The organism is Bacillus sp. FSL K6-1005 (assembly GCF_038000225.1).
GTDB lineage: Bacteria > Bacillota > Bacilli > Bacillales > Bacillaceae > Bacillus > Bacillus mojavensis.
In genome coordinates, this window is sequence record NZ_JBBOBP010000001.1 from 1,496,837 (window position 1) to 1,612,179 (window position 115,343).

Annotated in this window: 85 protein-coding genes, 1 tRNA gene and 5 pseudogenes (2 of these 91 running past the window's edge); 49 read left to right on the plus strand and 42 right to left on the minus strand. The window is 43.8% G+C overall.

Translation table 11 applies throughout. The features are described 5' to 3' along the window. Positions 1-102, plus strand: the 3' portion of a protein-coding gene (locus NST16_RS07970) for an ABC transporter permease (RefSeq protein ID WP_340885485.1). Its footprint begins 888 nt before the window's first position; only the last 102 of its 990 coding nucleotides appear in the window; the start codon falls outside the window, past its left edge; the stop codon is at positions 100-102. 209 nt (positions 103-311) lie between these two features. On the opposite strand, the gene NST16_RS07975 is transcribed toward NST16_RS07970, so the two are convergent. From NST16_RS07975 to NST16_RS07985, 3 genes and pseudogenes are all read right to left on the minus strand, one after another. Further along, a complete protein-coding gene (locus NST16_RS07975) occupies positions 312-839 on the minus strand; it encodes a GNAT family N-acetyltransferase (RefSeq protein ID WP_340885488.1) in 528 nt (175 codons plus the stop codon). 43 nt (positions 840-882) lie between these two features. Next, a pseudogene (locus NST16_RS07980) lies at positions 883-1,661 on the minus strand (hypothetical protein). A 69-nt stretch (positions 1,662-1,730) separates the two neighbouring features. Further along, entirely contained in the window at positions 1,731-2,027 is a 297-nt protein-coding gene (locus NST16_RS07985) for a DUF948 domain-containing protein (RefSeq protein ID WP_340885494.1), read from the minus strand. Positions 2,028-2,180: 153 nt separating this feature from the next. Here NST16_RS07985 and NST16_RS07990 point away from each other — a divergent pair, with 153 nt between their 5' ends. After that, complete coding sequence (locus NST16_RS07990; RefSeq protein ID WP_340885497.1) at positions 2,181-2,897, plus strand: 3-ketoacyl-ACP reductase; 717 nt, start codon at positions 2,181-2,183, stop codon at positions 2,895-2,897. 30 nt (positions 2,898-2,927) lie between these two features. Here NST16_RS07990 and NST16_RS07995 read toward each other — a convergent pair whose 3' ends face one another. Continuing rightward, complete coding sequence (locus NST16_RS07995; protein ID WP_340885498.1) at positions 2,928-4,145, minus strand: cytochrome P450; 1,218 nt, start codon at positions 4,143-4,145, stop codon at positions 2,928-2,930. Between the two features lie 301 nt (positions 4,146-4,446). Between NST16_RS07995 and rtp the strand changes: the two genes are divergently transcribed. The 3 genes from rtp to proB all read left to right on the plus strand — a co-directional run bounded on the left by rtp (position 4,447) and on the right by proB (position 6,971). Then, a complete protein-coding gene (rtp, locus tag NST16_RS08000; protein WP_010334473.1) occupies positions 4,447-4,815 on the plus strand; it encodes a replication termination protein in 369 nt (122 codons plus the stop codon). Between the two features lie 146 nt (positions 4,816-4,961). Next, positions 4,962-5,840, plus strand: coding sequence for a pyrroline-5-carboxylate reductase (gene proC, locus NST16_RS08005; protein ID WP_268447441.1), 879 nt, complete (start codon positions 4,962-4,964; stop codon positions 5,838-5,840). A gap of 15 nt (positions 5,841-5,855) precedes the next feature. Further along, positions 5,856-6,971, plus strand: a complete 1,116-nt coding sequence (proB, locus tag NST16_RS08010; RefSeq protein ID WP_340885503.1) for a glutamate 5-kinase — start codon at positions 5,856-5,858, stop codon at positions 6,969-6,971. A 54-nt stretch (positions 6,972-7,025) separates the two neighbouring features. On the opposite strand, the gene gltC is transcribed toward proB, so the two are convergent. Then, entirely contained in the window at positions 7,026-7,928 is a 903-nt protein-coding gene (gltC, locus tag NST16_RS08015) for a glutamate biosynthesis transcriptional regulator GltC (protein WP_024121635.1), read from the minus strand. A 146-nt stretch (positions 7,929-8,074) separates the two neighbouring features. Here gltC and gltB point away from each other — a divergent pair, with 146 nt between their 5' ends. Both gltB and gltD read left to right on the plus strand, forming a co-directional pair. Further along, the gene (gene gltB, locus NST16_RS08020) at positions 8,075-12,637 is read left to right on the plus strand and encodes a glutamate synthase large subunit (protein WP_340885508.1); all 4,563 of its coding nucleotides are present in this window, start codon (positions 8,075-8,077) and stop codon (positions 12,635-12,637) included. A 16-nt stretch (positions 12,638-12,653) separates the two neighbouring features. Next, a complete protein-coding gene (gltD, locus tag NST16_RS08025; protein WP_268449356.1) occupies positions 12,654-14,135 on the plus strand; it encodes a glutamate synthase small subunit in 1,482 nt (493 codons plus the stop codon). A 55-nt stretch (positions 14,136-14,190) separates the two neighbouring features. Here the strand turns inward: gltD and NST16_RS08030 are convergent, their stop codons facing one another. Next, the gene (locus tag NST16_RS08030) at positions 14,191-15,180 is read right to left on the minus strand and encodes a zinc-binding dehydrogenase (RefSeq protein ID WP_340885514.1); all 990 of its coding nucleotides are present in this window, start codon (positions 15,178-15,180) and stop codon (positions 14,191-14,193) included. A 128-nt stretch (positions 15,181-15,308) separates the two neighbouring features. On the opposite strand from NST16_RS08030, the gene NST16_RS08035 reads away from it, so the two are divergent. Then, entirely contained in the window at positions 15,309-16,178 is an 870-nt protein-coding gene (locus NST16_RS08035) for a LysR family transcriptional regulator (protein ID WP_326217516.1), read from the plus strand. A 257-nt stretch (positions 16,179-16,435) separates the two neighbouring features. On the opposite strand, the gene ggt is transcribed toward NST16_RS08035, so the two are convergent. Then, positions 16,436-18,199, minus strand: a complete 1,764-nt coding sequence (ggt, locus tag NST16_RS08040; protein WP_340885518.1) for a gamma-glutamyltransferase — start codon at positions 18,197-18,199, stop codon at positions 16,436-16,438. A 190-nt stretch (positions 18,200-18,389) separates the two neighbouring features. Between ggt and NST16_RS08045 the strand changes: the two genes are divergently transcribed. The 3 genes from NST16_RS08045 to NST16_RS08055 all read left to right on the plus strand — a co-directional run bounded on the left by NST16_RS08045 (position 18,390) and on the right by NST16_RS08055 (position 19,609). Continuing rightward, positions 18,390-18,620, plus strand: coding sequence for an excisionase family DNA-binding protein (locus NST16_RS08045; protein WP_168747982.1), 231 nt, complete (start codon positions 18,390-18,392; stop codon positions 18,618-18,620). Positions 18,621-18,936: 316 nt separating this feature from the next. Continuing rightward, positions 18,937-19,482: a site-specific integrase gene (locus tag NST16_RS08050; protein WP_095713036.1), complete on the plus strand. Its 546-nt coding sequence runs from the start codon at positions 18,937-18,939 to the stop codon at positions 19,480-19,482. A 54-nt stretch (positions 19,483-19,536) separates the two neighbouring features. Beyond that, a tRNA-Arg gene (locus NST16_RS08055) sits at positions 19,537-19,609 on the plus strand. Between the two features lie 91 nt (positions 19,610-19,700). On the opposite strand, the gene NST16_RS08060 is transcribed toward NST16_RS08055, so the two are convergent. After that, a complete protein-coding gene (locus NST16_RS08060) occupies positions 19,701-20,246 on the minus strand; it encodes an IseA DL-endopeptidase inhibitor family protein (protein ID WP_029441305.1) in 546 nt (181 codons plus the stop codon). Between the two features lie 288 nt (positions 20,247-20,534). On the opposite strand from NST16_RS08060, the gene NST16_RS08065 reads away from it, so the two are divergent. The 19 genes and pseudogenes from NST16_RS08065 (at position 20,535) to NST16_RS08160 (ending at position 74,924) form a co-directional block, all read left to right on the plus strand. Beyond that, positions 20,535-21,926 (plus strand): MATE family efflux transporter, encoded by a 1,392-nt coding sequence (locus tag NST16_RS08065; protein ID WP_010334460.1) that lies wholly within the window; start codon positions 20,535-20,537, stop codon positions 21,924-21,926. Positions 21,927-22,067: 141 nt separating this feature from the next. Continuing rightward, on the plus strand, positions 22,068-23,042 hold the full coding sequence (gene galM, locus NST16_RS08070) for an aldose 1-epimerase (RefSeq protein ID WP_268472525.1): 975 nt from the start codon (positions 22,068-22,070) through the stop codon (positions 23,040-23,042). A 26-nt stretch (positions 23,043-23,068) separates the two neighbouring features. Beyond that, positions 23,069-24,544 (plus strand): D-alanyl-D-alanine carboxypeptidase/D-alanyl-D-alanine endopeptidase, encoded by a 1,476-nt coding sequence (dacB, locus tag NST16_RS08075; RefSeq protein WP_340885533.1) that lies wholly within the window; start codon positions 23,069-23,071, stop codon positions 24,542-24,544. Between the two features lie 378 nt (positions 24,545-24,922). Next, complete coding sequence (fenC, locus tag NST16_RS08080; protein ID WP_340885535.1) at positions 24,923-32,605, plus strand: fengycin non-ribosomal peptide synthetase FenC; 7,683 nt, start codon at positions 24,923-24,925, stop codon at positions 32,603-32,605. Between the two features lie 25 nt (positions 32,606-32,630). Beyond that, a complete protein-coding gene (fenD, locus tag NST16_RS08085) occupies positions 32,631-40,346 on the plus strand; it encodes a fengycin non-ribosomal peptide synthetase FenD (RefSeq protein ID WP_340885538.1) in 7,716 nt (2,571 codons plus the stop codon). Between the two features lie 16 nt (positions 40,347-40,362). Next, a complete protein-coding gene (gene fenE, locus NST16_RS08090) occupies positions 40,363-48,027 on the plus strand; it encodes a fengycin non-ribosomal peptide synthetase FenE (RefSeq protein ID WP_340885541.1) in 7,665 nt (2,554 codons plus the stop codon). A gap of 25 nt (positions 48,028-48,052) precedes the next feature. Next, the gene (gene fenA, locus NST16_RS08095) at positions 48,053-58,849 is read left to right on the plus strand and encodes a fengycin non-ribosomal peptide synthetase FenA (RefSeq protein ID WP_340885545.1); all 10,797 of its coding nucleotides are present in this window, start codon (positions 48,053-48,055) and stop codon (positions 58,847-58,849) included. A 28-nt stretch (positions 58,850-58,877) separates the two neighbouring features. Next, positions 58,878-62,702, plus strand: coding sequence for a fengycin non-ribosomal peptide synthetase FenB (fenB, locus tag NST16_RS08100; protein ID WP_340885549.1), 3,825 nt, complete (start codon positions 58,878-58,880; stop codon positions 62,700-62,702). 123 nt (positions 62,703-62,825) lie between these two features. Continuing rightward, positions 62,826-63,218: a DUF1360 domain-containing protein gene (locus NST16_RS08105; protein WP_010334451.1), complete on the plus strand. Its 393-nt coding sequence runs from the start codon at positions 62,826-62,828 to the stop codon at positions 63,216-63,218. Between the two features lie 143 nt (positions 63,219-63,361). Further along, positions 63,362-64,897 carry a glycoside hydrolase family 10 protein gene (locus NST16_RS08110; RefSeq protein ID WP_326333465.1) on the plus strand — a complete coding sequence of 512 codons (1,536 nt, stop codon included), beginning with the start codon at positions 63,362-63,364 and terminating at the stop codon, positions 64,895-64,897. A gap of 162 nt (positions 64,898-65,059) precedes the next feature. Then, a pseudogene (locus NST16_RS08115) lies at positions 65,060-65,590 on the plus strand (GNAT family N-acetyltransferase). A 282-nt stretch (positions 65,591-65,872) separates the two neighbouring features. Then, on the plus strand, positions 65,873-67,015 hold the full coding sequence (locus tag NST16_RS08125) for an acyl-CoA dehydrogenase family protein (RefSeq protein WP_268450435.1): 1,143 nt from the start codon (positions 65,873-65,875) through the stop codon (positions 67,013-67,015). A gap of 41 nt (positions 67,016-67,056) precedes the next feature. Beyond that, complete coding sequence (locus tag NST16_RS08130; RefSeq protein ID WP_340885558.1) at positions 67,057-68,703, plus strand: AMP-binding protein; 1,647 nt, start codon at positions 67,057-67,059, stop codon at positions 68,701-68,703. 16 nt (positions 68,704-68,719) lie between these two features. After that, a complete protein-coding gene (locus tag NST16_RS08135) occupies positions 68,720-70,054 on the plus strand; it encodes an acetyl-CoA carboxylase biotin carboxylase subunit (RefSeq protein WP_340885561.1) in 1,335 nt (444 codons plus the stop codon). Positions 70,055-70,068: 14 nt separating this feature from the next. Next, a complete protein-coding gene (locus tag NST16_RS08140; protein WP_010334445.1) occupies positions 70,069-70,290 on the plus strand; it encodes an acetyl-CoA carboxylase biotin carboxyl carrier protein subunit in 222 nt (73 codons plus the stop codon). A gap of 15 nt (positions 70,291-70,305) precedes the next feature. Next, on the plus strand, positions 70,306-71,208 hold the full coding sequence (gene ldeG / locus NST16_RS08145; RefSeq protein WP_268450445.1) for a hydroxymethylglutaryl-CoA lyase: 903 nt from the start codon (positions 70,306-70,308) through the stop codon (positions 71,206-71,208). Between the two features lie 16 nt (positions 71,209-71,224). Continuing rightward, positions 71,225-72,007, plus strand: coding sequence for an enoyl-CoA hydratase (locus NST16_RS08150; RefSeq protein WP_340885566.1), 783 nt, complete (start codon positions 71,225-71,227; stop codon positions 72,005-72,007). A gap of 19 nt (positions 72,008-72,026) precedes the next feature. Further along, entirely contained in the window at positions 72,027-73,556 is a 1,530-nt protein-coding gene (locus NST16_RS08155; RefSeq protein WP_268506107.1) for an acyl-CoA carboxylase subunit beta, read from the plus strand. A 168-nt stretch (positions 73,557-73,724) separates the two neighbouring features. Continuing rightward, positions 73,725-74,924, plus strand: coding sequence for a DHH family phosphoesterase (locus NST16_RS08160; protein ID WP_340885573.1), 1,200 nt, complete (start codon positions 73,725-73,727; stop codon positions 74,922-74,924). Between the two features lie 46 nt (positions 74,925-74,970). Here the strand turns inward: NST16_RS08160 and NST16_RS08165 are convergent, their stop codons facing one another. From NST16_RS08165 to NST16_RS08175, 3 genes are all read right to left on the minus strand, one after another. Beyond that, entirely contained in the window at positions 74,971-75,567 is a 597-nt protein-coding gene (locus NST16_RS08165) for a DedA family protein (protein WP_168747963.1), read from the minus strand. Between the two features lie 61 nt (positions 75,568-75,628). Next, positions 75,629-76,549, minus strand: a complete 921-nt coding sequence (gene galU, locus NST16_RS08170) for a UTP--glucose-1-phosphate uridylyltransferase GalU (protein WP_340885576.1) — start codon at positions 76,547-76,549, stop codon at positions 75,629-75,631. A gap of 6 nt (positions 76,550-76,555) precedes the next feature. Then, positions 76,556-77,014 (minus strand): GtrA family protein, encoded by a 459-nt coding sequence (locus tag NST16_RS08175; protein ID WP_340885579.1) that lies wholly within the window; start codon positions 77,012-77,014, stop codon positions 76,556-76,558. 223 nt (positions 77,015-77,237) lie between these two features. Between NST16_RS08175 and NST16_RS08180 the strand changes: the two are divergent. The 6 genes and pseudogenes from NST16_RS08180 to NST16_RS08205 all read left to right on the plus strand — a co-directional run. Continuing rightward, positions 77,238-77,382 (plus strand): annotated as a pseudogene (locus NST16_RS08180) (6-carboxyhexanoate--CoA ligase); the annotation flags it as partial. A gap of 379 nt (positions 77,383-77,761) precedes the next feature. Beyond that, a pseudogene (locus NST16_RS08185) lies at positions 77,762-77,982 on the plus strand (malonyl CoA-acyl carrier protein transacylase); the annotation flags it as partial. 149 nt (positions 77,983-78,131) lie between these two features. Beyond that, positions 78,132-79,670, plus strand: a complete 1,539-nt coding sequence (gene xynD, locus NST16_RS08190; protein ID WP_286058483.1) for an alpha-L-arabinofuranosidase — start codon at positions 78,132-78,134, stop codon at positions 79,668-79,670. A 244-nt stretch (positions 79,671-79,914) separates the two neighbouring features. Next, positions 79,915-81,186 (plus strand): glucuronoxylanase, encoded by a 1,272-nt coding sequence (locus tag NST16_RS08195; RefSeq protein WP_326330733.1) that lies wholly within the window; start codon positions 79,915-79,917, stop codon positions 81,184-81,186. Positions 81,187-81,335: 149 nt separating this feature from the next. Then, a pseudogene (locus tag NST16_RS08200) lies at positions 81,336-81,526 on the plus strand (response regulator); the annotation flags it as partial. A gap of 38 nt (positions 81,527-81,564) precedes the next feature. Further along, positions 81,565-82,710, plus strand: coding sequence for an alpha/beta hydrolase (locus tag NST16_RS08205; protein ID WP_340885585.1), 1,146 nt, complete (start codon positions 81,565-81,567; stop codon positions 82,708-82,710). 229 nt (positions 82,711-82,939) lie between these two features. Here NST16_RS08205 and NST16_RS08210 read toward each other — a convergent pair whose 3' ends face one another. From NST16_RS08210 to NST16_RS08220, 3 genes are all read right to left on the minus strand, one after another. Continuing rightward, entirely contained in the window at positions 82,940-83,200 is a 261-nt protein-coding gene (locus NST16_RS08210) for a YnfE family protein (RefSeq protein WP_168747957.1), read from the minus strand. 76 nt (positions 83,201-83,276) lie between these two features. After that, positions 83,277-84,776 carry a cellulase family glycosylhydrolase gene (locus NST16_RS08215; protein WP_340885590.1) on the minus strand — a complete coding sequence of 500 codons (1,500 nt, stop codon included), beginning with the start codon at positions 84,774-84,776 and terminating at the stop codon, positions 83,277-83,279. A gap of 330 nt (positions 84,777-85,106) precedes the next feature. Further along, positions 85,107-86,504, minus strand: coding sequence for an alanine/glycine:cation symporter family protein (locus NST16_RS08220; protein ID WP_010334429.1), 1,398 nt, complete (start codon positions 86,502-86,504; stop codon positions 85,107-85,109). A gap of 477 nt (positions 86,505-86,981) precedes the next feature. Between NST16_RS08220 and NST16_RS08225 the strand changes: the two genes are divergently transcribed. Together NST16_RS08225 and NST16_RS08230 are read left to right on the plus strand one after the other, a co-directional pair. Continuing rightward, positions 86,982-87,335 (plus strand): hypothetical protein, encoded by a 354-nt coding sequence (locus NST16_RS08225; protein WP_229147432.1) that lies wholly within the window; start codon positions 86,982-86,984, stop codon positions 87,333-87,335. A gap of 24 nt (positions 87,336-87,359) precedes the next feature. After that, positions 87,360-87,485: a hypothetical protein gene (locus NST16_RS08230; RefSeq protein ID WP_010334426.1), complete on the plus strand. Its 126-nt coding sequence runs from the start codon at positions 87,360-87,362 to the stop codon at positions 87,483-87,485. A 52-nt stretch (positions 87,486-87,537) separates the two neighbouring features. On the opposite strand, the gene parC is transcribed toward NST16_RS08230, so the two are convergent. From parC to NST16_RS08245, 3 genes are all read right to left on the minus strand, one after another. After that, positions 87,538-89,955 carry a DNA topoisomerase IV subunit A gene (parC, locus tag NST16_RS08235; protein WP_168747953.1) on the minus strand — a complete coding sequence of 806 codons (2,418 nt, stop codon included), beginning with the start codon at positions 89,953-89,955 and terminating at the stop codon, positions 87,538-87,540. 3 nt (positions 89,956-89,958) lie between these two features. Next, positions 89,959-91,926, minus strand: coding sequence for a DNA topoisomerase IV subunit B (gene parE / locus NST16_RS08240; protein WP_268450471.1), 1,968 nt, complete (start codon positions 91,924-91,926; stop codon positions 89,959-89,961). A gap of 390 nt (positions 91,927-92,316) precedes the next feature. Next, entirely contained in the window at positions 92,317-92,724 is a 408-nt protein-coding gene (locus NST16_RS08245; protein WP_268447457.1) for a CoA-binding protein, read from the minus strand. Positions 92,725-92,892: 168 nt separating this feature from the next. On the opposite strand from NST16_RS08245, the gene plsY reads away from it, so the two are divergent. Continuing rightward, positions 92,893-93,474 carry a glycerol-3-phosphate 1-O-acyltransferase PlsY gene (gene plsY, locus NST16_RS08250; protein ID WP_010334422.1) on the plus strand — a complete coding sequence of 194 codons (582 nt, stop codon included), beginning with the start codon at positions 92,893-92,895 and terminating at the stop codon, positions 93,472-93,474. Positions 93,475-93,567: 93 nt separating this feature from the next. Beyond that, positions 93,568-93,855 (plus strand): HesB/YadR/YfhF family protein, encoded by a 288-nt coding sequence (locus NST16_RS08255; RefSeq protein ID WP_029441412.1) that lies wholly within the window; start codon positions 93,568-93,570, stop codon positions 93,853-93,855. A 32-nt stretch (positions 93,856-93,887) separates the two neighbouring features. Here the strand turns inward: NST16_RS08255 and NST16_RS08260 are convergent, their stop codons facing one another. From NST16_RS08260 to acnA, 7 genes are all read right to left on the minus strand, one after another. Next, positions 93,888-94,187, minus strand: coding sequence for a hypothetical protein (locus NST16_RS08260; protein WP_010334420.1), 300 nt, complete (start codon positions 94,185-94,187; stop codon positions 93,888-93,890). A 15-nt stretch (positions 94,188-94,202) separates the two neighbouring features. Further along, entirely contained in the window at positions 94,203-94,619 is a 417-nt protein-coding gene (locus tag NST16_RS08265) for a YbgC/FadM family acyl-CoA thioesterase (RefSeq protein WP_340885606.1), read from the minus strand. Positions 94,620-94,699: 80 nt separating this feature from the next. After that, positions 94,700-94,963, minus strand: coding sequence for a small acid-soluble spore protein Tlp (gene tlp / locus NST16_RS08270; protein WP_326331706.1), 264 nt, complete (start codon positions 94,961-94,963; stop codon positions 94,700-94,702). A 33-nt stretch (positions 94,964-94,996) separates the two neighbouring features. Further along, on the minus strand, positions 94,997-95,143 hold the full coding sequence (locus tag NST16_RS08275) for an acid-soluble spore protein N (RefSeq protein ID WP_010334417.1): 147 nt from the start codon (positions 95,141-95,143) through the stop codon (positions 94,997-94,999). Between the two features lie 64 nt (positions 95,144-95,207). Then, entirely contained in the window at positions 95,208-95,333 is a 126-nt protein-coding gene (locus NST16_RS08280; RefSeq protein WP_003244964.1) for an FbpB family small basic protein, read from the minus strand. A gap of 79 nt (positions 95,334-95,412) precedes the next feature. Next, positions 95,413-95,922, minus strand: coding sequence for a redoxin domain-containing protein (locus NST16_RS08285; RefSeq protein WP_340885611.1), 510 nt, complete (start codon positions 95,920-95,922; stop codon positions 95,413-95,415). Positions 95,923-95,995: 73 nt separating this feature from the next. After that, entirely contained in the window at positions 95,996-98,725 is a 2,730-nt protein-coding gene (acnA, locus tag NST16_RS08290; RefSeq protein WP_268506093.1) for an aconitate hydratase AcnA, read from the minus strand. Between the two features lie 226 nt (positions 98,726-98,951). Between acnA and sspO the strand changes: the two genes are divergently transcribed. From sspO to NST16_RS08310, 4 genes are all read left to right on the plus strand, one after another. Beyond that, entirely contained in the window at positions 98,952-99,098 is a 147-nt protein-coding gene (gene sspO / locus NST16_RS08295; protein WP_003244839.1) for an acid-soluble spore protein SspO, read from the plus strand. 31 nt (positions 99,099-99,129) lie between these two features. Beyond that, positions 99,130-99,276, plus strand: coding sequence for a small acid-soluble spore protein P (locus NST16_RS08300; RefSeq protein WP_003221237.1), 147 nt, complete (start codon positions 99,130-99,132; stop codon positions 99,274-99,276). Between the two features lie 78 nt (positions 99,277-99,354). Further along, positions 99,355-99,747 (plus strand): outer spore coat protein CotM, encoded by a 393-nt coding sequence (gene cotM, locus NST16_RS08305; RefSeq protein WP_168749439.1) that lies wholly within the window; start codon positions 99,355-99,357, stop codon positions 99,745-99,747. Between the two features lie 230 nt (positions 99,748-99,977). After that, the gene (locus NST16_RS08310) at positions 99,978-100,406 is read left to right on the plus strand and encodes a DUF2621 domain-containing protein (protein WP_168747946.1); all 429 of its coding nucleotides are present in this window, start codon (positions 99,978-99,980) and stop codon (positions 100,404-100,406) included. A 29-nt stretch (positions 100,407-100,435) separates the two neighbouring features. Here NST16_RS08310 and NST16_RS08315 read toward each other — a convergent pair whose 3' ends face one another. The 3 genes from NST16_RS08315 to NST16_RS08325 form a co-directional block, all read right to left on the minus strand. Next, on the minus strand, positions 100,436-100,927 hold the full coding sequence (locus tag NST16_RS08315) for a CcdC family protein (protein WP_268451164.1): 492 nt from the start codon (positions 100,925-100,927) through the stop codon (positions 100,436-100,438). A gap of 79 nt (positions 100,928-101,006) precedes the next feature. Then, positions 101,007-101,369 (minus strand): response regulator, encoded by a 363-nt coding sequence (locus NST16_RS08320; protein WP_010334411.1) that lies wholly within the window; start codon positions 101,367-101,369, stop codon positions 101,007-101,009. Positions 101,370-101,458: 89 nt separating this feature from the next. After that, a complete protein-coding gene (locus NST16_RS08325; protein ID WP_010334410.1) occupies positions 101,459-102,166 on the minus strand; it encodes a cytochrome c biogenesis protein CcdA in 708 nt (235 codons plus the stop codon). 220 nt (positions 102,167-102,386) lie between these two features. Between NST16_RS08325 and ynzD the strand changes: the two genes are divergently transcribed. Continuing rightward, positions 102,387-102,560 (plus strand): aspartyl-phosphate phosphatase YnzD, encoded by a 174-nt coding sequence (gene ynzD / locus NST16_RS08330; protein WP_024121579.1) that lies wholly within the window; start codon positions 102,387-102,389, stop codon positions 102,558-102,560. Between the two features lie 73 nt (positions 102,561-102,633). Here ynzD and NST16_RS08335 read toward each other — a convergent pair whose 3' ends face one another. The 6 genes from NST16_RS08335 to yneA all read right to left on the minus strand — a co-directional run bounded on the left by NST16_RS08335 (position 102,634) and on the right by yneA (position 106,994). Next, positions 102,634-102,852, minus strand: a complete 219-nt coding sequence (locus NST16_RS08335; protein ID WP_003221221.1) for a YneF family protein — start codon at positions 102,850-102,852, stop codon at positions 102,634-102,636. An 85-nt stretch (positions 102,853-102,937) separates the two neighbouring features. Continuing rightward, positions 102,938-103,384: a sporulation inhibitor of replication protein SirA gene (sirA, locus tag NST16_RS08340; protein ID WP_029441408.1), complete on the minus strand. Its 447-nt coding sequence runs from the start codon at positions 103,382-103,384 to the stop codon at positions 102,938-102,940. A 152-nt stretch (positions 103,385-103,536) separates the two neighbouring features. Next, complete coding sequence (tkt, locus tag NST16_RS08345) at positions 103,537-105,540, minus strand: transketolase (RefSeq protein ID WP_268451162.1); 2,004 nt, start codon at positions 105,538-105,540, stop codon at positions 103,537-103,539. A gap of 174 nt (positions 105,541-105,714) precedes the next feature. After that, a complete protein-coding gene (locus tag NST16_RS08350) occupies positions 105,715-105,948 on the minus strand; it encodes a DUF896 domain-containing protein (RefSeq protein ID WP_029441406.1) in 234 nt (77 codons plus the stop codon). Positions 105,949-106,011: 63 nt separating this feature from the next. Beyond that, positions 106,012-106,665 carry a YneB family resolvase-like protein gene (locus tag NST16_RS08355; RefSeq protein WP_010334407.1) on the minus strand — a complete coding sequence of 218 codons (654 nt, stop codon included), beginning with the start codon at positions 106,663-106,665 and terminating at the stop codon, positions 106,012-106,014. Between the two features lie 17 nt (positions 106,666-106,682). Next, positions 106,683-106,994 carry a cell division suppressor protein YneA gene (gene yneA / locus NST16_RS08360; RefSeq protein ID WP_168747943.1) on the minus strand — a complete coding sequence of 104 codons (312 nt, stop codon included), beginning with the start codon at positions 106,992-106,994 and terminating at the stop codon, positions 106,683-106,685. A gap of 155 nt (positions 106,995-107,149) precedes the next feature. Between yneA and lexA the strand changes: the two genes are divergently transcribed. Further along, positions 107,150-107,767: a transcriptional repressor LexA gene (gene lexA / locus NST16_RS08365; RefSeq protein WP_010334405.1), complete on the plus strand. Its 618-nt coding sequence runs from the start codon at positions 107,150-107,152 to the stop codon at positions 107,765-107,767. 393 nt (positions 107,768-108,160) lie between these two features. On the opposite strand, the gene NST16_RS08370 is transcribed toward lexA, so the two are convergent. Beyond that, positions 108,161-108,589, minus strand: a complete 429-nt coding sequence (locus NST16_RS08370; RefSeq protein ID WP_340885627.1) for a hypothetical protein — start codon at positions 108,587-108,589, stop codon at positions 108,161-108,163. An 81-nt stretch (positions 108,590-108,670) separates the two neighbouring features. Next, positions 108,671-109,093, minus strand: coding sequence for a metallothiol transferase FosB (gene fosB, locus NST16_RS08375; protein ID WP_340885630.1), 423 nt, complete (start codon positions 109,091-109,093; stop codon positions 108,671-108,673). 300 nt (positions 109,094-109,393) lie between these two features. Between fosB and NST16_RS08380 the strand changes: the two genes are divergently transcribed. From NST16_RS08380 to NST16_RS08390, 3 genes are read left to right on the plus strand one after another with little or no spacing between them, the layout of a single operon-like run. Beyond that, positions 109,394-109,597: a DUF892 family protein gene (locus NST16_RS08380; protein ID WP_340888323.1), complete on the plus strand. Its 204-nt coding sequence runs from the start codon at positions 109,394-109,396 to the stop codon at positions 109,595-109,597. Continuing rightward, the gene (locus tag NST16_RS08385; protein ID WP_340885632.1) at positions 109,594-109,893 is read left to right on the plus strand and encodes a spore coat protein; all 300 of its coding nucleotides are present in this window, start codon (positions 109,594-109,596) and stop codon (positions 109,891-109,893) included. The genes NST16_RS08380 and NST16_RS08385 overlap by 4 nt, the downstream gene beginning before the upstream one ends. 8 nt (positions 109,894-109,901) lie before the next feature. Beyond that, positions 109,902-110,354, plus strand: coding sequence for a YndM family protein (locus NST16_RS08390; protein WP_268451161.1), 453 nt, complete (start codon positions 109,902-109,904; stop codon positions 110,352-110,354). 22 nt (positions 110,355-110,376) lie between these two features. Here the strand turns inward: NST16_RS08390 and NST16_RS08395 are convergent, their stop codons facing one another. From NST16_RS08395 to NST16_RS08425, 7 genes are all read right to left on the minus strand, one after another. Beyond that, entirely contained in the window at positions 110,377-111,135 is a 759-nt protein-coding gene (locus tag NST16_RS08395; protein WP_340885636.1) for a poly-gamma-glutamate hydrolase family protein, read from the minus strand. Positions 111,136-111,362: 227 nt separating this feature from the next. After that, positions 111,363-111,674 (minus strand): hypothetical protein, encoded by a 312-nt coding sequence (locus NST16_RS08400; RefSeq protein WP_026014714.1) that lies wholly within the window; start codon positions 111,672-111,674, stop codon positions 111,363-111,365. Between the two features lie 109 nt (positions 111,675-111,783). Beyond that, positions 111,784-113,412 carry a YndJ family protein gene (locus NST16_RS08405; RefSeq protein WP_340885641.1) on the minus strand — a complete coding sequence of 543 codons (1,629 nt, stop codon included), beginning with the start codon at positions 113,410-113,412 and terminating at the stop codon, positions 111,784-111,786. Then, positions 113,406-114,026 (minus strand): DUF4166 domain-containing protein, encoded by a 621-nt coding sequence (locus tag NST16_RS08410; RefSeq protein WP_340888325.1) that lies wholly within the window; start codon positions 114,024-114,026, stop codon positions 113,406-113,408. The genes NST16_RS08405 and NST16_RS08410 overlap by 7 nt, the downstream gene beginning before the upstream one ends. Next, positions 114,023-114,832, minus strand: coding sequence for a hypothetical protein (locus NST16_RS08415; protein ID WP_340885644.1), 810 nt, complete (start codon positions 114,830-114,832; stop codon positions 114,023-114,025). The genes NST16_RS08410 and NST16_RS08415 overlap by 4 nt, the downstream gene beginning before the upstream one ends. Before the next feature lie 65 nt (positions 114,833-114,897). Continuing rightward, a complete protein-coding gene (locus tag NST16_RS08420; RefSeq protein WP_010334394.1) occupies positions 114,898-115,086 on the minus strand; it encodes a hypothetical protein in 189 nt (62 codons plus the stop codon). A 26-nt stretch (positions 115,087-115,112) separates the two neighbouring features. Beyond that, positions 115,113-115,343 carry the 3' portion of a hypothetical protein gene (locus NST16_RS08425; protein ID WP_010334393.1) on the minus strand. 39 nt of this gene lie beyond the right edge of the window, so the window shows 231 of its 270 coding nt (coding positions 40-270); the start codon falls outside the window, past its right edge — the gene reads right to left on this strand; its stop codon occupies positions 115,113-115,115.

A 115,343-nucleotide genomic window follows, 5' to 3' on the forward strand; every position in this document is an offset into this window, starting at 1 on the left:
GAATTCAAATTTCAGCTTTTTTATATCTTTCTTTGGTCGGCATTATTTTATATCTTTGGAGGCTTTATTTCAAGAAGCAGGACAAAAAAAGGGATTTATTAATGGATGTCCCTAGATGTATAGAGCGCTATGAATCTTTTTTATATGACAAGGCTTCGTCTTCGTCAATGCCGTGATGATATGTAGTCTTTTTGATTGCCTCTGCTGTAAGTATTTTCAGCTATCATATTTTGGGAGGCAACCTTGAAGAGGGAAAGGCAGACGAGAGATAGGAAGAGCAGCAAGAGAATGTCTTATCATTCTCTTGCTTTTCATGATTTTATAATAGAATAAACATTTGTATCATAAGGCACACCGCTCTGGTACATATAGTGTCTTAATACGCCTGCTTTTTCAAATCCCATTTTTAGCAGCAAACGATTTGACGCTTTATTTTCCCTAAAAACAACTGCACCGATTCGCGTTAGTCCAAGGATGCCAAAGCCGTAAGACACAATTTCTAAAATGGCTTCTGACGCATAGCCGTTTCGCCAATTCGCCGGGCTGATTTCATAACCGATTTCTGCACGTTTATGCTTGGGAGCCAAAGCATGAAATCCAATCGTACCGATGAGTTCTTTGGTGTCTTTTCTTTCAATTCCCCACCGTATTCCTCGTTTTTCTTGATAATTGTCGGCAAACTGGTGAATCATTGTATTTGCCTGATCTATACTTTCAAAGGGATCAAGTCCGTAGTAGCGAGTGACGTCATGGTTTGAAAAACAAGAAAAAATGGCTTCCGCATCTTTCTCTGTCATCTCTCTTAGAATAAGCCTGTCGGTTTCTAATACAGGAAACACCAAATCCCTCCCTAATGATGTATGTAGGTTTATCATATCCCTTTTATTTCCTCTTTTCTATATGGAAAGCGAATTTGATGAAACAAAGGATCGAATTTGTTTTTCTAAATCCTCTTTGTTTTTCTTAAATTGTTTCATTCGATGACCGTTCGCGCCCGATGGGTGAGGGAAGCCATGAAGGCAGGTCAGCTGCCAGTTGCTGTTTTGCCTGATCAGTGTTTCACAGACTGTTTCGGCTGCTTTGCCTAGCGGGATAAGAAGAGCAGGGCCCGATAGCTTTTCAAGTTCAGCGGGGAAATACTTATATGCATAAGTGCTTAGCATAGATGAGCGGGGGATAACAGGACTATGTCCTGTATAGTTTTTCTGCTGAATGAAAACAGGGTATTTGATAACAGAAGTGGTGTGAAGCATATGGCGCAAGTCGCCGAAAAGCTGTGCGGCGCTTTGAATGCCTAAAACCTGCGGCAGTCCGCATTGATCCAGCATCGTTATCAGGTTATGTCTCATAGTTCCAGAAAGTCCTGCCGCTTTTTTGGTGTCTAAAGCCATCTGTTCTAGAGAACGGCCTTTGTGCAAGCTTTCGATGGCTGTTTCATAAGCTGTTTTCATTTGTGAAAAACCCGGCGTTATGCCTGAAATCACAATCGAAGCAGCTTGATTGATATATTCATTATGAGGTGAATAGTACATTTCAAGCGCGTTTTCTTGGTGTATGCGAAATGGGGAAGTGAGCAAATCCGTTTTCGAAAGCGGTCTTGATACCGGAAGAGTATGTAGTTTCTCTGCAAATGCTGCTAAACCGCTGCGGTTTTCAATCATGGGCTTAACCTCCCTAAAAATGATATCCCATTGTCCATTTTAAACGTAACAACGGGATATCATTCATATTTAACCTCTATTAGCATGCCACACCTCTTTAACTGCTTGAGGCGCTTCTTTCACTTCAGCAACAGTCTGCTGCAACGCGGTTTTTTTCATTTCAACATCGTATTGAATCATTTTTTGCTTTTGAGACAGCTGCTGTGCTTCCGTTTTTACCACTTCAACTTGTTTTTGCATCGATTGCGTAACTGCAGTGAGTTCCTTCATGGCGGGATCTATTTTTTTCTTGTTTTGAATCACATTTATCCCTAAGTAAATGATTGAAATGGCTATTACTGCAATACTGATATAAACGATAACCATATATATGTTCACCCCTTTTCTAATGTCATACCCTATTCCGCCTATTATAATCAGGTGAAATGTTATCTGCGCAGTTCATATGATTTGCGTATTGGTTTTCATGTGCTTATAATGTGTTATCGTACATATGTAAACAAAGAAAGGGTGCTTCAATTGCAAAGTTTACAAAATAAAACTGCTCTTATCACAGGCGGAGGCAGAGGAATTGGACGCGCTACAGCTCTTGCGCTTGCGAAAGAAGGCGCAAATATCGGTTTAATCGGACGCACTGCCGCTAATGTTGAGAAAGTCGCAGAAGAAGTAAAAGCACTTGGTGTGAAAGCTGCGTTTGCTGCTGCGGATGTAAAGGATGCAGCACAGGTTGATCAAGCTGTGGCTTCTATTAAAGAGGAGCTTGGCGAGATTGATATTCTTATTAACAATGCCGGAATCAGCAAATTTGGCGGATTCTTAGATCTATCGGCTGATGAGTGGGAAAATATTATTCAAGTGAACCTAATGGGTGTATACCATGTTACTCGTGCGGTGCTTCCTGAAATGATTGAACGCAAAGCTGGTGACATTATTAATATTTCTTCTACAGCCGGCCAAAGAGGAGCAGCTGTCACAAGCGCTTACAGCGCATCTAAATTTGCCGTTCTTGGGTTAACGGAATCTCTCATGCAAGAAGTGAGAAAGCATAATATCAGAGTCAGCGCGTTAACGCCGAGCACTGTCGCAAGTGATATGTCGATTGAACTGAACCTGACAGACGGTAATCCTGAAAAGGTTATGCAGCCTGAGGATCTTGCTGAATATATGGTGGCTCAATTGAAATTAGATCCGCGTATTTTCATTAAATCTGCAGGATTGTGGTCTACAAATCCGTAAAACGAAAGCCTGTCTAGTGACAGGCTTTTTTTATTTGAATTCAATCCGCACAGGTAAATGTTTAACGCCAAACACGAATGGACTTGGTATCGCTTCAAGTCTCTGTTCATCATCAGCTTTTTCAATATAAGCTGACATAGACAAGAGGGAGGAAAGAGCGATGTTTGCTTCGAGTCTGGCCAACGGTGCCCCGAGGCAAAAGTGAATTCCGAACCCAAAGCTGAGATGGGGATAGGAGGGGCGGTTAATGATAAAACGATCAGGTTCAGAAAATTTAGCTTCATCCCGATTGGCTGACGCGACCCAGCTGATAACGGAAGATCCTTTCTTTATCAATGCTCCGCCAAGCGCTATATCTTCTGCTGCAACTCGTCCGATGGCTTGAACAGGCGGATAATAGCGGAGCGTTTCTTCTATTACATTGGGGACATAGTCTGTATTTTGTCTTATCTGTTGTTGCATGGCTGTGTCTTCCGTGATATAGCGAACAGCATTCGCGATTAAGTTAGTAGTCGTTTCGTTTCCCGCGACAAGAAGAAGAATGCAAAAACCGAGCAGCTGCTCTTCTGTTAGATATTCTCCATCCACCTCTGACTGCAAAAGCATTGTAATCAAATCTTCTTTTGGCTGAGCTCGTCGTTTTAATAGAATGTCTCTAAAATAGTTGCTTAAGAATGCGTGGCCGTCCCGGCGTTTTTGAACCATGTCATCAACAGATTTGTCTGAACTGTCCTTCGCTCCGGACACGAGTACGTCGGAGTATGTTTTGATGATGTGCCGGTCTTCAATCGGTGCTCCAAGCATTTCAGCAATGATAATAACAGGAAGGGGGCCTGCTATATCATCTATCATATCGATTGTGTCTTTTTGCCGCACCTCCTGTAAGAGGAATGCTGTAACGTCTTTTATGCGGGTTTCGATTTGTTTCACTGCCTTTGGAGTAAACGATTTGTTGACGAGTGCGCGTAATTTGGTATGTTTCGGAGGGTCCATTGTTAAAATGCTTTCTGCCTGTATGCCGCGTTTAGATGAAAAAAGTTTGGGATTTTTCAGGATGAATTGAACGTCATCATATTTAAAAACATCCCAGCAATCACGCTGTTTGTCATAGCGGACAGGAGACAATTTCCGAAGCTTCTCATAAATCGGGAAGGGGAAAAGACGGTCTTTTTCGAATTGTAATTCTTTCATGGGGATTAAGTTGGCGTAACGTTCATCTTTGGCAGGACGAGCTGCTTGCTTTGTCATTTTATCATCTCCTTTATCCATACGTTATCAAAGGCTGTTTTTCAATTCAACGGACATATATTGAAGAAAATGTGAATCGAACAATAGTTTTAAATTGAAGATAATAGTGAAAACAAGTTATAATGAACAAAACAAACTGTGTACCAAATGTTCACTTTATCTTTTATTCTCTCTAGCCATATAAACATCAATCACAAAATAACTTGATTAACCAGATCATTAATAGAAAGCAGGAGAACAATAGGAAAAATTGAATATTTAGTACATAGTATTCTCAGTTTACAGAGAAGGGGTGCAGACGATGAAAGAAGAAAAAAGAAGTTCCACTGGATTTTTGGTCAAACAGCGTGCGTTTTTGAAACTTTATATGATTACCATGACTGAGCAGAAAAGACTCTACGGATTAAAGCTTCTGGAAGTGCTTCGATCAGAATTTAAAGAGATTGGTTTTAAACCAAACCATACAGAGGTTTACCGGTCTTTGCATGAGCTCCTTGATGATGGGATATTAAAACAAATCAAAGTAAAAAAAGAAGGGGCTAAACTTCAAGAAGTTGTCCTCTATCAATTTAAAGATTACGAGGCAGCCAAGCTGTATAAAAAACAGCTGAAAGTGGAGCTGGATCGCTGTAAAAAACTGATTGAAAAAGCACTGTCAGATAATTTTTAACATAGAAAAAACCCGGTATAGCCACGAGTATCGGGTGTTTTCTGTTTTTCATTATACATATTTGTCGAAATGAAACAATACAAATCAATAGTGACCTTCAAACTTGACATCATTTCCTCACGTGGTAACATTTTAAACGTGTGAAAATACGAACAAAAAAGCGAACAAAGGAGATGTTACCGATCTTTGATCAAAAAAAGGTAGCTTTTATTGGAGCCGGATCTATGGCGGAAGGAATGATATCAGGTATCGTTCGTGCCAAAAAAATCCCAAAACAAAACATCTGCGTTACAAACCGCAGCAATACGGAGCGATTAGCTGAGCTTGAACTTCAATATGGAATCAAAGGCGTGGCGCCGGATCACTTATGTATTGAAGACATGGATGTGCTCATTTTGGCGATGAAGCCAAAAGATGCTGAAAACGCTCTGTCATCATTAAAAACACGTATCCAACCCCATCAATTAATTTTGTCGGTGCTAGCCGGCATAACCACCTCTTATATTGAACAATCATTGCATAATCAACAGCCGGTTGTCAGAGTAATGCCTAACACATCAAGTATGATCGGCGCTTCTGCAACTGCCATCGCGCTTGGCAGGCATGTGACAGATGATTTAGAAAAACTGACGGCGGCTTTGCTCGGCTGTATGGGTGAAGTGTATACCATCCAGGAAAATCAAATGGACATTTTCACGGGAATTGCCGGCAGCGGCCCTGCTTATTTTTATTATTTAATGGAATTCATTGAAAAGACGGGCGAAGAAGCGGGACTCGATAAACAATTATCACGAAGCATCGGTGCACAGACACTCTTAGGTGCTGCAAAAATGCTGATGGAAACAGGAGAACAGCCTGAGGTGCTGAGAGACAATATCACCTCGCCAAATGGAACGACTGCTGCCGGATTGCAGGCTTTGAAGAAGAGCGGCGGCGGAGAAGCGATTTCTCAAGCCATTAAACATGCAGCTAAGCGTTCAAAGGAAATTAGCGATGATCTTGAAAAAACAGCGGCACCGCTATAAAACAGGAGTGATAAAGTGACGTCTGAAACAGAAATGAAAAGAGTTGTCGTGAAGATCGGCAGCAGTTCATTAACAAGTCTTCATGGGGAAATCAGCATTCGGAAACTGGAAGCTTTAGTAGACCAGGTTGCCAAACTAAAAGACGCCGGATATGAAGTAATCCTGGTTTCTTCCGGCGCAGTAGCTGCAGGATATCGCAAGCTCGGATTTCTTCAACGACCAGAAAATCTGCCTGAAAAACAAGCGTCTGCTTCAATCGGTCAGGGATTGCTGATGGAGGCTTATTCAAAGCTGTTTTTGGCGCACGGTTACGTGGCTTCCCAGATTTTAATTACGAGAAGTGACTTTTCTGATGAATACCGATATCACAATGTTCGGAACACAATGAATGTACTGCTTGAACGCGGTATTATCCCGATAATTAACGAAAATGACACAGTGACCGTCAATCGGCTTAAGTTTGGCGATAATGATACACTCGCGGCGAAAGTCGCCGGATTAATCGATGCAGACCTGCTTGTGATTTTATCGGATATCGACGGTTTATATGACGGCAATCCGCGAAATAATCCAAAAGCGAAAAGGGTGCAGTGGGTCAGTGAGATTACACCGGAAATTGAAGCGTGCGCAGGCGATACAGACAGCGAAGTCGGCACCGGGGGCATGAGATCCAAATTGGATGCGTTTAAAATTGTGATGGCATCTGGCATTAAAGGATTTCTTGGCCAGGCAGACGCCGCCGATATATTATATCAAGCTGTTCATGGAGAGGCGGAAGGCACCTATTTTGAAGCTGAGGGAACGCTTCCGTTGAATCAAAAAGAGCAGTGGATCGCTTTTAATTCCGGACCAGAAGGTGAAATTGTGTTATCAGATGACTGTTCCGGCCAAATAGCTGACGGTCAATCGAGTATATACCCAGATGGTGTAAGGGAGATTAAAGGAAAATTTAAAAGCGGCGCTGTTGTCCGCCTGACTGATTCTCATGGTGAAGACATCGGCCTCGGGATCGTCAATTATTCTTCCACGCAGCTTGAGACACCCGAAAAAAATAAAGGTATGAAAAACAAAGCTGTGATCGATCCGGAAGCGTTTGTATGCCATTTGGATTTATCTTTACCTGTATATTAAATAGGAGACATACACGAAAAAAACCCGAACTTCCGCACAGAAGCTCGGGTTTTTTTATTGATACTGTTCCAATTTCGAGAAAAACTGTATGACAAACTCATAAAAATCCTGCGCTGACGGTGCAAGCTCTCTGTTTTTCGGCTTAATTATTCCGACAGTCCGTTTAACTTGAGGAAACTCAATTGGAATTTTCACTGTAAATCGGGGTGTCGTTTCAGCAAAAGTGCTCTCCGGCAGGAGGGTGACACCCATACCTGCGGACACCAATCCTTTGATAGCGTCCAAATCCTCACCCTCCGTAGAGACAAGAGGGGCAAACCCGGCCTGTTTGCAAGAGTCAATCGCCATTTTTCTGAGCACAAACCCTTCCGGAAACAACACAAATTGATCGTTGCGCAAATCGATTAAATGCACCGTTTTTTGTTTGGCAAGCGGATGATTTAATGGTACAAGCGCGTAAATTTTTTCTGTGAATAGGATATTTCCTGCTATATCTGGAAAATTCGTCGGCACAGGGCCTAATAACGCTAAATCGATATCGCGGTTTCTGACAGCTTCAATCAGAAACTTATAAGAGCCTTGGCGCAGCAAAAACTCGACGTGCGGATATTCTTCTTTAAATGCCGAAACGACAGTCGGCAGAAGCTGACTGGCGAGGCTTGTAGGAAAACCAATTTTTACTGTTCCGCGATGCGGGTCAAGGTACTCATCAATTTGTTCTTTTGCATAATCGATGGCTTTCATCGCTGTTTTGACATGAATTAAAAATTCTTTTCCAATCGGAGTGAGTTTGATATTTCTCCCTTCACGCTCAAATAAAGTGACATTTAATTCTTCTTCAAGGTTTGCAATTTGTCTGCTGATGGCTGATTGGGCCACATGCAGATAATCAGCGGCTTCTGAAACGTGTTCTCGCTCAGCAACCTCCATAAAATAGCGCAGTTGGCGCAGCTCCATGTATGTTTCACATCCATCTATCTCATTTTGAGATTCTTTTGATCTAAATTATATATTGTTTATATCGTTTTGAAAACCTACAATAATATTAGAGTTGTTAGATTTTATGACCGGTATTATCGGAAACTGATCGGGGGAGAGGAATTATGACTTACAATCAAATGCCAAAAGCTCAAGGTCTCTACCGTCCTGAATTTGAACATGATGCGTGCGGAATCGGCCTATATGCGCACTTAAAAGGCAAGGCGACACATGACATCGTCAAACAGGGACTGCAGATGCTTTGCCAGCTCGACCACAGAGGAGGCCAAGGCAGTGATCCGGATACGGGAGACGGCGCCGGCTTACTGGTTCAAATCCCTGATGCTTTCTTTAAGAAAGAGTGCAAAGATATCAATCTGCCGGAAAAAGGACGTTACGGGGTAGGAATGGTCTTTTTCTCGCAGAAGGAAGATGAAAGAAAAAAAATCGAAAAGCAAATCAATGCACTGATTGAACAGGAAGGCCACGTAGTGCTTGGATGGAGAACTGTACCTGTAAATGTCGGAAAAATCGGAACAGTAGCACAAAAAAGCTGTCCTTTTGTCCGTCAAGTATTCATTGGCGCAAGTTCTGACCTGAAGGATGATTTGTCGTTTGAGCGAAAATTGTATGTCATTCGTAAACAGGCTGAAAACTGGGGAGTAACGGAAGGTCTAGATTTTTATTTTGCCAGTCTTTCAAGCCAAACTATTGTTTATAAAGGCCTTTTAACACCTGAACAGGTTGATGCGTTTTATTCCGATCTGCAAGATGAGGCATTCGTATCCGCTTTTGCACTAGTTCATTCACGCTTCAGCACAAATACCTTCCCTACATGGGAAAGGGCACACCCAAACCGCTATTTGGTTCACAATGGTGAGATTAACACCCTTCGAGGAAATATCAACTGGATGAGAGCACGTGAACAGCAATTTGTGTCTGAAAGCTTTGGTGAGGATCTCAATAAAATTCTTCCGATTCTGAATGCTGACGGCAGTGACTCTTCCATTTTGGATAACGCATTTGAGTTTTTCGTTATGGCGGGACGCAAGCCGGCACATACGGCGATGATGCTGATTCCTGAGCCATGGACAGAAAATACGCACATGTCTAAAGAAAAAAGAGCGTTCTACGAGTATCACAGTTCATTAATGGAGCCTTGGGACGGTCCGACTGCCATTTCATTTACTGACGGAAAACAAATCGGTGCAATCCTTGACCGTAATGGTTTACGTCCGGCTCGTTATTATGTGACAAAGGATGATTATATTATTTTCTCATCTGAAGTCGGCGTTATTGAAGTTGAACAGGAAAACGTCTTATATAAAAACCGCCTTGAACCAGGAAAAATGCTTTTAATTGACCTGGAAGAAGGCCGCATCATTTCTGATGAAGAAATAAAGACACAAATCGCAACTGAATATCCATACCAAAAATGGCTTGAGGAAGAGCTCGTGCAAGTGAATCCTGATCCGGAAACAAAAGAGGAAGAGCAGTTCGCGGATCTTCTTACGCGTCAGAAAGCGTTTGGATACACATATGAGGATATTCAAAAATATTTAATTCCTGTTATTAAAGAAGGAAAAGATCCTCTCGGCTCAATGGGGAACGATTCGCCGCTTGCTGTTTTGTCTGATCGACCGCAATCGCTGTTTAACTACTTTAAGCAGTTGTTTGCACAGGTTACCAACCCGCCGATTGACGCGATTCGCGAGCAGCTCGTGACTTCAACAATGACTTGGCTCGGAGCAGAAGGCGATCTCCTTCATCCAAATGAACGAAACGTTCGCCGAATTAAGCTGTATACACCCGTGTTATCAAATGAGCAGTTTTATGCACTGAAAACAATCGTCCATCCAGATTTAAGAAGCCAAAAAATTAATGTCCTGTTTTCAGAAGATCTTGAACGCGGGTTAAAAGACATGTTCACCCAAGCTGAGAAAGCAATCAGCCAAGGCGTAAGTCTTTTGATTCTGTCCGATAGAGCAATGAATGAGCAATTAACGCCAATTCCGCCGTTGTTAGCAGTCAGCGCACTGCACCAGCATTTAATCCGAAAAGGATTGCGCACGAAAGTCAGCATTATCGTTGAATCGGGAGAAGCACGAGAAGTTCATCACTTTGCAGCTCTAATCGGCTATGGTGCTGATGCTGTCAATCCTTATCTGGCATATGCAACCTACAAGCAGGAGATTGACGAAGGCCGTTTGGATATCAGCTATGAAGAAGCGGTCAGCAAATATGGAAAAAGCATTACCGAAGGTGTCGTAAAAGTGATGTCAAAGATGGGAATTTCTACTGTACAGAGCTACAGGGGCGCCCAAATCTTTGAAGCGGTGGGAATCAGCCATGACGTAATTGACCGTTATTTTACGGGAACAGCATCACAGCTCGGCGGCATTGACTTAAATACCATTGCAGAAGAGGCGCAGCGCCGCCACCAGGAAGCGTATCAAGATGATTACAGCAAAACGCTTGAACCGGGAAGTGACTTCCAATGGAGAAACGGCGGAGAGCATCACGCGTTTAACCCAAAAACGATTCATACCTTGCAGTGGGCGTGCCGCAGAAATGATTACAATCTGTTTAAACAGTATACGAAAGCGGCAGATGAAGAACGAATCGGATTCCTGCGAAACCTGTTCTCATTTGATGAAGACCGCAAGCCTCTAAAAGTGGAGGAAGTAGAATCTGCTGAATCGATTGTCAAACGTTTTAAAACAGGTGCGATGTCATTTGGATCATTAAGCAAGGAAGCCCACGAAGCATTAGCGATTGCGATGAACCGCTTGGGCGGAAAAAGCAACAGCGGGGAAGGCGGAGAAGATCCAAAGCGCTTTGTGCCGGATGAAAACGGCGATGACAGAAGAAGTGCGATCAAACAAATTGCATCCGGACGATTTGGTGTAAAAAGCCATTACTTAGTCAACGCCGATGAGCTGCAGATTAAAATGGCGCAAGGCGCAAAACCGGGAGAAGGCGGACAGCTGCCGGGCAATAAAGTGTATCCTTGGGTTGCCGATGTCCGCGGATCAACACCAGGGGTCGGATTGATTTCACCGCCTCCGCACCATGACATTTATTCAATCGAGGATTTAGCCCAGCTGATTCACGATTTGAAAAATTCGAACCGTGATGCAAGAATCAGCGTGAAGCTGGTCTCGAAAGCGGGTGTCGGAACAATTGCTGCAGGTGTTGCTAAAGCAACTGCAGATGTCATTGTGATCAGCGGTTATGACGGAGGTACAGGTGCTTCACCTAAAACAAGCATTAAACATACAGGGTTACCGTGGGAGCTGGGCCTTGCAGAAGCGCACCAAACCTTAATGCTGAACGGACTCCGTGATCGTGTTGTATTAGAAACAGACGGAAAGCTTATGACAGGCCGGGACGTCGTCATGGCCGCATTGCTCGGCGCCGAAGAATTCGGTTTCGCAACTGCTCCGTTAGTTGTTCTCGGATGTGTTATGATGCGCGCCTGCCATTTGGATACATGTCCTGTCGGGGTAGCGACTCAAAATCCTGAACTTCGCAAAAAGTTCATGGGAGATCCTGATCATATTGTGAACTACATGCTGTTTATTGCTGAAGAAGTCCGTGAATACATGGCTGCATTAGGTTTTAAAACGTTCGATGAAATGATCGGCCGCACTGACGCACTTAACGTGAGTGAGCGGGCAAAGGCGCATTGGAAAGCGAGCCAACTTGATTTGTCCACTCTTCTTTATCAGCCGGAAGGCGTACGGACATTCCAAACACCGCAAAACCATAAAATTGATCAATCGCTCGATATCACAACGATTCTTCCTGCTGTAAAAGATGCCATTGAATTTGGGAAAGAAGCTGATATTTCAGTCGAAATCAATAACACAAACCGTGTAGCAGGCACTGTAACAGGCAGTGAAATTTCGAAACGTTACGGTGAAGAAGGACTTCCGGAAGATACGATTAAGCTGCAATTCACAGGATCAGCCGGCCAAAGCTTTGGAGCGTTCGTTCCTAAAGGCATGACGCTTTATTTAGACGGAGATTCAAATGACTACGTCGGAAAAGGTCTGTCTGGCGGAAAAATCATTGTCAAATCACCGGAAGGATTCAACTCCGCATCACATGAAAATGTGATTATCGGCAACGTGGCATTCTATGGCGCGACGAGCGGAGAAGCATATATTAACGGCCGTGCAGGTGAACGCTTTGCCGTTCGGAACAGCGGTGTGAATGTTGTTGTTGAAGGCATCGGTGATCACGGCTGTGAATACATGACAGGCGGAAATGTTGTCGTACTGGGTGATGTCGGCAAAAACTTCGCGGCTGGTATGTCCGGCGGAATCGCGTATGTATTGGCCGAAGATGTAAAAGCATTTAAACGCAAATGCAACCTTGAAATGATTTTGTTTGAGTCATTAGAGGATGAAAAAGAAATTCAACAAGTTAAAGCAATGCTTGAAAAGCATGCTGCGTATACAAACAGCCAAAAAGCTGCAGACCTGCTTGAACAGTGGGAAGACAGTGTGAAAAAATTCATTAAAGTGATTCCGAAAAACTATAAACAAATGCTTGCGAGCATCGAAGAGCAAAAAGCTGCGGGCTTATCTGAGGAAGAAGCCGTTATGTACGCGTTTGAAGCCAATACGAAACCAAAGCAGAAAACAGCGCCGGTGGGACAAAAACAAGCGGTAGTGCAGTAAGGAAGGGGAGAGGAACATGGGGAAACCAACTGGATTTATGGAAATCAAACGAGAAAAACCAGCTGAGCGAGACCCTCTCACTCGCTTAAAGGACTGGAAGGAATATTCTGCTCCTTTTTCAGAAGAAGCGTCGAAACGGCAGGGGGCACGGTGTATGGATTGCGGTACACCGTTTTGCCAGATCGGTGCTGACATTAATGGATTTACATCCGGCTGTCCGATTTACAACTTAATTCCTGAATGGAACGACCTTGTCTACAGAGGCAGATGGAAAGAAGCATTAGAAAGGCTTTTAAAAACAAACAACTTTCCTGAATTCACAGGGCGGGTTTGTCCCGCTCCTTGTGAAGGCTCATGTACACTAGCGATTTCCGACCCGGCCGTATCGATTAAAAATATTGAACGAACCATTATCGATAAAGGGTTTGAGAATGGCTGGATTCAGCCTAGAATTCCGAAAAAACGAACAGGCAAAAAAGTTGCCGTCGTTGGGTCGGGCCCAGCCGGACTGGCGAGTGCTGACCAGCTGAACCAGGCTGGACATTCTGTCACTGTATTTGAACGCGCAGACAGAGCGGGCGGACTTTTAACTTACGGCATTCCAAACATGAAACTTGAAAAAGGAATTGTCGACCGCCGCATTAAGTTGCTGACGCAAGAAGGAATCGATTTTGTTACAAATACGGAAATTGGCGTTGATATAACGGCTGATGAGCTGAAAGAGCAATTTGATGCCGTGATCCTTTGCACAGGAGCTCAAAAACAGCGCGATCTATTGATCGAGGGACGCGAATCAAAAGGTGTTCACTACGCGATGGATTACTTGACGCTTGCTACAAAAAGCTACTTAGATTCTAACTTTAAAGACAAGCGATTCATTGATGCGAAGGGGAAAGATGTTATCGTGATCGGAGGCGGGGACACAGGAGCTGACTGTGTGGCTACCGCTTTGCGCCAAAAAGCCAAAAGCGTGCACCAATTCGGCAAACACCCGAAACTACCTCCAGCTCGCACGAATGATAATATGTGGCCTGAACAGCCGCACGTCTTTACGCTTGAATATGCGTATGAAGAAGCAGAAGCAAAATTCGGAAGAGATCCGAGAGAATATTCGATCCAAACAAAAAAATTGGTTGCCGATAAAAACGGCAAATTGAAAGAGCTCCATACGATTCAAATGGAGAAAGTGAAAAATGAGCATGGAAAATACGAGTTCCGCGAACTGCCTGGAACTGAAAAAGTATGGCCTGCTCAGCTCGTCTTTATCGCTATCGGCTTTGAAGGCACAGAACAGCCGCTTTTAAAACAATTCGGTGTTGATTCTAATAACAACAAAATCAGCGCAGCATATGGGGATTATAAAACAAATATCGATGGTGTTTTCGCCGCAGGGGATGCAAGAAGAGGGCAAAGTTTAATCGTATGGGCGATTAATGAAGGCCGTGAAGTGGCGCGTGAAGTTGATCGGTATTTGATGGGGAGTTCCGTTCTACCGTAAATAAAGGGGATTATATAAAAAAAGAAACCGGACTGTTTGTCAGCCGGTTTCTTTTTTAATCTATTGTGATCCCGATGTTCCCAAATTGGCTACCTTCCTGCATTCTGGTATATGCTTCATGTGCTTGTTCTATAGGATATGTCCGGTCAAGCACGGGCCGAAGTTTATGTTTTTCCATAAAATGCAGCATTTCATGAAATTCATCACTGCTTCCCATTGACGTTCCCAATAGATTGATTTGCGGAAAGAATAAAGAACGCAGTGGAAAACTGAGATTATCACCCGAACTTGCACCAAAGCTGACAATACGGCCGTTTGGTTTCACATGATCAAAGTATTCTGAAAAGAGGGCCGGCCCTATGCTGTCGAGAATGACATCAGCTTTTTGTCCTTGAAGATGTTCAGACCAATTGCTGTAACTGTCAAAAGCATGGTCAGCTCCTAATTGTATTGCTCTTTTTCTTTTCTCCTGGCTTCGAGAAGTCACGCTGACAGTTGCTCCAATTGCTTTAGCCATTAATAGCGCGTAGGTTGCAACGCCGCTTCCAATTCCGGGTATCAAAATATGCTCGCCTTTTTTTAATTGGGCCTTTGTAAAAATTGCTCGATATGCGGTCAGAGCTGATAATGGCAAAACGCCTGCTTCCTCCCAGGATAGATAAGAAGGTTTTTTCACTGCGTTTTGTGAAGGAATGATCACATATTCAGCAAGTGTTCCGTTTGAAGGGCCTCCCAAAATATCCGGAACAGGAGGTACATCATCTGTTCCTTCCCAATTCAATGTCGGTAAAATCACCACTTCTGTATGAACAGCCAGATCATTTACACCTTCACCGACCGCTTCAATCATGCCAGCACCGTCAGAGCCCAGAATAAACTCAGGATCTTGTTCGGTTTTATTTTTCATGAGAAACAGGTCCCGATGATTTAATCCTGCCGTTTTCAACTTTACTTTCACTTCTCCGTATCCGGGATTTTGAGAAGGGATGTCCTGATACACTAACCCCCGAAGTCCGCTTTTTCCGTTATGAACAACCGCTTTCATGCCGTCTGCCTCCTAATTCCCTCGTAATCTATGACCTTCACATATTTTACACAGCGGTTTTCTTCAAGTAAAATGAACAAAAATGATTGTCGGTATCACTTTTAATCATAGCAAGAAGGTGACAGCGTGTGGAAAGTGGAGAATTAAAGATATTCCGGGCTGTTGCCCGTGAAGGAAGTATATCAAAAGCAGCCCGGCAGCTGAATTATGTTCAATCTAATGTAACAGCAAGAATCCATAAGCTTGAAACAGATCTGAATATCAAGTTATTTCACCGGACAAATCGTGGAATGAAGTTAACGGCTGCGGGGGAAAACCTATTACAATACGCAGATCAAGTGTTATCATTATTAGACGAAGCTGAGAAATCAGCACAATTAAATCAGCATCCGAAAGGGCCGTTGCGGCTCGGAGCATTGGAAACAACAGCGGTCACTCATCTGCCTGAACATGCAGCTTCATTCCTCAGACGTTTTCCTGAAGTTGATTTATCAGTGAACACAGGTGATACGCACAGTTTGGTTCGGCAAGTTCTAGATCATAAGGTGGATGGCGCTTTTGTGTACGGTCCTGTTGAATACACGGATATCAAACAAATTCCTGTTTCCCGTGAGGAATTGGTGTTAATATCACCGGAGGAAGGGGCGATAGAGGACATGCTTCGGTTGCCAATGCTCTTTTTTGGAACCGGCTGCTCTCATCGCGATAGGGTCAAAAGATTACTTGAGGAAGCAGGTATTCAACAGCAAAAAATCATAGAATTTGGCACATTGGAAGCCGTTATCAGAGGTGTTTCCGCTGGTTTGGGGACGGCGCTGCTGCCAAAGTCGGCCATTACCTGCTCAGCCTATCGCCAAAGGGTTTACGTTCACCAGCTTCCCGCATCATATCAGGATATGACGATCGTATTTATTTACAGAAAAGACTTTTTTATGACCAGTGCATTTCAGCGGTTTATTGCAGAATTGAATGAGACCAAATTTATTCCATCAGTCTAATCAAAAAGAGAAGATTCAGAGGGATGCTTGGATAGATTTTTGTTTTCGTAAGCTGGAAACTATTTTCAAAAAAGCATTAAGGGATTTGAATTGATTAGCTGATAAACCTTTATGCGATTCGATTTGTTGTCTGGCACATGTCTGGATGTTATATTGAACGGTATTCGTACCTTAAAGAGTTTGCGAGGACCGCGAGCATGATTAATCGTCCATAGAAAAAAACTGTACTCGGCAAAAATGAGTACAGTTTTTCTTTTTTATTTATGCTTTAAATTAATTCCAATCGCTGCACCGTTTCTGCTTGAATCGGCTACTCCTTTGAAGGTGCCGTTTTCACGGTCGATAAAAATGCTTTGCACGTTTCCGATGTCCACTGGACTTGTGCCGAATTTATGGCCCATGTCTTTTAATTTGCTGAGTACATTCTCTGGAACTCCGTCTTCGTATCTGTAGGAGCTCATACTGTTTGTGTAAATTCTCGGCTCTTCAACCGCTGCTTTTAATTCCATTCCATATTCGATATTATAGAGGATGGTTTGCAGCACGGAAGAAATAATCGTTGCCCCTCCAGGAGATCCGACGGTGAGAACTGGTTTGTCATCTTTAAACAAAATCGTCGGAGTCATGCTGCTTAAAGGCCGCTTATTCGGCTGAACTTCGTTGGCTCCGCCTGGAACCGCATCAAAATCTGTTAGTTCATTGTTTAAAATGACCCCGTAATCAGGAACCATAATGCCTGTTCCAAACAGCTGTTCAATTGTTGTGGTATAGGAAACAACATTGCCCCAGCGGTCCGCGACGGTAAAGTGTGTCGTTTGGCCGTCTACTTTATCATTGGGCTGTTCGACTTGCTTATAGTTTGCGGTTCCTTCTTCGTATTTCCAAGGATCACCGGCTTTTGGTTTTTTGTTGACTTCATCTAAACTGATTAATTGCTGGCGCTCTTTTATATAGTCGGGGTGAAGCAAACCTTTGAGAGGAACATTAACAAATTCGGGATCGCCTGCATAAGCCGCACGGTCAGCGTAAGACAAATGCATGGTTTCAGCGAGCAGATGGTATTTTTCCCATGAGCGGATATCATATTGTGAAAGGTTAAAATCATCGAGAATGTTCAGCATTTGCAGTAAGAAAACGCCGCCAGAGCTTGGAGGAGGAGTCGTTGCAATTTGATAGCCTTGATATTCCCCCCAAATCGGTTCGTCAATTGTAATATCATAATTTTCTAAATCTTTTTTGGTCATTGATCCCCCGAAATCCTGAACCGTATCAGAAAGGGCTTTGGCGAATTTGCCTTCATAAAAGGCGTCTATGCCTTTCGAACGAATGAGCTTAAAGGTTTTGGCCAAATCTTTTTGAATGAGAGTATCACCTTCTTTAAGCGGCTCGCCATTCGGCAGAAATACATCCTTTGCGGCAGTCCGTGATAATTTTTCCTGATAATCAGAAATCGCATTTGCTAACACTGAATCAATCGGAAAGCCTTTATCAGCGAGTTTAATAGAGGGGGAAATTAATTGTTTCATCGAACGGGTTCCCCATTTATCCAAAGCTTTTTCCAGCCCTTTTAGAGTACCCGGAACACCAACGGCAGTACCTTTTGTGACACGTTCAGAGAAAGGTATCGCTTTGCCGTTTTCATCGAGAAACATATCCGGAGTTGCGCCTGCGGGAGCGCGTTCGCGGCTGTCGATGATCGTCGTATCTTTTGTTTTTCCGTCATACACCATCATAAAACCGCCGCCGCCAATGCCTGACATCATCGGTTCTGTGACATTAAGCGCAAACTGAATGGCAACCGCCGCGTCAATGGCATTTCCGCCTTTTTTCAAGACGTCAGCCCCGATCTCTGAAGCGAGAGGATGCGCAGTTGCAACCATTCCGTCTTTGCCTACATCTACTTGCTTGTACTCGTCATAGCCTTTGGGCGGCTTTTTAGCTTCCGCGTGAAATGGAGCACTTCCAGCGACTAACAGAACACTAAGCAGGGCTGCTAAACAGACGTTCCATGTTTTTTTCATGTTCTCCCTCCTATTAAGCTGTTATGTTACAATCTTAGCGTAAAAAAAATACAGCGGTTTCACAAGTGACAAATGGTATATTATCTATAGCATTCAGCCATATTTCTGTGTGAAATTGATTATATTGGGGTGAGTCATGTGCTATAGTAGAACCATCGATTGGATCATTGAAACAGAAAGGACTCCCCATATGTATCTAACCATTAAAGAAACAGCAGAATATACAAATCTTTCAGAGGATTATATTAAAAATTTGGTACTCGAAGGAAAAATACGCGCCGTGCATGACGGTGATCAATTTTTAATTTATAAAGGACAATTCAAAACACATCTTGAACAGCTGGAAAATTATAAAGCGCTCGTGCAGGAAATATTAAATGAGCCGATTCCGGAAGATGTCGATGTGAAGGATGAAGACTAGGACACAATTTCAAATTGTGTCTTTTTTTGTATATTTTTTTTAAGAGCATCTCAAAAAGTGAAGCGTCAGATTGCGTTTTAAGGACCTTTTTAGGAAGGGATAGAGTAATTTGTCTCAATGATCGGAAAAGCTTCATATAAGGCTGAAAATGCCTTTTAAGAGGATAGGGTGTTTCAAAAGATCTTCTTCCCGCTTATGTAACACTATGTATATTATGTTACATAAGTGCTCCCGGACTTTGACATTCAACGTTTTTCCGCTATAATAGTAACATAGACCTCAAAACGTTACATAACGGTTTTTAAGGAGTTTTTTGATGCATATTGTACAGCCGATCCGCAGTTTAGAGAAAATTCAAGATGTAAAACATTATTTACGCAGCAAAAACAAGCGTGATTATTTTTTGTTTATTTTCGGCATTAACAGCGCGCTCCGAATTTCTGATATTTTGCCGCTTCAAGTGAAAGACGTCAGAAATAAAGACCATTTATGGGCGACTGAAAGCAAAACTAAAAAGAAAAGGAAGATTCTCATTTTAGAATCTTTGAAAGCAGAAATACACGAGTATACGAAAGATATGAAAGAAAATGAATACCTATTTAAATCTGTCCGAACCAGAAAGCCAATTTCACGCATTCAGGCATACAGAATTTTAAGAGAGGCAGCCGAAGCGTGCGGACTTGAGGAAATAGGGACCCATACGCTCCGGAAAACATTTGGCTATCACTTCTACCAGCGGACAAAAGATATCGCTGAGCTGCAGAGGATTCTTAATCATTCATCACCCTCAATTACAATGCGTTATATCGGAATCGATGAAGATACAACAAGAGCTGCTTATAAGGTATTTGGAGGGCTGTAAATCAAATGGCTTGAAAATCGTGACAATCGGAGCTACTATATAGATATTAAAAAAGCTCTAGTAGCACAGCGGATAGTGCAGCAGTTTCCTAAACTGCAGGTCGGGAGTTCGAATCTCTCCTAGAGCGTAATAAAAACAAAAAGGCAATGGTGGTTGATACGTCCATTGTCTTTTTTATTCTCAATATAAAAAAACGCCCGGGAAACGGGCGTTTTTTCTTATATAACTGCGTCAAAGCGATTTACTTTCCACTTTTTGTTCTCTTTTACAAATGTCACTTTCCGTTTTGCTGAAGGGGATCCGTCCAAAGTAGGAACGGTAAATTCATATGTGACTGTGCCGCCTTTTTTAGAAATGAGTTTAGCGGTTGATTTTTTCCAATTTAAGAGATTGTCTCCGTCACCGATCGGAACAGCCAGTTTCCCTTTTGAAACAATAAAATGATAGTCTTTAAAGCCTTTTTCAATCGCTGATTTTGAGAAAATAGGTGTTAAGTAATTCACAGCTTTTTCTTTTGTGCCAAGGTCACTGCACATGTATACGTACTGAAGATTTTGATGCTCAAATGTGCCTGATGGGCAAACTGCTTTCTTCGCTTTTGGATTGTGTCCGCTCATTGTATTCCAAAAATGCTCTCTAGCTGTTAGGGCCAGCTGCAATGCTTGTTTTTGTGATAAATCCCCGGATGTGTTTTTTGCAAATGCATTTGTGTTTAATGACAGAATAAGTGCAATAGTGGTTAGAAACAGAAGATATTTTTTCAATGTGGCTCTCTCCTTTAAAATCTCTTTCTCTTATGTTACAAATGTTACAATAGTTACGTTTAGATTACAATACTTTTGCATAAATTATTTTTTATTCTTTCATCTCACCAAAAGACTATGCTGTATCGTGCTAGCTTATTCTTGATGCTTCAAAATGTGTAAAAATAGGAGAATCGGGAAGGGTTTCATAAGTACTGTGGTGAATAGTTACATGTTGCGTGTCGTGTTCATTTCAAAAGAAACGGGAGCACGTTAGTGAAACGAGTTTAAATAAAGGAGTCATTACATATGGAAACATTACAAGAAAATCCCGTATCTAAGAAGAAGAGCAATCCATCTGTTTGGCGGTCCATGTCACTATTTTTAGTGCCGCTCCTTCTGAGCAATGTGCTGCAATCAGTCGGCCAGTTAGTCGGGATGGTCGCTGTGGGCAGATGGCTTGGTGTAGATGCGCTTGCAGCTGTCTCATCCTTTTTCCCGCTGTTTTTTCTTCTCATTTCATTTACGATCGGCATCGGTTCCGGCAGTTCCATTCTTATCGGGCAAGCCTATGGGGCAAAAAATGAGGAACGGTTAAAGGCCGTTGTCGGAACAACACTGACATTCACCTTTTTATTAGGAATTGTGTTAGCTGTGATCGGCAGTATATTCACCTTAGATATTCTGCGTCTCATGGGAACCCCGGAAAATGTAATTGATGTAAGTGTTAGGTATGCGCGTATCTTATTTTACGCAATGCCATTTATGTTTTTATATTTTGCCTATACCACATTCTTGCGGGGAACAGGCGATTCTAAGACACCGTTTTATACATTGATTGTAAGCACAGTCATCAATATAGCACTTTTACCGATCTTCATTCTCGGCATGTTCGGTTTGCCGAAGCTGGGCATTTACGGCTCTGCTTACGCAACCGTTATTTCTACAATTGTGACCTTTATCGTATTATTGGTGTATCTGCGGAAAACGAAACATCCGCTGCAATTTGATAAGACAGTGCGGCGTTATTTGAAGATGGATAAGGAACTGCTGGCGCTTCTGCTGCGTCTTGGAATTCCGTCAAGCATCAACATGATTCTCGTGTCACTATCGGAAATAGCGGTCATTTCATTCGTCAATCATTATGGTTCGGATGCGACAGCAGCATATGGCGTGGTCAACCAGGTAGCCAGCTATGTGCAAATGCCGGCTGTCAGTCTGGGTATCGCGGTGTCTATTTTCGCTGCTCAATCTATTGGAGCGAATGAGTTTGACCGGTTAAAGCAAGTAATCCGAGTCGGCATTTGGCTGAATTATATCATTGGCGGTGTGTTGATTGTCCTTATCTATCTTTTTGCACATCAGATTTTAGCGTTATTTTTGACCGAGAAAGATACACTTCATATTGCACACAAGCTTTTAATGATTACATTATGGAGCTATTTGCTGTTTGGAAATGCACAAATTATTTCTGCGACGATGCGTGCAAGCGGAACGGTTTTATGGCCGACTCTTATCAGTATTTTTGCCATCTGGGGAATCGAGGTGCCGGTTGCGTTTGTTCTGTCCCACTACACCAAGCTTGAAATACTCGGCGTCTGGGTTGGCTATCCGGCTGCGTTTGCCGTCAGCTTGCTTTTGATTTACGGGTATTATCAATTCATTTGGAAAAAGAAGCAGATTACACGTCTGATTCAATAAACTCCAAAAAAACACTGTTCATTTTTAGCAGTGTTTTTTTGTTTACGTAAAGACTAAAGGGAAAACATAAAATGGAGGAAATATTGCGCACAGAATTGAATGTATTATATAAGCATTGAACTAAGGAGAGGTTGAGTACATATGACAAATTATATTGAAAAGATGACGTATTTAGGAACACCAGCTGTCAAAGCGGGTAATGAGCACTTGGAAATGATAGTTGTGCCTGAGTGGGGAAGCAACGTCATTTCTCTCGTAGACAAGGAAACAAAGCTGCACCTTTTACGTGAACCGGAAACAACCGATAGCTTTCATGACACACCTACATTGTATGGAATCCCTATTTTGTTTCCGCCTAACCGCATAAGTGACGGAACGTTCAGCTTCCGGGGCAGAACCTATCATTTTGATATCAATGAAAAAGATAAACACCATCACCTTCACGGCTTTCTCTATGATAAAAAGTGGGACATCATTACGATGAAACAAACAGATGAAGAAGTGATTATAGAAACTGAAATTGATCTATCGGACATTCCCCATGTTTATAAACAATTTCCGCATCATGCCGTTGTACGGATGAGGTACATTTTAAATGATAACACTCTTCATAAGCATGCAACGATTATGAATAAAGGGGAGGACGCATTTCCTTGGGGGCTTGGTTACCATACGACATTCGTTTTCCCGGAAGAGAGCTCTTTATTTTCTCTCACAGCTGATCAGCAATGGGAATTGGATGAACGTTTATTGCCGACCGGAAAGCTGGTAGATATACCGAATCAGGAAGCTTTACACGAAGGAATGCTCTTGCGGCAGCAGCTTGATGATGTCTATTTATCTTCTTATCAGAAGAGAGGGGGAGAAAATCAGGCTGTCATTTACCATCAGCATGCACATCTGAATATGATCTACAAGGCGGATGAACAATTTAAGCATTGGGTTGTGTATAATGCTGATGGAACACAAGGGTATTTGTGCCCAGAGCCTTATACATGGGTGACAAACGCAGTTAACCTTGATCTCCCTTCGTCACTCACTGGCCTACAAGTGTTAGAGCCCGGTGAAGAGACGACAGTCAAAAGCAGCATCACGATTGAACGTAATCATCAATAGCCAATCAGGAGAGGCGGGATAAGAAAATGGGAAAAAGCATAAAGCTTTATTTTGTGATATTGCTGCTTTTCACCTTTGCTTCCGTTCCATATATGCACCATGCTGCACAAGCGGCTGAAGAACAGGATACACTTGCCGGGCAGATTGAAAACATTTTAGCCAATGAACCTGCTTTAAAAGGCGCAACGGCCGGCATTACCATCCGTTCTGCCGAAACAGGCGACGTCATATACGAGCATTTAGGGGATGTCCGGATGAGACCCGCCTCTTCTCTGAAGCTTTTTACAGCCGCCGCGGCACTTTCTGTTCTCGGTGAGGATTATTCTTTCACGACAGAAGTGCGGACAGACGGCCGCCTCAAAGGTCAAAAACTGAATGGCAACCTTTATCTGAAAGGAAAAGGAGATCCAACACTTTTACCATCGGATTTTGATCAAATGGCCGAAAAGCTGAAAAAATCCGGTATTAAGGTCATTAAAGGCAATCTTATCGGCGATGACTCATGGTATGATCATATCCGCTATTCGCCAGATTTGCCATGGAGCGATGAATACACTTATTACGGCGCCCAAATTTCAGCACTGACAGCGTCTCCAAATGAGGACTATGATGCAGGCACTGTGATAGTAGAAGCAAGTCCGGGAAAGAAAGAAGGACAAAAGCCAGCAATATCAATTTCACCAAAAACGGATTATGTTGCAATTGAGAATGAGGCGAAAACAGTTGAGGCGGGAAAAAAGAAAGAGCTTTCTATCGAAAGAGAACACGGAACCAATACTATTTCGATTAAAGGGAGCATACCAGTTGATGCAAGCAAGACAAAAGAGTGGATTTCCGTCTGGGAGCCGACAGGATATGCTTTAGATTTATTTAAGCAAGCCCTCAAAAAACAAGGCATTACAGTAAAAGGGAAAATCAAAATGGGCACAGCGCCCGACTCTTCTGCCGTACTGGCCACTCATTACTCAATGCCTTTGTCAAAGCTATTTCTTCCATTTATGAAATTAAGCAATAACGGACATGCCGAGGTACTAGTCAAAGAGATGGGGAAAGTGGAAAAAGGAGAGGGCAGCTGGGAAAAGGGGCTTGAAGTGCTAAACAGTACGCTTCCAAATTTCAGCGTTGATCCCAAAACACTTATTTTGAGAGACGGTTCCGGGGTTTCTCATATCGATGCCGTATCATCAAACCAAATCACAAAGCTGTTATATGACATCCAAGGTGAAAAGTGGTTTCAACCTTATCTACATGCTCTGCCGGAAGCGGGCAACAGTGACAGGATGATAGGCGGAACGCTGAGAAACCGCATGAAAGACACCCCAGCACAAGGAAAAATAAAGGCAAAGACCGGATCGTTAAGCACTGTCAGCTCTCTGACTGGCTACGCAGAAACAAAGAGCGAAAAAACGCTGGTTTTCTCTATTCTTCTAAACGGTTTGATTGATGAATCGGATGGAAAAGACATTGAAGATCAAATTGCTGTTATTTTGGCAAATCAATAAAAAACCTGTTTTCCACGAAAACAGGTTTTTTTATATGTTTTTACATTATTCCGTTTATGTATGGGACACTGAGGTGGAGAACGATTTAACATTAGCCATATAAAATCAAAAGAATAAAGAAAAATTCTAGTGATGAAATACTATTAAAAAAAGCTACTTTTATAACTTTACATTTGGAATCCTCATAAAATTAATCAAGAAAAATAAATAATTAATACTATATTCAAAAAAATGTTATAAAAATTTTATATTTTTTATTGTACTTTAAAAAAATTCGGTTAATATAATGCATATATGGATGATATAGACATATAATTTCTTTTTATTGTAATTATTTCAGTTTCTTATCCTCTTATAATGAGAATTGGAGGGAATTCGTTGAAAGAATATACTTATGGTTTAACTCATGCCCAAAGGAGAGTTTGGTTTACTGAACTGTTAGAGCCTGGTACAAGTATCTGTAATCTGACCGCCTGTGTAAAATTCAGGGGTGATGTTGATCTTGATGCTCTTCAGTTGGCTCTGAACCTTTCAATCTCCCGTAATGATGCAATCAGGTTCCAGCTGACAGAAGGAATTGAATCGGAGTCAGAGCCTCGTCTGTACCTTGCAGAAAACAAAGAATTATCACTTGAAATAATAGATTTTACAAATGCTGAAATGACAGAAACAGAGCAATGGATTCATGATCAAGCCAGAATTCCGTTTACGCTGCTTGACTCGCCTCTGTATCAATTTTATCTCCTTAGAATCCACCCTCATGAGATTTGGCTATATGCGAAATTCCATCACATTATCATGGACGGCATCTCTTTAAATTTGATGGGAAATCAAATTATTGATCTGTATCAAAAAATTAAAAAAGGGGAGCCTATACCCGATCAAAAAGAGCCGTCTTACCTTAGCTACATAGAAAAAGAGAGGCAGTACTTACAATCTTCACGTTTTGAAAAAGACCATTTATTTTGGACGCAAACCTACCAACAGCCGCCGGTGTACCACTCACTAACCGGACAGAGCACTTTACAAAAGCAGAGTACCTCCGCATCGAGAGATACCATCACACTTTCACCTTACCTAGCACATTCCATCCAAGCTTTTTGCGAAGAACAGAAAATCAGTATGATTTCCTTATTTATGGCTTCATTTTACATATGTATCAGCCGCCTCACCTCTAAAACGGACCTTGCAATCGGAACCTACTATGGAAACAGGGGGTCAAAGGCGGAGAAAGAAATGCTTGGCATGTTTGTCAGCTCCCTTCCAATCAGAAAAACGGTTGATTCTGACGCCGATTTTCTTTCCTTTGTGCGCAGTGTCGGCAGAGAACAGCTTTCAGTCATGCGCCATCAAAGATTTCCTTATAATTTGCTGGTGAATGAATTAAGAAAAGAACACAAGGATTTACACAACCTGATTGGTATATCTATGCAGTACCATCCGCTTCAATGGAAAAAAGCGGATGATTTGAACTATGAGACGGCGCTTTATTTCAGCGGATACACCGCGAACGAGCTTTCTGTTCAAATACAGGAGCGGATAGACACTGGAGCCATTCAATTAAATTTCGACTATCAACATATATTATTTTCTCTTGAGGACATTAAACGGATTCAGCACCACCTGCTTACGTTGCTGGAAAACGCGCTTCAAAACCCTCATCGTACTATAAAAGAATTAGATATGGCAGAAAAACGTGAGAAAGAAAAAGTTTTGTATGAATTTAACAGAACGAAAGCTGTTTCGCCTGCAGCTCCGACGCTGCACGGGCTGTTTGAACGTCAGGCGGCTTTGACGCCGGAGCGGACGGCCTTACGCTTTTCTGGCGGCTCGCTGACTTACGCGCAGCTTGACATGTACGCCAACAGGCTGGCAGCGCGCCTTACGGCGCACGGTGTCACGAAGGAAAGCATTGTCGGTGTTCTAAGCGAGCGGTCGCCGGACATGCTGACAGCCGTTCTCGCCGTATTAAAGGCAGGTGGAGCTTATTTGCCTCTTGATCCTGTATATCCAGAGGAGAGGCTGAGCTATATGCTGAAAGACAGCGGGGCAGCCCTTTTACTGACACAGCCGGGATTAAAGGCACCTGATTTTTCCGGAAAGACACTTGAAGTGGATCTGACGGCTCTTGCGAATGAAGAATCCGAATATCACTCTCTTCATCAAGCGGACAGCGATTCTCTCGCCTATGTGATCTATACGTCGGGCTCCACTGGACGGCCGAAAGGAGTCGCCGTTGAGCACCGCCAGGCGGTTTCCTTTCTGACCGGCATGCAGATGCAGTTTCCTTTAGAGGAAGACGACATCATTATGATGAAAACGTCTTTTTCCTTTGATGCCTCTGTCTGGCAGCTGTTTTGGTGGACGCTTTCAGGTGCTTCGGCCTATCTGCTTCCGTCCGGCTGGGAGAAAGATCCGGCATTGATGGTAAAAGCCATTCGAGAGGAAGGCGTTACAACGGCCCATTTTATTCCGGCCATGCTGAACAGCTTTTTGGACCAAGCGGAAATCGAAGCGCCGAGAAGCCTGAAGCGCGTATTCGCCGGAGGTGAACCGCTGGCCCCTCATACGGCAGCCCGTTTCGCTTCTTTGCTGCCCGAGACATCGCTCGTTCACGGCTACGGGCCGACAGAAGCAACTGTTGATGCGGCATTTTACACGTGTGATCCGGAGCTTGACAGGGATCGCTTGCGCCTTCCGATCGGAAAACCTGTGCCTGGCGCGCGTCTGTATGTGTTAGATCCGCTTGTAGCCGTACAGCCTGTCGGCGTAGCGGGAGAATTGTATATCGCTGGAGCCGGCGTCGCCAGAGGCTACTTGAATCGTCCGGAATTAACAGAAGAACGTTTTCTTGATGATCCATTTTATCCGGGAGAGCGCATGTACAAAACAGGGGATTTGGCGCGCTGGCTGCCAGACGGACAAGTGGAATTCCTCGGCCGTCTGGATGACCAGGTGAAAATCCGAGGCTACCGGATTGAGCCGGGAGAAATCGAAGCCGCGCTCAGAAGCATAGAAGGCGTGCGGGAAGCGGCTGTGACTGTTCGTACAGAAAGCGGCGAGGCGGAATTATGTGCGTATGCAGAAGGGCTCGGAAGAAACGAAGTGCGCAAGCAGCTTGAGACATTGCTTCCAGGCTACATGATTCCTGCTCATATCATTGAGATGGAACAATGGCCGGTTACCCCGAGCGGAAAGCTCGACCGAAAAGCGCTGCCTGCTCCTGACGGAGCGGCAGATCGGGAAATCTACTCAGCACCGAGAAACCTGACAGAGATGAAGCTTTCCCAGCTGTGGGAGGAAGTGCTGAAAAGCGGCCCTGTCGGCATTCACGATAACTTTTTTGACCGGGGCGGCCATTCCTTAAAAGCCACCGCGCTTGTCTCCCGGATCGCCAAGGAATTCGGCGTCCAAGTGCCGCTGAAGGAGGTGTTTGCCCATCCGACGGTAGAAGGTTTGGCTTCTGTCATCAGCGAAGGAACGGAAAGTCCGTATGAAGCCATTAAGCCGGCAGAAAAACGCGAGACCTACCCGGTTTCCTCCGCCCAAAAGCGGATGTATGTGCTCCAGCAGCTGGAGGATGGAGGCACAGGCTACAATATGCCGGCAGTCTTGGAGCTGGAAGGAAAGCTGGATCTTACAAGAATGGATGTCGTATTCAAAAAGCTGATCAAACGCCACGAGTCACTGCGGACGTCCTTTACAACGGACACAGACGGCGAGCCGGTTCAGCGCATCCATGAAGAAGTGCCGTTTACATTCCACACCTCTGTGCTCGGCGGACAAACTGAACAGGAAGCCGCGGCAGCGTTTATCCAGCCGTTTGATCTCAGCCAAGCTCCGCTGTTCCGAGGGGGAATCGTCAAGATATCAGACGGGCGGCATCTATTACTGGTCGATATGCATCACATTATTTCTGATGGTGTTTCAGTCAATACGCTCATTCGGGAATTCGGAGAGCTGTACGCCAATCAGGAGCTTCCTCCGCTTCACATTCAATATAAAGACTATGCCGTATGGCAGGAGGCCTTTAAAAAAGGAGACACGTACAAGACGCAGGAGGCGTACTGGCTGAAGCAGCTCAAAGGCGAGCTGCCTGTACTGGACCTGCCGGCTGATTACGCCCGGCCGCCGGTGCGAAGCTTCGCGGGTGATCAAGTCTCATTTACGCTCGATCAAGAACTCACAGCCGGGCTTCACAAGCTCGCACGCGAGAATGGAAGCACCCTATACATGGTGCTCCTGGCTGCTTACACAGCGTTATTGGCGCGCTTAAGCGGACAGGAAGACATCATCGTCGGGTCACCTATCGCCGGACGTCCTCACAAGGATCTTGAGCCGATACTTGGAATGTTCGTCAACACCCTGGCGCTTCGGGCACGCCCGGAGGGCGGGAAGCCATTTGCGCAATTTTTGCAGGAAGTTCGCGAGATCGCATTGGCAGCTTACGAACACCAGGATTATCCGTTCGAAGAGCTTGTCGACAAGCTCGGCGTAACGCGGGATATGAGCCGAAACCCAGTGTTTGATACGATGTTTATTCTTCAAAATATGGACAAGCAAGACATTCATCTTGGAGACATAAAAGCCCGGCCTGCAAATGTCATTCATCAAATTTCTGTATTTGACATGACGTTGATTGCAGCTGAATCAGATGGAGTCATCAAATGTGACATGGAATTTAGTACCGACGTATTTATGAGAACGACAATTGAACGCTGGGCGGCTCATTTTACCGAATTTTTGCGTGCTGCCACGTCAAATCCTAATACCACTCTCTCACAAGTGAATATACTTAGCGAAAAAGAAAAACAAAAGATTTTGATAGAACTCAACAAACCTCACGTTGAATGTTCTCAAACTGATACCGTTTTTCATCGCATGTTTGAAAAGAGGGCTGAAGAGACACCGGAGCATATAGCTGTTATTGACGGTGAAAAACAGATCAGCTATCGCCATCTCAACGAAAAAGCCAATCGTCTGGCGCGCACACTGCAAGAAAAAGGAAAAGAGAAGCAGCCAATCGTTGCTGTTTTAGCGGAGCGATCCATTGATGCTATTGTTGGTATTTTAGCCGTTATGAAAGCCGGCGGCGTGTATATTCCGATAGATTCTCATTACCCAAAAGCCCGGATTGAATATCTTCTCAAAGATAGCGGGGCTGAAATTCTTCTTTTACAGAATGAAGTAAAGCATTTGATTTCAGGCTCAGATATAGGTGATATTTCTCGTGTCTGTCTTGATGATGAAAGTTCCTATGAAGCAAAAAGTTGCAATCTTGCTTCGTCTCCTGTCCCGGAGGACTCGGCATATATCATTTATACGTCAGGAACAACCGGTGCGCCTAAAGGCGTTATCGTTACGCACCGAAACTTTGCTCATGCTGTTCTTGCTTGGCGCAGAATATATCAGCTCGATCAAATGCCTGTCAGGCTGCTTCAAATGGCGAGCTTCTCCTTTGATGTCTTTTCAGGAGATTTGGCGAGAACGCTGGCCAACGGAGGGACTCTAGTCATTTGCCCTGATGACACAAGGCTTGAGCCTGCTGAATTATATGCATTGATGAACCGCCAGCGTATCACGATCATGGAGTCAACGCCGGCACTCATTGTCCCATTTATGGAATATGTCTACCGCAATCAGCTTAGTCTTTCTGACTTAGACATTCTTATTCTTGGTTCGGATATGGTGAAAGCTCATGACTTCCAAACAATGGCGGAGCGTTTCGGAGGCAAAATGCGGTTAATCAATAGTTACGGGGTTACAGAGGCCACGATCGATTCAAGCTACTATGAAATGAATATGGGTGAAGAGTATTCGGGAGACAGCGTACCGATCGGCATCCCGCTTCCCAATGTAAAACTGTACGTACTCAGCCAGACTGATCAAATACAGCCGATCGGTATTGCCGGCGAGCTTTGCATCGGCGGAGCCGGCGTTGCCAAGGGCTATCACGGAAAATTTGAATTAACGGAAAAGAAATTTACAGAGAATCCATTTGTGCCTGGAGAAAGACTGTATAGAACAGGGGATCTGGCCTGCTGGCTTCCAAACGGCACTCTCAGACTTCTTGGCCGGATAGATCACCAAGTAAAGATAAACGGGTACAGAATCGAAACAGAAGAAATTGAAAGTGTGCTCCTCCAAACAGGACTTGTGAATGAAGCGGTTGTTACGGTTCAAAGTGATACGAATGGACAGGCTCGTTTGGCAGCTTATATTCTGCCGTCAGATGCCGATACAACGGTTCTCCGCGGTGCTCTATCAAAAATGCTGCCGGCATATATGATTCCTGCACATATCATTCCTTTGGAAAAGATGCCGCTGACATTAAACGGGAAGCTGGACAGAAGAGCCTTACCGGCACCAAATGAAGCTTTCTCGCGGCCATATACTGCACCGATTAACGAATTGCAGGGAATGACAGCGCAGATTTGGGAGGACGTGCTGAGCGTGTCTCGAGTTGGCATTCACGACTCCTTTTTTGAGCTTGGAGGAGACTCTATTAAAGCACTGCAAGTGTCCGCCCGGCTGGCAGCTGAAGGCTGGAGCATGACTATACAGGATTTATTCCGCTATCCAACAGTTCATGAGCTGAGCGGCCATATCACACCATTGACATCTCAGGCTGAACAGAGGCCTATCGAAGGTGAAGCGGATCTCACACCGATTCAGAACAAATTTTTCGATCAGCGTCATGCTTTTCGTGATCATTACAACCAATCGGTCATGCTTTTCAGCGAAAAGGGGTTTCATGCCGACGCGCTTCGTCAAGCGCTGCGCAAATTGACTGAGCATCATGACGCGCTTCGCATGGTGTTTACACAGAATCATGCCGGGCGTGTCGTTCAGTACAATCGCGGCATTCAGATCACTGAAAACGAACTGTTCGGATTACACGTGGCAGATTGGACAAAAGAACAGGCGAAAGGCACACTCTTGGAAGAAAAATTTGCTGCTGAGGAAATCGTGCTTCAAAGCAATATGAATGTAAAAGAAGGACCTTTGCTGCAAGCAGGCTTGTTTAAAACGATAGAGGGAGACCATTTGCTAATTACGATCCACCACCTCGCTGTAGATGGCGTTTCTTGGAGGATTCTGCTTGAAGATGTAGCTGCAGCCTACCAACAGTCTTTGGAGCAAACAGAGATCAAACTGCCGCCGAAAAGCGATTCTTATTTATCATATGCCAATGGTCTGGCACAGATAGCCGGAAGCCGGCAATTGTTATCAGAAATAACATATTGGCAAACGACTTTGGATGCTCATAACGTTTTTCTGCCTAAGGACAGGGCTGAATCGGACAGGCATCAAAGCAGTGCTGAAACAGCTGCGTTTGTATTAGCCAGTGACTGGACTAAAAAACTGCTGTTTGAAACGCAGCAAGCCTATGGGACTGATGCCAACGAACTTTTGCTGACTGCCTTAGGAATGGCGCTTTACGAATGGAGCGGACACGAACAAATTGTAATCAGCACTGAGGGCCATGGAAGAGAAGGACATGTTCCGAATATTGATATTTCACGAACAGTAGGCTGGTTCACTTCTATTTATCCTATCCTTCTGGACATGAGTGTACCGCATTCATCCGAAGATCAGCTCGGTTACAGAATCAAAGCGACAAAGGATAGGCTGAGAAGAGTGCCGCATAAGGGAACGGGCTACGGCTTATTAGTCCAAAAGGGAGCCATACAGCATAAAGAGCCTGAGATCAGCTTCAATTATCTTGGACAATTCAGCGAAGATGAGAGTTCGGATTTGTTTCAACTGTCTTCTTATCAGCCTCGTTACGAAATAGCTGGGGAGAGAGAAAGAGAGTATGAGCTCGATATGAATGCTTTGATAACAGACGGTCGTCTGCAAGTCAAAGCAGTTTACACCCGGGTGTTCCACGAAAACACAATTCAGAGTTTGATGGACAGCTTTCACAGTCATCTTATCGAGATCATTGAGCATTGTACAAAGAAAAAAGAACGAGAAAAGACGCTGAGCGATTTCAGCAACAAAGAATTAACGCCATCCGCATTATCTAGCATCGAAAATCTCGTTAAAGGTCTTTAACTTTTGGAAAAGGTGTGTGGAATTGATGACGCAAGCAACACAGATCCAAGATATTTATCCGTTATCGTACATGCAGGAAGGGATGCTGTTTCATTCACTGCTTGATTTCAGCTCTAAAGCTTATGTGGAGCAAACCTCGTTTACCATTACAGGCAGCCTGTGTATCGATTCGTTTCAAAAGAGCTTAAATCTTCTTGTTTCCCGATACGATATTTTCAGAACCATATTCATTAAGGAGGTGCCGGATCTCACTGGGCCGCAGCAAGTTGTGCTGACAAACCGTGAATTAACCGTACAAAGGGAAGATCTTTCTCACCTGAAACATGGTGAGCAGCTTGCTCTGATAGAAGACTTTATGCAGCACGACCGGGAAAAAGGGTTTCACTTGCAAAAAGATCCGTTAATGCGGCTTACGCTTTTTGATAGAGGAGACAGCACATATACATGTGTCTGGACACATCACCATATCATCATGGATGGCTGGTGCTTGGGCATCATCCTCAAAGAATTCTTCAGCATGTATGACTCAATTAAAAATAACAGGCCTGTGCAGCTCGGCAGCACGGTGCCGTACAGCCGTTATATTGAATGGCTCGGAGAACAAGATAAAGAAGAAACCGCTGCATACTGGAGAGATTATCTGCAGGAGTACGGCAAGACCGCTTCTATTCCCAAGCTAAAAAGCCGCTCAGCGAACGGGGAATATGAACCCGCACATATCCGTTTTTCTTTGGATCAAGCTATCGTTCAGAAATTGACAGCAGCTGCCCAAAATTGGGGTGTTACATTAAACACTTTATTTATGAGTCTATGGGGTGTTCTTCTCCATCGGTACAACGGAACCGATGACGCGGTCTTCGGCTCTGTTGTTTCCGGACGTCCGTCTGCAATTGACGGGATCGAGTCAATGGTCGGCTTGTTTATTAACACGGTTCCGGTGCGTATTCGATCTGCAGAGAAAAAGGCGTTTTCTACGCTTGTCAAATCCGTGCAGGAGGATACTTTACATTCTGAGCAGCATGGTTATTATCCGCTTTATGAGATTCAAAACCGCAGTGCTTTGAAGCAAGGATTGATTGATCATATTCTTGTCTTTGAAAATTATCCCGTACAGCTTCAGCAGGCAGTCAATAGGCAAAGCGAAAATGACGAAAACGCATTGAAGCTTGATGACATTTCTATGTCAGAACAAACCAACTATGACTTTAACGTTGTCATCGTTCCAGGTGAATCATTTTATATTAAATTCAGCTACAATGCCGCCGTTTATGAACGGGAAGAGGTGCTTCGGATTCAGGGGCACCTCATGGAGGCAATGGATTGTATTTTGTCAAATCCGGATATTGCTGTCGGAAACATCAACATTGTGCCTCCTGAAGAACAAAAGCTCATTCAATCGTTTAACGAAACGGAGTGCCATTATCCAAACAATACGGTATCTCAATTGTTTGAGGAGCAGACTCTCAAAACACCTGATGCGGCTGCTTTGAGAATGGGAGATGAGTGCCGGACATATCGGCAATTAGATGAAAGAGCCAATCAGATTGCGCACGCCCTGATAGAAAAGGGAGCTGGACCTAACGGGATTGTCGCAGTGATGATGGAACGGTCAATGGACATGGCTGCTGCCCTGCTTGGAATTTGGAAAGCCGGCGGCGCTTATCTGCCTCTTGACCCAAGTTATCCGAAAGAACGGCTTTCTTTTCTGCTGCATGACAGTCAAGCAGCTCTCTTACTGACAGAAGAAGAACTTATTTCTTCCATCCCGTCAGGCTATGAAGGCAGTATTGTGACATCAGAACATACAGCACATTACAAAACGGACTCTCCTGATGTATCGATTGGTAAGCTTGCCTACCTGATCTATACGTCAGGAACGACAGGACGGCCAAAAGGTGTGCTCGTTGACCATCAAGGAATTGCAAATACCTTGCAGTGGAGACGGGAAGAGTACGGCATGAGGAAAGGGGATACAGCACTTCATCTGTTTTCCTATGTTTTCGACGGCTGCGTGACGAGCTTGTTTACTCCGCTTCTGTCCGGTGCATGCGTGCTGCTGACAACAGAGAACGAAGCGAAGGACGTGCTCGCCCTTAGACGGAAAATAGCTCAATACAAGGTCAGTCATATGCTTATTGTTCCTTCCTTGTACCGGGTGTTATTAGAAGTGCTGACAGCTGAAGATGCACAAAGTCTTCGTATCGTGACATTTGCGGGCGAAGCAGTGACTCCCGACCTGCTAGAGTCTAGCAGAAAGATTTGCCCCTCCGCTGAACTTGCAAATGAATATGGACCGACAGAAAACAGTGTGGCAACAACAATACTTCGGCATCTGAACGAAAAAGAGAAAATCACGATTGGACGCCCGATTGCCAATACAAAAGTATATATTTTACAAGGAGATCAGCTGCAGCCGATAGGCGCGGCGGGTGAATTGTGTATTTCAGGCGCGGGTCTCGCACGGGGGTACTATAAGCGGCCAGAGCTAACAGAGAAAGCATTCACAGGCCATCCATTCCTCAAAGGGGAACGCTTATATCGAACCGGAGATGCAGGGCGCTTCCTGCCTGATGGCACGATTGAATATGTTGGACGTTTTGATGATCAGGTAAAAATCAGGGGATATCGCATTGAATTGAGTGAGATTGAAACTGTTCTTCGGCAAGCACCTGGAGTGAAGGAAGCTGCGGTGCTTGCCCGTGATGTGTCTGATGAGGAAAAGGAACTCGTTGCTTATATCGTTCCGGAAAAGGGAAACGGCCTTCCGAATCTGCACCAGCATCTAGCCGGTACATTGCCGTCCTATATGATTCCCGCAAGCATCATCAAAGTCACTCAAATGCCGTTAACATCCAGCGGGAAGCTCGACCGTTCCGCACTTCCGGAACCAGAAAACACAACTAGCTTAACGTACATGCCGCCACACACTTTAATGGAAACTAAACTGGCACGCATTTGGGAAGAGGTACTGAACAGAAATCAAATCGGTATTCGCGATGATTTCTTTCAATTAGGCGGACAGTCCTTAAAAGCAGCCACACTCGTATCGAGAATACATAAACGGCTGAATATCGAGCTGCCGCTCAGCGACGTTTTTTCTTATCCGACCGTGGAAAGCATGGCAGCCAAACTGATGAGTTTCCATGAGCATGCTTTTACGCAGATTGAACCTGCGGATTATAGAGATGTTTATCCGCTGTCTTTCTCGCAAAAAAGATTATACGCTCTTTACCAGCTGGCAGATGACAGCACAGGCTACAACATGCCGGCAGTACTGGAACTGCGAGGACATTTGGATCGCGGGAGATTGAGAAAAGTTCTCACAGAGCTTGTGATTCGGCATGAATCATTGCGTACTGCATTTGAACTGAACAACGGAGAGCCAGTGCAAAGGATTCATCCGGCGCTGACAGCTGATCTGAAAGAGCTTGAAATTGAATCAGAACAAATGCTGCAGTCTGCGATCTCGTCCTTTATCAAACCGTTTGATCTAACGGTTGGACCGCTTTTTAGAGCAAGCTTGATATCTCTTGAAAAAGAAAGAGCCTATTTGCTGCTCGATATGCATCACATCATTGCTGACGGAATCTCTATGAGTACACTCGTCCAAGAATTCACTGATCTTTATTGCGGAAAAGAGCTTCCAGCTTTAAACCTGCATTATAAGGATTTTGCGGTTTGGCAGCAAGAGAAGTTCCCGAAAACGCATTACAGCAAACAGGAGGCCTACTGGCTGAAGCAGCTTGGCGGCAGCCTTCCAGTATTGGAATTGCCTCTTGATAAAACGAGGCCGCTTCTGCCTGATTTCAGCGGCGGGACATTTGAAGTAAACATTGATAAAAGAACGGCGGAAGAACTGCACCGCTTGATGTTTGAAACGGGAACGACGATGTATATGCTCCTTCTGGCTGTCTATTCCATCATGCTTTCCAAACTGAGCGGACAGGAGGATATGGTTGTCGGCTCGCCTGCTGCCGGGAGACCGCACGCTGATCTGGATCGGGTCATTGGGATGTTCGTCAATACATTGGCTATGCGATGCCAGCCTGAGGGCCACAAAACGTTCAGCTCTTATTTGCAGGAAATTCGCGAACTTGCTCTGACTGCATACGAGCATCAGGATTACCCTTTTGAAGAGCTCGTCAATAAGCTTGAAACGAAACGAGAGATCAATCGCAATCCGCTGTTTGACGCGATGCTCGTGCTTCAAAACAGCGAAGATTTCCAGTTTGAAGTGCCCGGTTTATCTATCTCGTCTGTAACCCCGTCACACAATGTATCTAAATTCGATTTGACATTACACGCCGAGGAGCATTCCGATGGCATTCGCTGCCGCTTCGAATACAGTACCGCGCTGTTTGAAGAAGAGACCATTGCTAGATGGGCCTCTCATTTTATTGAGCTGGTGAAAGGAATAACCTCTGACATTCATATGAAGCTTTCGGAAATGCAATTGCTGTCTGCTCCAGAGCGCGAATTGCTACTTGAAACGATGGGTCAGTATGCTGACTATCCAAGAGAAGAAAGCATCGTTCATTTATTTGAAAAACAAGCAGCTGAACATCCCGAACATACCGCAGTGGTATGCGATCATATACGGCTGTCTTATCGTGACTTGAATGAAAAAGCAGAACGGACAGCGGCTATACTGATGAAACAAGGGATCCAATCCGGGGATATCATCGGTTTATTGTTGGATCGATCGCCTGATATGGTGATTGGCGTTTTATCTATCCTAAAAGCCGGAGGAGCATACTTGCCGATTGACCCTGAATATCCTCAAGAACGCATCAGCTTTATGCTGAATGACAGCGGGGCAACAATTCTCCTGACAGAGCCCGGACACAACAAACCGGCGGATTACCATGGGCAAATTTTATATCTGAATGACGCCGAAAACGAATTGATTTCGCCTGATTTGAAAGCTCAAGAAATATTAGCAGACCAGCCAGCTTATGTGATTTATACATCTGGAACCACTGGGCAGCCAAAGGGCGTCGTTGTCGAGCATCGCAATGTGATGAGTCTATTGAAGCATCAGGATTTGCCTTTTGATTTTGACAGTGAGGACGTTTGGACTTTATTCCATTCATATTGCTTTGATTTCTCAGTATGGGAAATGTTCGGAGCGTTGCTGAATGGAAGTACGCTGGTTGTTGTCTCCAAAGAAACAGCCCGCGATCCGAATGCATTCCGCTTATTGTTAAAAAAAGAAGGCGTCACAGTACTCAATCAGACTCCAACTGCTTTTTACGGACTCATTCATGAAGAAGAAAACCATACAGACCGATTACATGTGCGATCCGTTATTTTCGGCGGAGAAGCTTTACAGCCCGGCATGCTTGTAACTTGGAACGAGAAATACCCTGATACTGATCTGATCAATATGTACGGCATTACTGAAACAACTGTACATGTGACATATAAGAAATTGTCCTCAGCTGATATAGAAAAAAATAAAAGCAATATCGGAAAACCGTTGGCAACCCTTCAAGCTTATGTGATGGACGCTCATATGAATCTTCAGCCTACAGGAGTTCCAGGAGAGCTGTATATTGGCGGAGAAGGGGTAGCCCGGGGGTATTTGAACAGAGATGATTTGACCGGGGCCCGATTTGTACCTAATCCTTATCTTCCGGGAGACAGATTATACCGAACCGGAGACCTTGCAAAGCGTCTGGCAAATGGAGAGCTGGAATATATGGGCCGCATTGATGATCAAGTAAAAGTGAGAGGACACCGCATCGAGCTCGGTGAAATCCAGGCGTCTCTGCTTCAGCTTCCAATAATTAAAGAGGCGGCTGTCATTACAAGAGCTGATGAACAAGGACAATCCGCTGTCTATGCTTACATGGTTGCGGCAGATGGACAGGCTGTAAATGAAGCAGATATCCGTGCTGCCCTGAGAGCCGTTCTGCCTGATTTTATGGTGCCTGCCCGTTTGATCCAGATTGACAGCATCCCGCTGACGGTTAACGGCAAGCTCGACCAGAAGGCCCTGCCGGAACCAGATAAGCGGGCTCTAGCTGAGAATGATATCAGCCCTAGAAATGAGATTGAAAAGGCGATGGCTGACATTTGGGAGGAACTGCTCGAAGCGGAGAAGATAGGTGTCAGCGCGAATTTCTTTGAGCTTGGAGGGGATTCAATAAAAGCGTTGCAGGTGTGTGCGCGGCTGAAGCAGCGAGGCTATGAAACGACAGTGCGTGAGATGTTTGAGCATCAGACGCTTGGTGAACTGTCGGCTCGCGTTCGCAAAGCTGTTCGCGTAATTGACCAAACGCCCGTTGAAGGTGAGCTGCCTTGGACACCTGTACAGCAATGGTTTTTCTCACAATCATTGGAAGCCCATCATTTTAATCAATCCGTTATGCTCTACCGGGCTGAACGATTTGATGACATTGCACTCAGAAAGGTACTAAAAAGTTTGGTGACTCATCATGACGCACTGAGAATCATATGCCGTTACAAAGATGGCAAGCCTGTACAGGTTAACAGAGGACCAGATCTTCCAGATGAGGAGCTATATGCCTTTGAACTGTTTGATGTAAGAGATCATCACTCAAATACAGCAGGTGATTCACAGGGCTTATCAGCAGAAGCACGCAAACAGATTGAAGAAATGGCAAACCAAATTCAGCAAACCATTCGATTGGAGACTGGCCCTTTGCTTCATGCTGGTTTGTTTAAAGCCGAAGATGGAGACCATTTGTTTCTGACGATTCATCACTTAGTCATTGATGCCGTTTCATGGCGCATTTTATTTGAGGATTTTTCAATTGCTTACGAACAGGCAGTCTCAGGAAAACCCATCGAACTGCCGGAAAAAACAGATTCATATTTCACCTATGCACAAACATTGGCTGACTATTCAAAAAGCCGACGTCTGCAGCGTGAAATCGCGTATTGGAAAGAGCGGGAGGATCGGCATATTGAACCAATTCCCAAAGATCATTCGATCATATCGAACTCATTCAAAGATACAGAAGTAATTGATTTCGAGCTGTCCCGTGAAGACACAGAATTGCTGTTAACTGCTGCTAACAACGCATACAACACGGAAACAAATGATATCCTTCTGACTGCTTTAGGCCTAGCTTTGCTGGAATGGACGGGACTTGACCATTTCAAAATTAGTATGGAGGGCCACGGCAGAGAAGATTATCTTGACAATATTGACATGAACAGAACAGTTGGCTGGTTCACTTCAATTTATCCTGTATGGCTTGATATGAGTGATTCTGACTATACGGATGAAGGTGAGCGGCTGGGGCGATACATTAAACAGACAAAAGACATGCTGCACCGCATACCGCATAAAGGCGCAGGCTATGGAGTGCTGAAATATATCAACAAGATATGGGATGCTGAGTACAGCAATCCGGAAATCAGCTTTAATTACTTAGGCCAGTTTGATCAGGATGTTCAATCAAAGACTTTTGAGATTTCTGATATTAAGACAGGAAATGAAATCAGCCCGGATTGGGAGCGGCCTTATGTGCTTGATATCAGCGGAGCCGTTTCATCAGGGTGCCTGCACATGCACATCATTTATAACGGACTTCAATTTAAGAAACAAACCATACAGGCATTAGCCGATCATTTTAAACATGCGCTTGAAAACATAATCCAGCATTGCGCGGGCAAAGAAAACCGTGAATGGAGTGCCGCTGATTTTACTGATGAGGAATTAACGCTGGAGGATTTAAGTGAAATTATGGGAGCCGTCAACAAACTATAGGAGAGGAGATTCATTGATGCCGCAGCAACCCGAAATACAGGATATATATCCCTTGTCTTTTATGCAGGAGGGGATGCTTTTTCATTCGCTGTATGATGAACAGTCGAGAGCTTATTTTGAACAGGCTTCTTTTACAATCAATGGGCAGCTTGACTTAGACCGTTTCCAGAAAAGTATGGACGCTGTTTTTGACAGGTATGAAATCTTTCGAACGACTTTTATCTACAAAAATGTAGCCAAACCTCGTCAGGTGGTGCTTAAAGACCGTTCTTGCCGTGTTCATTTTGAAGATATTTCTCATCTTAATGAGAGAGAGAAAGAACATTGTACAGAAGCATTCAAGGAACAAGATAAAAAAAGGGGCTTTGATCTTCAGTCGGATGTACTGATGAGAATATCCGTTTTAAAATGGGCGCCTGAGCGTTACGTGTGCATCTGGAGCCATCACCATATTTTAATGGATGGATGGTGCTTAGGCATTATCATTAAAGACTTTCTCCACATTTATCAAGCGCTGGGAGAAGGGCGGCTTCCATATTTGCAGCCAGTTCAGCCGTACGGAACGTATATTAAATGGCTGATGCAGCAGGATCGTGAAGAGGCAGCTGCGTATTGGAAAAAGCGACTGCAGCACTTCGAGAAAGCTTCTTCTTTGCCAAAAAGAAACGAGCAAGTATCAGAAGGTGAATTACAGCAGGTCACGTTTACTATCTCTGAAAAAGAAACGTCCGATTTGCAGAAAATCGCAGCAGCATCCGGTGCAACGCTTAACACCGTTTTCCAAGCTTTGTGGGGGATTTTGCTGCAAAAATTCAATCGCTGTGACGATGCCGTGTTCGGATCAGTCGTCTCAGGCAGGCCTTCTGAGCTGAAAGATGTAGAAAATATAGTCGGCCTTTTTATTAATACCATTCCCATCCGGGTCCAAAGCAAATCTCTTTCTTTCTCTGACCTGGTCAGTCGGATGCAAAAGGAAATGACTGAAGCAGAAGCATACAGCTATTTCCCTCTATATGACATTCAAGCGCAGAGTGCTCTTAAACAAGAACTCATTGATCATATTATCGTGTTTGAAAACGTGCCGACCCAGGAAGAAATTGAAGGATTAAACCAGACTGGATCGTTCGGTTTCTCAGTGGAAAACTTTGCGATGGCGGAGGAGACGAATTATGGATGCAGCGTCAAAGTGATTCCAGGCCGCACATTGTTCGTGCGCATCAATTTTCATACAGGTTTATATGAGCCTGGCATAATTGCCGAGATAAAAGATTATTTACTGCATATGATTTCAGCTGTCATCTCTGATCCTTCTCTTCCTGTTTCAAGGATGACGTTACTAGATAAAGACAAAACACAGAAAATGGTTGCTGAATATAATACGACGGGGGCTGTTTCAGCGTTAGCTCCGACGCTGCACGGGCTGTTTGAACGTCAGGCGGCTTTGACGCCGGAGCGGACGGCCTTACGCTTTTCTGGCGGCTCGCTGACTTACGCACAGCTTGACATGTACGCCAACAGGCTGGCAGCGCGCCTTACGGCGCACGGTGTCACGAAGGAAAGCATTGTTGGTTTTCTAAGCGAGCGTTCGCCGGACATGCTGACAGCCGTTCTCGCCGTATTAAAAGCAGGCGGGGCTTATTTGCCTCTTGATCCTGCATATCCAGAGGAGCGGCTGAGCTATATGCTGAAAGACAGCGGGGCAGCATTGTTGCTGACACAGCCGGGATTAAAGACACCTGATTTTTCCGGAAAGACACTTGAAGTGGATCTGACGGCTCTTGCGAATGAAGAATCCGAATATCACTCTCTTCATCAAGCGGACAGCGATTCTCTCGCCTATGTGATCTATACGTCAGGCTCCACTGGACGGCCGAAAGGAGTCGCCGTTGAGCACCGCCAGGCGGTTTCCTTTCTGACCGGCATGCAGATGCAGTTTCCTTTAGAGGAAGACGACATCATTATGATGAAAACGTCTTTTTCCTTTGATGCGTCTGTCTGGCAGCTGTTTTGGTGGACGCTTTCAGGTGCTTCGGCCTATCTGCTTCCGTCCGGCTGGGAGAAAGATCCGGCATTGATGGTAAAAGCTATTCGAGAGGAAAGCATTACAACGGCCCATTTTATTCCGGCCATGCTGAACAGCTTTTTGGACCAAGCGGAAATCGAAGCACCGAGAAGCCTGAAGCGTGTATTCGCCGGAGGTGAACCGCTGGCCCCTCATACGGCAGCCCGTTTCGCTTCTTTGCTGCCCGAGACATCGCTCGTTCACGGCTACGGGCCGACAGAAGCAACTGTTGATGCGGCATTTTACACGTGTGATCCGGAGCTTGACAGGGATCGCTTGCGCCTTCCGATCGGAAAACCTGTGCCTGGCGCGCGTCTGTATGTGTTAGATCCGCATGTAGCCGTACAGCCTGTCGGCGTAGCGGGAGAATTGTATATCGCTGGAGCCGGCGTCGCCAGAGGCTACTTGAATCGTCCGGAATTAACAGAAGAACGTTTTCTTGATGATCCATTTTATCCGGGAGAGCGCATGTACAAAACAGGGGATTTAGCACGCTGGCTCCCAGATGGTCAGGTTGAATTCCTCGGCCGTCTTGATGACCAGGTGAAAATCCGCGGCTACCGGATTGAGCCGGGAGAAATCGAAGCGGCGCTCAGAAGCATCGAAGGCGTGCGGGAAGCGGCTGTGACTGTTCGTACAGAAAGCGGCGAGGCGGAATTATGTGCGTATGCAGAAGGGCTCGGAAGAAACGAAGTGCGCAAGCAGCTTGAGACATTGCTTCCAGGCTACATGATTCCTGCTCATATCATTGAGATGGAACAATGGCCGGTTACCCCGAGCGGAAAGCTCGACCGAAAAGCGCTGCCTGCTCCTGACGGAGCGGCAGATCGGGAAACCTACACAGCGCCGAGAAACCTGACAGAGATGAAGCTTTCCCAGCTGTGGGAGGAAGTGCTGAAAAGCGGCCCTGTCGGCATTCACGACAACTTTTTTGACCGGGGAGGCCATTCCTTAAAAGCCACCGCGCTTGTCTCCCGGATCGCCAAGGAATTCGGCGTCCAAGTGCCGCTGAAGGAGGTATTTGCCCATCCGACGGTAGAAGGTTTGGCTTCTGTCATCAGCGAAGGAACGGAAAGTCCGTATGAAGCCATTAAGCCGGCTGAAAAACGCGAGACCTACCCGGTTTCCTCCGCCCAAAAGCGGATGTATGTGCTCCAGCAGCTGGAGGATGGAGGCACAGGCTACAATATGCCGGCAGTCTTGGAGCTTGAAGGAAAGCTGGATCTTACAAGAATGGATGCCGTATTTAAAAAGCTGATCAAACGCCACGAGTCACTGCGGACGTCCTTTACAACGGACACAGACGGCGAGCCGGTTCAGCGCATCCATGACGAAGTGCCGTTTACATTCCACACCTCTGTGCTCGGCGGACAAACTGAACAGGAAGCCGCGGCAGCGTTTATCCAGCCGTTTGATCTCAGCCAAGCTCCGCTGTTTCGGGCGGGGATCGTCAAGGTATCAGACGGGCGGCATCTATTACTGGTTGATATGCATCACATTATTTCTGATGGTGTTTCAGTCAATACGCTCATTCGGGAATTCGGAAAGCTGTACGCCAATCATGAGCTACCTGCGCTTCACATTCAATATAAAGACTATGCCGTATGGCAGGAGGCCTTTAAAAAAGGAGACACGTACAAGACCCAGGAGGCGTACTGGCTGAAGCAGCTCGAAGGCGAGCTGCCCGTACTGGACCTGCCGGCTGATTACGCCCGGCCGCCGGTGCGAAGCTTCGCGGGTGATCAAGTTTCATTTACGCTCGATCAAGAACTCACAGCCGGGCTTCACAAGCTCGCACGCGAGAATGGAAGCACCCTGTACATGGTGCTCCTGGCAGCTTACACAGCGTTATTGGCGCGCTTAAGCGGACAGGAAGACATCATCGTCGGGTCACCAATTGCCGGACGTCCTCACAAGGACCTCGAGCCGATACTTGGAATGTTCGTCAACACCCTGGCGCTGCGGACACGCCCGGAGGGCGGGAAGCCATTTGCGCAATTTTTGCAGGAAGTGCGCGAGACCGCATTGGAAGCTTACGAACATCAGGATTATCCGTTCGAAGAGCTTGTCGACAAGCTCGGCGTAACGCGGGATATGAGCCGAAATCCGCTGTTTGATGTGATGTTTGTGCTTCAGAATATGGACCAAGAATCCATGCAGCTGAAGGACCTGTGTCTCCGGCCCGCAACAAATATGGGACATCAAGTATCGAAGTTCGATTTAACCCTGTATGCGTACGAGGAATCTAATGGATCTATGATGTTTCAAATGGAATATAGCACGGATCTCTATCAGAAAAAAACGATCGAAATGTGGCTTCACTATTTAATGAATTTGCTACGCGCCATCATCCAAGACAGCAAAGCAGCACTTGGAACAATACATGTATTGGACGAGAATGAAACCCATTTCCTTATCCATGAACTCAACTGTACAAAAAGAGAGTATCCGAGACATGAAACCATCAGCAGGCTGTTTGAGTTACAGGCTGCACAAACGCCTGATGCCATAGCAGTGGCCGGCGATGAACAAACATTAACGTATGAGGAACTGAACAGCCGGGCAAACAGGATTGCTGCTGTTCTTCGGAGAAAAGGAGTCGGACCTGAAACTGTAGTTGCATTATTGACAACACGAACTCCAGAACTTGCAGCAGGAATGCTCGGCATTTTAAAAGCTGGAGGAGCCTATCTGCCTATTGCTAAGGATCTGCCCGCTGACCGAATATCATATATGCTGTCAGACAGCGGTGCAAAAATACTCCTTCGATCTGAAAAAACAAATAGTCAACAATTAGACTTAGAGCATAATTGTGAGCAAATCGTCATTGAAGAGATTCAAGGACAAGGAGAAGCGAAGAACTTTGAATCTCCAGCAGGACCACATTCACTCGCTTATATCATCTATACATCAGGATCAACCGGCAAACCGAAGGGTGTCATGATTGAACAGCGAAGTGTGATCCGTCTCGTTAAAAACAGCAATTACATTGAATTTACACCTGAAGACCGGCTTCTGCTGACTTCTTCACTCGGTTTTGATGTCGTTACATTTGAAATACTCGGGCCGTTGCTAAATGGCGCTGCTTTGCATCTCACAGATAAAGAAACATTTCTGGATTCCCATCAGCTTAAGAGATACATAGAACAAAACGGAATCACCACAATGTGGCTGACTGCATCTCTTTTCAACCATTTAACAGAACAGAATGAGAAAATATTTTCCCGGCTCATAAATCTGATTATTGGCGGAGAAGCTCTGTCAGCCAGTCATGTCAATCGAATCAAGCAAGCATGCCCGGAATTGTCAATCTGGAACGGATATGGGCCGACTGAGAATACAACATTTTCGACTTGCTTTCACATTGAAAAAACGTATGATCATTCCATCCCGATCGGCCGGCCGATTGGTAATTCAACCGCATTTATCTTAAATAAATGGGGAATGCTGCAGCCAATCGGAGCTGTCGGTGAACTGTGTGTCGGCGGAGATGGTGTGGCAAGAGGCTATCTTGGTCGCCCAGACCTGACGAAAGAGAAATTTGTGCCAAATCCATTTGCACCCGGCGAACAAATGTACCGTACCGGTGATCTGGCACGCTGGCTGCCTGACGGCACAATTGAATACGTAGGCCGTGTCGATGATCAGGTAAAAATAAGGGGCTACCGGGTTGAGCTTGGTGAGATTGAATCTGCGCTTCGTCATATAGACGGTGTCAAAGAAGCAGCTGTATTGGCGCGAACAGGACAATTAGGCAGCAAGGAGCTTTGCGCCTATATAAGCGTAAAAGAGGGTACAGATGCTGAACAAGTGCGTACTCACCTTTCTCAAATGCTGCCTGGCTATATGATGCCGGCCTATATGATAGAAATGGATGCTCTCCCGCTCACGGCCAACGGAAAATTGAACCGAAAAGCACTGCCTGAACCAGATATCACATCTAAACAAACGTACGTCCCGCCTCGCAATGACCTTGAAGAACAGCTTGCGATCATATGGCAGGAGGTTCTCGGGACACAGAGGATCGGAATAGAAGATTCGTTTTTTGAACTAGGCGGAGATTCAATTAAGGCTCTTCAAGTATCCGCGCGCCTCGGACGTTATGGATGGAGCTTGCATGCAAGCGATTTATTCCGCCATCCAAAAATAAAAGATTTATCAGCAGTCATCCGGAAGACAGAAAGAGTAATAGACCAAGGATCTGTTCAGGGAGCTGTTCCATGGACACCCATTCAGCATTGGTTCCTCTCTCAGGATATAGAAGATAGGCACCATTTTAACCAGTCTGTCATGCTGTTTACTCCTGATTGTTTGTCTGAAGATGCACTGCGAGCGTCATTGAAAAAACTGGCAGAGCATCATGATGCCCTGCGGATGATTTATCGGGATGATAGCGGACAACAGCTGCAAATCAACCAAGACATTCATGAATCCAAACTGTACAGCTTAAGGACTTCTGATGTTTCAGATCCGGGTATCGATTGGGAAACGAGCATTAAAGAAGAAGTTGCAAATCTTCAGCAAAGCATTAATCTCGAACAAGGACCATTACTGCATGCCGCTTGGTTTAAAACGCTGTCCGGAGATTATTTATTTCTCACGATTCATCATTTGGTCGTTGATGGGGTATCATGGAGAATTTTACTGGAGGACCTGTCAGCGGCATATCATCAAGCAGCTTCAGGACAGGCTATACAGCTTCCGCCTAAAACAGATTCCTATCTTGAATACGCACGGCGAATTCAAGATTATGCCCAAAGCAGCAAGCTGATTCGTGAGGAAACGTACTGGCGGACAGTTGAAGAGGAAAAAGCAGCGGAACTGCCATATGAAATGCCTTATATGGAGAATATGAACAGCAATGAAAGGGAAACATTGCGCTTTTCACTCACTGAAGCAGACACCGCGGTCTTGCTGCAAAAGGTAAACCACGCTTATGGCACTGATACACAAGATATTCTATTGACGGCGGCTTCCTTAGCGATTTGTGACTGGACAGGGGGCAGCAAGCTCCGTATGGCAATGGAGGGACACGGAAGAGAACATATTCTTCCAGATTTAGACATCAGCCGCACGGTTGGCTGGTTTACATCCATTTACCCCGTCCTTATTGACTTTGAAAATCAAGCGGATGAGCTTGGAACCGCAGTTAAAACCGTGAAAGATACATTGGGCCGGATACCGAACAAAGGGGTAGGCTACGGCATCTTGAAATATATCACACCTCCCGAATATAAAAGTATGGTGTTTTCAAAAACACCTGAAATCGGCTTTAACTATTTGGGGCAGTTCAACGACATAGGAAGACAAGACCGTTTCCGCCCGTCCGGTCTTGGGAGCGGTAAGGACATCACTCCTACTTGGAAGCGGGAACAGCTTATTGAAATGAGTGCGATGGCAGCAGAAAATCAGCTTCATTTTCAGCTCAGCTATGCGCCAGCACGGTTTCACAGGAGGACAATGGAGCGTCTTATCAACCTAATTGAATGCTATCTGCAGGATATTATGAAACACTGTGCTGAAAAACAGAACACAGAAAAGACGCTGAGCGATTTCAGCAGCCAATCGTTAACGGCAGAGGATTTGGACAGTATATCCAGCTTGGTGGAAGACTTGTAGAAAATCGTGACAGGGAGATATGAACATGACAAAAGCGAATTCAATTCAGGATATTTATCCGCTGTCTTATATGCAGGAAGGAATGCTTTTTCATTCCCTCCTGCATAAAGATTCACGGGCATATGTTGAACAAGCCTCTTTTACAATAGAGGGAGATGTTAATTTACAGTTTTTCCAAGAGAGCATCAATGCTTTAGTAGCAAGACATGACATTTTCAGAACGATTTTCATCAGCCAAAATGTCTCTTCACCTCAGCAGGTTGTTCTGAGAGAACGGACTGTCAGTGTACTGGAGGAGGACATTGCTCATTTAGATGAAGCGGGCCAATCTGCGTTTGTCGAACAAATAAAAGAAAAGGACCGCGCCAAAGGGTTTCATCTGCAAAAGGATATGCTCATGCGCATCACACTTATTCGAACCGGAAAGCGGGAATATACTTGTATTTGGACCTTTCACCACATCATGATGGACGGCTGGTGCCTCGGCATTGTACTAAAAGAATTCCTTCAGATTTATGCATCAAAAATAAAAGGGGCTCCATTATCACTGGAGCCCGTTCAGCCATACGGAACTTATATCAATTGGCTGATGGAGCAAGACAAAGAGAAAGCTGTTTCCTATTGGGACAATTATCTTTCCGGCTATGAGCAGCAAACCCTGCTCCCGAAGCAGAAAAAAACAAAGAGTACAAGCAGGCAGGAGCAAATTACATTTTCATTTTCAAAAGAAGACAGCAGCAGGCTGTCAGAGCTTGCCGTAAGAGAAGAAGTCACACTCAGCACGATTTTCCATACCCTGTGGGGGATTCTCCTTCAAAAATATAACAATAGTGATGACGCGGTATTCGGTTCTGTCATGTCAGGAAGGCCCTCAGACATTGAAGGAATTGAACAAATGGTTGGGCTTTTCATCAACACAATTCCCATACGGCTACACGGATCAAAAAGGCCATTTTTACAGCTCGTAAAAGACATGCAAAAGGATCGCCTTGCTGCAGAAGCGTACAGCTACCATCCTCTATACGAGATACAGTCCCGTTCAGCAGTCAAGCAAGGTTTGATAGATCATATTCTTGTATTCGAAAACTATCCGGTGCAGAAAGAAATAGAAATGCTGAACAGCCAGGAGCACGATTCCGATCTTTTTCAGATTCATAACTTCACAGTGGCGGATGAAACCAATTACAGCTTTTATCTCATGGTCGCACCAGCGGAAGAAATCCATATAAAAATGAGCTATGATCCAGCACTGCATGACCGATCCTTTGTGCTTTCTGTTAAGGAGCATCTGTTGAACACTGTTTCTCAAATCTTAGATCATCCGCATCTCTCACCAGCAGACATCGATATCATAACAGACAATGAAAAGCTGCAGTTGATTGGGGAAATCAAAGATCACACACCAGCTTATGAAACCATCCATGCCATGTTTGAAAAACAGGCAGAAAAGACGCCTGACGCGCAGGCTATAATTGATCAAGCACAATCTCTGACCTATAAAGAATTGAACGAATCCGCCAACAGATTGGCACGGCATTTGCGGAAAAAAGACGTTATGAGGCAGGAACCTGTCGCAATCATGCTGGAACGCTCAGCTGAGTTCATTACCGGTGTTCTCGGTATATTGAAGGCTGGAGGCGCCATTGTTCCAATCGATCCCCATTATCCGTCTGACAGAATCCATTATATTCTGAATGACTGCGGCTGCTCTCATGTCGTTTCACAAGCGCGTTTTGCACCTTTGCTTGAGACTGGCCTGAATGTTACCTATATGGAAGATACTCAAATCGAAGACGGCAGCTGCTTACATTCAGTGAATAGTGCTGACGATCTGCTCTATATGATTTACACATCAGGCACAACAGGAAAACCAAAAGGCGTTCAATTTGAACATCGAAATATGGCGAACTTGCTACAGTTTGAATTCACTCGCTCTGGCATTGACTTTCAAAATAACGTTTTGCAATTTGCTACTCCTGCCTTTGACGTCTGCTATCAAGAAATATTTTCAACATTGCTGGAAGGCGGCACACTTCATATCGTACCTGAAGCTATAAAAAGAGACGTGCCTCAGCTGTTTGCATTTATAAAAGAGCATCAGACGGCTATTGTGTTTCTCCCAACAGCTTTTATCAAAATGATTTTCAGCGAACAGGAATTTGCGAACGCGTTTCCTCGTGATGTAAAACACCTAATTACAGCCGGTGAGCAATTAATCGTTTCCAGTCTCCTCCAAGATGTTTTGCGTCAGCGCAGCATGTGCTTGCATAATCATTATGGACCTTCAGAAACTCATGTAGTGTCGGCATATACCATATATCCGGGTGACCAAATTCCTGAGTTTCCTCCGATTGGCAAACCGATTGATTGTACTGATATGTATATTTTAAATCGCCAAAAACAGCTGCAGCCTCGGGGAGTATCAGGAGAACTTTATATTTCCGGTTCAAGTGTCGCCAGAGGTTATATCAATAACGATAAACTGACGCGAGAGAAATTTTTACCCGATCCCTTCAGGTCCGGAGCGGTCATGTACCGAACGGGAGATGTAGCGAGAATTCGTGAAGATGGCAATTTTGAATATATCGGTCGAGCCGACGATCAAGTGAAAATCAGAGGTTATCGAATCGAGCCGCAAGAAATAGAAATCGCGTTAATGAATCATCCGGAGGTAAAAGAAGCTGCTATTCTTATCCGGCAAAATCAAAGCGGAGAACATGAATTATGCGCCTATTATAGCAGTACGCACAGGCTGGATTCCTCGGCTTTGCGACAATATCTGGCAAGTGAGCTCCCAGAATATATGATTCCGGCCAAATGGGTCTCGGTTGACAGCATCCCTTTGACGCCGAACGGGAAAGTCGATCAATCAGCTCTTCCAGAACCGGAAGCTTCAATCAGCAGTCATACATACGCTGCTCCGCGGAACCTGTTAGAGGTAAAGCTTTCACAGCTGTTTGAAGATGTGCTGAAGGAAGGCTCAATCGGCATTCACGATAACTTTTTTGACCGCGGCGGACACTCGTTAAAAGCAACGGTGCTTGTGTCGCGAATCGCCAAGGAATTTCATGTGCAAGTCCCGCTGAAGGACGTATTTGCCCATCCGACAGTGGAGGGATTGGCTCTTATTATTCGAAATGCAGAGGAAAATCCCTATGCGGCGATTGCACAGACAAAAGAACAACCGACGTACCCAGTATCATCAGCTCAAAAGCGGATGTACGTGCTCCAGCATCTAGATAATGGCGGTGTCGGCTACAACATGCCGGCAGTTTTAGAACTTGAAGGGAAGCTTGATCGCGAAAAATTGGCTGCTGTATTCAAGGAACTGATCAGCCGGCATGAGCCGCTTCGAACGTCCTTTGTGGCGGGAGAAAACGCCGAGCCCGTACAGCGTATTCACAGTGAAGTTCCGTTTGCGTTAAGTGAGGAAGCCTCTGCTGCTGGTTTTGTCCGTCCATTTGATCTCAGTCAAGCGCCGTTATTCAGAGCTGGCCTTGTGAAGCTTGCGAACGAGAAGCATTTGCTGCTGGTGGACATGCATCATATCATTTCTGATGGTGTATCCGTTCAGCTGTTAATCCGCGAATTCACTGAGCGCTATGCAAATCGTACGCTTAGGCCGTTACGAATCCAATATAAAGATTACGCCGTTTGGCAGCAGGAATTTCAAAAGGGAGACACATACAAAAAGCAGGAGACTTACTGGCTGAGACAGTTTAGCGGTGAGCTGCCGGTGCTTGAGCTCCCAACAGACAAGCGCCGACCGGCAGAACGGAATTTCTCAGGCGGAAAAATGTTATTTCAAATGAATGAAGAAATCACGTCCCGCCTGAAGCAGCTAGCCCGCAAAAATGGGAGTACGTTGTACATGACGCTGCTGGCATTGTATTCAGCTTTTTTGTCGCGGTTAAGCGGTCAGGAAGACATCGTGATCGGTTCGCCTATTGCCGGACGCCCGCATGCCGATCTTGAATCGGTCCTTGGCATGTTCGTCAATACATTAGCGCTCCGGACGCACCCAGCCGGCAATAAGACATTTACGGATTTTCTGAAGGAAGTCAAGCAGACTGCCCTGGAGGCCTATGAGCATCAGGATTATCCGTTTGAGGAGCTGGTTGATCAACTCGGTGTGCAGCGGGAAATGAGCCGGAATCCGCTGTTTGATACAACACTTGTGCTGCAAAATATGGAAAAGCAAACACTGAAAATGAATGATTTGCTGCTTAGATGGAACGATTTGCAGCATCCGATATCTAAGTTCGATATTTCCCTGTATGTCACGGAGCATGAAGCTGAGCTGTACTGTCAGTTTGAATACAGTACCGCTTTGTTTGAAAAAGATACCGTTCAAAGATGGGCCGACCTTTTTACGACACTTGTGGAAAACACAGTTTCCAGTCCTGAGATGGAATTGGACGATATCCCGATCCTGACTTTAGAAGAAGAAAGGTCTTTCATTGACTCATGCCGGCCGCTTGAAGGGACAGGCTATCGGTTGAAACAGACCCTGCACCATGCACTCGAACAGCAAGCAGCAAAAACACCTGACCAACCGGCTGTAATCTTTGAAGACGGAGCGATAACCTACAAGGAATTGAACGAACGGGCGAACCGTGTAGCCTGGGAGCTGATCGACCGCGGAGTAAAAGCCGAAACGACTGTTGCCATTATGGGAAGGCGTTCCCCTGAAATGCTGATCGGGATTTATGCGATTCTAAAAGCAGGCGGCGCTTATCTTCCTATTGACCCGGATTATCCAGAGGAACGGATCCGCTTTTTGCTGAAGGACAGCGATTCTGGGATTCTCCTTATTCAATCTGACAATCTAGACATTCCGGCTTTTAATGGAGAAATCGTTCATCTCAGTCAATTAAACAGCGGGCTGACACATCGTGTATCCAATCCAAATGTTGAAGTCTATCCGGATTCTTTAGCCTATATGATTTATACATCCGGCTCTACTGGAAGACCTAAGGGGGTACAGGTTGAGCATCAATCTGCAGTGAATTTTTTGAATTCCCTTCAGTTCCGCTATCCTTTGAATCAATCGGACGTCATTTTGCATAAAACGTCGTATTCCTTCGATGCTTCGATATGGGAGCTGTTTTGGTGGCCGTACGCTGGCGCCTCTGTTTACCTGCTTCCTCAAGGAGGCGAAAAAGAACCGGACATGATATTGAAGGTCATAGAAGAACAGCAGATTACCGCGATGCATTTTGTGCCTTCTATGCTTCATGCGTTTTTAGAATATCTAAAAAATGGCCCTGTACCGATCAAAACGAACAGGCTGAAGAGAGTGTTTTCTGGAGGCGAACAGCTAGGGGCTCATCTTGTCTCTCGGTTCTGTGAATTGCTGCCAGATGTTACATTAACCAATTCCTATGGGCCTACCGAAGCTACTGTAGAAGCGGCATTCTTTGATTGCCCGGTTGATGAAAAACTTGAACGCATTCCCATTGGCAAACCTATTCATCATGTCAGATTGTATATTCTGAACCAGAAGCAGAGGGTGCTGCCTGCTGGATGTATCGGAGAATTGTATATCGCCGGAGCCGGTGTCGCCAGAGGCTACTTGAATCGTCCGGAATTAACAGAAGAACGTTTTCTTGGTGATCCATTTTATCCGGGTGAACGCATGTACAAAACGGGTGATTTGGCGCGCTGGCTGCCTGACGGACAGGTGGAATTCCTCGGCCGTCTGGATGACCAGGTGAAAATCCGCGGCTACCGGATTGAGCCGGGAGAAATCGAAGCGGCTCTCAGAAGCATAGAAGGCGTGAGGGAAGCGGCTGTGACTGTTCGTACAGAAAGCGGCGAGACGGAATTATGTGCGTATGCAGAAGGGCTCGGAAGAAACGAAGTGCGCAAGCAGCTTGAGACATTGCTTCCAGGCTACATGATTCCTGCTCATATCATTGAGATGGAACAATGGCCGGTTACCCCGAACGGAAAGCTCGACCGAAAAGCGCTGCCTGCTCCTGACGGAGCGGCAGATCGGGAAATCTACTCGGCGCCGAGAAACCTGACAGAGATGAAGCTTTGCCAGCTGTGGGAGGAAGTGCTGAAAAGCGGCCCTGTCGGCATTCACGACAACTTTTTTGACCGGGGAGGCCATTCCTTAAAAGCCACCGCGCTTATCTCCCGGATCGCCAAGGAATTCGGCGTCCAGGTGCCGCTGAAGGAGGTATTTGCCCATCCGACGGTAGAAGGTTTGGCTTCTGTCATCAGCGAAGGAACGGAAAGTCCGTATGAAGCCATTAAGCCGGCTGAAAAACGCGAGACCTACCCGGTTTCCTCCGCCCAAAAGCGGATGTATGTGCTCCAGCAGCTGGAGGATGGAGGCACAGGCTACAATATGCCGGCAGTCTTGGAGCTTGAAGGAAAGCTGGATCTTACAAGAATGGATGCCGTATTCAAAAAGCTGATCAAACGCCACGAGTCACTGCGGACGTCCTTTACAACGGACACAGACGGCGAACCGGTTCAGCGCATCCATGAAGAAGTGCCGTTTACATTCCACACCTCTGTGCTCGGCGGACAAACTGAACAGGAAGCCGCGGCAGCGTTTATCCAGCCGTTTGATCTCAGCCAAGCTCCGCTGTTCCGAGGGGGAATCGTCAAGATATCAGACGGGCGGCATCTATTACTGGTCGATATGCATCACATTATTTCTGACGGTGTTTCAATCAATACGCTCATTCGGGAATTCGGGGAGCTGTACGCCAATCAGGAGCTTCCTCCGCTTCACATTCAATATAAAGACTATGCCGTATGGCAGGAGGCCTTTAAAAAAGGAGACACGTACAAGACGCAGGAGGCGTACTGGCTGAAGCAGCTCAAAGGCGAGCTGCCTGTACTAGACCTGCCGGCTGATTACGCCCGGCCGCCGGTGCGAAGCTTCGCGGGTGATCAAGTCTCATTTACGCTCGATCAAGAACTCACAGCCGGGCTTCACAAGCTCGCACGCGAGAATGGAAGCACCCTGTACATGGTGCTCCTGGCAGCTTACACAGCGTTATTGGCGCGCTTAAGCGGACAGGAAGACATCATCGTCGGGTCGCCTATTGCCGGACGTCCTCACAAGGACCTTGAGCCGATACTTGGAATCTTCGTCAACACCCTGGCGCTTCGGGCACGCCCGGAGGGCGGGAAGCCGTTTGCGCAATTTTTGCAGGAAGTTCGCGAGACCGCATTGGAAGCTTACGAACATCAGGATTATCCGTTCGAAGAGCTTGTCGACAAGCTCGGTGTAACGCGGGATATGAGCCGAAATCCAGTGTTTGACGCCATGTTAGTCGTACAAAATACAGAGCAACAGACTTTGGAGCTGGATGACATACAACTCCAGCCGGCCAGCGTTTCTCATCATGTTTCTAAATTTGACATCACATTGCAGGCTTCTGAGGGTGACGAGCAAATTCATTTACAATTTGAATATTCGTCTGCTCTTTTTCAAAAAGCAACGGTAAAACAATGGACATATCATCTGACAAATTTGCTGAGCCATATCGTCGAAAACCCGAACACCCTTCTTAACGATATCGACATTCTGACTCATGAAGAACGAAACAAACTGCTGAATGAGTTTAACAGCGGCCAAGAAAATGAACATAAAGGGCAAACAATCGATCACCTGTTTGAAAAACAAGCAGCGCTGACTCCGAATGCTCCTGCACTCGTCAGCAGAGAAAACACGCTCACCTATCAGGAACTGGACGAATGGTCCAATGGCATTGCATGGGCACTGCGTGACCGCGGGGTTAAACCGGACACACCAGTCGGAATTATGATGCCTCGTTCGTTCAGCATGATTGCAGCCATTCTGGGCGTTTGGAAAGCCGGCGGCTGTTATGTCCCGATTGATCCGGAATACCCGGCGGAACGGAAACGCTATATACTCGGCGACAGCAGAACCAAACTGCTCATCACTTTACCTGCTGCGGACCAAGAAGCACTTGAAGATTTTGAAGGTGAGATATTCGCCCTAGAGAACGCGGAGACATACGACGGATCACCGCTTCCGCAAGTGTCACGCCCTCAGCATTTGGCTTATATCATTTACACTTCAGGAACGACAGGCCAGCCTAAAGGAGTGATGGTCGAGCATAAAGGAATAGCCAACACCCTGCAGTGGCGCCAAAACGCTTATGCTTTGAATGAGACAGACACAGTCCTTCAGCTCTTTTCTTTTTCGTTTGACGGCTTTTTAACAAGTATGTTCACACCGCTTTTGTCAGGTGCAAAGACAGTGCTGCCTGATGAAAACGAAGCGAAAGATATTTTGTCCATTAAGCATGATCTATCTCATCATCGAATTACACATATGATTATCGTCCCTGTTTTATATCGGGCGCTTTTGGACGTCCTACAGCCGGAAGATGCAAAGACGCTTAGAGTAGTCACGCTTGCAGGAGAAGCAGCTGACCGGGAATTGATAGACCGCAGCATGGCAATATGTCCGAATACAGAGCTAGCAAACGAATATGGGCCGACAGAAAACAGTGTGGCAACCACAGCCATGAGACATATGGAACGGCAGAAAAACGTATGCATCGGCCGGCCGATCGACAATACTGAAGTGCTGATTTTAAACCGGGATCAGCTTCAGCCAATCGGCGTTGCCGGCGAGCTTTGCATAGCAGGAACAGGGCTTGCTAGAGGGTACGTCAATCTTCCGGAACTGACAGCAAAAACGTTCGTTCAGCACCCATTCCAGCCCGAAAAACGCATGTATCGAACAGGTGACGCAGCCAGATGGATGGCAGACGGTACGATCGAGTACTTAGGACGATTGGACGATCAAGTCAAAATCAGAGGCCACCGTGTAGAAACGAAAGAAATTGAATCGGTTATCCGCCGTATAAACGGAGTAAAAGAGGCCGTTGTCCTTGCTCGCGAAACAGCGCCTGCTCAAACCGAATTATGTGCTTATATTGTGGCAGAGCAAGACTTCAATACAGAAATGCTGCGTGCTGAATTAAAAAAACAGCTGCCTTTATATATGATGCCGGCGTTTATTCAAACGCTGGACACGCTTCCTTTGTCACCAAATGGCAAGCTGGATCGCCGGGCACTTCCAGAACCGGCATTCAATCAAGTACGGACATTTCATGCACCGAACAGCGAGATGGAACAAAAACTGGCAGATATATGGGGTGAAGTGCTCGGTGCAGAAAAAATCGGAATTGACGCTTCGTTCTTTGAGCTCGGAGGAGATTCCATTAAAGCGTTACAGGTGTCAGCACGGCTTCATCGAATCGGGAAACAAATGTCGGTTAAAGATTTATTCAGTCATCCGACAATTAAAGAACTGGCAGCCTATATTCGTGATTCCGATACTATTGCCAGCCAAGCTCCGGTTGAGGGTGAAGTACAATGGTCACCTGTTCAGAAATGGTTCCTTTCTCAAGATATAAAAGAGAAACACCATTTTAATCAATCTGTTATGCTGCATCGGAATACCTCTGTCCAAGAAGACGCGCTGCGCAAAACGTTAAAAGCCATCACCATTCACCACGATGCGCTGCGAATGGTGTTCACACAGTCTGAGCAAGGCAAATGGGTTCAATATAATCGGCCGGTCAGTCATTCAGACGACGCGCTGTACAGCCTTCAGATCATCAATCTTAAAGGTTCAGAAGTCAATGCATATGAATCTCTTATGAAACACCATGTACGTGGCATTCAACAGAACATAGATTTGGAAAAAGGGCCGCTATTGCAGGCCGGACTTTTCCGTACAGATGACGGAGACTTTTTGTTCCTAACGGCTCATCACTTCATCGTTGACGGCATCTCATGGCGTGTCCTGTTGGAGGATTTGGCAACCGGATATCGTCAGGCTGTAAAGGGAGAAGGCATTGATTTGCCGCCTAAAACTAGCTCTTTCAAAGCATATACGGAAAAACTCGCCGACTATGCTGAAAGCCGTCAGCTTATGAAACAGCTCGCCTATTGGCGCGAAGCTGAAGAGTATCAGGCAGAAGCACTGCCGTTTGATCAAATAAACGATCAAACGTTAAATCAGAGAAAACGGGAAACAGTTTCATTCTCTCTCAATACAAAAGAGACGGAGGCGCTTTTAAAAAGCATCAACCGCACATATAACACAGATACGCAAGATATGCTGCTGGCTTCCGTAATTCTAGCTTTGCGGGATTGGACGAAACAATCCGCCGTCAAATTGTCATTAGAAAGCCACGGACGCGAGGATGTGTTAGACGGCATAGATGTCAGTCGCACGGTTGGATGGTTTACCGCCATTTATCCGTTATTCGTCAAACTAGATTCAGACTTGACCGACAAGGATCAAGAAGAATACTTGGTTCATGTGTTAAAAACAACAAAAGATACACTGAGACGCGTACCGGACAAAGGATTCGGCTACGGTGTACTCAAGTATTTGACCCCGCCTGAGAAAACTGACGTCGATTTCAGCGGCACAACGGAAATCAGCTTCAACTATCTGGGTCAATTTGAAAACAGCCGTACAACTGAAGCGCCTGATGAAAAAACCTTCTCGTTTTCTCCACTCGGGACCGGAGAAGATATCAGCACCTCTTGGAACCGTGAGCAAACGCTTGATATCAGTGCGATGGCAGCAGAAGGAAAAATGACAGTCAACATGACGTATGAAACATCCCGTTTCCAGCACAAAACAATTGCACAGCTTTGTGAGAATTGCCATCACTACTTACTGAAGCTGATTGATCACTGTCTGAACAAAACAGAAACAGAAAAAACCATCAGTGATTTTGATGATCATGAACTGACCGAGGACGCACTCCAAGAGATCGCTGATATGCTCAGTTTTCACTAATGAAACCGTATAGAAAGGTGCAGGCCATATGGGGAAAACCAAAAAAATCAAGAACATATATCCTCTGAGTTATATGCAGGAGGGCATGCTGTTTCATTCCTTCCTCCAAAAAGAGGAGGGAGCATATGTTGAGCAGTCGCTCTTTACGATAAAAGGAAACCTTAGCTATGAGATGTTTCAGCGCAGTATTCAAGCCATCATCGACCGCCATGATATCTTCAGAACCGTATTTCTGCCGCACGTCCCCAATTTATCGGGGCCTCGGCAGGTCGTGATGACAGAACGGAAATTCCATTTGCACAATGAGGACATTTCCAGCCTGCAAACGAATGAGCAGAATGATTATATTGAACAGTTTAAAGAGATAGATAAGGAAAAAGGGTTTGATTTGCAAAAAGACATGCTGATGCGGATTTCTCTGCTCAAAAAAGCGGATAATGAGCATGTCTGTGTCTGGAGTCATCATCACATCTTAATGGACGGCTGGTGTCTCGGGATCATTCTGCAGGAATTTATGCAAATCTATCAATCTATCCATACAGGAAATCACCTTTCTATGGAGCCTGTCCGTCCCTACAGCACCTATATTTCTTGGCTGACAAAACAAGACAAAGAAACGGCAGCGGACTACTGGCGTGCTTATCTGAAAAACTACAGCACCCCCTCACCGCTGCCTCGGGTGACGGACAGAGAAGCAAAAGAAGGGTATTACCGCGAAGAATTAATTTTCACTCTACATCAAAAGCTGACGGACAAGCTGAAAGAGACCGCCAAACAAACAGGCGTCACGCTTGCCACCTTTATTCAAACGGTCTGGGGTGTCATGCTCCAGCGCTACAACCGAACGGACGATGTCGTTTTTGGCGCAGTCGTTTCAGGCAGACCATCTGAAATCCCGGGTGTTGAGTCAATGATCGGATTGTTTATCAATACGGTTCCGGTTCGTGTTCAAACAGGCAAAGAAGAAACGTTAGCAGAACTGCTCACCCGCTGTCAAAAAGATATGCTGGACGCCGAGCCGTTTACCTGCCATCCTTTATTCGATATTCAGGCAAACACCGCCTTAAAACAGGAACTGATTGACCACATTATTGTCTTTGAAAACTATCCATTACAGCAAAAAATGGCTGACTCAGCTGATCGGATTGATTCACCTCTGCAAATAGACAATGTAAACGTGTCTGAACAGTCAGGGTACAATTTTAACCTTGTCGTTGCTCCCGGTGATGAACTCGTCATCAAGTTCAGCTATAATGCGCACGTGTATGATGCTGCCTGGATGACCTGCATCCAAAGACAGCTTACACAAGCGTTACAAGTTGCTGCAGATCACCCTGACATTCCCGTTGCAGACTTTTCCTTTCTTGATCCGAAAGGAAAAGAGCAGATGCTGACACAATGTAACGACACTTCGACGGAGTATCCGAAAAACAAAACAGTAATAGATCTATTCCGCGAACAGGCAGCAAAAACACCAGATCAAACGGCGCTAGTTTACGGAAATAGGTCCATCTCTTATCGTGAGCTCGATCAAAAATCGGATGCACTGGCCAGAACATTGTATGAAAACGGGCTGCGCCGAAACGGGACAGCGGGTATTTTGGCTGGTCATTCTCCTGAATTCATCATTAGTGTACTGGCTGTTTTAAAAGCAGGGGGGACATACCTTCCTCTTGACGCGGAGCTTCCGCCTGAACGGATCAGCTATATGCTCGACGAGACAAAAGCCGCTATGCTTATTGTTCAAAAAGGACTGGAGCCAAACACAGCGTTTGCAGGAACCTTCATTTCTGCAGATGCAGAGGCGCTGATTGAAGAAGATACGACACCTTTGGAAATCGTCACTGGCCCGGATGATCTCGCGTACATCATGTATACTTCCGGTTCGACAGGCCGGCCTAAAGGCGTCATGATCACCAATCGCAATGTCGTGTCCCTTGTTTGCAACAGCAATTACACATCAGCTTCTGTAAATGACCGCTTTATCCTGACAGGATCCATCAGCTTTGACGCCGTCACCTTTGAAATGTTTGGGGCTCTTTTAAAAGGAGCAACTTTGCATATCATTGATAAATCAACAATGCTGACACCAGATCGTTTTGGCGCGTATTTGCTTGAAAACAACATCTCAGTGCTGTTTTTGACAACTGCTCTTTTTAATCAGCTGGCACAAGCTCAAGCTGACATGTTCCGCAGGCTTCATACGCTATATGTCGGAGGCGAAGCGCTGTCGCCCGAGCTTATAAATGCTGTCAGACACGCGTGTCCGAAGCTTTCGCTTTATAATATCTATGGACCAACGGAAAACACGACGTTCTCAACCTTTTTTGAGATTAAAAGAGACTATGTGACTCCAATCCCGATCGGGAAACCGATCAGCCATTGTACCGCTTTCATCTTAGATGCAAAAGGACGTCTCTTGCCAATAGGCGTTCCCGGAGAGCTATGTGTCGGCGGTGACGGGGTGGCAAAAGGCTATTTGAACAGAGATGATGTAACAGCTGCCGTTTTTTCTCCTGATCCTTTCATACCTGGAAAAAAAATATACCGTACCGGTGATTTGGCGCGGTGGCTGCCAGATGGGAATCTAGAATATATCAGCCGGATTGACAGGCAGATTAAAATTCGCGGAAAACGGATTGAACCCGCTGAAATTGAAGCGCGGCTGTTAGAAATTGAAGGGGTCCGTGAAGCAGCAGTTACATTGGTGGAAACAGACGGAGAGGCGCAGTTATACACGCATTATGTTAGTGATGACAGCAGAAACGAAAAGGAAATTCGCGCTGCATTGGCACGTGTGCTTCCTGACTACATGATTCCGCAGCGCTGGGTCCGGGTTGACCGTATGCCGCTTACTGGAAACGGAAAAATCAATCGCAGCGCACTTCCTATTCCTGAAAACGAGTCTGAAAATCGTCAAGATCTTACACCGCCCAGAAACTGGGTCGAACAGGAATTGATGCAAATTTGGAAAAGCGTACTCGGTGTCAAAACGATCGGAATACATGATGATTTCTTTGCTGTTGGCGGACATTCACTTAAAGCGCTTCAAGTGATACACATGCTTAAACATCATCAGCATATTGATATACCGATCGATATCTTATTCGAAAATCCGACGATCGCCCAGCTTGCGGAAAAGCTTTATTCTAATCAGCTGACAGCGGCTGGCGAACAGCATGTGATCCAACTGAACGAGCAAGGCGGAAACAACCTGTTCTGCTTCCCGCCGATTTCAGGATTCGGGATTTATTTCAAAGACTTGGCACTACAGCTAAATCACAAAGCAGCCGTATATGGCTTTCATTTTATTGAGGAAGACAGCCGCATCGAACAATACGTCAGCCGCATCACCGACATACAGCCAGAAGGACCGTACGTTCTATTAGGCTACTCCGCGGGCGGAAACTTGGCTTTTGAGGTCGTACAGGCTATGGAGCAGAAAGGATTAGAAGTCAGTGACTTCATTATCGTAGACGCCTACAAAAAGGATCAGTCTATAACAGCAGATACCGAAAAAGACGACTCAGCCGCATACTTGCCGGAGGCAGTCAGAGAAACAGTGATGCAGAAAAAAAGGTGCTATCAGGATTATTGGGCTAAGCTAATAAATGAAGGCCGCATCAAGTCAAACATTCATTTCATTGAAGCTGGCATTCAGTCGGAAACAAGCGGCCCGATGGTATTACAGAAATGGCAAGACGCCGCTGAGGAAGGCTATACCGAATACACCGGGTACGGCGCGCACAAAGACATGCTGGAAGGTGAATGTGCTGAAAAGAATGCAAACATCATACTTGATATATTAGACAAGATTACGTCAGATCAAAAAATGCTGCCATACAAGCATTAAACAAATGCAGGCCGGACAGAAGCGATTCTCTGTCCGGTTTTCTTTTTGCCAGAGAGTCGCGCATAAGAATGGATGCAAAAATGCGGGGAATGATAACAACATCCTTTTTCTTGGAGGCTTGTTATGGAACATCTTTCTTGGCTTACTTTTTTTATGCTGATACTGGCGAGTTACAGGCTGACACACTTAATTGTATTCGACAAAATTACTGAATTCATCCGAAAACCTTTTATGAAAAAGAAAAGGACTGTTGATGCAAACGGGCACGTGAATGAAAAAAACGTGCCGGCCTCAAACTTTGGCTATATGCTTAATTGCTACTGGTGCGCCGGCGTTTGGTGTGCCATCCTAATTGGGCTGGGCTATCTTTTTTTACCTGATATCGCTGTTCCGGTGATTTTCATATTATCGATCGCAGGCGCACAGGCCATTCTTGAATCAGCTGTCGGCGTAGGCGTAAAACTCGTTGACGTGTTAAAAAGTGTCCAAATACTCATAAATGATAAAAAGTCCTAAAGCAGATAAAGATGCTTCGGGACTTTTTTACGTTCACCCGGTGATAATTCCGGTTTCTTCAATCGATTAAGCACCCTTTTACAGCCCGGGAATACCGTAATAACGAAATAGTGAAAGCGATGTAATGGGGGAGACGAAATACAATGAAGGGTTGTCAAAAGCCGATCGTACGTATTCTTGTCAGCTTGCTCATCGGAACGTTGATCATAACCGTTCCATATCTGGCCAAAGCACAAACGGACAGGGAACTGAGAGCCGTATGGATTGCATCCGTATTAAACCTTGATTGGCCATCAAAAAAAGGGCTGTCGATTGAAGCGCAAAAACAGGAGTATCTCAGCCTGCTGGATGACGTTCAGTCAATGGGAATGAATGCCGTCATTGTTCAAATTAAGCCGACGGCCGATGCCTTTTATCCGTCCGCTTACGGGCCTTGGTCTGAATATTTGACTGGTGTTCAAGGAAAAGACCCAGGTTATGATCCGCTCGCTTTTATGATTGAAGAAGCCCATAAACGAAATCTTGAATTTCACGCTTGGGTTAATCCTTACCGCATTACGATGAACCATACAGATCTCAATAAATTGTCTGAGGATCACCCGGCAAGAAAGCATCCTGACTGGGTCGCTGCTTACGGAAAGCAGCTTTATTATAATCCCGGCATTCCTGAAGCGAGGGATTTTATCGTCGAGGGCATTGAAGAAGTCGTAAAGCATTATGATATTGATGCCGTTCATATGGATGATTATTTTTACCCTTATAAAATAGCCGGACAGGAATTCCCTGATTCAGAACAGTACGAACAATACGGGAAAGACACATTTCCTGATATTGATGACTGGCGAAGAGACAATGTAAACCAGCTTGTCAGCCAAATCAATCAAACAATCAAAGCTGAAAAACCATATGTTAAATTCGGCATCAGCCCATTCGGTGTATGGAGAAACATAGAAGACGACCCAACCGGATCAAATACCAAAGCAGGCGTAAGAAATTATGATGATCTTTATGCAGATACGAGACATTGGATCCAGCAAGGCGACATCGACTATATTGCCCCGCAAATTTACTGGAGCATCGGCTTCAACGCAGCGGCTTATGACGTGCTGGCTGATTGGTGGAGCAACGAAGTCAAAAACAGACCCGTTCATTTATACATCGGGCAGGCAGCTTATAAAATCAATAACAATTTTGACCCGCCATGGTCCGATCCTGAAGAATACGCCCGACAAATCAACCTCAACCGTCAGCTGGAGCTGGTGAAAGGAAGCATGCATTTCAGCCTCAAAGACCTCAATAATAATCCGCTCGGCATCAAAGACAGACTCATAACCGACCTGTACAGTAAGCCCGCACTGGTACCCGAAATGCCTTGGCTCGACAGCAAAGCGCCAAAAAAACCCAAACTGACCAAAGTAACCGCAGACGATAACGGAAATCTCCTGCACATACAAGACCACCCATCAAATCGAAAAACAAAGGAAACAGCCTATTATGCGATATACAGATCTGAAGGAAAACAGAAGCAAGCATTACTGGCCACCGCAAGAAAAACAAACGACAAGCAAACCTTCCTGGATGACACGGCAAAACCAAATAAAACCTATACGTATTATGTCACGTCAGCAGATCGGCTTCACAACGAAAGTAAGGCCTCGAAAAGAAAAATAAATCAATAGCCCTTAGAGACGGCTATTTACTAGCCGTCTCTTTATATTGCATTTTTTATGAATAGACAGGAAACGTATGGCCGGTGCTGAAGGACTAAGAGAAACAAATAAAAGAAATACAAATGGAGGAAAGAACGTGAATTTGGAAATGATTTTTACCGATTTCCTGTATTGGAATCCGAGCATTTAGTATTAAAAAAGATCGAAGAGACACACTTGCAAGCTGTATTTTCAATCTATAACAATGATAAAGTATTTGAATACTGCGGCATCATTCCGAAACATAACATAAAGACAATACATAAAATGATTAACCATTTTTAGAGAGATTATCAGAAAAAAAGCAAAATTAAATGGGGGATTTTCGAGAAGTATCAAGGGACTGCATCGGTTGGGATCATTGAAGCAATGGATTTTAACCAAAAAGTAAACATGATAACCATAGGATACTTTCTAGGAAAAGATTATTGGCGTAAAGGCATTGCAACTGGCGCCGTCAAAATGCTGGTCACTTTTTTATTTAAAAAAGTCAACGTAAACCGAATTCAAGCAGAGGTAATGCCTGCAAATGAAGCGTCAAAAAAAGTCCTCTTGAAAAATAATTTTATGAGAGAAGGCTTAATTAGACAGGCTTCTTATTGGGCCGGCAAAGGAGTTGTCGACTTAGAAATATATAGCATTCTCAAGGAGGAATACATCTGAATCTGCAGCTTTTGATGTATGAAACGAGAAAAATGGGGGCAGCGGCTTGTTTATTGATACGTTTTTCCTTTGGAACCATGCCTTCATCCTCCCGGCACTTTCTGAAGGGCAAGAGATTGCTTTTCAATATGGATGGTATGTGCTTACGCCATATATTTGTTCATTCCATTGCTGCTGTCATATAGAAAGTGGTTCCGTTTTAATTTTCAGACTTCTTTTGTCAGGGAATGATTACTGAATTCACTTAATAGGATGTTACAAAGATGTGAAGGAGGAAACCAAGTGAATTTTGAGCTGACAAAAGAACAGCAAATGGTACGTGAAATGGTAAAGGATTTTGCAAAGAGAGAAATTGCTCCTCACGCAGAACATGTGGATCAAACGGGTGAATTCCCGATACAAACGTTTCAAAAAATGGGTGATCTGGGGCTGATGGGCATCCCCTTTCCTGAGGAATATGGAGGCTCAGGCGGAGATACGATTTCCTATGCCTTAGCTGTTGAAGAAATCGGCAAAGCATGCGGCAGTACAGGATTAAGCTATGCAGCTGCAGTTTCACTCGGTGCAAGCCCTCTATACTACTTCGGGACAGAAGAACAAAAACGGGAGCATTTGATTCCTCTAGCATCCGGAAAAGCACTCGGATCATTCGGTCTGACAGAACCAAATGCCGGCTCTGATGCAGGAGGCACGCAAACGAAAGCGGTTATAGATGGTGATGAATATGTGATGAACGGCGAAAAATGCTGGATCACAAATGCCAGCTATGCACGTACGGTGATTGTAACGGCAGTGACAGGCAAAAATGAGAGCGGACATAATATCATCTCCGCATTGATTGTTCCGACTGATACACCCGGCCTTACCATAACGAGCCCGTACGATAAAATGGGTGTGCGCGGGTCAAATACAGCGGAAATTTTGCTAGAGGATGTCCGTGTACCCGCAAATCACCTGCTCGGCGACCCTTCAAAAGGATTTAAACAGTTTCTTCATACCCTGGATGGCGGACGCATTTCAATTGCCGCTCTTGCAGTCGGCATTGCCCAAGCGGCACTAGACGCATCCTTAGCCTATGCAAAAGAACGAAAGCAGTTCGGACAGCCGATTTCTTCCTTTCAGGCCATTCAGTTTAAACTTGCCGACATGGCGATGGAAATCGATCTGGCCCGGCAAATGGTATTAAAAGCGGCCTGGCTGAAAGATCATAAACGCCCGTTTACGAAAGAAGCGGCTTATGCCAAGCTGTTTGCCTCTGAAATGGCAACAAGGGCATGCAACCAAGCGATTCAAATCCACGGCGGTTCCGGCTACATGAGGGAATACGCGGTTGAACGGATGCTGCGGGATGCAAAATTGATGGAAATTGGAGAGGGCACATCAGAAATTCAGCGTATCGTGATCGCCAGACAGCTTCTGAAATAAAATGTAAACGCTTTCTGATCTCGTGAAAGGAGGACCGACACATGGCCGAACTCATCCATTGCACAATCGGCAGGCTGCTGGAACAAACGGCAGCAGCCTATCCTGATCAAGAAGCGGTTGTCTATCCCGACCGGAATCTCCGCTACACGTACGCGCAATTCAACAGGCTGTGCCGTCAAACCGCTAAAGGGCTAATGGGGATGGGGATTGGAAAGGGAGACCACGTGGCCATATGGGCTTCGAATATACCGGAATGGCTTGCTGCTCAATTCGCCACCGCAAAAATCGGGGCCGTGCTCGTTACCGTGAATACGAATTACCAAGCCCAAGAGCTTGATTACTTGCTGAGACAATCAGATGCGGATGCGCTTATCGTCATGGATTCCTATCGCGGCACTTCTTATACAGGGATCCTCAACAGCTTAATTCCTGAGCTGAAGGATGCAGAGGCAGGGCAGCTGCAATCAGAACGCTATCCGTGTTTAAAAACACTGATTTATATCGGTGAAAAACGTTTACCTGGTATGTATCATTGGGACGATACAGAGATGCTGGCACAAACAGTGACAGATGCCGAGCTGGAAGCAAGAATGAACAGCCTTGAAAAAAATGACGTGATTAACATGCAATACACGTCAGGAACGACAGGATTTCCTAAAGGAGTGATGCTGACTCATTTTAATGTCATCAACAACGCCGTAAATATCGCTGAATGTATGAAATTAACCTCATCTGACCGCATGTGCATCCCGGTTCCGTTTTTCCATTGCTTCGGCTGCGTGCTTGGCGTTTTGGCATGTGTGTCCGTTGGTGCAGCCATGGTACCTGTTGTAGAATTTGAACCTGCCACAGTCCTTAAAACGGTTGAAAACGAGAAATGCACAGCGCTACACGGCGTACCGACCATGTTTATCGCGGAGCTTCATCATCAGAATTTTAATTCTTATGATCTGTCATCGTTGCGAACAGGCATCATGGCCGGATCATCCTGTCCAAGCGAAGTGATGAAAGCAGTCATTGAAAAAATGGGCATGACAGACATCACAATCGCTTATGGACAAACGGAAGCTTCGCCGGTGATCACACAAACAAGAGCTAATGATTCCTTCCAAAGAAGAGTGGAAACAACCGGCCGAGCCTTGCCTGAGGTCGAAGTGAAAATTGTGGAGCCCGGCACGTTTCATGAGGTTCAAAGAGGTGTACAGGGAGAGCTTTGCACCCGTGGCTATCATGTCATGAAGGGCTATTATAAAGACGAAGATGCTACCCAAAAGGCAATCAACCCAGACGGATGGCTATTTACCGGTGATCTCGCTGTTATGGATGAGGACGGATACTGCCGCGTGACCGGGAGATTAAAAGACATGCTCATCAGAGGCGGTGAAAACATTTATCCGAGAGAAATAGAAGAATTTTTATACCGTCATCCAAATATTTTAGATGTACAGGTAGTTGGTGTGCCTGACGAAAAATATGGGGAGGAGGCTGCTGCCTGGATTAAGCTGAAAGAGGGGAAAACAGCTTCACCCGAAGAGCTGAAAGCCTATTGCAAAGGGAAAATCGCCCGCCACAAAATTCCGCGCTATTTCATCTTTACAGACGAGTATCCTATGACAGCCTCAGGCAAAATTCAAAAATATAAGTTGCGTGAAAAAACGATTCAGCTGTTTCACTTACCATCAAGTTAATGAGGGGTGAATTCATTTGTTTACAAAAGTGCTGATTGCCAATCGGGGAGAAATCGCAATGAGAATCATTCGTACGTGCAGCCGCCTTGGGATCAAAACGGCAGCCGTATATTCTGAAGCAGACAGAGATGCGCTCCATACAAAAGCAGCAACAGAGGCTTATTATATCGGAAAATCGAGAGTCAGTGAGAGCTATTTAAATATTGAGAGAATCATAGAGGCAGCGAAAAAAGCAAATGCCGACGCCATCCATCCGGGATATGGATTATTGTCAGAAAACAGCCGTTTTGCGCAACGCTGCAAAGAAGAAAACATTGTGTTTATCGGCCCTTCACCAGCTGTCATTGCCAAAATGGGAAGTAAAATTGAAGCAAGAAAGGCAATGGAGGAGGCAGGTGTTCCTGTAGTGCCCGGCGTTTCCGAATCCCTTGGAGACATTCAGGCAGCCTGCCTCGCCGCGAGTGAAATCGGCTACCCCGTTATGCTGAAAGCTTCAGCAGGGGGAGGCGGCATCGGAATGCAGCTCGTTCCTAACGAAGAAGCATTGATAAAGGCGTATGAAGGAAACAAAAAGCGCGCAGCAGATTTTTTCGGAGACGGATCCATGTATATAGAAAAGGTGATTGAACACGCCCGCCACATTGAAATTCAAATTCTTGCAGATCACCACGGGCATGCCGTGCATCTGTTTGAACGTGATTGCTCTGTCCAGAGACGCCACCAAAAGGTCATTGAAGAAGCCCCATCTTCATTTGTTGATGATGAGCTGAGATTGAAGATAGGAGAAACGGCAGTGAAAGCAGCCAAAGCGATCGGCTATGCCAATGCGGGAACAATCGAATTTTTAGTCGATGAGAATAAAAACTTTTATTTTCTGGAAATGAACACGAGATTGCAGGTAGAGCATCCCGTGACTGAAGAAATTACAGGTTTAGACTTAGTTGAGCAGCAAATAAGGGTTGCGGAGGGACAGACTCTCAAATTCGCTCAGCAGGACTTAAACCGAAACGGGCATGCCATAGAGGTCAGAATCTATGCGGAAGATCCGAAAACCTTTTATCCGTCACCGGGAACAATCACCACTTTTTCTCTCCCGCCACAAAAGGGAGTACGGCACGAATGTGCAGTAGCAGCAGGGAGCGCGGTCACGCCTTTTTATGATCCAATGATCGCCAAAATGATCGTCAAAGGCCAAAACAGAGAGGAAGCGATTGAGAGACTAAAGGAGGCGCTCCGTGATTATCGGATAGAAGGGATTAAAACGAATATTCCGCTTCTTTTACAGGCTGCTTCATCAGAAGCATTCAAAAAAGGAGACGTCACAACTGATTTTTTGAAAAACAACTTATAAAGGAGGCAGCTGTCATGACCATACACATTCAAATGGCAGGAAACCTGTGGAAGGTACATGTTAAAGCCGGAGACCACATCGAAAAAGGCCAGGAAGTCGCCATTTTAGAATCAATGAAAATGGAAATCCCGATTGTTGCAGAGAGAAGCGGAACAGTAAAAGAAGTCAAAAAAAATGAAGGTGATTTCGTGAATGAAGGTGATGTGCTGCTTGAACTGAACGATCCAACTCAATAATCAGGGAGGCAGAGCATGTCCTATCCTAAACAAGTCATGTTAAGAGAAGTCGGCCCTCGGGACGGCCTGCAAAACGAACCGGTGTGGCTTGCAACAGAAGATAAAATCGCTTGGATCAACCAGCTGTCCCAAACAGGACTCTCCTATATCGAATTGACATCCTTCGTTCATCCAAAATGGATTCCCGCGCTTCGAGATGCTCTAGATGTGGCAAAAGGCATCAGCCGGGTAAAAGGCGTCACGTACGCAGCACTTGTCCCTAATCAAAAGGGACTGGAGAATGCGCTGGAAGGGGGTATTGACGAAGCTTCTGTCTTTATGTCCGCAAGCGAAACACACAACGTAAAAAACATCAACAAATCCACTGTTGACACTCTCCAAGTCCTCAAACAAGTAACCGACGACGCAAAAAAAGCAAATCTTACAGTAAGAGCCTATCTCTCCACAGTTTTCGGCTGTCCGTATGAAAAACGTGTACCGATCGAACAAGTGATTCGCCTAGCAGATTCTTTATTTGAATTCGGAATTTCTGAGCTATCGCTTGGAGATACGATCGGAGCGGCAAATCCTGTACAGGTTGAAATCGTACTTGAAGCGCTTTTAAAACGGTTCCCGGCAAGCCAGCTCGCACTCCACTTTCATGATACAAGGGGAACGGCTCTCGCCAATATCCTCACCGCACTGCAAATGGGCATCACAATATTTGACGGCTCAACAGGCGGGCTTGGCGGCTGCCCATATGCTCCAGGTTCCTCAGGAAATGCTGCAACAGAAGATATCGTGTACATGTTTGAGCAAATGGGAATCGAAACAAACGTAAAGCTCGCCAAGTTGCTTCCAGCAGCCAAATGGATCGAGGAGAAAATCGGGAAACATCTTCCGAGCCGAAATTTACAGGTGTATAAATCATCTTTATAAAAGAAAGGAAAAACCAATGGGAGAATCTATCCTTTTTACGTCAAAAACAGAACACATTGCTGTCATCACCCTTAACAGGCCCCATGCGGCAAATGCCCTTTCGGCAGAAATGCTTAGAGACCTGCAATCCATTGTCCAAGAAATCGAATTCAACCCGAAAATCCGCTGCGTCATCCTGACAGGCGCCGGCGAAAAAGCGTTCTGCGCTGGAGCAGATTTAAAAGAAAGAATAAAAATGAAGCAAGATCAGGTTCTCAGAAGTGTATCCTTCATTCAGAGAACCGCTTCTTTACTCGAAGCCTTACCGCAGCCGGTGATAGCAGCCATAAACGGAAGTGCTTTAGGAGGCGGGCTTGAATTGGCAATGGCATGCGACATCCGGATAGCAGCCGAGAATGCTACATTAGGCCTTCCGGAAACGGCTTTAGCCATTATCCCAGGCGCAGGAGGGACACAAAGACTTCCCCGTCTGATCGGCAGAGGAAAGGCAAAAGAATTAATTTATACAGGCAGACGCATAACGGCCCATGAAGCCAAAGAGATAAACCTTGTAGAGCATGTTACGGCTTCTAGTGAGCTTATGGCCAAAGCAGAGGAACTGGCAGTAGCCATTTCAGCCAACGGACCAATTGCCGTCCGCCAGGCTAAATTCGCGATCAATAAAGGATTGGATACAAATCTGGCAACGGGATTATCAATTGAACAAAAAGCATATGAACACACGATCCCGACAAAGGACAGGACAGAGGGACTTCAAGCCTTTCAAGAAAAAAGACGTGCCGTATACACGGGAGAATAAAGAGCGGAGGGAATGCCTTATGGATTATGAAAAAGAACGAACAGAACGGGCGGAAAGGATACAAAAAGGCGGAGCGGAGAAGTATCATCGCAGCAACCAAGAAAAAGGCAAGCTCTTTGTAAGAGAGCGGCTTGCCCTCTTATTTGACGATGACATCGAGCTTGAGGACGCTTTTTTTGCAGAATGTATGTCAGACGGGCTTCCCGCCGACGGAGTCATAACCGCCATCGGTAAAATCGGCGGCCAAACCGTCTGCGCCATGGCGAATGATTCTACAGTGAAAGCAGGCTCCTGGGGAGCAAAAACAGTCGAAAAAATCATCAGAATTCAAGAAACAGCAGAAAAATTAAACTGTCCGCTCATTTATTTAGTCGATTCGGCAGGCGCCAGAATCACCGACCAGATCAATGTATTCCCGGGCAGAAGAGGCGCAGGGAGAATTTTTTACAATCAGGTCAAATTGTCAGGGCGCATTCCCCAAATCTGCCTTCTATTCGGCCCGTCCGCAGCTGGGGGCGCTTATATTCCTGCCTTCTGCGATATTGTCGTCATGGTAGACGGCAATGCGTCCATGTATTTAGGCTCGCCGCGCATGGCGGAAATGGTGATCGGCGAAAAGGTGTCACTTGAAGAGATGGGAGGCGCCCGCATGCATTGTTCAGTTTCAGGATGCGGAGATATTCTCGCAGAAACTGAACAAGAAGCCATTCACTTGGCACGCTCATATTTATCTTACTTCCCGGCAAATTATAAAGAAAAAGCGCCTGTACAAGAAAAACGGCCGCCAAAGCCCTTTGACATACCGCTTTCCGACGTTATTCCGCAAAACCAAAATGCACCTTTTAATATGTTTGAGCTGATCGATCGTGTAATAGATGAAGACTCTTTCTTTGAAATCAAAGCTTTATTCGCACCAGAAATCATTACAGGTCTAGCGAGGATTCACGGACAGCCTGTCGGAATTATCGCGAATCAGCCGAAAGTAAAAGGCGGCGTCTTGTTCCACGATTCCGCTGACAAAGCCGCTAAATTTATCACATTATGTGACGCTTTTCATATTCCATTGCTGTTCTTAGCGGACATTCCCGGCTTCATGATCGGAACAAAGGTAGAACAGGCCGGAATCATCCGTCATGGAGCCAAAATGATTTCAGCGATGTCAGAAGCAACCGTCCCCAAGCTTTCTGTGATTGTGAGAAAAGCCTATGGAGCGGGGTTATATGCAATGGCCGGACCGGCTTTCGAACCGGATTGCTGCATAGCGCTTCCAACCGCACAAATCGCCGTAATGGGCCCTGAAGCAGCCGTAAATGCTGTCTACGCCAAAAAAATCTCCGAGCTGCCAAAAGAGGAGAGAGCTGATTTTATCAGCAGCAAACGTGAGGAGTACAAAGAGGACATCAATATATACCGCTTGGCTTCAGAAATGATCATTGACGCGGTAATCCCAGCCAATTCATTGCGCGAAGAATTGCACAAACGGCTTAGGGCATACATGACAAAGAAAATGACATTCACCAATCGAAAACATCCGGTTTATCCAGTTTAAAAAAGAAGTACCAGGAGCGTGAATAAGCGCTCTTTTTATTGTTTCTGATAATCTTATTATGTAAACTAATCAGCTGTGCATAAAACCATCCGTTTTTTACAATAGTAAATAAAGGCTGCCGCACACCTATAGCGGCAATCTCCAGTATGATAAAAAGGGGCCTTTATTATGTACCATTTATATTCACATAACGACTTGGACGGAGTAGGGTGCGGGATCGTTGCAAAGTTGGCTTTCGGGAAAGAAGTTGAGGTCCGTTATAACTCTGTCAACGGCTTAAATGCTCAAGTCCAATACTTCTTAGAAAAAGCAAAAGAGACCAGCAGACACGATGCCTTATTTATCACGGATCTTGCTGTCAATGAAGAAAATGAAAAAAGGCTGAACGAGTATGTTCATGCTGGCGGAAAAGTGAAACTGATTGACCATCATAAAACAGCCCTCCATTTGAATGAGCATGAGTGGGGATTTGTTCAGGTGGAATACGATGACGGACGTCTTGCATCGGCTACATCTCTTTTATACGACTACCTTGTCCAAAATGATCTGATGAATCCGACAAACGCATTAGATCAATTTACAGAGCTCATCCGCCAATACGACACTTGGGAGTGGGAGCAGTACGATCAAAAACAGGCAAAGCGGCTTAATGACCTTTTCTTTTTGCTTTCAATTGATGAATTTGAACAAAAAATGATCCAGCGGCTTTCTGCCCATGACGAATTCTTCTTTGATGAGTTTGAAGTAAAACTGCTTGATTTAGAAGAAGAAAAAATCGAGCGCTACCTTCGCAGGAAAAAAAGAGAAATGGTGCAAACCTTTGTTCACGAACACTGTGTAGGTATCGTTCACGCAGAATCGTACCATTCTGAACTCGGAAACAGACTCGGAAAAGACAATCCGCATCTTGATTACATTGCCATTTTAAGCATGGGATCAAAACGAGCCAGCTTGCGCACCATTCATGATTACATTGATGTTTCAGAAGTAGCAGGCCGGTACGGAGGCGGGGGGCATGCGAAGGCTTCCGGCTGTTCCATAACGGACGAAGTATACGATTTGTTTGTAGCTGAAGCATTCCGAATGGAACCGGTCCGCCCAGATGCATTCCGTAATTTCTATAATTTGAAAGGATCTGCAAACGGCTCATTATACGAAAATCGAGAACAAATGAGATTCTTCCTGTTTCCTTTGGACAACGCATGGAATATTCAAATTAACGGGGAGACACAGGACGAAACCTTTGCGGCTTTTGAGGAAGCAGAATGGTTTATTAAAAGGAATTATGCCGCATCTCTTGTACGGGATGAAGTGTTTGTCGCATTTTTAGCGGAACATATGAAGCTTTCTAATCATCATCGAAGATAACAAAAAAGATGCATAGGGGAGAGTCATCCCTATGCATATCCATAAGCTATCGTTTAAAAATGGCTGTGCGTTTTTTTATGACAAAATAAAGTGCAATGACCACAATCGCCAATATCATAATCGGCGTTGTATAGGTGCCCGCTATGTTCTCAACGTCATCCCACTGGCTTCCGAGCTGAATGCCTAAATAAACAAAGAGGATAGACCATGGAATGATAGCAAGCACAGTCAGTATCACAAATTTGAGAAACGGCATTTTGGCAATGCCTGCAGGAATGGATATCGCATGTCTGACAACCGGTATAAAACGTGCCGAGAAGACAACCCCCGTGCCGTACTTTTGAAACCAGCTTTCTGACATGTCAATGTGATGCTTTTTAATCAATAAGTACTTCCCGTATTTGTCCAAAAAAGGTCTGCCGCCATAGCGTCCAATCCAATAAATAAAGATCTGGGCAATGGTGCCCCCGATAACACCCGCAATGATTGCGCCAATAAATCCAATCGTGCCTTCTGATACCATATAGCCGCCATAGGCCAATACAATTTCACTCGGTATAATTTCGATCATCAAACCAATCGCAATGCCCGCATATCCCATATTCGTCAGCCATGTTAAAATTTCGCTTATCAAACTGCCCACATTCTTCACAACCTGTCCTTTTCTTTTTCACTATTATATGACTGATTGACCAGCAAGATGGTTACAAATTTTTTAATTGCAGCACTTCTTTTGTTTCCCGTTCAAGTGTTTCCCGCTCGAGCAATTCTTCTAGATAAGCTAAAAGCTGAGATCGCATTTCAGGACGCATTAAGCCGATTTCAGTGCTTGCTTTAAAACAGCCCAATTTATCGCCAATGTCATATCGTTTTCCTTTTAAAAGCCGCGCATGAATAGGCTGGGTGCGGCAAACCTCACGAAGTGCATCTGTTAATTGAATTTCGTTGCCTGCGCCTCTCCCAATCGACTTCAACACAGGGAAGATAGAAGGGGTCAGTACATATCGTCCCATCACGGCGATTTCCGAAGGCGCTTCTTCAGGAGAAGGCTTTTCAACTAAATCCTTCACTTCATACACATGCCCTTTAGAGCCTGATGTATTTATAATACCATATTTACTGACATCCTCAGGGAGAACTGACTGTACACCTACAACCTCTGTGCCGTAAGCATCGTATACATCCATTAATTGACGAAGAGCCGGTTTTTCAGACACCATAATATCATCGCCTAAAAGAACGGCGAAAGGCTCATCTCCGATAAAATGCTCCGCACACAGCACCGCATGACCTAATCCGAGCGGCTCTTTCTGGCGGATGTAATGAATGTTGGCCAAATCGGCAATCTGCTGCATTTCCTTAAGCGTCTCCGTCTTGCCTTTTTCTCGCAGATTGAATTCCAATTCCGCCGACCGGTCAAAATGATCTTCAATCGAGCGTTTGTTTCTCCCTGTAATAATCAGTATATCTTCAATTCCTGACTCTACAGCCTCTTCTACAATGTATTGGATTGCTGGTTTGTCTACGATCGGGAGCATTTCTTTCGGCTGCGCCTTTGTCGCCGGCAGAAATCTCGTTCCTAAACCCGCTGCGGGAATGACCGCTTTTCTCACTTTTGTTCTCATTCATTTTCACTCCTGATTCTGTATGTTTTTCAGCGAATCTCCAAATACCCAGATTCGGTTTCCGATAAAATTCATCATCATTCCGCCGATAGTGGCGGCGAGCTTACTCACCAAAAGCGAACAGCCGCCTCTTTGAAACAAATAAAGCAGCAAAAAGGTGATCCCCGACGCGGCAATATTAATCATGAGAAAGCGCACGATCTCTTTACCGTCAGCCTTACGTTTTACCTGAAACGTCCAATTCCGGTTCCACACATAGCTGTTGATGATACCTGCCGAATAGGAGCAGATCTGTGCCGGCAGATAAGGGATATGACAAGCGGTGAGGAAAAAGAAGACACCAAAATCTATCAGCGTATTACCGACGCCCACGGTGCAAAAACGCCCTAATGTTTTTATTTTTTCTTTCAACATAACGGCACCCGGTTTTGACCTCCCTTCATAAAAGATGCATATGGCTGTCATATTGGGTGATATGGATTACTTTAGCGGAGAGTATTGAATAAACAATTACTAAAATATGAACAAAACATGAAAAAGTAATGAGGCCTTGCAGATCCATTAAGTTAATAGTTTGATCGTTTAGGTTGACGAATATTACGAGGAACACTAATATTCTGCACAATTATTAACCTTTAATAATTTTTAGTTAACATTCATTTTCAAGGTAAGAAAGGAGGGGAATATGATGCAGGAAGAAGCATATTACAGCGTCAGAATGAGAGCTTCCCAGGACGCCCCGAAAAGGCGGAGAACGGGTCATCACTTACAGCAGATTACAGGAAGGGGTGAATGGCTTATTACATAAAGGCTTCTCGCGCTCAAGAGGGACAGCGACAAAGTAAAAGGCATCACAGGTCAGGCCGTAGTCATGGACGGCGGATATACCGCTCAATAGTTCTTATCCTCTTGAAAAAAACAGCCGCTCTGAACGGCTGTTTTTTTTGTGCCTGTAGACCTTGAAGGCACAGTCTAAGGAAGAAGAGTTGGTAACAGCCTTCCATCACGGCTCTGATCATCTCTCTTTAAGACTGATTTTTCGGTGTCAGCCCCACTTATATATTTAATGAATAAATGTATCCAGTTTCTTTGTAAAGCCGAACAATAATTCCTCCGAAAGTATTCTATACACATTTATTATAATCATGCTAGGATGTTAGATAAAGGATACTTTGTATAATATTGTATCGCTGTTCATTGTGATCGGAGGGAGCTGATGTAACTTGCATGAATTCAGACCAGCAGCAGTGTTGTCCGGACATCGGCAAGCTGTGAAACGTGTCATCAGGATGACGAAGGAAAAGGGAGCTAAATATACTTATTTGAATGTCAGTGCGCCTTTTCACAGTTCGATGATATGATCAGCATCCGAACAATTCCAGACTGTATTACACCAGTATTCCTTCCGGGATGCCGCATGGCCGATCATTTCCGCTTTTCAAATACTGGAGGCTGATAGGGAATCAAGGCTAGGAAATTAACGGTTTACTCTAGAAATTATCTATTTTTTGCGTTCTGGACCTGTGTCATCAATTTTTAAAAGAACCCCCTTCATTTTAACGAAAAAGGAGGATGTTTAGTTATGGGTAAAAAGTGTAGCGTATGTTTATGGGTTCTTGCTTTATTATTGAGTTGCTTATTTGGGGAGTCTGCTTATGCTGCCAGTACTACAATTGCAAAACATATAGGAAATTCAAACCCGCTTATCGACCATCATTTGGGAGCAGATCCGGTTGCGCTGACCTATAACGGAAGAGTCTACATCTATATGTCAAGTGATGACTATGAATATAATAGCGACGGAACGATTAAGGATAATTCATTTGCCAATTTGAATAGAGTATTCGTCATCTCTTCAGCGGATATGGTGAACTGGACAGACCACGGAGCCATTCCGGTAGCAGGTGCCAACGGGGCTAATGGCGGCCGGGGGATTGCGAAATGGGCAGGTGCGTCCTGGGCCCCGTCAATTGCAGTTAAAAAAATAAACGGCAAGGATAAATTCTTCCTTTATTTCGCTAACAGCGGCGGAGGTATCGGGGTTCTCACCGCAGACAGCCCGATTGGTCCATGGACCGACCCAATTGGAAAAGCGCTCGTAACGCCAAGTACGCCAGGAATGTCTGGTGTTGTATGGCTTTTTGATCCGGCAGTATTTGTAGATGATGACGGCACCGGTTACCTGTATGCCGGGGGAGGCGTTCCTGGCGGTTCAAACCCAACGCAGGGACAATGGGCCAATCCTAAAACAGCAAGAGTCATGAAATTGGGCCCTGATATGACCAGTGTTGTTGGAAGTGCAGCTACAATTGATGCGCCTTTTATGTTTGAAGATTCGGGAATGCATAAGCATAACGGAAAATATTACTATTCCTATTGCATCAATTTCGGGGGCATGCACCCGGCCGATAAACCCCCAGGTGAGATTGGCTACATGACCAGTTCAAGTCCCATGGGTCCCTTTACATATAGAGGGCACTTCCTGAAAAATCCGGGAGCATTTTTCGGAGGTGGCGGAAACAACCACCATGCTGTTTTCAATTTTAAAAACGAGTGGTATGTGGTGTACCATACTCAAACTGTCAGTTCCGCCCTGTTCGGGGCCGGCAAAGGATACCGTTCTCCCCATATTAATAAGCTGGTGCACAATGCAGATGGATCCATTCAAGAGGTGGCGGCAAATTATGCAGGCGTAACACAGCTTTCCAATTTGAATCCATATAACCGGGTAGAAGCTGAAACGTTTGCCTGGAATGGACGCATTTTGACAGAGAAATCCTCAGCACCAGGCGGGCCGGTAAATAATCAACATGTAACAAGTATTCATAACGGAGACTGGATTGCTGTTGGAAATGCAGACTTCGGGGCGGGCGGTGCCAGGACATTTAAAGCAAATGTAGCATCCACTGTAGGCGGGAAAATAGAAGTGCGCCTCGACAGTGCAAACGGTAAGCTTGTAGGAACCCTGAATGTACCTTCCACAGGTGGAGCGCAAACTTGGAGAGAAATAGAAACTGCGGTAAGCGGTGTAACCGGTGTGCACAAAGTATTCTTTGTATTTACCGGAACAGGTACAGGAAACTTGTTTAATTTTGATTACTGGCAGTTTACGCAACGATAGCACCTGTAATGGCACCGCTTAAGAAACGAGAAGGGTGCAGAACTGACCAACGCCGGAGCAGCCAACATTGATAACTCTAATGCGCGTGCGGCTTGGGCGAAAAAATGGTCCAGGTAATTATAACGGGTTCAGCTGAAAAGTTTGATATATCGCATGAAAGCAAAGGGCTGTTTCAAAAGAGATAAAAATTTTTTGTTTGCAATATAAAAAGAGACAGAAAAAGACATATGAAGGAGAGGAAAAAATGATGTCATGCGTAAAAAAACCAATTTGTTTATTGTTGGTATGTTTCACTATGCTGTCAGTCATGTTAGCCGGCCCAGGTGCTACTGAAGTTTTGGCAGCAAGTGATGTGACAGTTAATTTATCTGCAGAAAAACAAGTGATTCGCGGTTTTGGAGGAATGAACCACCCGGCTTGGATTGGAGATTTGACAGCTGCTCAAAGAGAAACCGCTTTTGGCAATGGACAGAATCAGTTAGGCTTTTCAATTTTAAGAATTCATATAGATGAAAATAGAAATAATTGGTACAGAGAAGTGGAGACTGCAAAGAGTGCAATCAAACATGGAGCAATCGTTTTTGCTTCTCCCTGGAATCCTCCAAGCAATATGGTTGAAACCTTCAATCATAATGGTGACGCATCAGCTAAACGGCTAAGGTACGATAAATACGCCGCATACGCGCAGCATCTTAACGATTTTGTTACCTACATGAAGAATAATGGCGTGAATCTTTATGCGATTTCTGTTCAAAACGAGCCTGATTATGCACACGAATGGACGTGGTGGACGCCACAAGAAATACTTCGTTTCATGAGAGAAAATGCCGGTTCCATTAATGCACGTGTCATTGCACCAGAATCATTTCAATACCTGAAAAATATATCGGACCCCATTTTGAACGATCCACAGGCGCTTAGGAACATGGATATTCTCGGAACTCACCTGTACGGTACTCAGGTCAGTCAGTTTCCTTATCCGCTTTTCAAACAAAAAGGAGCAGGGAAAGAGCTATGGATGACGGAAGTATACTATCCAAACAGTGACAACAATTCAGCGGATCGCTGGCCCGAGGCATTAGGCGTTTCAGAGCATATTCACCATTCAATGGTGGAGGGAGATTTTCAAACTTATGTTTGGTGGTACATCCGCAGATCTTACGGTCCTATGAAAGAGGACGGTACGATCAGCAAACGCGGTTACAATATGGCTCATTTCTCGAAGTTTGTGCGTCCCGGCTATATAAGGGTAGATGCAACGAAAAATCCTAATGCGAACGTTTACGTGTCAGCCTATAAAGGTGACAACAAGGTCGTTATTGTTGCCATTAACAAAAGCAACACAGGGGTCAACCAAAACTTTGTGTTGCAGAATGGATCTGCTTCTCAGGTATCTAGATGGATCACGAGCGGAAGCAGCAATCTTCAACCTGGAACGAATCTCAATGTAACGGATAATCATTTTTGGGCTCATCTTCCAGCTCAAAGCGTCACAACATTTGTTGTAAAGCGTTAAAGACATCTGATTGTTCAATTAGATCATAGCAATAAGCCAATTTTCTCACACGAAAAAGAAAATTGGCTTATTTTCTGTGGTAGAAGAGAAGTGTTGATTTTTTAACAATGCACGGACATTGGGTATAACAGCTACACAACAAAGTATTAATAATAGTGACGAAAAAGAAATTTTGGAACTGACCAAAACAGTATTAAGAAGAGAAGGTATTGAGCGTGTGATCACAGCTTCTACTGCCCGTGATGGATTGGCTCAATTTCATCAAGAAAATCCAGGTTTGGTTTTACTGGATATCATGCTGCCAGACGGTGAAGGCTATGATATCTGCAAGCAAATAAGAGCATTCGCCACTTTTATTAATGAAGGGGGAACAAGAAAGTGAAAACTGATGACGCATTTCCAGAACCAATTGGCGGCTATGCTGTTGGTCGAACCCAGATGGATGTTGAGTACACGGCATCAGATCACTCAAAAAGAGAACTGACGGCGTTTGTGTATTATCCATCTGACAGCAGCGAAGGGAAGACTACATCAACGTACATGTTTTCTGAAGTCTATGAGATGCTTAATGATCAGCCACTTGTCACTGAGTATCTTAAAAAGAAGGATTTTTTCTCTATCGATATCAAGACCCAGTGTTACGACGACCTTGCTCTCTCCGGGAAGGAAAAGCGCTATCCGGTGTTATTCTATGTTTGCGGCGGGGGCGGTTCTCCAGAATGGGGTACAGTGATCTGTACAGACTTGGCAAGCATGGGATATATTGTGGTAAGCATCGGCCATCAGAATAGCACGATGTATAAGCGTAAAGATGGGCGCTTGTTTAATGTATCAAAGGATTTTTCGGATGTCATTATGGCGTTTTCTGAAGATCCGGAGATGCTGGCGTTGGCTGGTAAGATGGAGATGCGGCCTGACGATGAAACTGCCATTGAGATGTGCCATAACGTGCTTACACTGCCGATACTTGCCAAGTTAACAGAGTATAGTGAATTACAGACAGAAGATGTAAGGTATGTAGCCGATTATCTTTACAAACTGGACTTTGGAGAGCTGAATTCCATCTTTAAGGGCAGATTGTTGCTTGACATCGGCATGGGCATAGTCGGACATTCTTATGGAGGGCCTACGACGGCGATTGTTTGCCGGGACGACGAACGGTTCGCCTGCGGGATTGGCTTGGATAGCGGTGCGTTCGGCCTTCTCGACAGCGACCTTAAGAAACCTTTCTTGCTACTGTTTTGTGAACCTAACTATAACATGAATGCGATAATTGGCGCTAACAATAGCATGGAAACCTATTATTTCTCTGTTGATCGTGTTGCACATTTAGATTACTGCGACATCGTGTTTACCAGTGTGAATGAGGAACTCAGAGGCGAACGGGATGCTATGGAGATGCGAAATCTTGTTACAGACTATACGAAGAACTTTTTTGATCATTACTTACTGCAGAAGGCTGCAAGTGTGGAAAGTCTGGCATACGATGGAGTGAACTTGATCAAGAAGACCAGCAACAAGTGACATAACCGAGAGGTTGCTGATAAACGTATATCAAAGAGCTAGCCATACAGACACAAAGCCGATAACTCTAAGAAATCCAAATATGAATTTCATTTTGTTAGTTTACATAATATATATTCTAGGAAGTAATTAATTTTAAAGAAATTCCGTCTCAATAACAAAGTATACTTAAGTTAGTGAGACGTAATAAAAAAATGTTCTGAGCTTCAGCAAGTCTTATTAAGAAACTTTAAAATGGCGAGGTCAACCCATAATAAACGGCTTCCAGCTCTTCTAATGTCATATCACCGTATGCGCATTTGATCACCGAATCAGCAAACTCATCATAATCGTAATCACTGGTAAAACCTTGCTGCAGAAGTTTTTCATAGGCTTCAATCTGTTCTTTTTGGTTTTGGATATCTTTTTCCTTATTTGGATAGTCCGGTCCATTAACCAGGTCGTTGTTTTGTTTGAATAGCAACATATACTGTTTCAATGTTTCGTCCACAGCTTACACCTCCTTGTTCTGCTGCTTATTAGATAATGAAAACGGACACCAATTGTGATGTCCGTCAATACAGTAACTATTTGGGTTCAGTTCCCCAAATTAGTTTTCCGTTATTATATAATGTGATTTTTTTTGTATCTTTAAACGTATTTGACTGAGAAAAAGAATAATCCCCGATTTGTGAATAATTGCCCCAATCCTCATTGTGAAGACGAATTTGGATTTCTCCAGTGCTTGCTCCCGGTGACAGTGTCCCGTTTTTAAACCCGAGTTCCAGATAGGCATCTGCACCTTTTACAGGTTTTTGTAATGTCACAAACTTGTGCGTCACATTGCTGCATCCGATCTTCGCGTAGTCACAGTCGAAGTTTTGGCCTTTGTTTTTCGTGTTATACCAGTAGCGGACAGTTACATTTTTTAAATTAACGGTGGTCTTGCTGTTGTTTTTCACATGGATCTGAGGACGGATTTGGTTGCTGTTCACACTTCCATCCCCTGTTCTGTATTGCACAGATAGGCTGTTTTCCTGTACGGGTTTATCTTGCTTTGGTGTCTCAGATCTGTCTTCAGTCGAATGTTGGGAGCCACGGATCTTTTCCCTTACAAATGTCCCTGAAGCGGATAAATCTGATAACGGCCAGCCGCCTGTTTTAGATGCCCCCGGCTTTAAAGCTGAGGAAGATTCCTGCTTATCAGAAAGGTTCCAGTTTACCCAGCTGATTTTCTTGTCGTCGAGATAATTCAGCCATTCCCTCGACTGGTCAAGGAAGACCCCGCCATTTCCGGAAGCGTCACTCGTCCCCCATTCCGTTACAAAAATCGGCGCTCCTTTGCTGAGCGCATAATCGGCTTTATCCCTTAAATACTGGCCGTGTGTACCGGCATAAAAATGAAGCGCGTACATGACGTTTGCATCCTTAAGCTGATCATCCGCAGCATCATTTACATCCTGGCTCCAAGTGCCTGTTCCCGTAATAATGATGTTATCCGGGTCATTTTTACGGATAACGGAAATCACTTCCTCCGCATACGGTTTGATATCGCGCTTCCAATTTACATCACCGTTCGGTTCATTAGCAATTTCATAAATAACGTTTGGTGTGCTTCCGTAAAGGCTTGACATTTCCTTAAAGAATTCTTTTGCCTTCTCTTTATTTTGATTTGGATTGCCGTCATTTAAAATATGCCAGTCAATGATGACATATATCCCGAGCTCTTTTGCAGCTTCAACAGCTTCTTTGACTTTATTTTTCACAGACGGATTCTCTATATAACCGCCTTCAGCCGTGTACATTGCCGCTCGGAAGACCGTAATTCCCCAATCGTCTCTTAGCCATTTTAAAGAGTCTTTATTGACATAATCGCCGAACCACTGCAAACCGTGTGAGCTGATCCCCTTCAGCTGCACCGATTTTCCGTTTTGATTGACTAGCTGAGTACCTTTAATGCTAAGCTGGCCATTAAGGGCTACAGGCGTTTTCGCCCCTGCTGCAGATGCTTCTGGTGCCGCGACACCGCTAATTGTTAATACTGTCATTACTAAACATGCGATAAAGATAGAGACTGAACGTTTCATATAGCATTCTCTCCTCCTCCAAATAATCATGTAAAACGTATGCCTATTAGCTGCCGCACTCCCTCCCTTTCGTTTTTTAAACACGGACTCATTGTAAAAATCTTTCTTATGTTTGTCTATCAACCTAATTTCTTGTTTTTAGGCGGCTTAAAAGCCTGTCTATTGACTCTTTTTGTGTTGTTTTGTATACAGCTGATACATGTGTATCAGGGATAAAAGTGTCTGATCAGGACTTTGCACGTTATTATTTAATGAAATCAAAAGATTCCGCTTTTTTTCGGCAAATAAAAAGCTGCATTCAAATCATTGAATGCAGCCGTTCTTTATCATTTATGCTTCTTGTTTCTCTTCTTCCCAAGTTTCAGCGTGTTTCAGTCCTGGGATATTTTTAGCTTTAAACACAGGATCAAGTCCTTGTTTGCGCTGTTTTGCGTAATCTTTATAGACTTTGTATGCTACGTTTGATAGCAGCGTGATTACAACTAAGTTAATCAGCGCCATAATCCCCATAAAGAGATCCGCCATGTCCCAAACAATTTGGAAACCTGCTACACATCCAAAGACAACCATAGCAATAACCGCAATACGGTAAATGTTCAGCCATGTTTTACTTGTTTTAATAAATTCAATGTTTGTCTCGCCATAATAGTAGTTTCCGACAACTGAGCTGAAAGCGAATAAGAACATTGCGACTGCTATAAAACTAGGTGCCCATCCTCCAATATGGTGGTTCAGAGCAGCCTGTGTGACTTGGATGCCGTCACCTTTTGGTGTTAGACTGTACAGCAAAATAATAAACGCTGTGGACGTACATACGATAAATGTATCGAAAAACACGCCTAATGTCTGGATAAAGCCTTGCTTTGCCGGATGCGAAACATGAGCTGTCGCAGCAGCGTTTGGCGCGCTACCCATTCCTGCTTCGTTAGAGAAAAGTCCGCGCTGTGCACCGATGACGATGATCGCTCCTATTCCTCCGCCGACAACTTGTTCAAATCCCAAAGCATTTTTGACAATGGTCGCAATAACGCTTGGAAATGCAGAAATATTAGTGAATACAACATATAGAGCTATGAGAATATAAAGACCAGCCATGACCGGAACAATCAATTGTGTCACTGCAACTACACGTTTTAAACCGCCGAAAATAATAAAAGCCGTTAAAGCAGCAAGAACAATAGCTACAACTGTCTTGTTCACATGAAATGCGCCATCTAACGCTCCTGCAATTGTATTGGATTGAACAGCGTTAAAGATTAAACCGAATGATACGGTAATTAAGACAGCGAATACGATGCCGAGCCATCTGACTCCAAGACCTTTTTGAATATAGTAGGCCGGTCCACCGCGGAAATCGTTTCCGTCCTTCACTTTATAAAGCTGTGCCAACGTACTCTCAACAAAGCTTGAAGCCATACCTACAGCAGCTACAACCCACATCCAAAATACAGCGCCCGGTCCGCCTGTCGCAATTGCTAAGGCAACACCAGTCAAATTTCCTGTACCGACTCGGGATGCGGCAGAAATAAAGAATGCCTGCATAGAAGAAACACCTTTATTTCCATCAGGTTTCTCTCCTACTATTCTGAACATTTCAATAAAATAACGAAATTGGATAAAACCAAAACGAAGTGTAAAAAATAATCCAAGTCCTATTAAAATATAAAATAAATATTTCCAGATAAAATCACTTGGAATATTAATCAAACTGTTGAAAAAAGACTCCATATTTACCTCCCGTTTTCATCAATTCATAAAAAATTTAAATTTGATGTTAGATTTTTTAACATACCGAGTCTTATTATATCACATTATGTCGAATTAGGAAGTTTTTTCGGGAAGAATATTGTTCTAGATTGAAGTTACTCCTTCGGTCTCCCTCTCTATTATTTTTCTATGAATAAAAAATTTCTTAATAAGCTTGTAAATAAGAGTCCTCTCTTGCCTGACATTTTCTGTTTCCTTTGATTCCAAAAGTTATAAATTCTAAACAACCAACATATCTTTTAAGATGTGTTTTTATTCACACCTTAGACCGGGTATACATACACTAATAAAAGAAATTTCTCTTTCAAAAATAAGCAAAAAGATATATACTTAACAAAGTGAAATTTATTTTTAAATTTAATAAATCAGGTTTACTTTCAGGATGGATTAGGGTATTATTATAAAAATATTCAGTAATATTAAAAGGGGGGAGATCATTTGAAAAAAGTAACGATACTGAAAGCGTCCATCTTATTTTTGGCGATTGCCAGTTTTCATTTGTTCTCAATTCCCCACGCCTTTGATATCGGCCATCATTATAAAGCCGTAGCCGACCAGCAGGAAATGCATGAGATGAAAGCCGGCCAAAATGCTGATGATGAGAAGAAATCCATCACAGGGGCATTTGCGCTGACTGCTTTATGGGCAATGGCTGTACTGCTTCTGACCGCTGAAAGCAAAAGTACGGGATACTCCCGCAGGCGCCAGCGGAAAAAAAGCTTTATACTGGCCAAATTTTATCAATCGTCTTATTTCGACAAACTTCATGTTCAACATCACCCGAATATATAACGAAAATATGAGGAGGCTGTTAACATGTTGTTTATCTTAAGAATGGTGATTTTAGGCTTATTCTCTTTCACAGCGCTGAACTTATTTGTATGGCAAGGGATTGAAGTCATTCATGCCGTGACAGACTTATTCACCAGCCATGAAAGCTGATGAAAAACAAATATACCCGCTCACGATATGTGAGCGGGTTTTTTAATGATGATTATTCAGTTTTAAGACGCCAGACAGCTGTGATCTTGCCTGATTCTTCTTCATCAATAAAGAATGAACCATTGCTGTATCTGTCGTTTGTTCGCAATTCTTTAGCCTGCAGTTCTTTTCTGTCCCCTTTTTCCGTTTCTGCCATAAACCGCTCATTAAGTCCGCATGCAAACAGCGAAACGACACGATGTGGATTTTTCTTCAGCTCCCGCAGCATAACGACTCCCCGTTTTGCACGGGAGGTCTTTTCAAATTCAGAAAGACTCATACGTTTGACCGCTCCCCTTTGTGTGAACAATACAAGAGAATCGGATTCATGCAGAATTTCTCCTGACACGACAAAGTCTCCATCTTTCAAGTTAATTCCTTTAACGCCTGCTGCACGTGCACCCACAACATTCACTTCATCTTCTCCAAACCATAGGCCATACCCCAGATGTGTCGCCATCAAGATCTGACTGTCACCATTTGTCACGTGTACATCAATCAGCTCGTCTTCACCCTTTAGATTTAACGCTACAAGCGCTTTAGAATAACGCTGTGCTTTGTAATGCGTGAGTTCTGTCTTTTTCACCATGCCGTTTTTCGTGAAGAATAAAAGATAAGCAGACGGATCAAATTCTTTTATCGGGATGGCCTTAACAATCGATTCGTCCCGTTCAATCGTGATTATGTTTGAAAAATGCTGGCCCATGTCCTTCCATCTGATATCAGGCAGCTGGTGAACCGGACAATAGATGTAGCTTCCCTTATTTGTGAAAAGCAGTAGCACATCTGTCGTATTCATTTCAAACTGATGCAGCAGCCTGTCTGTATCCTTCATTCCGAAGTCCTGCCCGTTTGAAGCGGCAAAGGAACGCTGGCTTGTGCGCTTTAAGTAGCCATCTTTTGTAACGGTCACGTATACATCCTCAGAGGCAACCATGACTTCAAGATTAATTTTGATTTCCTCAATTTTTTCTTCAATGACAGAGCGTCTCGTGTCCGCATATTTCTTTTTCAGCGCTTTTAAGCTGTTTGTAATGACCTTTAACAGCTTTTTATCATTGCTCAGAATTGATTCAAGTTCTTCAATATTTTTGCTGAGCTCTTCAGCCTCTTCCTTGAGTGCTGTGATATCTGTATTTGTTAAACGATATAGCTGCAAGGACACGATAGCTTCAGCCTGAGGCTCAGTGAATTCATATTTCGCCATTAAATTGTTTTTGGCGTCACGTTTATCGCTTGAGGAGCGAATCGTTGCGATGACTTCATCCAAGATCGATAAAGCCTTCATAAGACCTTCTACAATGTGATGTCTGTCTTTTGCTTTTTGAAGCTCATAAACAGATCGGTTTGTGACCACTTCTTTTTGGTGGCCGATATATGCATCTAAAATAGCAGGCAGACTCATCAGCATTGGACGGCGGTTATGGATCGCCACCATATTAAAGTTATACGTAATCTGTAAATCAGTATTTTTATATAAGTAATTCAAAATGCCCTTGGCATCTGCTTCTTTCTTTAGTTCTACGACCACTCTAAGGCCGGTTCGGTCTGTCTCGTCTCGGACCTCGGAGATGCCTTCAACCTTTTTATCAATACGGTATTCGTCCATTTTTTTCACAAGGTTGGCTTTGTTGACTTCAAATGGGATTTCGGTAATCACAATTTGCTCTCGTCCGCCTCTGATCGCTTCGATCTCAGCTTTTCCGCGGATAATAATTTTCCCTTTTCCGGTTTCGTAGGCTTTTCTAATGCCATCAACGCCCTGGATAACTCCGCCTGTCGGAAAGTCAGGCCCTTTGATCACTTCCATGAGATCGTCTACAGAGCATGACGGCATTTGAATGCGTTTAATCACAGCATCAATGACTTCTCCTAAATGATGAGGCGGTATATCAGTCGCGTATCCTGCAGATATACCGGTAGATCCGTTGACCAGCAAGTTAGGGAACATAGCCGGAAGTACAACGGGCTCCTTGCTTGTATCATCAAAGTTCGGGACAAATTCAACTGTATTTTTGTCAATATCCCGCAGAAGCTCTGATGCAATCGAAGATAACTTCGCTTCTGTGTAACGCATGGCCGCCGGAGGATCTCCATCAATACTTCCGTTGTTCCCGTGCATTTCAATTAAAACATTACGCACTTTCCAGTCTTGGCTCATCCGCACCATTGCTTCATACACCGAACTGTCCCCGTGCGGATGGTAGTTACCGATGACGTTACCGACCGTTTTGGCCGCTTTTCTGAAATTTTTATCAAATGTGTTTCCGTCTGTATGCATCGCATACAGAATTCTGCGCTGTACGGGTTTTAAACCGTCGCGCGCATCAGGCAGCGCCCTGTCTTGAATAATATATTTACTATAGCGTCCAAAACGGTCGCCGATCACCTCTTCTAATGGTAAATCATGAAATAATTCTGGCTGTGACAATCATTAAACCTCCTCAGCGACCGATAAGTTTTCATTTTCTAAAATATTGCTTTCTTCGTCTAAGCCGAAAGCTACGTTTTTCTCAATCCACTTTCTGCGCGGCTCTACTTTATCGCCCATCAATGTCGTCACGCGTCTCTCAACACGTGCCGCGTCGTCAATTTTGACCCTTACAAGCGTACGGGACTCCGGATTCATCGTCGTTTCCCACAGCTGATCCGCGTTCATCTCACCAAGACCCTTGTATCGCTGGATTGTATAGCCCTTGCCGACTTTTTTCAGTACTCCATCCATCTCTTCATCAGACCATGCATATTCAATGATTTCTTTTTTACCGCTTCCTTTGCTGACCTTATATAAAGGAGGCAGTGCAATGAATACCTTTCCATTCTCAATGAGCGGCTTCATATAGCGATAGAAAAAGGTTAAAAGCAGCACTTGAATATGAGCGCCGTCAGTATCGGCATCCGTCATAATGATGATTTTATCGTAGTTAATGTCGTCGATTGAAAAATCAGCTCCGACACCGCCGCCGATTGCATGAATGATCGTATTAATCTCTTCGTTTTTAAAGATATCAGCAAGCTTTGCTTTTTCCGTGTTAATGACTTTACCTCGCAATGGCAGAACCGCTTGGAATCTGCGGTCTCTTCCCTGCTTTGCTGAACCGCCCGCAGAGTCACCCTCAACGAGATACAACTCATTTTTTGCCGGATTTCTTGAACCCGCAGGTGTCAGCTTACCGCTTAATGTCGCTTCTGATTTTTTTCGTTTTTTGCCGCTTCTGGCTTCTTCCCGTGCCTTACGAGCCGCTTCACGCGCCTGGCTCGCCTTTATTGCTTTTTTCACAAGAAGAGTAGCCGTGTCCCGGTTTTCCTCTAAAAAATACGCAAGCTGCTCTGACACGATTGCGTCTACGGCAGATCTGGCTTCGCTTGTGCCGAGTTTTCCTTTTGTTTGTCCTTCAAATTGAAGAAGTTCTTCAGGAATACGGACAGAAATAATCGCTGAAAGACCTTCCCTTATATCAGTGCCTTCCAGGTTTTTATCCTTTTCTTTCAGCAAAGACACTTTTCTCGCATATTCATTAAAGGCTCGCGTCATCGCTGTCTTTGCACCTGACTCATGAGTCCCGCCGTCTTTTGTTCTGACATTGTTAACAAACGACAGGATATTTTCTGAATAGCCGTCGTTAAACTGAAACGCAAAATCCACTTCGATGGAATGATGTTCTCCTTCAAACGAGACCACTTCAGACAGGGCATCTTTTTCTTCATTTAAGTAAGCAACAAACGCTTCTATGCCGTTCTCATAATAAAAGACTTCACGCTGGCCGTTCCGCTCGTCAATCAGTTCAATTTTTAATCCTTTTAATAAAAACGCTGATTCTCGTAATCGCTCAGAAAGCGTTTCAAAATTATAAGTTGTTGTGCTGAACATTGTCGGATCAGGCTTAAAGTGAGTAAGTGTGCCTGTCTTTTTTGTTTTGCCGATCTTTTCGAGAGATGTGACCGGTTTACCTCCGTTTTCAAAACGCTGCTGATAGACGAAGCCGTCCCGCTCAATCGTAACCATCAGCCATTCAGATAAAGCATTCACGACAGATGCACCGACGCCGTGAAGCCCTCCACTTGTCTTATAGCCGCCTTGACCGAATTTTCCGCCGGCGTGAAGCACCGTTAAAATGACTTCAGGGGTTGGTTTGCCGAGTTTATGCATTCCAGTCGGCATGCCGCGGCCTCTATCCTGTACAGAAATACTGTTGTCTTTATGTATTTTAACGATAATGTGATCACCATGGCCGGCAAGTACCTCATCGACTGAGTTATCTACTATTTCATAAACCAAGTGGTGCAAGCCTCTCGCGTCGGTTGAGCCAATGTACATACCCGGCCTTTTCCTAACGGCTTCAAGGCCTTCCAGCACCTGTATGGCATCTTCGTTGTAATCAAATTGCTGTTTTCTAGCCAAACGTACAAACCCCTTTCAAAAAACTAACATTCTCTTTTTCATTGTTTACCTGTCAATTGTATAAAAGTATTTTTCAAAATCCTTGTCCCGGTGCGCTTCTGCCTTGGACTCTTCATTATAACCAATGTAATCCCATTCTCAACATACAGCTAACGAATCATTCCGTATAACATCCAAAAGTGCTGTTTTTTCGATATAAGAACGTATGTTTGTTTATTATATATAAAGCAGCGGACCTTCGCAAATCGTACGGCCGGAACCCAGCTTAGCAAGGCATTCAAAAAAGCTGTTCAAGCTTTATTGTATCTGTTTCACAGTAATTCGCAAACAATATCTTTACATAAAAAAGCAAAAATCCTTGAATTCACAAGGATTTTTGCAGCTCTGCATCTATTTTGTTACAGCGTGTGCCACTTTTATGCACAGATCCATGATGACCGTTCTGCCTTCTTCCTTCAGCATCTGATAAGCCTCTTCGTTTACCAGGCCTTGCTGCGCCCAAAATACCGGGGCATCTGTCTCCAGAAACTCTTTAGCGACATCAGGAAGCTGTTCTGAACGTCTGAATACATTTACGATGTCAATCGGACCGTCAATTTCTTGTAACGATGATACGGCTTTTACACCGAGCGCCTCTTCGATCGTCGGATTTACCGGTATGATTTCGTATCCCGCATCCTGCATCGCTTTTGATACCATATACGATGTTCTTTCGGGACGATCTGAAAGCCCGACAACTGCTATTCTCTTACTTCCATCAAGAATTTCTTTGATTTCCGCTTTGGATGGGTTTTGCATGATAGACCACTCCTTTTTGTTTATTCTACAAGACCGATAAGGAAGAACGCAAAACATGATGTATGAATGATTAGATTTGTAAGCAAACTTTACAAAAAAACTTATCATCAGATCATGACATCTCATGTTAAAATAGAAATTAGGGACATTGAAAAAGGAGAAATGTAGATGTTAATTGCTTTATTGATTATTTTGGCCTACTTGATAGGCAGTATTCCATCTGGCTTAATCGTAGGTAAGCTTGCCAAGGGGATTGATATTCGGGAGCATGGCAGCGGAAACTTGGGCGCTACCAACGCGTTCCGTACACTGGGCGTAAAAGCTGGTTCGATTGTCATAGCCGGAGATATTTTGAAAGGGACACTGGCAGCTGCATTGCCTTACCTCATGCATGTTGATATTCATCCGCTCCTTGCGGGAGTCATAGCGGTTCTTGGCCATGTGTTTCCTGTCTTCGCCAAATTTAAAGGCGGCAAAGCCGTGGCAACTTCGGGAGGCGTTTTGCTGTTTTATGCTCCTCTGTTATTCATTACAATGGTTGCGGTCTTTTTCATCTTTTTATACTTGACTAAATTTGTTTCTCTGTCATCAATGTTAACAGGGATATATACTGTCATATATAGTCTCTTTGTACATGATAAGTATTTATTGATTGTCGTCACGCTGCTCACTGTTTTTGTAATATACCGGCACCGGGCGAACATCAAACGAATTATCAATAAAACAGAACCTAAAGTCAAATGGTTATAAATGTTTGAAAAACTTCTATTTTGACACGAGGTAGCCTAATACGTTTATAATAGAGAAAATCAAATGATAACAAAGGGAAAAGGGGGTTCTGTTATGAATATGACAGTTAACGAAGACGCGCTGAACTGGTATAAAGAAGAGCTTGATTTACAAAACGGCGACCAAGTACGTTTTTTTGTCCGCTATGGAGGCTGCAGCAACGTTCAAAAAGGTTTTTCTCTAGGAGTGACAAAAGATGCTCCTCAAGAGGCAGGAGTCACGGCAGAAGTCGGAGGCATCACCTTCTTTATTGAAGAAAGTGATCTTTGGTACTTTGACAACCATGATCTTCTCGTCAGCTATTCAGAGTCTGCTGATGAGCCTGTATTTGAATATCAATAAGAAAAAGAACGCATATCATATGCGTTCTTTTTTTATAAATGAAAACGTGTAAGATGATCGGTCAGGTTTTCTTGTTCTAAGATATATTTTTGCGTCTCGCCCAAAAGATCAAAGTGGGGAAATTCGCTTTTTTTATGTATCCATTCTTCCTTCAAACCGTACGCCGCACCCCATTGAACCAGCTTATCAATATCTGCACAGCCTGCTTTTGTCACGGTTTTAGATTCCGGGAAACGGTCATCCAGCCAATAATGTGTTAAAAATGCGATTTCCCCTCTTTTGACTGCCTTCTTCCAGCGGTTAACTTCCTCCCGTTTCACGCCAAATGCCATCTGTCATTCACTTCCCTATTTTTTGGCCTTTTCATATGCTGCGTGCCAATCTGGGAAAGCCTTACGAAACTGAATCGGTTTAAAACTTTCTTTATCCACACAAATATGAGATGATTTCGCTTCAATAGAAAGCTCACCGGCCGGATTATATATGTGGTAACCATATATGGTTTTAAAGCCGTTGTATTCCTCAATCCATGTGTGCACTACCGCAGTTTCTCCATAATGAAGGGGTTTTTTGTAGAAAATATTGATATCAACGACTGGGGAAAGAACGCCTTTCTTTTCCATATCACTGTACAAAAAGCCTAGGTCTTTAATGAGTGCCGTCCTTCCGACCTCCATCCAAACAAGATAATTCGCATGATACACGATCCCCATTTGATCTGTTTCAGCGTAACGCACTTCTATTTCTGTTTTTGATACATGCAAGATACTCTGCTCCCTTAATCAGTTTAGCCCCATTTTACCACATCCAAATCAGAAAGAAAAAAACCAGGTTTCCCTGGTTTTTAGGAACGGTATCCGTTTTCTCTCGCTTCGGATTCGTCTTGAATTTCATTGCGAAACGCCTCGATGCTCTCTTCCCGTCTCGCGTTTTTTTCTTTGATGCGCTGCTTATCTTCTCCGGAAGCAAACTCCATTGATTCTTCTGCTTCTTCTATATTTTCGATCGTATTTTGAACCATATCCTGCAGTTTCTCTACGTTGTCAGAACGGTCGTCAGGATTAGGCTGCTGATATTGATATTGATTTTGATTTTGGTTTTTTGTCATTGGGATGAACCTCCTTGAATAAAATCAATCCGGCTACTCGCCTTTCGTCTGCATGATAACTGGCTGTTGACCAGAAGTATCGTGCATTTTTTCCCCTTTATTGCGTTTATATTTAACAGGCTTTGTACCCAAGTGGCTCGGAGCATATTGAGGCTGACCGTTTTTCTTGTTGTTTCCCATGTTTATCCCTCCTCAACAAATAGGATTCTCAAAAGGAGGGGTAAACATGAATACAAATTAAAGGTTATTTTTGCTTGAATCTCTGTTCAAGTTTTTCCTCAAGCTGATTTAAATATTCCGTATTCGTCATCAGCTCTTTTTTGTTTTCCATGACGAGCTCATGAAAAGAACGTTTTCTCATCTTCTTCACTCTTCTCACCTCCGCGTATTCTTTTATTTTTTCCAATTCTGAAAATTTGTAAGCATGTTCGCACAAAAAAAAACTGAATCTAATGAATATCCAGTTTTTCTTTCATCTCTTTTTTTGTCATCGTCCCGATATGGATGTCTTGTATCACGCCTTTTTCATCTAAAATATAGGTAGTTGGGTATGAAAACACATTATAGTCTGCATTAATACCTTTTTTATCAATGAAAATGGGGAAGGTTAAATGATACGTATCTGCAAAGGCTTGCACCTGTTTTTCGCTTTTCTCAGCTGAAGTGAAATTAACTGCAATAACCGCTAAATCTGAGTGCTCTTTTTGCAGTTCCTCCATCGCCGGCATTTCCTGTCGGCACGGTTTACACCAAGTTGCCCAGAAATTAAGCAGAACTTTTTTGCCTCTGACATCTGATAAGGAGCTACCCTCTCCTGATAGCGTTTTCAAAGTAAAGTCAGGCGCTTGCTGTCCCTCTTCAATGCCTATTTCTTTTTTGCTAAATTGCTGATAGATGTTCCAGCACATGTATCCGGCAAGCCCAATCAACAGGATTCCTGCGACCCATTTTTTCAGCATATGTCATCCACCCCCGGAGCTATCTTATCTCATAAAAAGAAGAGAAAGCAGGGCGCCTTCTCTTCTTCATACGTCATGATTGCTTCATTTTTTCGCGAAGAACCATTTGCAGAATTCCGCCATGGCGGTAATAATCAATTTCAACTTCACTATCGAAGCGCACAAGTGCTTCAAATGTTTTTACATTTCCGTCTTCATCAATTGCTCTTACTGTAACGATATCACGAGGGCGTACGCTTTCATCAACATCCACCTCGATCGCTTCTTTACCGCTTAAGCCGAGTGTATCCGCATTTTCACCTTGTTTAAATTGTAGCGGGAGCACACCCATGAATACCAGGTTACTTCTGTGGATTCTTTCAAAGCTCTCAGCAATTACAGTTCTAATGCCGAGCAGGTTTGTTCCTTTTGCTGCCCAGTCACGGGAAGATCCCATACCATAATCTTTTCCGGCTAAGATAGCAAGGCCTGTTTTATCTTCTTTATATCTCATGCAGGCATCATAGATTGAAGTCACTTCACCAGTCGGCCAATACGTTGTATATCCGCCTTCTGTGCCCGGCGCGATCTGGTTTTTGATGCGGATGTTTGCAAATGTTCCTCTCATCATAACCTCATGGTTTCCGCGGCGTGAACCGTAAGAGTTAAAGTCACGAGGTGACACACCTTTTGATTGCAAGTATTTTCCGGCAGGTGTATCTTTTCCAATTGCCCCTGCAGGAGAGATATGGTCGGTTGTGACTGAATCGCCGAATTTACCGACTACACGAAGGCCTTTTAAAGGTTCAACCTTGCCTGGTTCAACTGACATTTCCTCGAAGAAAGGCGGGTTTTGGATATAGGTTGACTCATTATCCCATTTGTAAAGCGCTTCGTCTGTTGTCTCAATCTCATTCCAGCGCTTGTTGTCATCAAATACTGTTTCGTACTCCTTGCGGAAGAGCTCCGGTGTAACGGTTTGTTTAACAAGTGAGTTAATTTCGTCCATTGACGGCCAAATATCGCTAAAGTACACTTTTTGTCCGTCTTTGCCGACACCGATCGGATCCGTCTTCAGGTTAATGTTCACTGTTCCAGCCAGCGCATAAGCTACTACAAGCGGCGGAGAAGCAAGATAGTTACCTTTCACAAGCGGATGAATACGTCCTTCAAAGTTACGGTTTCCAGAAAGAACAGACGTAATCAACAGGTCATTTTTCGCAACTGCTTCTTCAATTTCCGGTGAAAGCGGACCTGAGTTTCCGATACATGTTGTACATCCATATCCAACGAGGTTAAAACCAAGCTCCTTCATGTATGGAAGAAGGCCTGAATTCACAAGATAACCTGTAACAACCTTAGAGCCCGGTGCAAGTGATGTTTTCACGTAATTAGGCACTTTGAGACCTAATTCAACCGCTTTTTTCGCCACAAGGCCGGCACCGATTAAGACGTATGGGTTAGATGTATTCGTACAGCTTGTAATCGCAGCAATAGCGATTGCACCTGTTTTCATGACTGTTTCTTCGCCGTTAAGCAATTTAAATTTAATTTCTTTGTCTTCCTCTTCGGCGTTTAATCCAAATCCTTGGTTACCCGCAGGGCTGACTAAGTGCTTTTTAAACGTTTCCTGCATATTAGAAAGCGGTATCAAATCCTGAGGGCGTTTTGGACCCGAAAGGTTGGCTTCAATTTTAGACAAATCAATTTCAACGACATCAGTAAATTGCGGGTCTTCTACGTCAGGAGTGTAGAACAAGCCGTTGCTTCTGCAGTATGCTTCTACTACGTCAATATGTTCAGCATCGCGGCCTGTCAGACGCAGATAATTAAGAGCTTCTTCATCTACAGGGAAAAATCCGCATGTAGCACCGTATTCCGGAGCCATGTTGGCGATTGTCGCACGGTCTGCTAGCGGCAGTTCAGCAACTCCCGGTCCGAAGAACTCAACAAATTTGCCGACTACGCCTTTTTCACGCAGTACTTGTGTCACTTTTAACGCCAAGTCAGTGGCTGTTGTTCCGTTCGGAAGCTTTCCGACAAGTTTCGCGCCGATAACCTCAGGAACAGGGAAATAAGAAGGCTGCCCGAGCATTCCGGCTTCCGCTTCAATTCCGCCGACACCCCAGCCGAGAACACCGATTCCGTTAATCATTGTTGTATGCGAGTCGGTTCCTACCAGCGTATCAGGATACGTAATCAGTTCTCCGTCTTCTTCGACTGCGTGGACAACGCTTGCCAAGAACTCAAGGTTTACCTGGTGAACGATACCTGTTGCTGGCGGTACTGCCTGGTAGTTATTAAACGCTTTCTTTGCCCAGCTTAAAAATTTGTAACGCTCTGCATTTCTTTCAAATTCCAAGTCCATATTAATAGCCAAAGCATCTTCTGTGCCCGCTTTATCAACTTGTACAGAGTGGTCGATGACAAGATCAACAGGAATCTCAGGGTTGATTTTGTCAGGATCTCCGCCGACAGCTGCCATTGCTTTACGTAATGAAGCAAGGTCAACTACTGCCGGTACCCCAGTGAAATCTTGTAAAATAACGCGAGATGGTTTAAACGGAACATCGATTTCCTTTAACTCGGCAGTTCCCCATTTTGCCAAATTCTCCACGTGTTCTTTTTTAATGACGAATCCGTCAACTTGACGCAGTACAGACTCTAAAAGAACTTTGATGGAGTAAGGAAGCTTCGATACCTTTCCGATCCCCAGATCTTCCAATGCTTTCAAAGAGTAGTAATGATAGGTTTTCCCATTTGTAGTAAACGTTTTTCTCGCTTGGAAAACGTCTTGTGCTACAGTTTTTTGCTCGTTTGCCATTCTCCAAAATCCCCCTTCAGATCAGTTCATTCTCAGATGAACGTTACATTCCATCACAATTTTCTCACAATTTCATATTAAAACAAAATCATACATAAGTAAATATCAATGTTTTTATTAAATACAATAAGATCGGCTTATCAGGCGAAAAAACGGGAAATTTTACTGTTTGCGCTCTCTCATATTCCTCATTGAAAGAAGCCATATTATGTTTGAGGTGATAATGATGGTCAAAAGAAAAGCAAATCACGTAATAAATGGGATGAATGACGCGAAAAGCCAAGGAAAAGGCGCCGGCTATATAGAAAACGATCAGCTTGTACTGACTGAAGCAGAACGCCAAAATAACAAGAAAAGAAAAACCAATCAATAACGTTGAACTCTTTTAAGGAGGTTCTCATTTTATGACCAATAAAAATACAAGTAAAGATATGCATAAAAACGCCCCTAAAGGACACAATCCGGGTCAGCCGGAACCTCTTAGCGGAAGCAAGAAAGTAAAAAACAGAAATCACACAAGACAAAAGCACAATTCAAGCCATGATATGTAGTAAAAGCAGACCTTAGTGTCTGTTTTTTTATGCGTTCACCCATTTCTGACCAACTGCATAAGCTAAAGCAAGGTTGATATATGGAGGAATGCTTCCATGACCCATTCAAAACGAAACGATGCTAATGATTTCGATGGTATGGAGGAATGGCTTCGGCAATTTTTTGAAGATCCGTTCGCCTGGTACGACGAAACATTACCTATTGATCTATATGAAACAAGTCAGCAATATATTATTGAAGCAGACCTATCGTCTTTACAGCCAACACAAATAACAATTACCTTGTCCGGATGTGAGTTCATCCTGACGGTTAAATCCTCGGAACAGACTCTTGAAAAACAAATGATGCTTCCTTTTTATTTGAATGACAAGTCGATTGAGACTGAATGCGAAAATCAAATTCTCACAGTTGCTGTCAATAAAGAGATGAATGAAGGCTCTTCTTTTTCTCTTCAATTTCCTCTCAGCTAAAATCAAAAGTCACTTTCATCCCCTATTATGAAAGTGACTTTTCTCCGTCCATTTATCGTCAAATACCCTCTAGTGACTCTCCCATGGCCAAATAGCAGATTCACTATACAATAGAATATGATCTATCATCTCTTTTGACTAGACGTCTATCATTTTTTTCTATTTTTTTTAACGTTGTTCTTCTATTCTTTCTTCATATACAATATGGTTAGTATAAGGGGGAATGATTGATGCTGGAAGGCTGGTTTTTGTGGTTTATTCTGTTTTGGGTGATCACGATGATTGTCTTGTTATCAATCGGCGGTTTTTTTATGTTCCGAAAGTTTTTAAAGCGTTTACCAAAAGAGGACGGCAGATCTGAGCTGGATTGGCAGGATTACTATATTGAAAACAGCAGACATCTATGGAGCAATGAAAACAAACAATTTCTCGATGAATTGGTTACACCTGTTCCAGAGCTGTTCAGAGATATAGCGAGAGCAAAAATTGCCGGAAAAATCGGAGAGCTGGCATTAAAAGAAAACGTAGCAGCAATTGATCAGCGGCTTATTATTAAAGGTTATATTCTGGCTACTCCGAAAAGAGATCATACCTTTTTAAAGAAACATCTAAGAGACAAGAATATCGATATTGAACCTTATCAGGCCCTTCTTAAATAAAAAACCTTTCCCGCGAAGAGGAAAGGTTTTTAATTCATTTGAATGTCTGCTGACTGCAGCTCGCTTTGAAGTTTTCGATATGACAGATACATGGCAATTCTCCACGGCACAATCATACCGAAAGCCAGAATCCAAAACATACCGCTCAGTGCGCCGTAATCAACCGATGTGCTTAAAATTGATTTCATTACAATTCTGATCACCAAAAGGCCGATTAATATAAAGACAAATGCCTTAGACCGTTTCATGTAAATTTCATTATTTTTAATTTCAAACTTTGAAGTTTTTATAAGAAAAATAGAGAAAATCACGCCTAAAGTGATCGCTTCTAAAAACTCTTCACCTGTTACCCAAAAAACCGGAAATAAAAACATTAACGCCCCCGTACTCATAAAAATCGGCGGAAGAATGATTTTTTTCGCTGAAACAGGTTTATCGGAAGACTTAATTCTGACCACCATCACAGCTGCAGCCATTAAAATAGCAACAATTGATGAAACTATTATCATCATACTTATCATTCCTTTGTTTCTCGGAGTGTTGACACTATATACTATACTCCAAAACAATAAAAAAAACCATTTTGAAAAGAAATGACTTTCAATTTCCCATAACGCGGTTGACAGCTTCTAATACTTTGGACTCCTCAAACGGTTTGACAATAAAATCTTTTGCCCCAAGTTCAATGGCTTCCGTAACAATTCTTTGCTGGCGCATTGCGGTACACATGATTATCTTTGCTTTAGGGTCAAAGGATATGATCTCTCGAAGCGCCTTAATGCCGTTTTTCACCGGCATCGTAATATCCATCGTCACTAAGTCCGGCCGAAGTTTTTTATACAGGTCAGCCGCTTGTTCGCCGTCCGCCGCCTCGCCTGCTATTATGTAATTTGCCTCTTCCAAGATCTCTCTGATTTTTACTCTCATGAACTTGGCGTCGTCTACAACTAAAACTCTTGTCATATTCCCCTCCAAAAATCGAATTCCTCAGGTAATAGTCTTATTGTACCAAAAACAAAAGGATTAGTAGTAGTGCAAAAGTAATTTAACAGTCAGAAACCTGTAAAACCACCAAAAAGATCCGACAGCAAAATAATGATCAAGTTCATCCAGTTAAAAAATAGCAGGATCCCAATTACAATCATAAGTACGCCGCCCGCTTTCATGATCAAAAGCTGATTCTTCCTGATCCACTTCAGCTTCGTAATGAAGAACGACAATAATACAAACGGAACGGCAAATCCGAGAACATATAGCATCATATACGGTACCGCTGAGCCAGGATTCGTACCTGCTAATGTGATAACAGCCCCCAAAATAGGACCGGTGCAAGGCGTCCAGCCGGCAGCAAAAGCCATACCGATTAAAATTGAACCGAAAAACCCCCCCGGCTTATGCTTAAAATGGACTCTGCGCTCTTTCATGATAACATCAGGACGAAACACGCCAAGCGTGATAAAACCGAACAGAATAATGAGCAAAGCGCCCACTTGCCGAATAGCATCATGATAATCCCTAAACAAGGTTCCAATAAAAGATGTACCATATCCTAAAGCAATAAAAATCACTGAAAACCCCAGCAAAAAAAACAGCGTATGAGCCAAGCTTCTTTTTTGCAGCAGCAGTTTCTCTGTTTTCACATCATCCATGCTCACTCCTGTAATATATGACAGGAAAGCCGGATACAGCGGCAGGCAGCAAGGCGAAATAAATGATAAAAATCCCGCCCCGAATGTCAGAAGATAATTCACATCTCCCATGTCATCATCCCTTCATAATTTGACATTCCTTCAAGTTATGACAAAATCATTTCATTTTTTTAACACTTTCACTCGAAGGATTTCTATTTTCAAAAAAAACTTATATAATTTAATTTGACATTGAGACATTGTACTCCTTCTCATTTGAAAATTAGTATAAATATGGATATAATATAAACATTCACTTTTGAAGATCTAATGTATGAAAGGATACATCCCTGTGATTAGAGAGCATCTATTAAATGAAATTGAAAAAAAAAGAGCAGAGCTGCTGCAAATTGTCATGGCGAACGGAATGACATCTCATATTACGATAGAACTCAGTCAGGAGCTTGACCATCTTCTCATACAATATCAAAAGCAGCGCCTTCGAGCAGTAGCGGGTGATGAATGATTGCAAAATAAAAAACCCGATAAAGGGTTTTTTATTTTATAACCATGTTTCTCTATATCATAATCTTTACGTATTATTTCGTTTGATTATTCATGGCTTTCATCATTTGATTGATTTTCTTTTGAGAAGGTTTCATTCCCATTTGCATCATCATCATGCGTAACATTTGTTCATTAATAGGCGGATTCTTTTTAAGGTAGCTCATCATATATTTACGAGCAATAAAAAACCCGAGTGCAACACCTATGAGCAGTGCAACAACGCCCACTAGGATGCCAACCCATAAAGTCATTTTATTTCCTCCTTCATGTTGTCTAGTTTAAAGTGTACTAAACCAAAAGCTATTATACAACATTTACATCTCTTTTTCTTCGGTTTTAGACAAAATTTCTTTCTTTCACCGGATTTAACCACCCATACCGCTTCGTATTGAAATCCATTGCGAGAAAGCAAGGGCTTACTTTGCGAAGAACTTCAAAAAATATCGTTTCCGCCTCGTAATCTCCGTTAGCTACAATTTCAATCATGTGTTCCCTCATCATAAAAGACGCTTGTCCCTTTGCTTTTGGCAGAGATAATCTATAAATATAATCCAGCTGTGTATAGTTTGTATTATTCAAATTCATTTTTAACCGCTGATGCATATGTAAAATCGGAATAGGTTTCGTAATATATTGAATTTGTTTCTCTGTCATTTCATACTGCTGCCTCGTCAGGCTTGTCCAATGATAGTCTTGAAACAGCTCAAACATAACCGATTCCCGCCCGAAATAGTGATTGGCAAATTCCTCTTTGATCAGGTACGTATAGTAGTGACGTTCCATCTTCTCATCCCCTTTTCCAGCAGCATTTCATTTGCATTCTATTATACAAAAGAAGAGAAGAAAGAATTGTCTATTACTGTTAATCAGCCAATACTATTTTTGTCGGATAAACAAGAAAAAGAGGATGATTTGACTCATCCCCTTTGAAAACCTTATTTATTGATTAATGCTTTAACTCGATCCACAACGTTTGCAACTGAGAAGCCGTATTCATTGATGATCGTTTCGCCAGGAGCGGAGGCACCGAATTTGTCAATGCCGAGCACGTCTCCTTCAAGCCCTGTGTATTTACCCCAGCCAAATGATGCGCCCATTTCAATCGCAAGACGTTTTCTCACATCTGACGGAAGCACGGAGTTTTTGTATTCATCAGATTGTTTCTCAAAACGATCTACTGAAGGCATGCTGACGACAGAAACATCAATATTTTCTTTCGCCAATTCAGCCTGTGCTTCAATTGCCAGACCAACCTCTGAGCCCGTCGCGATAAGAAGAGCGTCCGGTGTTTCGTTTTTAGACTTAGAAACAACATAAGCACCCTTTTCTACACCAGCCAATGCCTCTTCAGCTGTTTGGTCGATTGTAGGAAGGTTTTGGCGTGTCAATACGAGTGCCGTTGGATGATCTGTGCTCTGTACCGCAAGCTTCCATGCCGCTGCTGTCTCATTACCGTCTGCAGGGCGAATTAAAGAAAGGTTAGGCATTGCGCGTAAAGAAGCAAGCTGCTCAACCGGCTCATGAGTCGGCCCATCTTCACCGACCGCGATACTGTCGTGAGTAAAGACATATGTCACAGGAAGACCCATTAAGGCTGCAAGGCGAATCGCCGGACGCAAGTAATCAGAGAAGACAAAGAATGTTCCGCCGAATACACGAAGTCCGCCATGAAGCGCCATACCGTTTAAGGCTGCACCCATAGCAAATTCACGAACACCAAACCAGAAATTTTTGCCTGAGTAATCAAGCGCTGTATAATCACCGGAATTTTTAATCGTCGTTTTGTTTGACCCTGCTAAGTCTGCAGAACCACCGACAAAGAACGGAATTTTATTCGCAAGACCGTTTAGAACCTCACCTGAAGAGGCACGGGATGCCAGACTGCTTCCTTTTTCATAAACAGGCACCTCTTGATCCCAGTCTTTCGGAAGTTCTCCTTTGATAGCCAGTTCAAGCTGTTGAGCGAGTTCCGGATAAATTTCTTTATATTTAGCGAATTGGTCATTCCATTCCTGTTCCTTTTTCTCGCCGGATTCTTTTACTGTTTTTGCGAAATGCTCATATACTTCTGACGGAACGTAGAAATCTTCTTCATACGTCCATGCATAAGCTTCTTTTGTTAATTTACTTTCTTCTTTGCCAAGCGGAGCACCGTGAACACCGGAAGTGCCGGCACGGTTAGGGGAACCGAAACCAATTGTCGTTTTCACTTCAATTAATGTAGGTTTCTTGTCGTTTTGGCGTGCTTTTTCAATTGCGGCAGATAATTCTTCAATATTGTTTCCATCCTCAACGTAAAGAACTTCCCAGTTCATCGCCTCAAAACGCTGTTTTACGTTTTCAGAGAATGAACGATCCAGATCTCCATCCAATGAGATGTCATTTGAATCGTATAATACGATGAGACGGCCAAGCTGAAGATGGCCTGCAAGAGAAGCGGCTTCAGAAGAAATACCTTCCATTAAATCACCGTCACCGCAAATGCTGTATGTATAGTGATCGACTACATTGAATGAATCACGGTTGTAAGTTTCGGCTAAATGGCGTTCTGCAATAGCCATTCCGACCGCCATTGCGATTCCTTGCCCAAGCGGCCCTGTTGTTGCATCAACACCGGCTGTATGTCCGAATTCCGGATGTCCCGGTGTTTTGCTGCCCCACTGACGGAATCCCTTAAGATCTTCAATACTGAGATCATACCCGCTTAAATGAAGCATGCTGTATAAAAGTGCTGATCCGTGTCCCGCAGATAAAACAAAACGGTCGCGGTTAAACCACCCAGGGTTTGCCGGATTTACATTCATAAATTTTGTCCATAGCGTATATGCCATTGGCGCTGCCCCCATAGGCATGCCAGGGTGACCAGAGTTTGCTTTTTCAATAGCGTCTATTGATAGTGTGCGAATGGTAGCAACTGATTTCTTTTCAATTGTATCCATAAAAATCCCCTTCCTTATATGTTGTACCCTTTCATCATAAATGTCTGACGACTTTTTCTCAACTGTTTCAGCTTAAATTTGAGAGAAACTTGATGAATTTTGTCACCTGAAGATAGCCCTGCTGTTTGTAGTATATACAAAAGAGGAATACGATATTGCCGTATTCCTCTTATATTAATGGAGTCTGTTATTTTTTTTTTCTCTTTTTAACTTTTCAGGTGTTACGTCATTGCCTTCAGGATCAATGATTTTTACACTTTTTAATGTGTTTTTCATAGAAGAACGAAATCCTTTTAGGTATTCTTGACGGAGCTTTTGCTGCTCGGCTTTTTCTTCTTCTGTGATAACGCCAGCTTTAGCTTTTGCGGCAAGTTCATTGATTCTGGCAATTTTTTCGTTTGAAATCATGATAAACTCCTTTATTGCATTTTGTGTATATACTACTAAAACACGAGGAGTTTTACAACTGATTCACTCGCCTGTCTGCTCATTCTCTATGTATTCTTGAAAACGCCGATGGACTGTCGCCTTTGACACATCATAGCCAAAACCTCTCAACGTAGCCGCGATTTCAGCAAACGTCAGTTTATTCGCTCTCAACCGGACAATCTCCGAGATCGGAACTTCTATTCTATCTTTTCCGCTGTTTTCATGCTGGTTTTTCAGGTTCTTTTGAGGCTTAAAACCATTTTTTACTGCGCGTTTCATTCCGCGTTTAATTTTCATGTTGTGAATTTTTCTCTGGTATTCCTCCACAATACTGACGATTTCCAGCACCATAGAGTCAGCCTCCGATAACTCAAGTTCACCTCTGTGAGCTGTCGTAAATACTTTCACTCCTTCCCTGTAAATACAATGAAGAAGTGCAATTTTCGCGTTTCCCCGGCCGAGTCTTGTTTCATCCTGAACTAAAATCACATCAATATTTGAGTTCTTGATATGATCAAGCAAATCAAATACACCATCCCGGTCCATTTCATATCCGCTGGCTTTTTCAGAAATCACTTTGACGACTTCTATGCCGTTCTCAGCCGCAATGGCCGTAAGCTCCTCCTCCTGCCGCTTTAATGAGGTTTCTTGCTGTTCTTTATTTGTGCTTACGCGGGCATAAATGAGTGCTTTCACCTTTCTACCTTTCCTCTCTATTTAACAGTAGCCAGTTCGTATGCAGCCGGATGTTCCTTTTTTAATGGAATCACCAATTCATCTCCCGGCTGAAGTTCAGACGGCTGAAGATTATTTTTTTCAGCTACCCATTCAATAAAATCACTTTTATTTATCTTTTTTGAGTCAGCCACCTGGTCGGCAAGCGACCACAGCGTATCCCCCTGCTGAACTTTTATTTTAACATACTGGTTAAGCTCCTGGTCGCTGCTTGTATATGACAACAGAAGGATAACCACGCTTAGAATCACAGTGAACAGGCCGACAAAAATAATAGATTCTTTACTCATGATAACAACCTCCAACAAGAATGTTTGTTCGTATTTTTATAATTTCAGTATATACGAACAAACGTTTCTGTCAATTGTTTTTTCGAACCTATGTTTGTACTGTCAGGAAAATCATGCTATAATCTACTTAAAATCGACGTTTAGAGGTGCAAAAAATGACGAAGCTTTCAAAAAGGCAACTTGATATCCTCCGTTTTATTAAAGCAGAGGTTAAATCAAAAGGATATCCGCCTTCCGTTAGAGAGATCGGAGAGGCTGTCGGCCTTGCGTCCAGTTCAACTGTCCACGGCCATTTGGCCCGTTTGGAAACAAAAGGACTGATTAGACGCGATCCGACAAAACCAAGAGCGATAGAAATTCTGGATGAAGAAGTAGAGATTCCAAAGAGCCAAGTCGTTAATGTACCGGTAATCGGAAAAGTAACGGCCGGATCACCTATTACAGCGGTTGAAAACATTGAAGAATACTTCCCGCTTCCTGACCGTATGGTTCCTCCGGATGAGCATGTGTTTATGCTGGAGATTATGGGAGACAGTATGATTGACGCAGGTATACTTGATAAGGACTATGTTATTGTAAAACAGCAAAACACGGCGAATAACGGTGAAATCGTAGTGGCGATGACAGAAGATGATGAAGCTACGGTAAAACGTTTCTATAAAGAGGATACACACATTCGCCTACAGCCTGAAAATCCAACCATGGCTCCGATTATACTGCAGAATGTCAGCATATTAGGAAAAGTAATTGGTGTGTTCAGAACTGTCCATTAAACTATCAAACTATCAGGTACAAAGAATAAACCCCCTCTCCCTTTACGGAGTGGGGGTTTTGTTTTAAAAAAAAGCAGGTTCGCCCTGGCTTAGGTGCGAACCTGAATAGGAGGAAAAAGAACATCATGTTTACACCATAATTATCCATCATTTAATTGTTGAAGTCAAGAAATTTTCTTTCCTTAACGAAACTTTTTCTTTAAAAAATATTGTTTAAAAATGTAGTCGTTCCTATCTTATAAATGTTTCGATCTTGGACGTGAAAAGATTAGTTATACTCTGCTCTTTTATCATGAGCGAGATCAAAAAGAATATATTGAATATTTAGTACATAGTTTATTTAGTTAATTTATTCCACAAAAAAAGCTCACTGCTTTTCAATAAATGTGAGCATCAATCAAAAGTAAAATATTCTACACCATAGCGCCCTTTTACATGAACACTTCCACAGTTTGGGGAATGTTCTTCAGCTACTATTCGATACCGATGATACGGTTCAATGGAAACCTTATCTTGAGCGCTAAAATCAAACCAATTACCGGTGAATTGTTTGGCGGTTAACGTAGTGTAATTACCTGTAAGTCCCATTCGCTGAAGCTTAATGTCAACTGAACAAGTATTCACTCCTCGTATCGTAAACTGGTACCCTAAAAAATAGTCAATTGCCGGTATATCACCAATGTTTTCTACATAAAGCGCTTTTGTTTCATCATTTAGAATGAAATCGGTTTTATATTCATAATGTAAAGTTGCTGCATGAATCGTCCCGGTTCCAAAAACACTTAGCAAAACAGCTGTCATCAGCAAGATTTTATATCTCAAATGCAATCCCCCTCCTCTACCATATATTACCCCCAAAAGATAAATATGTATATCCTCTGTTGCTCAGTTTCCCGTACTTTTTCAATCAGAAAAATCCATATGGGTTTTAGCTTGCTTATAATATCGAAGTCTGTCTTGAAGATTTCCTGTATGGAATTCAAATTTATGGCCGTCAGGATCGGTGAAATAAATTGATTTTCGATCACGCTCATCTCGTTCTCTCCCAGGCAAAATAGTAACTTGAAGATCTTTTAATTTTGCGGACATTTCTTCAAACTTACTTTCCTCAATTGTAAAAGCGATATGGGTATATGAAGCCTTAATGTCATTTCTGGGAATGTCACGCTCTTCGTTGAGAGCCAGCCATATGCCGTTTAAATCAAAATATGCAGTGCTCCTTCCTTTGGCCAACAATTTAGCATCAAAGACATTTTGATAAAACTCGATGGATGTCAGTAAATCAGAAACAGAAAATAACAAGTGATTGATCCCTTTGATCTCCACTGTGTCTCCTCCTCAGTATTTATAGATAGCTGTTTAAAAACTTAAATATGGGACTTTCAATAATGCAATACAGTTATTGTGATAAAGACGTTTTTTTAGTAAAAGCGTATAATTCTTCAAATTTTTACTCAGCCCATTTCAAAAGATTGAAAGCTGGATTTTTATTTTCAGACGCTCATCCCCACCCTTATGTACGGGCGCTCCAGTCAGAAAGTTTCAATTCAACAGCAAAAAATACCAGTGTAAACAAAAGCAATTTGCTCAAAATAAACCATATTACTTAAGAAGGGAATGACCGTGATGAATAACTACGGCCTTCATGAAACGTTAGAATTGCACGAATTGCTTACGTTTAAACATCTTTGTTTGACAAAATCTTCAACCATGACGGGACTTGTACAAGATGAAGAATTAAAGAGTATTCTTGAACAGGATGCTCAAAAAACGAAACAGCAGGTTGCACGTTTGCAGGAATTGCTGTCAGTGAGAGGTGAACAAGCGTGAATGAGTTCTTTCAAAAATTAGCCGGAATGGGCAGCATGACCGAACAAGTAATCGCAACGGATTTTTTAATATCGGCAAAGACAGGCGTAAGGAATATTGCAGCTGCCATCACAGAATCTTCTTCCCCAGAAGTCAGAGAAACGCTGCAGCAATATTTACATGACGCGATTAATACCCATGAACAAATTTATCTTTATATGGTTGCAAAGGGTTTTTATCATTCTAAAGATTTAACTCAGCAAATAAGTGTCGATCTTGAGGCTGCAGATACCGCTAAAGATTTGCCTCAAATATAGGTGATCAAATGAAACATATTATCGCTCTTGCTTCTAAAACAGCTTTAACTCTTGCCCTATTGTATGTGATTTTGGATAGAGTTTACCATGCTTCCTTCTTAAGTGTGCTGTTTATAGCATTTTTCTTAAGCTTTGTAACATACCTTTCCGGTGACATCCTGATCTTGCCGAGAACCAGCAATGTGACAGCTTCACTGGCTGACTTCGGGCTTTCACTCGTTATTCTTTGGGTCTTTCTTGAAACGCAAACGAGAAACGGTTTCTCGCCGTTTGCAGCTGCTCTTATTGCTTCTGTCTGCCTGACTGTTTTTGAATATTTTTTTCACCGGTATTTGCTGAAAAATGTGTTGGATGAAACATTCAGAAACGAACTGACTGCTAAAGATAACACTTTGCAATATCAAACCGAGGCATCAGATGAATTGTTCCCTGAAGCCCCTGATCAGAAGGATGAAAAATAAGGAGGCGCAAAGCCTCCTTATTTTAATAACTGTTTTGCATAAAATGGGTCAACACTTCCGTAAAATCATAAAACCTTTCATTTTGAGTCGTGGATCTGCTTTTTAAAGAAAAGATGCCAAACAAAGATTCTCTAAAACCTGTACTCATCTCTAACTGGATGCTCAAACCGGTTTTTGATTTATTCGCTATATTGTTTGGACTTACGCCTGCATGCGGATGATCCGTACCAAGCAATTCAGCTGGAAAACCGGCTTTCTGCAGTTCTGAAACCAATTCTGCCGCTCTTGATCGGTCTGTTCCGCCGATTTGTATCTGTTGGTCCTCTCCTGCATACCCATGCAATGAAATGACATACTCATGACTTGCTACAAGTTTCAGTGCCTGAGGTTCATCAAAATGTGTGCTTGTTATATGCAGCACTGAATTTCCAGACGTCTTCAAACCTTCAAACAAATACATGGAATACTGTTGGCTGAGCTCTCTCGCTAATTCACTTGTGCCGCCTTCAATACCTCCCCCGTGAATAGCTAAAACAAGCACAGGGCTGCCGATTTCTTTTGTGACAATGCTGTAATCAGAAGGATCTTCGTTATTCTTTAATTCCTCGAAATTCTGATAGATATCCTCTGCACATACCGAAGAAACCGGAACAAACAACAAAAAAATTAACAACGATTTTACATTTTTTAAAGTTGATGGAAAACGTTTGACTATGTTACAATCAACATGCTTCAAGGAATGGAGCAAACGGCGGAGCAGGGATACTTTGGCCGGTTTCATCTACTCCGCCTCAAAACCAAAAACACAGGATGCTGGATTCTTTGAGGCTTTTGCACGAATTATCTCGTCCTCCTTGTTAAATTTTTGTTAAATTCACAATATTATATACCATTAGCCCGGGCGCTGTTCTTCACATTTATGAATTTATACTCTTTAGCAAAAAAGTAAGATCGCACCGGCTTTCCATTAAATAAAAAAATGCACCCGCCTGCTGGCTTGTGCACCTTTTACTTTCTGTTATTCCCGCGTTTCCTTACTTTGTTCAGCTTATTAATGTCTTTTTCAATTTTTCTTATACTCCGCTTTTGCGGAATGGCTTTTATTTCACTGTAAACAGCAATAAACCCGCTTAAAGTAACTGCTGCAATATAAACGAAACGGTGTTTGATAAAACGGACAACAAGATCATGGTCACCTGCTTCTTTTTCAAGCCTTTCGATCACATCTTTATCAAACAGCTGATCGACATAAACTTGCTTCATCCCCACTGCAAATCCCGCAGCCAGCCATACAATCAGAAATAAACTGATATACAACATAAAAACCCTTCCTTCCCCGTCTGTATGAGGTGCAGAATTAAAATGCGTCGGTCCATTGTTTGCCGGACGAGCAACTGTCAGATGAACGCTTGTCTTTGTTTTATATTCTTCATTTGGACGGGCAATATGTAATTTCATAATTAACAGTTAGAAATTGAATCCCAAACAGCCACATTTCGTGAACAGCTGTTAACCTGCTTGCACACGGAGCTTTTATAAGAAAGGTTTCAGATAATGGAAGCGGGCATGTCCCGATTCTTGTTCTAAGATAAATTCCTTCATCCCCAGCACCGCTTTTTCTCCGCCTGCTGGTCAGAATCAGGTTCTCTTTGTGATGATAAGGCTTTAAAACGCCTGTCATGTTACTGAAAGGAAGCGGCAGAGAAATATTCATGTACCCCTCTCCTTTTGAGCGATATACAGAATACAGCGCGGTGAAAATAGTTTCGTTTTTTTCATTTGTTCTGATCCAGGCACGCACCTTTTTTCTTCCGTCTTTTTTTGAATGGACACCTTTTATTGTACTGTGCATCCTATACCAGTCAGGGTTCGTTGACAGGTGTATTTGTCCGGTTCTTTTGCTGATGTATTCATACATTTTCGCAAAGGGCTGAAACCAAGTGCTCCACGTCACTTTTGCTTTTACCTCATAATCTTTCGTCTGTTCATAAAAAGAAACAATCAACAGTTTCAAATGCTCCGGTGAAAAATCGTTTGAACGAAGGCTTCTCATATCATCCACAAGTCCGCTATATTGAATGTTATTCTCAGCGTGAATGTTGTGCAAAAAGTTCTTTCCGATTGTTCTCTTTCCGTATATTCGGCTGAAAACCTTGGCACTCGCATCCGAGGGCTGAGGATTTTCTTTTCTCCATCCTGCTAGAGCCGGCAAAATGACACCGAATGCGTTCACGACACCGTGTATCCAAATCATTTGGCTGATGGTCAGCGTGACTTCTTGCCGAAATACACCGAACGAGTAAACCAAAGAGAAACAGATCGTTATCATTAAAACGAGAGAAGACATTCGGATAAGCACTTTGCCTGTCTTACTGCGAAAAGCTGTCTTAAATATTAAGTATGAGTTGAGATAAAGTGCCGCCATATAGATACCAACCGCCAAGATATCAAGTGTTTTTGAGTATGTTATTCCGAGTGCGATAAGGAGCGGCGACAGTAAAATAATCCATGTCCCCCAACCGTACATAACCCGTTTTTCTCTATGGACTCTGCCAAGTAAACCATTAAAGATCGGGATAAGAAAAGCAGAATAGTGAAAATGAACAGCTGTGAGCAAAATAATGAGAGGACCGAAGTGCAGGATTTGTAAATGTGCAGCATAGGCAAAAAACCAAAATCCCCCTCCTCCCAAATAAACGAGTCCACATAAGATAGATGTTTCCTCTATTCTATGTATTTTTGTTTTCGAAAGCCGTAACATACCATACAGAGCCAACAAAGCAGTGTATATCCACCAGATCAGTGCAAAATACCCTACATCTGTCACAAGGGCTAATACCGCGAAAACAGCTGCTGCAGGATAGATGTGCATCAATAATTTTTCCAAAGATCGAATAGACCTGTGAACCGATTGATAAAAAACAAAAGGAAAAATTCCCGGCACAAAAAAGAGAATGGAAAACAAGACAAGTGCCTCCGCAACTGATATGTCGGGAGCTTCAGATGCAAGAAACCAGATGAAACAAAGCGCATGAATGATGCCGTGTCGTTTTAACATACTTCTCCCTCTGTTTCCTGAAATGTCCCTTTATAATAAAAAAGAGTGCCAAGAATTGCATTTTCCACATGAACTTGAATCGTGAAGCAGTTGTTGCTTTCATCAAACGTTTCGCAAACAGTGGAATTACCGCTCAGCCATTTTGGCAAAGGAATCCTTTTCCCGCATATTAATAGCCATTGCTTTCCTGATGTAATGTGGAGAGACCCGTCAGAGAGTGCTTCAAAAGTTAAAACGGACAGCAAAATATGAGGTTGGCCGAAAAAATCAAGTATTCGTTTTTCACTTTCGTCGTATACCATAACTGCATCAAAGAAACGCTTCTTATCTTTAAAGACAAAAGTCCGATTCCATTCAACCCCCGTATGTTCTTGCTCCGTAAGACATGTTCTATTTTTAATTGTAAAAGGGATGTCCTTTCCTCTCTCTGAAAAGAAACATCTAAAAAACACCCCGCACTTCAGCAGCATTCTGACCAAAAAAGAACCTCCGCTTATTTCTGACATCGTTCCTCTTCCGCTGAATGTATGTGACCGGTCTAATTGATAACGTTTCTGCAGCTTGGGATGTAATAGATGATAATTTATAATTGTTTTTTTATACATTGAACTCACCATTTCACTTCTTTCTTTTTTCGTTCCGTATGCCGAGCGCTTGGAAGCCGGAGACTGATCAAGCCGCTTGCCGCAGTAACCACACTTAATAATAAAGAACATATTCCGGCATCCAGAAAAGCGTAGACAGCAAAGATACAGGCCTGCACAGCATGAAGTATCCATTTTCTCTTTAATGGACTCAGCCATAAAATGCCCAAAACTATTATCGCTGCTCTTGCCATGTTGTTCGTTTCACGATCTGCAAATCCGTGGTAAAACCAAAACAGACTAAAAAACAAGCACGTCAGCATATAGACAAACGCATAACGGATCAATTGTTTCGGATGTTTATTTTGTTCAATCCAAAGTCCCAATGAATCAAAACTCCATGCTGTTGCCCAGCCCATCAGCGGCCGAAATAATAAACGGTCAATCCATCTTCCCAGAAAGCCATATGCCGTTTCATATTGATACTGCGTCATAAAGGTAAGCTTCCCGTTATCATGCTGTATGTATTTCCAATACCCGCTGCCTTTTTTAATCAGGGATAACGGATGGTTGGAGGAAAAGACCAGGGAGGATACTCTTTGAGAGGAATGCAACTTCGTTCCCGCGGTTTCCCCAGCACCTGACACCTTTAATCCAAAGCCAATTCTTGTCTCGTAAAGAAACCTCTGCGGTTCATTTACGCCTCTATGCAAATACGTAATGTCAGAAAACCGCAGATTCCATTCCTTATGTAGCGATGGGTTTTGCGTATATTCCCAAAGCTTGTCCAGGTCAGATGTCATCTCGATTTCTACATAAATCGGCTTCTGTTTCACAGCCCTCCCCCCTTCTTTTCAAGAAGTTCCTATATTCATATAGATAGGATAAAAATATGTTATCACTAAAATCTGAGTTCAAAGCCTTCTACATCATCTGAAACCTCCACAGGTATCCCCATAATGGTTTTAGGTTTGGAAACGCAAACAAAACGCATCTCTTCTTTTAGCTGCTGAAATGCGCTTTCATTAACTGCAATTTTGGCCGGTTTTCCCGGACTATTATCAATGGCCGCTTTAATTTTACCGAGCATGCAGAACCCTCCTATTTACAATCTCATCAAGTTAGAAAAAGCAGAGATATCAGCAAAATTACATTAACAACAGCCAAAATGCCTGAAATATATGCTATGCTCTTCCTTTTTCTCCAGAAAAACAGCACATTGGCAAATAACACAACGCTGATCAGTGCATCAAATACCCGCCATGCTAATTGATTTAAAAGAAATCTTTGTTCAAAAAAGCCTATTGCAGCCACACAAATAATGAAGAATGAAAAGATGATAATATA

What these genes read in the sequence shown, in the direction of transcription:
- NST16_RS07985 (WP_340885494.1), bottom strand. Translation starts at nt 2,027, where the DNA reads ATGGTTATCGTTTATATCAGTATTGCAGTAATAGCCATTTCAATCATT.
- NST16_RS07995 (WP_340885498.1), bottom strand. Translation starts at nt 4,145, where the DNA reads ATGACAAAGCAAGCAGCTCGTCCTGCCAAAGATGAACGTTACGCCAAC.
- rtp (WP_010334473.1), top strand. Translation starts at nt 4,447, where the DNA reads ATGAAAGAAGAAAAAAGAAGTTCCACTGGATTTTTGGTCAAACAGCGT.
- gltC (WP_024121635.1), bottom strand. Translation starts at nt 7,928, where the DNA reads ATGGAGCTGCGCCAACTGCGCTATTTTATGGAGGTTGCTGAGCGAGAA.
- gltB (WP_340885508.1), top strand. Translation starts at nt 8,075, where the DNA reads ATGACTTACAATCAAATGCCAAAAGCTCAAGGTCTCTACCGTCCTGAA.
- gltD (WP_268449356.1), top strand. Translation starts at nt 12,654, where the DNA reads ATGGGGAAACCAACTGGATTTATGGAAATCAAACGAGAAAAACCAGCT.
- NST16_RS08030 (WP_340885514.1), bottom strand. Translation starts at nt 15,180, where the DNA reads ATGAAAGCGGTTGTTCATAACGGAAAAAGCGGACTTCGGGGGTTAGTG.
- ggt (WP_340885518.1), bottom strand. Translation starts at nt 18,199, where the DNA reads ATGAAAAAAACATGGAACGTCTGTTTAGCAGCCCTGCTTAGTGTTCTG.
- NST16_RS08045 (WP_168747982.1), top strand. Translation starts at nt 18,390, where the DNA reads ATGTATCTAACCATTAAAGAAACAGCAGAATATACAAATCTTTCAGAG.
- NST16_RS08050 (WP_095713036.1), top strand. Translation starts at nt 18,937, where the DNA reads ATGCATATTGTACAGCCGATCCGCAGTTTAGAGAAAATTCAAGATGTA.
- NST16_RS08065 (WP_010334460.1), top strand. Translation starts at nt 20,535, where the DNA reads ATGGAAACATTACAAGAAAATCCCGTATCTAAGAAGAAGAGCAATCCA.
- galM (WP_268472525.1), top strand. Translation starts at nt 22,068, where the DNA reads ATGACAAATTATATTGAAAAGATGACGTATTTAGGAACACCAGCTGTC.
- dacB (WP_340885533.1), top strand. Translation starts at nt 23,069, where the DNA reads ATGGGAAAAAGCATAAAGCTTTATTTTGTGATATTGCTGCTTTTCACC.
- fenD (WP_340885538.1), top strand. Translation starts at nt 32,631, where the DNA reads ATGACGCAAGCAACACAGATCCAAGATATTTATCCGTTATCGTACATG.
- fenE (WP_340885541.1), top strand. Translation starts at nt 40,363, where the DNA reads ATGCCGCAGCAACCCGAAATACAGGATATATATCCCTTGTCTTTTATG.
- fenA (WP_340885545.1), top strand. Translation starts at nt 48,053, where the DNA reads ATGACAAAAGCGAATTCAATTCAGGATATTTATCCGCTGTCTTATATG.
- fenB (WP_340885549.1), top strand. Translation starts at nt 58,878, where the DNA reads ATGGGGAAAACCAAAAAAATCAAGAACATATATCCTCTGAGTTATATG.
- NST16_RS08105 (WP_010334451.1), top strand. Translation starts at nt 62,826, where the DNA reads ATGGAACATCTTTCTTGGCTTACTTTTTTTATGCTGATACTGGCGAGT.
- NST16_RS08110 (WP_326333465.1), top strand. Translation starts at nt 63,362, where the DNA reads ATGAAGGGTTGTCAAAAGCCGATCGTACGTATTCTTGTCAGCTTGCTC.
- NST16_RS08130 (WP_340885558.1), top strand. Translation starts at nt 67,057, where the DNA reads ATGGCCGAACTCATCCATTGCACAATCGGCAGGCTGCTGGAACAAACG.
- NST16_RS08140 (WP_010334445.1), top strand. Translation starts at nt 70,069, where the DNA reads ATGACCATACACATTCAAATGGCAGGAAACCTGTGGAAGGTACATGTT.
- ldeG (WP_268450445.1), top strand. Translation starts at nt 70,306, where the DNA reads ATGTCCTATCCTAAACAAGTCATGTTAAGAGAAGTCGGCCCTCGGGAC.
- NST16_RS08150 (WP_340885566.1), top strand. Translation starts at nt 71,225, where the DNA reads ATGGGAGAATCTATCCTTTTTACGTCAAAAACAGAACACATTGCTGTC.
- NST16_RS08155 (WP_268506107.1), top strand. Translation starts at nt 72,027, where the DNA reads ATGGATTATGAAAAAGAACGAACAGAACGGGCGGAAAGGATACAAAAA.
- NST16_RS08160 (WP_340885573.1), top strand. Translation starts at nt 73,725, where the DNA reads ATGTACCATTTATATTCACATAACGACTTGGACGGAGTAGGGTGCGGG.
- galU (WP_340885576.1), bottom strand. Translation starts at nt 76,549, where the DNA reads ATGAGAACAAAAGTGAGAAAAGCGGTCATTCCCGCAGCGGGTTTAGGA.
- NST16_RS08175 (WP_340885579.1), bottom strand. Translation starts at nt 77,014, where the DNA reads ATGACAGCCATATGCATCTTTTATGAAGGGAGGTCAAAACCGGGTGCC.
- xynD (WP_286058483.1), top strand. Translation starts at nt 78,132, where the DNA reads ATGGGTAAAAAGTGTAGCGTATGTTTATGGGTTCTTGCTTTATTATTG.
- NST16_RS08195 (WP_326330733.1), top strand. Translation starts at nt 79,915, where the DNA reads ATGATGTCATGCGTAAAAAAACCAATTTGTTTATTGTTGGTATGTTTC.
- NST16_RS08215 (WP_340885590.1), bottom strand. Translation starts at nt 84,776, where the DNA reads ATGAAACGTTCAGTCTCTATCTTTATCGCATGTTTAGTAATGACAGTA.
- NST16_RS08220 (WP_010334429.1), bottom strand. Translation starts at nt 86,504, where the DNA reads ATGGAGTCTTTTTTCAACAGTTTGATTAATATTCCAAGTGATTTTATC.
- NST16_RS08230 (WP_010334426.1), top strand. Translation starts at nt 87,360, where the DNA reads ATGTTGTTTATCTTAAGAATGGTGATTTTAGGCTTATTCTCTTTCACA.
- NST16_RS08245 (WP_268447457.1), bottom strand. Translation starts at nt 92,724, where the DNA reads ATGCAAAACCCATCCAAAGCGGAAATCAAAGAAATTCTTGATGGAAGT.
- plsY (WP_010334422.1), top strand. Translation starts at nt 92,893, where the DNA reads ATGTTAATTGCTTTATTGATTATTTTGGCCTACTTGATAGGCAGTATT.
- NST16_RS08255 (WP_029441412.1), top strand. Translation starts at nt 93,568, where the DNA reads ATGAATATGACAGTTAACGAAGACGCGCTGAACTGGTATAAAGAAGAG.
- NST16_RS08260 (WP_010334420.1), bottom strand. Translation starts at nt 94,187, where the DNA reads ATGGCATTTGGCGTGAAACGGGAGGAAGTTAACCGCTGGAAGAAGGCA.
- tlp (WP_326331706.1), bottom strand. Translation starts at nt 94,963, where the DNA reads ATGACAAAAAACCAAAATCAAAATCAATATCAATATCAGCAGCCTAAT.
- NST16_RS08275 (WP_010334417.1), bottom strand. Translation starts at nt 95,143, where the DNA reads ATGGGAAACAACAAGAAAAACGGTCAGCCTCAATATGCTCCGAGCCAC.
- NST16_RS08285 (WP_340885611.1), bottom strand. Translation starts at nt 95,922, where the DNA reads ATGCTGAAAAAATGGGTCGCAGGAATCCTGTTGATTGGGCTTGCCGGA.
- acnA (WP_268506093.1), bottom strand. Translation starts at nt 98,725, where the DNA reads ATGGCAAACGAGCAAAAAACTGTAGCACAAGACGTTTTCCAAGCGAGA.
- sspO (WP_003244839.1), top strand. Translation starts at nt 98,952, where the DNA reads ATGGTCAAAAGAAAAGCAAATCACGTAATAAATGGGATGAATGACGCG.
- NST16_RS08300 (WP_003221237.1), top strand. Translation starts at nt 99,130, where the DNA reads ATGACCAATAAAAATACAAGTAAAGATATGCATAAAAACGCCCCTAAA.
- NST16_RS08310 (WP_168747946.1), top strand. Translation starts at nt 99,978, where the DNA reads ATGCTGGAAGGCTGGTTTTTGTGGTTTATTCTGTTTTGGGTGATCACG.
- NST16_RS08315 (WP_268451164.1), bottom strand. Translation starts at nt 100,927, where the DNA reads ATGATAAGTATGATGATAATAGTTTCATCAATTGTTGCTATTTTAATG.
- NST16_RS08320 (WP_010334411.1), bottom strand. Translation starts at nt 101,369, where the DNA reads ATGACAAGAGTTTTAGTTGTAGACGACGCCAAGTTCATGAGAGTAAAA.
- NST16_RS08325 (WP_010334410.1), bottom strand. Translation starts at nt 102,166, where the DNA reads ATGGGAGATGTGAATTATCTTCTGACATTCGGGGCGGGATTTTTATCA.
- NST16_RS08335 (WP_003221221.1), bottom strand. Translation starts at nt 102,852, where the DNA reads ATGACTTTATGGGTTGGCATCCTAGTGGGCGTTGTTGCACTGCTCATA.
- sirA (WP_029441408.1), bottom strand. Translation starts at nt 103,384, where the DNA reads ATGGAACGTCACTACTATACGTACCTGATCAAAGAGGAATTTGCCAAT.
- tkt (WP_268451162.1), bottom strand. Translation starts at nt 105,540, where the DNA reads ATGGATACAATTGAAAAGAAATCAGTTGCTACCATTCGCACACTATCA.
- NST16_RS08350 (WP_029441406.1), bottom strand. Translation starts at nt 105,948, where the DNA reads ATGATTTCAAACGAAAAAATTGCCAGAATCAATGAACTTGCCGCAAAA.
- yneA (WP_168747943.1), bottom strand. Translation starts at nt 106,994, where the DNA reads ATGAGTAAAGAATCTATTATTTTTGTCGGCCTGTTCACTGTGATTCTA.
- lexA (WP_010334405.1), top strand. Translation starts at nt 107,150, where the DNA reads ATGACGAAGCTTTCAAAAAGGCAACTTGATATCCTCCGTTTTATTAAA.
- NST16_RS08380 (WP_340888323.1), top strand. Translation starts at nt 109,394, where the DNA reads ATGAATAACTACGGCCTTCATGAAACGTTAGAATTGCACGAATTGCTT.
- NST16_RS08390 (WP_268451161.1), top strand. Translation starts at nt 109,902, where the DNA reads ATGAAACATATTATCGCTCTTGCTTCTAAAACAGCTTTAACTCTTGCC.
- NST16_RS08395 (WP_340885636.1), bottom strand. Translation starts at nt 111,135, where the DNA reads ATGAAACCGGCCAAAGTATCCCTGCTCCGCCGTTTGCTCCATTCCTTG.
- NST16_RS08400 (WP_026014714.1), bottom strand. Translation starts at nt 111,674, where the DNA reads ATGTTGTATATCAGTTTATTTCTGATTGTATGGCTGGCTGCGGGATTT.
- NST16_RS08405 (WP_340885641.1), bottom strand. Translation starts at nt 113,412, where the DNA reads ATGTTAAAACGACACGGCATCATTCATGCGCTTTGTTTCATCTGGTTT.
- NST16_RS08420 (WP_010334394.1), bottom strand. Translation starts at nt 115,086, where the DNA reads ATGCTCGGTAAAATTAAAGCGGCCATTGATAATAGTCCGGGAAAACCG.